The organism is Salinivibrio sp. ML290, assembly GCF_001995695.1.
In the GTDB taxonomy this organism is placed as follows: domain Bacteria; phylum Pseudomonadota; class Gammaproteobacteria; order Enterobacterales; family Vibrionaceae; genus Salinivibrio; species Salinivibrio siamensis.
In genome coordinates this window covers 230,687-322,364 of the sequence record NZ_MUEY01000002.1, presented here as the reverse complement: position 1 = coordinate 322,364, position 91,678 = coordinate 230,687, and the positions used below count along the sequence as shown (strand labels likewise).

At 51.2% G+C, this 91,678-nt stretch carries 82 protein-coding genes, 6 tRNA genes, 1 other RNA gene and 1 other annotated feature; of the genes, 20 read left to right on the top strand and 69 right to left on the bottom strand.

Going from position 1 to position 91,678, the window contains the following annotated elements:
• The 3 genes from BZG23_RS03675 to BZG23_RS03665 form a co-directional block, all read right to left on the bottom strand.
• The coding region (locus tag BZG23_RS03675) for a KAP family P-loop NTPase fold protein (RefSeq protein ID WP_077606157.1) at nucleotides 1-1,358 on the bottom strand (1,358 nt) is incomplete at its 3' end.
• Between the two features lie 222 nt (nucleotides 1,359-1,580).
• Nucleotides 1,581-2,714 carry a bifunctional chorismate mutase/prephenate dehydrogenase gene (tyrA, locus tag BZG23_RS03670; RefSeq protein ID WP_077606156.1) on the bottom strand — a complete coding sequence of 378 codons (1,134 nt, stop codon included), beginning with the start codon at nucleotides 2,712-2,714 and terminating at the stop codon, nucleotides 1,581-1,583.
• 3 nt (nucleotides 2,715-2,717) lie between these two features.
• Entirely contained in the window at nucleotides 2,718-3,794 is a 1,077-nt protein-coding gene (locus BZG23_RS03665) for a 3-deoxy-7-phosphoheptulonate synthase (RefSeq protein WP_046074130.1), read from the bottom strand.
• Between the two features lie 179 nt (nucleotides 3,795-3,973).
• Here BZG23_RS03665 and BZG23_RS03660 point away from each other — a divergent pair, with 179 nt between their 5' ends.
• Both BZG23_RS03660 and btsR read left to right on the top strand, forming a co-directional pair.
• Nucleotides 3,974-5,671: a sensor histidine kinase gene (locus BZG23_RS03660; RefSeq protein WP_046074129.1), complete on the top strand. Its 1,698-nt coding sequence runs from the start codon at nucleotides 3,974-3,976 to the stop codon at nucleotides 5,669-5,671.
• Nucleotides 5,668-6,384: a two-component system response regulator BtsR gene (gene btsR / locus BZG23_RS03655; protein WP_077606155.1), complete on the top strand. Its 717-nt coding sequence runs from the start codon at nucleotides 5,668-5,670 to the stop codon at nucleotides 6,382-6,384. Before BZG23_RS03660 ends, btsR begins: the two co-directional genes overlap by 4 nt.
• A gap of 13 nt (nucleotides 6,385-6,397) precedes the next feature.
• Here btsR and BZG23_RS03650 read toward each other — a convergent pair whose 3' ends face one another.
• The 7 genes from BZG23_RS03650 to ffh all read right to left on the bottom strand — a co-directional run bounded on the left by BZG23_RS03650 (nucleotide 6,398) and on the right by ffh (nucleotide 12,129).
• Nucleotides 6,398-6,784 (bottom strand): DUF2799 domain-containing protein, encoded by a 387-nt coding sequence (locus BZG23_RS03650; protein ID WP_371326856.1) that lies wholly within the window; start codon nucleotides 6,782-6,784, stop codon nucleotides 6,398-6,400.
• Between the two features lie 150 nt (nucleotides 6,785-6,934).
• Nucleotides 6,935-8,359, bottom strand: a complete 1,425-nt coding sequence (locus BZG23_RS03645; protein ID WP_046074126.1) for a carbon starvation CstA family protein — start codon at nucleotides 8,357-8,359, stop codon at nucleotides 6,935-6,937.
• A 214-nt stretch (nucleotides 8,360-8,573) separates the two neighbouring features.
• The gene (gene rplS, locus BZG23_RS03640) at nucleotides 8,574-8,927 is read right to left on the bottom strand and encodes a 50S ribosomal protein L19 (RefSeq protein ID WP_046074125.1); all 354 of its coding nucleotides are present in this window, start codon (nucleotides 8,925-8,927) and stop codon (nucleotides 8,574-8,576) included.
• 28 nt (nucleotides 8,928-8,955) lie between these two features.
• Nucleotides 8,956-9,711, bottom strand: coding sequence for a tRNA (guanosine(37)-N1)-methyltransferase TrmD (gene trmD / locus BZG23_RS03635; protein WP_046074124.1), 756 nt, complete (start codon nucleotides 9,709-9,711; stop codon nucleotides 8,956-8,958).
• A gap of 25 nt (nucleotides 9,712-9,736) precedes the next feature.
• A complete protein-coding gene (gene rimM / locus BZG23_RS03630) occupies nucleotides 9,737-10,264 on the bottom strand; it encodes a ribosome maturation factor RimM (RefSeq protein WP_077578918.1) in 528 nt (175 codons plus the stop codon).
• A 28-nt stretch (nucleotides 10,265-10,292) separates the two neighbouring features.
• Complete coding sequence (gene rpsP, locus BZG23_RS03625) at nucleotides 10,293-10,541, bottom strand: 30S ribosomal protein S16 (RefSeq protein ID WP_046074122.1); 249 nt, start codon at nucleotides 10,539-10,541, stop codon at nucleotides 10,293-10,295.
• Between the two features lie 205 nt (nucleotides 10,542-10,746).
• Nucleotides 10,747-12,129: a signal recognition particle protein gene (gene ffh, locus BZG23_RS03620; RefSeq protein ID WP_046074121.1), complete on the bottom strand. Its 1,383-nt coding sequence runs from the start codon at nucleotides 12,127-12,129 to the stop codon at nucleotides 10,747-10,749.
• Between the two features lie 181 nt (nucleotides 12,130-12,310).
• On the opposite strand from ffh, the gene BZG23_RS03615 reads away from it, so the two are divergent.
• Nucleotides 12,311-13,108, top strand: coding sequence for a cytochrome C assembly family protein (locus BZG23_RS03615; protein ID WP_077578920.1), 798 nt, complete (start codon nucleotides 12,311-12,313; stop codon nucleotides 13,106-13,108).
• Nucleotides 13,109-13,209: 101 nt separating this feature from the next.
• Nucleotides 13,210-14,496, top strand: a complete 1,287-nt coding sequence (locus BZG23_RS03610; RefSeq protein ID WP_046074119.1) for an HlyC/CorC family transporter — start codon at nucleotides 13,210-13,212, stop codon at nucleotides 14,494-14,496.
• 149 nt (nucleotides 14,497-14,645) lie between these two features.
• On the opposite strand, the gene BZG23_RS03605 is transcribed toward BZG23_RS03610, so the two are convergent.
• From BZG23_RS03605 to BZG23_RS03495, 22 genes are all read right to left on the bottom strand, one after another.
• A complete protein-coding gene (locus tag BZG23_RS03605; RefSeq protein ID WP_077606154.1) occupies nucleotides 14,646-17,201 on the bottom strand; it encodes a LuxQ periplasmic sensor domain-containing protein in 2,556 nt (851 codons plus the stop codon).
• Nucleotides 17,202-17,204: 3 nt separating this feature from the next.
• On the bottom strand, nucleotides 17,205-18,251 hold the full coding sequence (locus BZG23_RS03600) for a substrate-binding domain-containing protein (RefSeq protein WP_046074218.1): 1,047 nt from the start codon (nucleotides 18,249-18,251) through the stop codon (nucleotides 17,205-17,207).
• Between the two features lie 303 nt (nucleotides 18,252-18,554).
• Complete coding sequence (gene luxS, locus BZG23_RS03595; RefSeq protein WP_046074117.1) at nucleotides 18,555-19,073, bottom strand: S-ribosylhomocysteine lyase; 519 nt, start codon at nucleotides 19,071-19,073, stop codon at nucleotides 18,555-18,557.
• 30 nt (nucleotides 19,074-19,103) lie between these two features.
• Nucleotides 19,104-19,721: a transglycosylase SLT domain-containing protein gene (locus BZG23_RS03590; protein WP_046074116.1), complete on the bottom strand. Its 618-nt coding sequence runs from the start codon at nucleotides 19,719-19,721 to the stop codon at nucleotides 19,104-19,106.
• 14 nt (nucleotides 19,722-19,735) lie between these two features.
• The gene (gene gshA / locus BZG23_RS03585; RefSeq protein ID WP_077606153.1) at nucleotides 19,736-21,313 is read right to left on the bottom strand and encodes a glutamate--cysteine ligase; all 1,578 of its coding nucleotides are present in this window, start codon (nucleotides 21,311-21,313) and stop codon (nucleotides 19,736-19,738) included.
• Nucleotides 21,314-21,410: 97 nt separating this feature from the next.
• Nucleotides 21,411-24,260: a M16 family metallopeptidase gene (locus tag BZG23_RS03580; protein ID WP_077606152.1), complete on the bottom strand. Its 2,850-nt coding sequence runs from the start codon at nucleotides 24,258-24,260 to the stop codon at nucleotides 21,411-21,413.
• 10 nt (nucleotides 24,261-24,270) lie between these two features.
• Nucleotides 24,271-24,693, bottom strand: coding sequence for a YqaA family protein (locus BZG23_RS03575; RefSeq protein WP_077578927.1), 423 nt, complete (start codon nucleotides 24,691-24,693; stop codon nucleotides 24,271-24,273).
• Between the two features lie 93 nt (nucleotides 24,694-24,786).
• Nucleotides 24,787-25,743, bottom strand: a complete 957-nt coding sequence (locus BZG23_RS03570; protein ID WP_077606151.1) for an NADP-dependent oxidoreductase — start codon at nucleotides 25,741-25,743, stop codon at nucleotides 24,787-24,789.
• Nucleotides 25,744-25,926: 183 nt separating this feature from the next.
• Nucleotides 25,927-27,057 (bottom strand): sodium ion-translocating decarboxylase subunit beta, encoded by a 1,131-nt coding sequence (locus tag BZG23_RS03565; protein ID WP_077606150.1) that lies wholly within the window; start codon nucleotides 27,055-27,057, stop codon nucleotides 25,927-25,929.
• Nucleotides 27,058-27,066: 9 nt separating this feature from the next.
• Nucleotides 27,067-28,857 (bottom strand): sodium-extruding oxaloacetate decarboxylase subunit alpha, encoded by a 1,791-nt coding sequence (gene oadA, locus BZG23_RS03560; RefSeq protein ID WP_077606149.1) that lies wholly within the window; start codon nucleotides 28,855-28,857, stop codon nucleotides 27,067-27,069.
• Between the two features lie 32 nt (nucleotides 28,858-28,889).
• Nucleotides 28,890-29,144: an OadG family transporter subunit gene (locus tag BZG23_RS03555; RefSeq protein WP_046074109.1), complete on the bottom strand. Its 255-nt coding sequence runs from the start codon at nucleotides 29,142-29,144 to the stop codon at nucleotides 28,890-28,892.
• 510 nt (nucleotides 29,145-29,654) lie between these two features.
• Nucleotides 29,655-29,731: transfer RNA gene (locus BZG23_RS03545), tRNA-Arg, on the bottom strand.
• Between the two features lie 26 nt (nucleotides 29,732-29,757).
• A tRNA-Arg gene (locus tag BZG23_RS03540) sits at nucleotides 29,758-29,834 on the bottom strand.
• Between the two features lie 55 nt (nucleotides 29,835-29,889).
• Nucleotides 29,890-29,966: transfer RNA gene (locus BZG23_RS03535), tRNA-Arg, on the bottom strand.
• A gap of 31 nt (nucleotides 29,967-29,997) precedes the next feature.
• A tRNA-Ser gene (locus BZG23_RS03530) sits at nucleotides 29,998-30,090 on the bottom strand.
• An 8-nt stretch (nucleotides 30,091-30,098) separates the two neighbouring features.
• Nucleotides 30,099-30,175: transfer RNA gene (locus BZG23_RS03525), tRNA-Arg, on the bottom strand.
• A gap of 24 nt (nucleotides 30,176-30,199) precedes the next feature.
• Nucleotides 30,200-30,292, bottom strand: a tRNA-Ser gene (locus BZG23_RS03520).
• Between the two features lie 199 nt (nucleotides 30,293-30,491).
• Nucleotides 30,492-30,689, bottom strand: coding sequence for a carbon storage regulator CsrA (csrA, locus tag BZG23_RS03515; RefSeq protein ID WP_046074107.1), 198 nt, complete (start codon nucleotides 30,687-30,689; stop codon nucleotides 30,492-30,494).
• Between the two features lie 442 nt (nucleotides 30,690-31,131).
• On the bottom strand, nucleotides 31,132-33,714 hold the full coding sequence (gene alaS, locus BZG23_RS03510) for an alanine--tRNA ligase (RefSeq protein ID WP_077606148.1): 2,583 nt from the start codon (nucleotides 33,712-33,714) through the stop codon (nucleotides 31,132-31,134).
• A 128-nt stretch (nucleotides 33,715-33,842) separates the two neighbouring features.
• Complete coding sequence (locus BZG23_RS03505; protein ID WP_152794935.1) at nucleotides 33,843-34,310, bottom strand: regulatory protein RecX; 468 nt, start codon at nucleotides 34,308-34,310, stop codon at nucleotides 33,843-33,845.
• A complete protein-coding gene (gene recA / locus BZG23_RS03500; RefSeq protein WP_046074105.1) occupies nucleotides 34,310-35,359 on the bottom strand; it encodes a recombinase RecA in 1,050 nt (349 codons plus the stop codon). The genes BZG23_RS03505 and recA overlap by 1 nt, the downstream gene beginning before the upstream one ends.
• Nucleotides 35,360-35,491: 132 nt before the next feature.
• On the bottom strand, nucleotides 35,492-35,977 hold the full coding sequence (locus BZG23_RS03495) for a CinA family protein (protein WP_077578961.1): 486 nt from the start codon (nucleotides 35,975-35,977) through the stop codon (nucleotides 35,492-35,494).
• Between the two features lie 87 nt (nucleotides 35,978-36,064).
• Between BZG23_RS03495 and mutS the strand changes: the two genes are divergently transcribed.
• Entirely contained in the window at nucleotides 36,065-38,668 is a 2,604-nt protein-coding gene (gene mutS / locus BZG23_RS03490) for a DNA mismatch repair protein MutS (RefSeq protein ID WP_443216271.1), read from the top strand.
• 126 nt (nucleotides 38,669-38,794) lie between these two features.
• Here the strand turns inward: mutS and rpoS are convergent, their stop codons facing one another.
• The 13 genes from rpoS to rlmD form a co-directional block, all read right to left on the bottom strand.
• Entirely contained in the window at nucleotides 38,795-39,769 is a 975-nt protein-coding gene (gene rpoS / locus BZG23_RS03485; protein WP_046074104.1) for an RNA polymerase sigma factor RpoS, read from the bottom strand.
• 101 nt (nucleotides 39,770-39,870) lie between these two features.
• Nucleotides 39,871-40,773, bottom strand: coding sequence for a peptidoglycan DD-metalloendopeptidase family protein (locus BZG23_RS03480; RefSeq protein WP_046074103.1), 903 nt, complete (start codon nucleotides 40,771-40,773; stop codon nucleotides 39,871-39,873).
• A 34-nt stretch (nucleotides 40,774-40,807) separates the two neighbouring features.
• Nucleotides 40,808-41,428 (bottom strand): protein-L-isoaspartate(D-aspartate) O-methyltransferase, encoded by a 621-nt coding sequence (locus tag BZG23_RS03475; RefSeq protein WP_046074102.1) that lies wholly within the window; start codon nucleotides 41,426-41,428, stop codon nucleotides 40,808-40,810.
• Between the two features lie 85 nt (nucleotides 41,429-41,513).
• Nucleotides 41,514-42,251 carry a 5'/3'-nucleotidase SurE gene (surE, locus tag BZG23_RS03470; protein ID WP_046074101.1) on the bottom strand — a complete coding sequence of 246 codons (738 nt, stop codon included), beginning with the start codon at nucleotides 42,249-42,251 and terminating at the stop codon, nucleotides 41,514-41,516.
• Nucleotides 42,235-43,269, bottom strand: a complete 1,035-nt coding sequence (gene truD / locus BZG23_RS03465; RefSeq protein ID WP_046074100.1) for a tRNA pseudouridine(13) synthase TruD — start codon at nucleotides 43,267-43,269, stop codon at nucleotides 42,235-42,237. Before truD ends, surE begins: the two co-directional genes overlap by 17 nt.
• On the bottom strand, nucleotides 43,266-43,748 hold the full coding sequence (ispF, locus tag BZG23_RS03460; RefSeq protein ID WP_077578935.1) for a 2-C-methyl-D-erythritol 2,4-cyclodiphosphate synthase: 483 nt from the start codon (nucleotides 43,746-43,748) through the stop codon (nucleotides 43,266-43,268). Before ispF ends, truD begins: the two co-directional genes overlap by 4 nt.
• Nucleotides 43,745-44,461, bottom strand: a complete 717-nt coding sequence (gene ispD / locus BZG23_RS03455) for a 2-C-methyl-D-erythritol 4-phosphate cytidylyltransferase (protein WP_046074098.1) — start codon at nucleotides 44,459-44,461, stop codon at nucleotides 43,745-43,747. Before ispD ends, ispF begins: the two co-directional genes overlap by 4 nt.
• 42 nt (nucleotides 44,462-44,503) lie before the next feature.
• Nucleotides 44,504-44,782, bottom strand: coding sequence for a cell division protein FtsB (gene ftsB / locus BZG23_RS03450; RefSeq protein WP_046074097.1), 279 nt, complete (start codon nucleotides 44,780-44,782; stop codon nucleotides 44,504-44,506).
• A 158-nt stretch (nucleotides 44,783-44,940) separates the two neighbouring features.
• Nucleotides 44,941-46,239 carry a phosphopyruvate hydratase gene (eno, locus tag BZG23_RS03445; RefSeq protein WP_077606147.1) on the bottom strand — a complete coding sequence of 433 codons (1,299 nt, stop codon included), beginning with the start codon at nucleotides 46,237-46,239 and terminating at the stop codon, nucleotides 44,941-44,943.
• 76 nt (nucleotides 46,240-46,315) lie between these two features.
• Nucleotides 46,316-47,950, bottom strand: coding sequence for a CTP synthase (locus tag BZG23_RS03440; protein ID WP_077606146.1), 1,635 nt, complete (start codon nucleotides 47,948-47,950; stop codon nucleotides 46,316-46,318).
• Between the two features lie 151 nt (nucleotides 47,951-48,101).
• Nucleotides 48,102-48,899, bottom strand: a complete 798-nt coding sequence (gene mazG / locus BZG23_RS03435; RefSeq protein WP_077606145.1) for a nucleoside triphosphate pyrophosphohydrolase — start codon at nucleotides 48,897-48,899, stop codon at nucleotides 48,102-48,104.
• A 50-nt stretch (nucleotides 48,900-48,949) separates the two neighbouring features.
• Entirely contained in the window at nucleotides 48,950-51,166 is a 2,217-nt protein-coding gene (gene relA, locus BZG23_RS03430; RefSeq protein ID WP_046074093.1) for a GTP diphosphokinase, read from the bottom strand.
• A gap of 76 nt (nucleotides 51,167-51,242) precedes the next feature.
• Nucleotides 51,243-52,574: a 23S rRNA (uracil(1939)-C(5))-methyltransferase RlmD gene (gene rlmD, locus BZG23_RS03425; RefSeq protein ID WP_077606144.1), complete on the bottom strand. Its 1,332-nt coding sequence runs from the start codon at nucleotides 52,572-52,574 to the stop codon at nucleotides 51,243-51,245.
• A 146-nt stretch (nucleotides 52,575-52,720) separates the two neighbouring features.
• Here rlmD and barA point away from each other — a divergent pair, with 146 nt between their 5' ends.
• Nucleotides 52,721-55,477 carry a two-component sensor histidine kinase BarA gene (barA, locus tag BZG23_RS03420; protein ID WP_077606143.1) on the top strand — a complete coding sequence of 919 codons (2,757 nt, stop codon included), beginning with the start codon at nucleotides 52,721-52,723 and terminating at the stop codon, nucleotides 55,475-55,477.
• 47 nt (nucleotides 55,478-55,524) lie between these two features.
• On the opposite strand, the gene acpS is transcribed toward barA, so the two are convergent.
• From acpS to rpoE, 11 genes are all read right to left on the bottom strand, one after another.
• Complete coding sequence (gene acpS, locus BZG23_RS03415) at nucleotides 55,525-55,905, bottom strand: holo-ACP synthase (RefSeq protein ID WP_046074090.1); 381 nt, start codon at nucleotides 55,903-55,905, stop codon at nucleotides 55,525-55,527.
• Nucleotides 55,906-56,637, bottom strand: a complete 732-nt coding sequence (gene pdxJ / locus BZG23_RS03410; protein ID WP_046074089.1) for a pyridoxine 5'-phosphate synthase — start codon at nucleotides 56,635-56,637, stop codon at nucleotides 55,906-55,908.
• Between the two features lie 2 nt (nucleotides 56,638-56,639).
• Complete coding sequence (recO, locus tag BZG23_RS03405) at nucleotides 56,640-57,335, bottom strand: DNA repair protein RecO (RefSeq protein ID WP_046074088.1); 696 nt, start codon at nucleotides 57,333-57,335, stop codon at nucleotides 56,640-56,642.
• Nucleotides 57,336-57,378: 43 nt separating this feature from the next.
• On the bottom strand, nucleotides 57,379-58,284 hold the full coding sequence (gene era, locus BZG23_RS03400) for a GTPase Era (RefSeq protein WP_046074087.1): 906 nt from the start codon (nucleotides 58,282-58,284) through the stop codon (nucleotides 57,379-57,381).
• Complete coding sequence (rnc, locus tag BZG23_RS03395; RefSeq protein ID WP_046074214.1) at nucleotides 58,284-58,955, bottom strand: ribonuclease III; 672 nt, start codon at nucleotides 58,953-58,955, stop codon at nucleotides 58,284-58,286. The genes era and rnc overlap by 1 nt, the downstream gene beginning before the upstream one ends.
• Before the next feature lie 12 nt (nucleotides 58,956-58,967).
• Nucleotides 58,968-59,864, bottom strand: coding sequence for a signal peptidase I (gene lepB / locus BZG23_RS03390; RefSeq protein WP_077578940.1), 897 nt, complete (start codon nucleotides 59,862-59,864; stop codon nucleotides 58,968-58,970).
• Nucleotides 59,865-59,878: 14 nt separating this feature from the next.
• Nucleotides 59,879-61,675: a translation elongation factor 4 gene (gene lepA / locus BZG23_RS03385; protein ID WP_046074085.1), complete on the bottom strand. Its 1,797-nt coding sequence runs from the start codon at nucleotides 61,673-61,675 to the stop codon at nucleotides 59,879-59,881.
• Between the two features lie 78 nt (nucleotides 61,676-61,753).
• Nucleotides 61,754-62,251, bottom strand: a complete 498-nt coding sequence (locus BZG23_RS03380; RefSeq protein WP_077606142.1) for a SoxR reducing system RseC family protein — start codon at nucleotides 62,249-62,251, stop codon at nucleotides 61,754-61,756.
• Nucleotides 62,248-63,231: a sigma-E factor regulatory protein RseB gene (rseB, locus tag BZG23_RS03375; protein ID WP_046074083.1), complete on the bottom strand. Its 984-nt coding sequence runs from the start codon at nucleotides 63,229-63,231 to the stop codon at nucleotides 62,248-62,250. Before rseB ends, BZG23_RS03380 begins: the two co-directional genes overlap by 4 nt.
• Nucleotides 63,228-63,860, bottom strand: a complete 633-nt coding sequence (locus BZG23_RS03370; protein WP_046074082.1) for an RseA family anti-sigma factor — start codon at nucleotides 63,858-63,860, stop codon at nucleotides 63,228-63,230. Before BZG23_RS03370 ends, rseB begins: the two co-directional genes overlap by 4 nt.
• 32 nt (nucleotides 63,861-63,892) lie before the next feature.
• Nucleotides 63,893-64,474, bottom strand: a complete 582-nt coding sequence (rpoE, locus tag BZG23_RS03365; RefSeq protein ID WP_046074081.1) for an RNA polymerase sigma factor RpoE — start codon at nucleotides 64,472-64,474, stop codon at nucleotides 63,893-63,895.
• A 332-nt stretch (nucleotides 64,475-64,806) separates the two neighbouring features.
• On the opposite strand from rpoE, the gene nadB reads away from it, so the two are divergent.
• Nucleotides 64,807-66,423 carry an L-aspartate oxidase gene (gene nadB / locus BZG23_RS03360; protein WP_077606141.1) on the top strand — a complete coding sequence of 539 codons (1,617 nt, stop codon included), beginning with the start codon at nucleotides 64,807-64,809 and terminating at the stop codon, nucleotides 66,421-66,423.
• Nucleotides 66,424-66,504: 81 nt separating this feature from the next.
• Here the strand turns inward: nadB and BZG23_RS03355 are convergent, their stop codons facing one another.
• The 3 genes from BZG23_RS03355 to BZG23_RS03345 all read right to left on the bottom strand — a co-directional run bounded on the left by BZG23_RS03355 (nucleotide 66,505) and on the right by BZG23_RS03345 (nucleotide 69,087).
• Nucleotides 66,505-68,337, bottom strand: a complete 1,833-nt coding sequence (locus BZG23_RS03355) for a methyl-accepting chemotaxis protein (RefSeq protein ID WP_077606140.1) — start codon at nucleotides 68,335-68,337, stop codon at nucleotides 66,505-66,507.
• A 107-nt stretch (nucleotides 68,338-68,444) separates the two neighbouring features.
• Entirely contained in the window at nucleotides 68,445-68,771 is a 327-nt protein-coding gene (locus BZG23_RS03350) for a hypothetical protein (protein ID WP_046074078.1), read from the bottom strand.
• A 52-nt stretch (nucleotides 68,772-68,823) separates the two neighbouring features.
• Nucleotides 68,824-69,087, bottom strand: coding sequence for an FAD assembly factor SdhE (locus tag BZG23_RS03345; RefSeq protein WP_046074077.1), 264 nt, complete (start codon nucleotides 69,085-69,087; stop codon nucleotides 68,824-68,826).
• A 216-nt stretch (nucleotides 69,088-69,303) separates the two neighbouring features.
• On the opposite strand from BZG23_RS03345, the gene ygfZ reads away from it, so the two are divergent.
• The 5 genes from ygfZ (at nucleotide 69,304) to BZG23_RS03320 (ending at nucleotide 72,668) form a co-directional block, all read left to right on the top strand.
• Entirely contained in the window at nucleotides 69,304-70,281 is a 978-nt protein-coding gene (gene ygfZ, locus BZG23_RS03340) for a tRNA-modifying protein YgfZ (protein ID WP_077606139.1), read from the top strand.
• 3 nt (nucleotides 70,282-70,284) lie between these two features.
• Nucleotides 70,285-70,788 (top strand): aminoacyl-tRNA deacylase, encoded by a 504-nt coding sequence (locus tag BZG23_RS03335; protein ID WP_077606138.1) that lies wholly within the window; start codon nucleotides 70,285-70,287, stop codon nucleotides 70,786-70,788.
• Between the two features lie 8 nt (nucleotides 70,789-70,796).
• Entirely contained in the window at nucleotides 70,797-71,768 is a 972-nt protein-coding gene (locus tag BZG23_RS03330; RefSeq protein ID WP_046074074.1) for a LysR family transcriptional regulator, read from the top strand.
• Nucleotides 71,768-72,304 carry a GNAT family N-acetyltransferase gene (locus BZG23_RS03325; protein ID WP_077606137.1) on the top strand — a complete coding sequence of 179 codons (537 nt, stop codon included), beginning with the start codon at nucleotides 71,768-71,770 and terminating at the stop codon, nucleotides 72,302-72,304. The genes BZG23_RS03330 and BZG23_RS03325 overlap by 1 nt, the downstream gene beginning before the upstream one ends.
• Nucleotides 72,305-72,422: 118 nt before the next feature.
• Entirely contained in the window at nucleotides 72,423-72,668 is a 246-nt protein-coding gene (locus BZG23_RS03320; protein WP_077606136.1) for a DUF1107 domain-containing protein, read from the top strand.
• A gap of 98 nt (nucleotides 72,669-72,766) precedes the next feature.
• Here BZG23_RS03320 and gcvH read toward each other — a convergent pair whose 3' ends face one another.
• From gcvH to BZG23_RS03300, 4 genes are all read right to left on the bottom strand, one after another.
• Complete coding sequence (gcvH, locus tag BZG23_RS03315; protein WP_321166657.1) at nucleotides 72,767-73,156, bottom strand: glycine cleavage system protein GcvH; 390 nt, start codon at nucleotides 73,154-73,156, stop codon at nucleotides 72,767-72,769.
• A 159-nt stretch (nucleotides 73,157-73,315) separates the two neighbouring features.
• Complete coding sequence (locus BZG23_RS03310) at nucleotides 73,316-74,551, bottom strand: FAD-dependent 2-octaprenylphenol hydroxylase (protein ID WP_077606135.1); 1,236 nt, start codon at nucleotides 74,549-74,551, stop codon at nucleotides 73,316-73,318.
• Nucleotides 74,548-75,738 (bottom strand): 2-octaprenyl-6-methoxyphenyl hydroxylase, encoded by a 1,191-nt coding sequence (gene ubiH / locus BZG23_RS03305; RefSeq protein ID WP_077606134.1) that lies wholly within the window; start codon nucleotides 75,736-75,738, stop codon nucleotides 74,548-74,550. The genes BZG23_RS03310 and ubiH overlap by 4 nt, the downstream gene beginning before the upstream one ends.
• 57 nt (nucleotides 75,739-75,795) lie before the next feature.
• Entirely contained in the window at nucleotides 75,796-76,371 is a 576-nt protein-coding gene (locus BZG23_RS03300; protein ID WP_046074213.1) for a UPF0149 family protein, read from the bottom strand.
• A gap of 458 nt (nucleotides 76,372-76,829) precedes the next feature.
• On the opposite strand from BZG23_RS03300, the gene zapA reads away from it, so the two are divergent.
• The 5 genes from zapA to serA all read left to right on the top strand — a co-directional run bounded on the left by zapA (nucleotide 76,830) and on the right by serA (nucleotide 80,256).
• Nucleotides 76,830-77,135, top strand: a complete 306-nt coding sequence (gene zapA, locus BZG23_RS03295) for a cell division protein ZapA (protein WP_046074068.1) — start codon at nucleotides 76,830-76,832, stop codon at nucleotides 77,133-77,135.
• 3 nt (nucleotides 77,136-77,138) lie between these two features.
• Nucleotides 77,139-77,321, top strand: a non-coding RNA gene (gene ssrS, locus BZG23_RS03290) — 6S RNA.
• Nucleotides 77,322-77,354: 33 nt separating this feature from the next.
• A complete protein-coding gene (locus tag BZG23_RS03285) occupies nucleotides 77,355-77,954 on the top strand; it encodes a 5-formyltetrahydrofolate cyclo-ligase (RefSeq protein ID WP_046074067.1) in 600 nt (199 codons plus the stop codon).
• A gap of 56 nt (nucleotides 77,955-78,010) precedes the next feature.
• Complete coding sequence (gene rpiA, locus BZG23_RS03280) at nucleotides 78,011-78,670, top strand: ribose-5-phosphate isomerase RpiA (protein WP_046074066.1); 660 nt, start codon at nucleotides 78,011-78,013, stop codon at nucleotides 78,668-78,670.
• A gap of 353 nt (nucleotides 78,671-79,023) precedes the next feature.
• On the top strand, nucleotides 79,024-80,256 hold the full coding sequence (serA, locus tag BZG23_RS03270; RefSeq protein WP_046074064.1) for a phosphoglycerate dehydrogenase: 1,233 nt from the start codon (nucleotides 79,024-79,026) through the stop codon (nucleotides 80,254-80,256).
• Between the two features lie 71 nt (nucleotides 80,257-80,327).
• Here the strand turns inward: serA and yaaA are convergent, their stop codons facing one another.
• Both yaaA and BZG23_RS03260 read right to left on the bottom strand, forming a co-directional pair.
• Nucleotides 80,328-81,101, bottom strand: a complete 774-nt coding sequence (gene yaaA, locus BZG23_RS03265; protein WP_046074063.1) for a peroxide stress protein YaaA — start codon at nucleotides 81,099-81,101, stop codon at nucleotides 80,328-80,330.
• Between the two features lie 94 nt (nucleotides 81,102-81,195).
• Nucleotides 81,196-82,620, bottom strand: coding sequence for an alanine/glycine:cation symporter family protein (locus tag BZG23_RS03260; protein WP_077606133.1), 1,425 nt, complete (start codon nucleotides 82,618-82,620; stop codon nucleotides 81,196-81,198).
• Between the two features lie 243 nt (nucleotides 82,621-82,863).
• Here BZG23_RS03260 and BZG23_RS03255 point away from each other — a divergent pair, with 243 nt between their 5' ends.
• Nucleotides 82,864-83,043 (top strand): DUF3545 family protein, encoded by a 180-nt coding sequence (locus BZG23_RS03255; RefSeq protein WP_046074061.1) that lies wholly within the window; start codon nucleotides 82,864-82,866, stop codon nucleotides 83,041-83,043.
• Between the two features lie 73 nt (nucleotides 83,044-83,116).
• On the opposite strand, the gene ung is transcribed toward BZG23_RS03255, so the two are convergent.
• Nucleotides 83,117-83,800, bottom strand: coding sequence for a uracil-DNA glycosylase (gene ung / locus BZG23_RS03250; RefSeq protein WP_046074060.1), 684 nt, complete (start codon nucleotides 83,798-83,800; stop codon nucleotides 83,117-83,119).
• A 597-nt stretch (nucleotides 83,801-84,397) separates the two neighbouring features.
• Between ung and grcA the strand changes: the two genes are divergently transcribed.
• Nucleotides 84,398-84,775, top strand: coding sequence for an autonomous glycyl radical cofactor GrcA (gene grcA / locus BZG23_RS03245; protein ID WP_046074059.1), 378 nt, complete (start codon nucleotides 84,398-84,400; stop codon nucleotides 84,773-84,775).
• Between the two features lie 94 nt (nucleotides 84,776-84,869).
• On the opposite strand, the gene thrC is transcribed toward grcA, so the two are convergent.
• Genes thrC through thrA form a run of 3 tightly spaced genes read right to left on the bottom strand, consistent with a single transcriptional unit; the run spans nucleotide 84,870 to nucleotide 89,571 of the window.
• On the bottom strand, nucleotides 84,870-86,153 hold the full coding sequence (gene thrC, locus BZG23_RS03240) for a threonine synthase (protein ID WP_077606132.1): 1,284 nt from the start codon (nucleotides 86,151-86,153) through the stop codon (nucleotides 84,870-84,872).
• Nucleotides 86,150-87,109, bottom strand: a complete 960-nt coding sequence (thrB, locus tag BZG23_RS03235) for a homoserine kinase (protein WP_077578954.1) — start codon at nucleotides 87,107-87,109, stop codon at nucleotides 86,150-86,152. The genes thrC and thrB overlap by 4 nt, the downstream gene beginning before the upstream one ends.
• Nucleotides 87,110-87,111: 2 nt before the next feature.
• Complete coding sequence (thrA, locus tag BZG23_RS03230; RefSeq protein WP_077606131.1) at nucleotides 87,112-89,571, bottom strand: bifunctional aspartate kinase/homoserine dehydrogenase I; 2,460 nt, start codon at nucleotides 89,569-89,571, stop codon at nucleotides 87,112-87,114.
• 24 nt (nucleotides 89,572-89,595) lie between these two features.
• Nucleotides 89,596-89,712, bottom strand: a sequence feature (Thr leader region).
• A gap of 165 nt (nucleotides 89,713-89,877) precedes the next feature.
• Here thrA and aceK point away from each other — a divergent pair.
• Nucleotides 89,878-91,617, top strand: a complete 1,740-nt coding sequence (gene aceK / locus BZG23_RS03225) for a bifunctional isocitrate dehydrogenase kinase/phosphatase (RefSeq protein WP_046074055.1) — start codon at nucleotides 89,878-89,880, stop codon at nucleotides 91,615-91,617.
• Nucleotides 91,618-91,678: the final 61 nt, after the last annotated feature.

The following is a 91,678-nucleotide window of genomic DNA, read 5'->3' as shown; positions in this document are numbered from 1 at the left end:
CTTCCAAGTTCATCTTTAACTATAAATTTTTTTCCACATAAATACTGAGGGTCGATCAAAATTTTTATTCTTAAATTATGAAGATCATACTTCCTATTCATCTTTGCCCAATCTCCCTGACTAGTTTTCAAAAATGACACATCTCTCATCTGGCTATATATGCCGTACTCCTTCTCATGCAAGCAAAGCAAAATTATCAAATAGTATATATTAAGCGAGTCCCCCTCACTCAAGTTAGCCACGATAGAGATTAATCGTTCAACTACTTGAATAGCCTCTCGTGCAGAAAGACCAAAACCCGTAAGGATATTTGATATATTTTTAATTTCTACATCAAAATCGACTTCTTCAGTTGATGCTCTAGGCCAAACAGTAATTCCATTATCATTTAGAGTTTGCATCGAAATACTCTTCATATCACAATGCACTGATAGCAAATCCTCGTAGTCTGCTACTTTTAGTGTGTATCTAGCATCAAAAAAACGCCCTAGATAAACTCCAGCATCAAAGCCCTGACCATATATTGCTTTTACTGCATGCTGCAATTGTTCTGTGTCTGTCGCCACAACAAAAACAACACCCGGGATATTAAAAATATGTTTTATTGTTTCTAACATCTCAACTGCATAACTTGGTCGGCAACGATCAAGTTCATCAATAAAAATAAAAGCTGGAAATTGCTTCCTGTCAGTACTTTTTTGTGATGAAGACTTTGCACCTTCAACCCATTGAGAAATTGCTTTTTTAAGGCTATCGATAGCTTCTAGTTTCGCTGAATGTTCATCCAGTAGATGTGTAACCATTTTAGAAGCAGCTGTACCCATATCGATTGGGTCACCCTTTTCATTATCTATATGCTCTCCAATTTGCCCATCTTCGCTTGACTCCATTATTTTCACCGGATCAATACCTAGATATCTTTTGGCTAGGCCACCCGCGATAGCTGGCGTCGCCGCCTTGAGCAAACCGAGCAGTTTTCTTGGGGCTTTAAAGGTAATATCCTGCGGACTCTTACCTGCCTGTTCTCGAAGCTGTTCAATCATTGAGGTGATAACAGTCATGAGAGGGTCATCAGAGTAGTCCTGCTCCCATGCATTCACATATACAACCGGGTGTTGATCTTTAATGCTCTCACTCCATCGTCGCAGGAAGTATGTTTTTCCACTCCCCCACTCTGAATTCAGATTAAGAACATAAGTTCGTTTGGCCTCATCACCACGTCTTTGGTCATACCCTTTTCGCTTTAAAAGACCCGTCAAGTAACTTGCATATTTTTCGCGGTTCAGTGTATCAGGAGGAAAAACATTCCCATCAATGCTTATTTCTTTGCTCCAATCAATTGCTTTATCGTCGCTCATAACTCCTCCCTAGCCTTACTATACCATGCTCGTTGGTTTTGGATTATATAGCAATGAGTTATCAGTATAAGAGGGCAAGCATTCATGTGTTTTGTAGCTTGGATCGACTATCTGAAACTTCAAAAAAGTATTTACAAACAAAATGATAATACATAGAAAAACCAGCCAAGTGGCTGGTTTGGGTATAGATTTTTCATCTATTGTCGGAGTGGTTTACATAAGCTAGGTCACGGTGCGGTGGGTGGCGTCGTTGGCTTGTCGCAACAAGCCTTGGCTTTCTTGTAAAAAGCGTGGGGCATAGTCGCCAAACCAGTTTTCCACTTGCGCGAAGGCATCGACAAACGTGGACTTATCATGTTGCTCGAGCAAATCAATCGCTTCCCCAAAACGCTGATAAAAGCGTTTGATCATCGCCAGGTTTTGCGGCGAGGACATAATAATATCCGCATACAGACCCGCATCTTGGGCGAACAAGCGCCCCACCATGGCAAGCTCTAAGCGATAAATCGGTGAGCTTAGCGCGGTGAGCTGATCTAAGTTGGGGTTTTCTTCTGCCAGATGCACGCCGTAAACAAACGACGTAAAGTGGCGCAGCGCTTGGATCAGCGTCATGCCTTCATCATGCTCGATGGCGCTTATCCGATGTAGCCCAGCGCCCCAAATCCTAAACTGTTCCAACAACCATTGGTATGCCTCAGGATGTCGGCCGTCGCAATAAACAATCACCTGCTTGGCAAGGCTGGCCACATCGGGGCCAAACATCGGGTGTAGACCGACCACTGGGCCTGAATGCGCGGCTAACATCGCTTGTAGCGGACCTGATTTGATGGAGGTGAGATCCACTAATAAGCAATCGTCTGGCAGCTGGGTCAGTTTACTAATGACCGCTTCCGTAACGTCAATGGGTACCGACACCACCACCATACCCGCGTCAGCCAGCAAGGTATCCGCATGCTCCCAATCGTCTTTATCCAGCACAGTGACCTGATAGCCAGAAAGCGCAAACAAGCGCGCGAACAACCCACCTAGCTGCCCTTTACCGCCAATGACTACGACCTGGCGTAAATCCGGGTTTAGACACTTAAAGCCAGAGTCGTTTTCGCTGCTGTACGATTCACGCATAGTACGACGCAGCACATCTTCAATTAAGTCTGGTGGCACGCCTTGCGACTGTGCTTCTTGACGACGCGAAGCGAGCATCGCTGCTTCACGGTCCGGCGCATAAATGGGCAAGCCATGTTGGCTTTTTACCTCTCCCACTTCTGCGACCAGTTCTAAACGGCGCGCGAGCAAGCTCACCATTTGCTTGTCGACATCATCGATTTGATCGCGCAATCGGCTCAGTTCTGCCACCATGATTTAGCCCTGTTGAATACGTTGTTGAAGAGAGGTTGCCAGCTCTTGGTGAGCATGACGCAACAATTGTTCGGTAGACGCCCAATCAATGCACGCATCGGTGATCGACACACCGTACGCCATCTCATCTTTCGGCAGATCCGCTGATTGGTTGCCAGCATTGAGGTGACTTTCGATCATCAAGCCAATCACAGAGCGGTTGCCTTGTTTAATTTGATGGATCACATCTTCCGCCACCAGCGGTTGGCGACGATAATCCTTGCGAGAATTCGCGTGGCTACAATCCACCATGAGAGACGGATTTAGTCCCGCCGCTTCCATTTGCTGTTCACATTCAGCGACAGACACTGAGTCGTAGTTGGTTTGCTTGCCGCCGCGCAGGATCACATGGCCGTTTGGGTTTCCTTGAGTATTCAATAACGCTACTTGGCCGGCTTGGTTGATCCCCATAAACCGGTGCCCAGACGCAGCGGCTTTCATCGCATTGGTGGCGGTGGCCAGATTGCCATCCGTGCCATTTTTAAAGCCGATTGGCATCGACAGTCCACTGGCCATTTCACGATGGGTTTGCGACTCGGTGGTGCGCGCACCAATCGCCGCCCAGCTAAACAGATCGCCTATGTATTGCGGGCTGATCGGATCCAGTGCTTCGGTGGCCAGCGGGATCCCCATTTGCGCTAAATCCGTGAGCAAACCACGCGCTTGCTTTAAGCCAGACTCCACGTCAAAGCTGCCATCCAGATGCGGATCGTTGATTAAGCCTTTCCAGCCAGTGGTGGTGCGTGGTTTTTCAAAGTAAACCCGCATTACAATAAACAAATGATCACTCAGCTCATCCGACAAGGCTTTCAGACGACGCGCGTAATCTTTGGCCGCCTCAACATCATGAATGGAGCAAGGGCCACACACCACTAACAAGCGGTGATCGCGTTTGTGAATAATATCCGCCACGGTTTGTCGCGCTTGGCTGATCGCCGCACGAGTACTTTTTTCAATCGGGAACTGGGCACGGAGCTGCTCTGGTGTGAGAAGCACCTGCTCGTCACGAATGTGGATATTGGTTACCGAGTCTTGCTGCATAGCCTTGCCTTGATTTGTTCATTAAGTTTTACACGACAATACCAGGCTCTATTCTAAAAGCAATAGTGAGTGTATCATTTAATTTACTTAGTAAATTAAAGTTTACACTCGAATTTAAGATAGAGTCTTAAACCGTCAATCGTTACTATAACCTATCCGTCATTTTTGTGTGGGTGGTTATGGCCCTGGTTCTTTCCCTCTTGCAGCAAATGAGCGTTTATCTAGTGATCGCCTATTTGCTGAGTAAAACGCCGGCGTTTATGCCACTACTGAGTATCTCAGGACGGCTGTCGCATAAAGTCGTTTGTTATTTCCTCTTCTCAGGCTTTTGTATTCTCGGCACCTACTTTGGTTTAAGTATCCAAGATGCGATTGCCAATACTCGCGCAATTGGCGCGGTGATGGGGGGATTACTGGGCGGGCCGGTCGTGGGGTTTTTGGTTGGGCTGACAGGCGGGCTGCACCGTTACAGTTTAGGCGGCTTTACCGATCTCGCCTGCGCTATATCGACAACCGCCGAAGGGTTAATTGGTGGTTTAATGCACCGCTACTTAGTGTCCCGCAACCAAACCAGCCGTTTATTTTCCCCTACCGTAGTGTTAGGGGTGACGTTTGTCGCCGAGCTGGTGCAAATGGCGATTATTCTCGCGGTGGCTGAGCCCTTTAGCCGTGCATACGAGTTAGTCAGCGCGATTGCTGCGCCCATGGTGATCGCTAACTCAGTCGGTGCCGCGATGTTTATGAGTATTATTGTCGACCGAAAAACCCTGTTCGAACGCTATTCAGCGGCGTTTTCCAGTAAGGCGCTAAAAATTGCTGAACGATCGGTCGGTATTTTAAGTAGCGGCTTTAATCAGCAAAGCAGTGAACAAGTGGCTGCCATTATTCAGCAAGAGACAGGGGTCGGGGCCGTCGCAATTACCGATCGCGAAAAGATCCTCGCCTTTACCGGTATTGGCGATGATCACCACCTGCCCGGTACGCCTATTGCCTCAGATTACACCCGTCGCGCGATTGCCGATGATCAATTAATTTATATCGATGGCGCCGATACGCCCTACTGCTGTTCGTTATCACCTTACTGCAAACTCGGTTCAGTGCTGGTGATCCCATTGCGCGGCGGTGATGGTTATGTGCTAGGCACGGTGAAACTTTATGAGCCTAAACGGAAACTCTTCTCGGCGATCAATGTCACCATGGGTGAGGGGATCGCGCGACTCCTCTCCAACCAGATTTTGACCGGGCGTTATCAGCGCCAACAAAGCTTGCTCACCCAAGCCGAGTTAAACTTGTTGCGCGCCCAAGTGAACCCGCACTTTTTGTTCAATGCCTTAAACACCATTAGTGCGGTGGTCAGGCGTGAGCCGGAACGTGCTCGCCAGTTAATCCAGCACTTATCAACCTTCTTTCGCAGCAACCTCAAGCAAAATCGCGAAACGGTGTCGCTTGAGCAAGAGCTGAGTCATCTTGATGCGTACTTAGAGCTCGAACATGCCCGCTTTGCCGATCGTATGAGTGTTGAAAAGCAGATTGACCCGGCTATCTTACACGCGGTGATCCCAAGCTTTACCTTACAACCTTTGGTTGAAAACGCCGTGAAGCATGGGATCAGTCAATTGATGGCAGGCGGTAAAATTGTGATCCGTGGCTGGCAAGAAGGCGAATGCCTGTATTTACAAGTGGAAGATAATGCCGGGCTTTATCAACCGGCAGCACAACACTCAGGACTAGGAATGCGTATTGTCGATAAGCGCGTGCGCGGGTTGTTTGGTAGCCAATACGCGCTGAAAATGACCTGTCAGCCCGATGTGTGGACGCGGGCAACCGTCACTCTACCCTTAACCTATCAAGCCCCCAACAAGGAGAGACAGGGATGATAAAGGCATTGATTGTTGATGATGAGCTTCATGCACGTGAAGCCTTGGAAGATGAGTTACTGGCACTCGGTGGCGTTGAGGTGGTTGGACAGTGCAACAATGCCATCGACGCGCTGAAAGCTATCAATCAAACCCGCCCCGATGTGGTGTTTTTAGATATTCAGATGCCTCGCGTGACCGGTTTAGAGCTACTCGCGATGCTCGACCCCGATACCATGCCCAAGGTGGTGTTCGTGACCGCCTATGATGAATTCGCCGTACAAGCGTTTGAGGAAAATGCATTCGACTATTTGCTCAAACCCGTCGAAACTGGACGATTGAAGAAATCACTGGAAAAACTCACCCGTGAGCTGAGCCAGAAACACGACTACCAAGTGATCACGCCCGCGTTGGATTTGCTCCCTTGCGCCGGACACAATCGAATTACGTTGATCCCTCACCAAGAGGTGGAGGTCGCACGTACCGCGCTAAGTGGGGTCGCGCTACTCACAGCAAAAGGCGAATCTACCACGCACCTTTCACTCAAGGTTTTGGAAGACAAAACCCCCTTAATACGCTGTCATCGCCAATACTTAGTGCATCCGGCCACTATCCGCGAAATCCAGCTACTCGACAACGGCCTTGCCGAAGTGATCACGCAATCTGCCTATGTGGTACCTGTGAGCCGCCGCTATCTCAAAACACTGAAAGACAAGCTGGGCTTATGCCAGTAACTCTCACCGCGCGTTAGTAGAAAAGCCCATTTGCTTGGCTTTGAAAGTCGTTGTAGCCGCGCTGCCACTCCATTCTAAAACGCTGAGAGCCAGGGCGACTTTCACACACGCCCATATAGGGGTTGCCATCTAATCCCAGTTGGTAGGCATGCTTGGGATCGCAATAGGCGTCAATACCATGAATATAGCCTTGCTCGTAATCGAGATAGTTGGCATTGATGGTCTCGCCAGCCTCAGAGGCTAACGTCCGCAAATCGCTTAACGAGCGCTGTGGCAACCCGCGCTGTCCATCTTGCTCGCCAAGTCCATACCAGTTCTGCTCATCAACCAAGCCTTGGGTAGTCGATGCGGCACATCCGACCAACAGTACGACACCCCATAGTGCTAAAAACGTTTTTATCATGCTAAACCCTTCCCCTACATAAAAAAGCCCCAGCAGAAGCTGAGGCTTAGATCTTAGCGTATTTGCGCAGATATTGCCGTAAGACCAATCATTTAGATAAAAATCAATCCATGGGCATACACGCTAGTCGCTCTGATGACATGACCATCATTTCTCATCCGCGATCAACTGTGGATTCGGTTTGTAGCCGACAAAGAAAGCGATAGTGGCAGCAATTGTCGCCCCCACGCCGATGATGGTAGCGATATTCATCGGTAGGCTAAACCCGATTTCAGCGTTAGCTAAGTAGGTAACAGTCACTGCGGTCATAAACATCGCCGGAATCGTGCACACCCAGTGCAATTTATCACGTTTAATCAGGTAAGCCGCCGCGGCCCATAGCATGATCATCGCGGTGGTTTGGTTGGCCCAGCCGAAGTAACGCCAAATCACGCCAAACTCCGCTTTGGTGATCAAAAAGCCCACCACAAACATGGGGATTGCAATCATCAGGCGCTTCACCATTGGTTTTTGCTGAATTTTCAGAAAGTCGGCGATAATCAGGCGCGCAGAGCGGAAAGCGGTATCACCCGAGGTAATCGGCAGCACTATCACGCCTAAGACCGCCATAATGCCTCCCACAGTGCCAAGTAGCGAGGTAGAAACCTCATGCACCACCGCAGCCGGGCCACCGTTAGCCAGCGTTTGATTAAGCGCCTCACTCGACTCATAGAAGCTCAAGCCCAGGCTACACCAGATAAGTGCAATCACACCTTCACCGATCATCGCGCCATAGAAGATAAAGCGCCCTGATTTTTCATTTTGCATGCAGCGCGCCATCAATGGCGACTGGGTGGCGTGGAAGCCGGATACTGCTCCACAAGCGATAGTAATAAACAGCAATGGCCACAGTGGTAGATCGGTTGGGTGGAAGTTAGTCGCAAAGTCTAGCCCTTGGCTGTAGAAGCTGTGATCGCTCACGGCCAAGCCGATAATCAAGCCGACCGACATAAAGACAAGCAAGGCACCAAACACGGGATAAAAACGGCCGATGATTTTATCAATGGGTACCACTGTCGCCAGCACATAATAGGCAAAGATAATCCCCACCCACATCGCCACGCTCATTTCTGACAGGCTACCCAACAACTTGGCGGGACCGAGCACAAATACCACGCCGACCAACATCAAGAGCAACACCGCAAAGAAGTTCATAAAGTGTTTAGCGAAGTTACCCAGATGCTCGCCGACCACAGAAGGCACAGAAGCGCCATTTGCGCGGACACTCAGCATGCCAGAGAAGTAGTCATGGACAGCCCCCGCAAAAATGCAGCCAAACACAATCCACAACATGGCTACAGGACCGTACAAGGCACCGAGAATCGGGCCAAAGATGGGACCTAACCCAGCAATATTCAAAAGCTGAATCAGGTAGACTTTTTTGTCCGACAGCGGCACATAATCCACGCCATCGTTCATGCTCATGGCCGGTGTCGCTTTCTGCGGCTTAGGCCCAAAGATTTTGGTAATGAAGGTGCCGTAAGTGAAATAGCCCACAATCAAGGTCACCACGCATAATAAAAACCAGGACATCGCTGTTCTCCGTGTCGTTAGCAGCTAAGCTGTCAATCTTTTAGTAGGGTACAGATGCCATTTTGCCTACATAGCCGCCACATTCATCTGCTTTGTCGGTGAGTGGTCGCATGGCCGAGTAAACGGTTGTAAGAGCGGTTGAGCGGTTGGTTGAGGACAATAAAAAAGCCCGTCCAAGTGGACGGGCTTTTTGAGCAATAAACGCCGAGGGCGATTACTTCTTGTTAAGACGCTCTTTGATTCGAGCTGACTTACCAGAACGCTCACGCAGGTAGTACAGTTTGGCACGACGTACTGCACCGCGACGTTTAACAGTAATGCTGTCGATAACTGGCGAATGGATTTGGAAAGTACGCTCTACACCTTCACCGCTTGATACTTTACGTACGGTAAATGCAGTGTGTAGACCACGGTTGCGCTTAGCGATAACCACACCTTCATATGGCTGCAGACGCTCACGGTTACCTTCTTTTACTTTAAGCTGTACCAGGACAGTGTCACCTGCTTGAAACTCAGGCAGGTCTTTTTTCATTTGCTCTTCTTCGAGCTGCTTGATGATGTTACTCATTGTTTATAACCCTAGAATAAACTGAAACTCAATTTGATTCGGCACTTGCACGGTGTTCTTTTATGAACTCGGCAAGTAGTGATTCCTGTTCGTCAGTCAGAGCTAGGTTTTCCAGGAGCTCTGGTCGTCGTAGCCAAGTGCGACCTAGCGATTGCTTTAATCGCCAGCGACGAATGTCCTTGTGATTGCCGGATTTTAGCACCTCTGGTACCCCCAACCCGTCTAACACTTCTGGACGTGTGTAGTGTGGACAGTCTAACAACCCGTTAGCAAAGGAGTCTTCCTCTGCTGACGCCATGTCGCCGAGTACACCCGGTACAAACCGAGCAACCGCGTCCACCAGCGTCATTGCGGGCAGCTCGCCCCCACTGAGCACAAAATCTCCCACCGACCATTCTTCGTCTACATGGGTTTGAATAATGCGCTCATCTACCCCTTCATACCGGCCGCAAATCAAAATAAGTTTGTCATTGCTAGCCAGTGATTCAACCCCCGCTTGGTCGAGCTTGCGCCCTTGCGGAGAGAGGTAAACCACTTTCGCTTTATCGCCTGCGGCATGTTTGGCAGCGTGAATAGCATCGCGCAACGGCTCAACCATCATCAACATACCGGGGCCACCGCCGTAGGGTCGATCATCAACCGTACGGTGTCTGTCGTGGGTGAAATCACGCGGATTCCACGTTTCGACGTTTAACAGCCCTTTTTTTACCGCTTGGCCCGTGACTCCAAAATCAGTGACCGCTCGGAACATTTCAGGAAACAGGCTAATAATGCCAACCCACATATTTCCGCTCGCTTACCGTTGGAGTTTAAAAACCAGGATCCCAGTCAACTTCGATCCGTTGAGCAGTGCGATCAATTGACTTGATAACCTGCTCTTCAAGGAACGGAATTAAGCGTTCCTTTTTGCCAAAAGCATCTTTGAGGTTGGCTTTGACGACAAGTACGTCGTTAGAGCCGGTTTCGAGCATGTCAGTCACCGTACCGAGGTGGTAGCCTTTCGCATTCACCACGTCCATGCCAAACAGCTCACGCCAATAAAACTCTTCATCTGATAAAGCAGGCAGCGACTCAGTCCCTACTGCAATCTCAGCATTGGTCAGCATCTGCGCGTCTTCGCGCTGATCCAGCCCTTTGAGCTTGGCAACATACCCCTTGTTGTGGCGTTTCCAGTCTTCTAACTCGAAACGTTGCCACTCGCCACGCACCTGGATATACCAAGGTGAGTAGGCAAAAATGCTCTCAGCTTCTTCAGTGTAAGAAAAAATCTTGAGCCAGCCACGAATACCGTATGACGCGCCTAGCTTGCCAACCACGATAGTATCTTGCTCACTCATTTCTTCTTTTAACCCTGACACTGGAGACTTACGCTGCTTTCGCGGCGTCTTTAACTAGCTTAGCCACACGGTCAGAAACCGTTGCGCCTTCGCTAACCCAGTGGTTTACGCGATCCAGGTCAAGGCGTAGTTTCTCTTCCTGGCCTTGAGCAACAGGGTTAAAGAAACCGATTTTCTCGATGAAGCGACCGTCGCGCGCCTGGCGGCTGTCAGCTACAACGATTTGATAAAATGGGCGTTTTTTCGCGCCATGACGTGCCAAACGAATGGTTACCATATCGTCCTCATTTGCATTACTTAATAAAATTGGCCCCGTTTCGCGTAAGCAATGCGGGGCCTCGTGCCAAAATAAAGCTCGGGAATTTTACTCTTTATTGCTGTGAATGCAACTGGTTTAGTCAAATTTCCACCAGTTGTCCCAAGCCTCACAGCGAGTTGATCTGCCTGCCAGCACTGGGCTGACAGGCAAGTCCGCTATCTGATTAGCCCATGAATCCGCCAGGCCCACCTGGGCCACCACCCGGTGGCATCATGCCTTTCATTTGGCGCATCATGTTGCGCATGCCACCTTTTTGCATCTTCTTCATCATTTTCTGCATTTGGGTAAACTGCTTAAGAAGACGGTTCACGTCCTGTACTTGGGTACCTGAACCCGCAGCAATCCGCTTTTTACGCGACCCTTTGATAATTTCTGGACGCTGGCGCTCACGGGGTGTCATCGAGTTGATGATCGCTTCCATCTGCAAGAACATTTTATCATCAACGTTATCTTTCACGTTGTCGGGCACATTCGACATCCCAGGCAACTTATCCATCATGCCCATCATGCCACCCATGCCCTTCATCTGCTCAAGCTGGTCGCGAAAATCGGCCAAGTCGAAGCCTTTTTTCTGCTTAAACTTCTTGGCCATTTTCTCGGCTTTGTCTTTATCGACATTACGCTCGAGATCTTCGATAAGCGACAAGACATCGCCCATCCCTAAGATACGGGATGCCACCCGGTCAGGATGGAAAGGCTCCAGTGCGTCGGTTTTTTCACCCACACCCAAAAATTTGATCGGCTTGCCGGTGATATGGCGCACCGATAATGCCGCACCGCCACGTGCATCACCATCAACTTTGGTCAATACCACACCCGTTAACGCCAACGCGTCATTAAAGGCTTTGGCGGTATTTGCCGCATCTTGACCTGTCATCGCGTCAACCACGAACAAGGTCTCTACTGGGTTGACCGCACTATGAACGTCCTTGATCTCGTCCATCATGGCGTCGTCAACGTGCAAGCGACCCGCGGTATCGACAATCACCACGTCGTAGAACTTCAGCTTGCCGTGATCAACCGCCGCTTTGGCAATATCAACGGGATTTTGGTCAGCACTCGAGGGGAAGAAATCCACCCCGACTTCACCCGCCAAGGTTTCCAGCTGTTTAATCGCCGCAGGGCGATACACGTCCGCAGACACCACCAAGACTTTCTTTTTTTCTTGCTCGGTAAGCATCTTACCCAGCTTGCCCACACTGGTGGTTTTACCCGCCCCTTGCAAGCCTGCCATCAAAATCACTGCGGGCGGTTGGGCCGCGAGATCCAATTTTTCATTGGCATCGCCCATCACCGCTTCCAACTCGGCTTGGACAATCTTGATAAATTCCTGCCCTGGGGTCAGGCTTTTAGACACTTCAATGCCAACGGCGCGTTCTTTGACGCGTTTGACAAAATCACGAACCACAGGGAGCGCGACATCGGCTTCCAGCAGCGCCATACGCACTTCGCGTAGGGTCTCTTTGATATTGTCTTCCGTTAACCGACCACGGCCGCTCACATTTTTGAGCGTCCGGGATAAACGTTCTGATAAGTTTTCAAACATGCGTTACTCGCCCACTCGTCCTATTGGCCCATGATTTTTCATCTGGGTGCAATCGCTGTCGCGAAATTACTGAGATTATACCGCAATCCCCCCATCGCTTGCATGTATCGATAGCGACGAAGATTGAGGCAAGGTATACTCACACCTTCATTCTTATTGATTAACTGACTGATCGGTGACGATGGAAATTCTGACAGCCTTATTCGCATCAATGCTTTATCTGGCCGCCATTTTGCAGATCATCCCCGGCTTGTCCAGCAACAATCAAATTAGTGCGAAGCCGGTCTTTTTCACCGCCGTGGCTGCGCTGGCGCTGCATGCTTATTTGTTAAAAGACCTGATTTTATCCGGCACAGGACAGAATCTTAGCATGCTCAACGTCGCCTCCTTGGTGAGTTTTATCATTGCGATGATGACCACAGGGCTAATTTTTCGATTGCGGCTGTGGTTCTTGCTCCCGGTGGTTTATGCCTTCGCTGGGCTAAACTTGGCGAGCGCGACCCTGCTGCCCGGTGCCTTTATTACCCATCTCGAATCGCACCCAGAGGTGCTATTGCACATTTCTCTGGCGCTGTTCGCCTATTCAACCTTGATGATCGCTACGCTCTATGCGCTGCAGTTGGCCTGGTTGGATTATCAACTCAAACATAAAAAACGCCAGGTCATTAATCACAATGTCCCTCCTTTAATGATGGTGGAACGACAGCTTTTCAACATCATTTTGGTGGGTCAGGTACTATTAACCTTCACTCTAATGACAGGATTTATTTTTGTCGATGATATGTTCGCGCAAGGGAAAGCGCACAAAGCCTTCCTTTCTATGGCCGCTTGGGTCGTGTATGGCGTTCTCCTTTGGGGGCATTATCAATCAGGCTGGCGTGGACGCCGGGTGGTCTGGTTTAGTATTGTGGGCGCCTTTCTACTCACTTTAGCCTATTTTGGCAGTCGTTTTGTCCGTGAGATTCTGATCGCGGGTTAAGACAGCGCGCGCATCACAGAGGGCAACCGGCCCCTGCGCGTGGCGGTAGTATACACTCGAGCATAGGCTCTGATTTTAAAACAAACGTAAGGAACAGTTCGTTGGACGACATATCGACGGGAATTTTAATTTCCCTTTTGGTATTGCTTATCGTCATTTCCGGTTATTTTTCCGGGTCTGAGACAGGCATGATGGCCCTTAACCGCTACCGGTTACGCCACCTTTCTAAATCAGGCCATAGCGGCGCTAAGCGGGTCGAAAAACTGCTCACTCGGCCAGACCGATTGATTGGGCTTATCCTGATCGGCAATAACCTGGTAAATATTCTTGCCTCGTCAATCGCGACCGTATTGGGGTTGCGTCTTTATGGCGATGCCGGTATTGCGATCGCCACCGGGGTACTGACGATGGTGATTTTGGTCTTCGCTGAGGTTACCCCTAAAACCCTCGCCGCCCTCTACCCGGAACGGGTCTCTTTTATCAGCAGTTTTGTACTGACCATTCTGATGAAAGTGTTCTATCCGTTGGTCAGCTTGGTGAACTTTATTACCAATGGCTTTTTACGGATACTGGGATTAGGCGCCAAGGCGGATGGCAAAGACAGCTTAAGCACCGAGGAACTGCGCACGATTGTTAATGAGGCAGGGAGTCTGATCCCTCGCCGTCACCAGCATATGCTGCTGTCGATTCTTGAGTTAGAAGAAGTGACCGTGGATGACATTATGGTACCCCGTAATGAAATCACCGGGATCAATATCAATGATGACTGGAAGTCGATCATGCGCCAATTCACTCATGCTCCGCATGGACGGATGGTACTCTATCGCGACACCATCGACGAAGTCGTTGGCATGCTGCGCGTGCGCAAAGCGTACCGCTTAATGGTTGAGAAAAACGAATTTAACAAAGAAACGCTGCTTCGTGCCGCCGACGAGGTTTACTTCATTCCTGAAGGCACACCACTGAACGTGCAAATGCTGAAGTTCCAGCGCAATAAGCAACGTATTGGTTTGGTCGTTGACGAATATGGCGACATGATAGGTTTGGTGACCTTGGAAGATATTCTCGAAGAGATCGTGGGTGAATTTACAACATCATTGTCTCCAAGCTTGGCAGAAGAAATTACACCATTAACCGACGGTGGGTATCTGATTGAGGGCAGCGCCAATATTCGCGACTTGAATAAGAGCCTTAATTGGGCTTTACCAACCGATGGGCCGCGCACCCTCAATGGGCTCATCCTCGAACATTTGGAAGATATCCCTAACAACCGCTTAAGTGTGGAGATTGATGGCCACCATATTGAAATTGTCGATGTCGCAGACAATATGATTAAGCAAGTGAAGGTGTTGCCGGCTAAGCAACCACAAGCGAGTGTAAACAGCTAGTTGAGCCACTTCGCATCAGCCATATCACGGCACTAGCACGCTGAAAAAGCCATGCCATGAGATGAACGCACAAAAAAGGTGGGGCATTCCCCACCTTTTTTGTGCTTGCCCTTTTTAGGTCATCATCTGATCGCCCGTTACCACTGCCATCATGAAGAGCTGTTTTCCGTACAGGTATAATGCCGTAATGCCTCAATAAAGCTGGCCTCTTTGATCGGTTTCACTAYCACATAGTCGGCACCTGCTTGATAAAAAGCCTCATGAACGTGACCGTACGCATCGGCCGTGCACGCATAAATGGGGACATCGAGACCCAACGTTTTACGAATCGCTTTTGTCGCATCAATGCCGCCAAGCTTCGGCATATGATTGTCCATTAATACCAGATCATAATGCGCTTGTTGGAGACGCTCGAGGGCCTGCTCCCCATCTTTCACCCAATCAACTTCAATCTGGTATTTTTTGCAAAAGGCTTGAGCCACCATGGCATTGATTTTGTTATCCTCGACCAGCAACAACCGCTCTATGCCCAAAGACGCGGGGTCAAAAGGGTCGGCCTCTACGGTTTGTGCCGGTTTAGCGTGTGTCACAGCCACAGGCACAGTGACCATAAAGCGGCTACCTTTATCCGGCTCACTGGTCACATCAATCTCTCCTCCGAGCAAGTCGAGTAAGCTTTTCACGATAGATAAGCCCAAGCCACTGCCTCCGTATGTGCGCGTGACGCTGGAATCGGCTTGTACAAAGGGATCAAACAAGGATGATAGCGCTTGTTGATTCATCCCCACCCCCGTGTCAGTGACCTCTATATGTAAGCGTGTTTGCTCACCCGACTCGACTAATTTGATGGTCATCCCCACCTTGCCAACATGGGTAAACTTCACCGCATTGCTCATCAAGTTGAACAGGATCTGAGTCAGACGTGATTGATCAGAGCACACCATGGTGTCATCGGCGACGGGAGCATCAATGGTCAGTGCAATCTGTTTGCTCTCACAAATCGGGGTATAGATATTCTCAACCGTGCGAATCATGTCGTGCAGATAAAAGTCGCCGTGCTCGATAGTCATCTTTCCTTGTTCAATTTTGGAAAGATCAAGCACATCATTTAACACAGTAAGTAAGTRCTCACCACTTTGATAGAGACTCCCTAGCAGCTCTTTTTGCTCTTTTTCTTTCGCCTTATCACTCAATATCTGGGTTATACCTAAAATACCATTGAGCGGCGTTCGAATTTCATGGCTCATCTTAGCCAAGAACTCAGACTTGGCACGGGCAGAGGCTTCTGCCGCTTCTTTAGCGCGTTGGCTTTGTTGCTCCGCTTCAATCAAAGAAGTGATTTCTTGCCCCTGCCCAATCACCGCTTTCACTTGGTTGTCGACCATCAACGGCGCTAAGTTCCAACGGTAAACCCGACGATCAATCTCGATATTCACCCCTTTTAAAATCGTCCCGTTTAATGCACGTTGTAGATGAGGGGTAATCGCATACATAAACTGGTCGTAGAGCCAACTAGAGGCATGGATTTGCTCGTCATAGTTAAGCTTTAGTTTGGCCGCGGGGTTAATACGTGTGATATCAAAGTGGGTGTCCCAAACGATGATGGGCGACAAGGCATAGTCAAACAGGTCTTGTAGGGAGCGCTCTTTTTCATACAAGGCATCAAATGTGGACTCCAGCGTCTTACCGATATGGTTAAACTCTTCAATATCCGAGCCCGCAAAAGGCAAGGTGCGCTGTCGCGAGCGCGCGCCTTGGGTATAACGCATCAATTTTTCCAATGAATCCGCGATGCGCGTTTGCACAAATCGGTTAACCCAGATCGCTGCCACGATAATCACCATCGTGGTCAGCAGCAGGTTAATCCCCATTTGCCGTTGCAGTGCCACCACATTGTCATTTTGCTGTGCCGACAACAGAGCAATTTTTGAAGGCTCACCGGCGATGCGTAACTTGGCTTGGCTCACCAAATAGTGGCGAAACGCCTGGCTCTCTCCTGGCGAGGGCAGCGTAAGATCGCGCCCAATCTCATCGTTGCTGCTCAGCGTCGAGGCGAGAGTGACATTATCTGCAGACAACCACACCGCTTGCGTACCGCTCGCGCGCTGCAAACTTTTGACAAACGAGAAGTTGCCATTAAGCATCACCACCACATATAAGTAGCCCCCCAGCTTGCCGCTGGATTGAAATACAATCGGTGTGCGTCGCATTAACAGGTAGCTCTGCTCCATCTCTGTGGTGATGGTGGTTAACGCCCACCGATTAATCCCCCTTAACTGGAGGCGTAGCTGCTCTAACTGCTCACGATCAATACCATGAAAGAGGCTGCTACCATCATGCCACAGCACCCGATCGTCTTTGGCGATAAAACGAAAATCGGGGGTGTTGGCCACGTCTTGCTGTTCTTGCTCGATAAAATAGTCATCCAACGCCGCGCTGTTCTCATTCGCCACCATTGATTGCAGTGTCACACTGGCCGCATTGGTATTTTGGTGGATTTGTAGTGATGTGAGACGACTGTCAAACACATTTTGCAACAGGCGAGACGTCTGCGTCAGCGTGCGGGTAATTTCTTGATTAATCCCCGCCAAAGTAAGCTGATAACTCTGTATATACACCCCGGCCGTCACAAAGAGGAAAAAGACCACGATCAAACGGGTCAGTAATTGAGACAGTGACAGCTTCGGCGAACCCGATATGGCCATTTTTTAGTCCGAATACCTAAATGCTTTTTTCTTAAGTGCCTCTATTCGCTTGGGATCATCGTAGCGAGTGACCACTTCAAACCGCCCAGAATAGACCACAGGCACAGGTTGATGCTCAATGTCACGTTTGATCGCCTCGGCCATGGCGATACCTGTATCATCATTCATTCTCATCACAGTCACATCAAGTTGACCGGCGGCAATCGCGTCAAGCTCTGCTGAGCCACCTCCCCAGCCATTGAGTCCAACCGTGTCACGGCCTAGCTCATCGAGGGCCTGGACAGCGCCAAACGCGACGTCGGTTGCACACGCATAAATAAAGTCGAGCGTTGGATTATTGTTTAGCATCGCTTTGGCCGCCTGGTAACCCGACTCTCGGTCACCCTTGGTGTAATAGGCAGACAGCAAGTTGCTATCAGCGTGCGAGCTCATGGCCTCAATAAAGGTATCTCCCCGTGCATCACTGACATAACCTTGCGAAAAATAAAGCACCGAATAATTCACGCCTTCAGGATATCGCTCTTGGTAATAGGTTGCCAACGCACGGCTACCACGTTGGTGATCAAACCCCACATATAAGAATGGTTGATTATCTTGCCACGCTTTTACGGGCGTGGTGATGTTTTGCAAAATAAGCTTGGTTTTGTTCTGGGATAACACATGGTTAATAAACTTACGATGGCGCACACTGTTCAAGGTAAAAATGAGGTAATCGGCCCCATCACGCAGCGCCGCATACAACGAGGCGCTTTGTTCACGAATATCGGTATTGGGGCGCGTCGTGACTTGTTGGAGCTCATATGGGATATTAAGTGCATTCAGCCGCCGCTCGAAGGCACGTACGTTACGTTGCCAGTAATCGGATATTTGCTCGCCTGGCACCACCACAGAGATTTTTATTGGCTCCATGGCACCTAAAAAAGGCACCGGCTCTGCTTGTACCTGAGCGTCCAATTCGGTGGTTAAGCTTTTTTGCTCAGGGTGCAGGGCAAGGTACTCATCGTAAGACCAAAAGCCATTGAGTGATCCGTGGGCACTGGACATCACCATCAGCAAGGTGAGCCCAGTCAACCAACGGAAAAAACGGATCGCGTCATTTAGGTGTCTGGTGCGTAAACTCACTTTTATCCCACAGCCTTTTTGTTTCCAAGTCAGTGTCAGCTTAGCGAAACCCGTGCACGGACGCAGCGAGAAAAGCGAGAAGCGTGCTTGATGAGGCAAAAAAGATGCAACAAAGCCTACACTTCCCAGGCATTTATCTAGCAATCAAGACAAAAAAGGGAGAAAGCCATGAATACCAAGAAAAACGGCAGCCCAATATGGACTGCCGTTAACGTTCAAGACAGAGGCACACTAGTCAACGCGCAACGTTTGTAGCATGGACTCAGGCAAGGAAAGATCATCGTTTTTATTCACGGTCACCCCTGCATCTATGATGGCACGAGCGATATCTTTTGCCTCGCTGAGTGAGTGCATCTCATACGTCCCGCATTGATACTCGTTGAGCTCAGGGATCTTGTCTTGTGATGGCACAACCAACACATCTTCCATCGCCAGTTCCCATGCTTTCGCCACCTCAGGCTCTTGGGGCTCCCCAATCAGGCTCATGTAGAAGCCAGTACGACACCCCATAGGAGAGATATCAATGATCTCGACCTTATCGCTGTTAAGGTGCTTACGCATAAAGCCGGCAAACAGGTGCTCGAGCGTGTGGATCCCTTTTTCCGTCAAGTGCTCTTCGTTAGGGCGACAAAAACGAAGGTCAAAAACGGTAATCGTATCACCGCTGGGTGTTTGCATCGTTTTGGCGATCCGCACTGCTGGCGCATGCATACGTGTATGATCAACCGTAAAACTATCTAGTAGTGGCATCTTACCTCCTTTACTCCTCGCGGTGCCCCCTTAAAATGGCCACCAGCTCAGATTATCCTCGAGTCGTTGTCGGCAACCTTTTAGCTGCCAACCGTAGTCCTTTGCTTGTTGTTCGACTTTACGCGCCACGCGTTTTAACCCGGGTTTCCCCTCAAACGAGCCGCGCTGAAATCCACCTCTACCTTCATGGTAAGCCAAATACTGGCGATACACATCCCATTTAGACACCCCGAGTTGGCGGTAGGTTGCATCGGTATACCAACCAATAAACTGCAACGCATCGGCAAAGTCAGTGCGGGAGCCGCCATTGTCTGTGGCTTTTTGATAATCAGACCAAGCCGGGTCTTGCGCCTGCGCATAGCCATAGGCACTACTAACACGCCCCCACGGCAAGATGCCTAACACATAATCACGGGGTGGCAGGGCATCATGCACAAACGCGCTCTCTTGCTTGACGAACGCCATGGCCACTTGGATGGGCGTTCCCCAATCCGCTTCCATCTCAACCGCTGCTTCAAACCAATCTGGGTGTTGGTCGAATATCTCACAGAGGTTATTGGGATTATCCGGTGGTGGCGTGGCACATCCTGATACCATCACCACGGTGAAGAATGCGCCAATATGACGGAAAAAGCGCTTCCTGCTCATCGTCGTCCGTCCAATTACCAGCTTTCGGCCATGGGCACGTCTTTAAAATAAGCATTCAAAAAAGCTTCAAAGCTTTGTGTATCGCTTTCTTCTACCGCTTTTTGACGCGCAACGCTCTCTTTGGCTTCTTGTAAAAACTCGGCATCACTGTGGATCTTGTAAGACACATCCGCTAGCGCCGCTTTATGGTCACGGGCAAGGCCTAGCCCTAGGCCGCCGATACCGCCTTGCGCGATCACGTCTGCCAGAACACGACCAGATAGCGTGAGTTCTGGGTTATCAAAACAGGCGATCATTTTATCACATACGGTTTCATAGCGATGGTCGTCGACCGCGCGATCCATGACTTTCGCCAACTGCTTAAGCTCACCCATCACTTGTAACCCCCACTCTGCTTGCGTCAGGGTCTCGCCCTCACATCCTGTTGTTAGGGTTAATCCTGGTTTGCGGCCTTCGAGTACAATCTTGTTCCAATTGTCACGCCAGCAATTGAGTTCAGGGTCGGTCATCGGCTCAGAAGGCGATAACGCACACCAGGAGACAAAGAGATCAAGAAAATGGATCTGATCCTCTTCAATCCCCACCGGGCTGTATGGGTTGACGTCCAAAGAGCGCACCTCAATGTACTCGACACCGCCTCGCTCAAGCGCTTCGGTCGGCTTTTCACCGCTTTCGGCATTCCGTTTGGGGCGTATAGGCGCATAGAGCTCGTTTTCAATTTGCAGCACATTGGTGTTGAGCTGACGATACGTCTCGCCATCACGAATACCTAACTTGGCAAACGCCTGTGAGGGAGTACGAATCGCGCTTCTTAAACCTTCAAGGTATTGTTCTAGGGTGTTAAAACCAATTTTCAGATCCGCTTGCGCATTATTGGTATACCCTAAATCACTCAAGCGCAGCGACGTTGCATAGGGTAAGTAACACGTACCTGACGGCATATGCTCAAAGGGCAACTGGCTTTGCGCATGCTTGATAAACGAGCCACATAAAGCAGGTGACGCACCAAATAGATAAGGGATCATCCAACCATGGCGATAATAATTACGAATAAGATCAAAGTAACCTTGGGTGACTGACGCTTGGCTTACCGTGTCTGAGTGGTACAGATGCTGCCAAAATGTCTCAGGCAAAGAGATGTTAAAATGCACCCCTGAGATCACTTGCATCACACTGCCATAGCGATGCTTGAGCCCTTGGCGATACAAAGTCTTCATCCGCCCAATATTTGAGCTGCCGTATTGCGCCAAGGTGATATCGTCTTCGGATGCCACCACGCACGGCATTGACATAGGCCACAACTGTTCGTCGCCCATTTGCTGATAGGTAAAGCGATGGATATCCTGCAACTCATCCAGCATCCCTTTCACCGACGTGTTAACCGGCGTAATAAACTCCAACAGTGATTCAGCAAAATCCGTCGTGATCCAACGGTGTGTCAGCGCGGATCCAAGTGTCTCTGGATGCGCCGTTTGCGCTAAATGACCTGCTGGCGTAATGCGTAATGCCTCGCGCTCCAATCCGCGGCCAATCCCCTTTAATGCATCTGGGTTTTGCGCTAAACGCGCTAACCGTTGGGTAAAGTCAGTCAAAATGTATCTCTTATTTTTTTAAGCTGCGTGGCGGTCAATATAAACAAGCTATTACTCAAAAGCCATCACGCAGCGGAGTAAGTTTATCCAAATAGGCTTATCGGTAATCGAGCGCTAACGTGCGCACTGGCAAGCCAAGTTGACGTAAGCTATCACCAAGACGAGAGGCATCCCCGACCACAATAATTTGATAGTCGTTAGGATCAAACCAACGTGCCGCCTGGGCATTCAGCTGTTGCAATGAGATTGATTGCAATAAGGCTTTTTGTGCCTCTCGGTAGTTGTCGTCTAAATCAAAGGCTTCAATATGTGCTATCAAGCCTGCTTTTTCCCATGGCGTTTCATAACTCAGCGCATCACGCTGCCCACTCGATTGACGCAGATAGGCCAATTCTTGTGCCGAAAAGCCATTTTCTTGTGCATGCGCCATCTCTTGCCATAGCGCTTTAATCGCATCATGCGTCGCATCAGCACGTACATCGGTACTGACTTCTATGGTGCCTGTCTGCCGGCCTCCATAAACACCACTGTGCGCGCCATAGGTATAACCTTTATCTTGACGCAAGTTTTGATTCAGGCGCGCATTAAAATTGCCCCCTAAATTAAAGTTGGCCAAGCGGGTTTTAAACATCGGGCCGGTGGCATCGTATGGCATACCATGGCGCACCATACGAATACTGGTTTGTGGGGCTTGCGGTTTATCTACCAGCCAAATTTGTGCCTGGTCGTAGTCTTTCGGGACAGCACGCGCCACCTGAGCCGTAGGCTGCGTTTGCGCTTGCCACGGTGTGATCCGGTTGGCGAGATTGATCGCATGTTCACGAGAAAGGTCGCCCACCACAATCAGTTGGCTGCCTCGCAATACGTAGTGCTGGCGATAGAAGTGTTTAACATCGTCAAGTGTCATCGCTGCAATATCTTCCGCGACGCCGCCCTCGGGCGCTCGGAAGGTGGCATCTTGATATAACAGCTGGTTTGTCGCTTGGCTGGCTAGCCAGCCTGCATCATCGGCGCGAGATGCCAGACCTTCCAACAACTGGGCTTTAACACGATCAAAATCTTCTTCTGCAAAGGTCGGCGCGCGCAAGGTTTTATTCACGAGTTTCAGGGTCTCACCCAGATGCTTTTTCAGTGATGTTACCGTGATTTGTGTATGGTAACTGTCCGCGTCGATATTGACTTGACTGCCCAGCTTGTCTAGGGCTCGAGTGAGCTCAGCGGCCGACATACCTGCTGCGCCCTCGGTCACCATGGTTGCCGTTAAGTTAGCGATACCTCGCTGATCGTTAGGCTCCATCAAGGTGCCGGCAGGTAAACGAAGCTGCAAGGTGACCGTGGGTGTCTCGCGACTCACTGTGCCTGCCAGATGCATCCCATTGTCCAAGTCGGCCCGATAAATGCGTGGCACATTAACCGTGACACTCCCATTAGGTGCCGGGATCTGGGTGCGATCGAAATTTTCTGGGGGTTCACGTCGTGCTAACGTGTCGTGCTGGTTTTGCGTCTGTGCCTGTTCATATTCTGGACGTTGATAGATAAAATTCGCGGGCGCAGCGACCAAGTCCGTCCGTCCAATAGGGACCACACTGGTGTTTACTGCGGGCTGATCTTTTATCCACTGCCGATAGCTTTCCATCACCTTGTCAGGGGTCACCGCATTCAGGCGTGAAAGGCGCTGATTCATACGGTTTGCATCACCGTAGAGCGTATAATCACTGGCCAGCTGTGAGACCTTACCGTCGACACTTTGTAGCGCAAAGATATTATCGGCTTCCACCATGGATTGGATTTGGTTGATATCCTCGTCACTGACGCCTTTTGCCTCAAACTGCGTCATGGTTTGCGCTAACAAGGTACGGATCTCAGCCAGAGATTGACCTTGGCGACCGACACCGTAAACCTCAAACTTACAAGCTAGCTCACCACACTGGTGCGATGCGCCTGCACTTAACAGCTGCCCCGTTTGTACGAGGGATTGATAAAGGACACTGTCACGCCCTTGCCCCAATACATTGGCCAGTACCCCCAGGCGCGTCGTGGTGTCCGTCTCAGGCACACTGGTAGGAAAGGTCATCACCAATACCGGTTGCGATACCTTATCTTCCAATGTCACAAAGCGAGAGCCGTCCAGCGTGACCGGTTGCGGTTTCGCCTCTGGTATTGATGGGCCTTGAGGAATATCACCAAAGTATTTTTTCACCCACGCTAAGGTTGTCTGAACATCAATGTCGCCACCAATGGTCAAGGTGGCATTATTCGGCCCATACCAGCGCAGGAAGAATTGCTTGAGATCGCCAACATCGACACGGTTAAGGTCCTCAACATAACCAATCACCGGCCATGAGTATGGGTGACCCTCAGGGTAGAGTGCTTGATTAATGGTCTCGTTAACGCGGCCATACGGGACATTGTCTATCCGAAATGCCCGTTCGTTTTTCACCGTGTCACGCTGCACTTCAAATTTGCGCTGAGAGACCGCATCCAGCAAAAAGCCCATGCGATCAGATTCAAGCCAAAGGACACGCTCAAGCTCGTTGGCCGGTACGGTCTGGTAATACTGGGTGGTGTCGCGATTGGTCGAGCCATTGTTATAGCCCCCCACCTCTTTAATACGTTTTCCGTGATCATCTACGTGCTCAGAGCCTTCAAACATCATATGTTCAAAAAAATGCGCAAAGCCTGATTTTCCCGGCTCTTCTCGGGCAGAGCCCACATGGTAACGTACATCAACATTGACAAGAGGGTCGGAGTGATCCTCATGCAACAACACCGTCAGTCCATTATCTAATTCAAATTGCTGATACGGGACTTGCGCACTCCCTGGCGGAGGCGCGACGGTTTTAATCCAAGTGACGCCCTCAGGTGTTTGGGTTGGGGCTGAGCCAGTCAACTGGCATCCAGACAACACAGATAGAAAGAAAAACGTGGCAAGCAATAAACGTGGCATATGATAGTTCCTAACCCGCTACCCAACGGATTGAGATGACAATCACTAGGTAGCGCGATGCTTTTGCAACAAAGATAATCAGCCAGCACCAAGATTGTCGAAGGCGCAGCCAACCGGCAACCACGCAAAGCGGATCACCAATAATCGGTACCCAGCTTAATAGCAAGGCAGCATAACCATAGCGTTGCAGCCCAGCGAGCGCTCGGCGGTGCCATGATTGATGCGGTTGATAATCAGGCAGCCAACGCCCGATGGCGTAATTGGTCATGCCACCGAGTGTGTTGCCTACCGTGGCAATCGCCACAACGATCCCATCCGCGAATGAGTGCTGAGTTAATAAATACACCAAGTTGGCCTCAGAGCCACCTGGCAATAAGGTCGCACCTAAAAAGCTGGTGGCAAACAGCGTTGCCAGCAGCACCCAATCGTCCATTCGACCCCATGTATTATCATTGGTTCAGCGCGAGCTCCCTACGACGCCACGGCCTCATCAACCCGACGAGAGCCGGAAGACGAAGCCCTGAGGTTAAGACGAAGGCATTTCCAACACACGTTTACCGCGAGTATGGCCTGCCTCGAGTGCGTAATGTGCCTGCGCGCCCTGCTCAAGCGGGTAGACCGCAGCGATATCGATCTTAAGTTCACCTTGGTCCAGCATATCGAGCAAGCGCTGGGTCTGCCAAGTATTTGGATCAACCAACATACCTGTCGCCTTCAGCCCTCGCTCGGCAGCGGCGGAGGTAATGGTATCGCGCGTATTGGTGGGGACTGTGACGATACGCCCACCTGTTTTTAGGCTTGCTAATGCATCAATGGCGGTGTCCCCTCCCACCAAATCAATCACCAGGTCAAATTCACCATTGCCGGTGGCCCAATGCGCTTGATGGTAATCGATCGGGGTCGCATCCAGTTGACGTAGAAAGGCATGATTGTTTTCAGAGGCAGTGGCATAAACCTGCGCCCCGAGACGCACGGCCAACTGCACCGCAAGGTGCCCGACGCCGCCGGCGCCCGCTAAAATCAATACTTTTTCATCACGCACCAGTTTGCCATGCTCAAGCGCTTGCCAAGCCGTCAGCCCAGCCAATGGCACTGCAGCGGCATCCACCATTGGCACACTTGGCGGTACTGTTGATAATAACCCGGCATCAGCGACCACATATTGGCTGTATCCCCCGCCTTCGGTCGGAAAGCCAATCATCCCAGCGACACGATCCCCAACATCAAACTTGCTTTCATTGGTGCCATTCGCCACCACAACACCTGCAACATCATAGCCAGGCACCCAAGGCAAATGATCGCGATTATGCTCAGCGGCCCAGCCGAGTCCGGCACGCGTTTTCGCATCAATGGGGTTAACACCTGCAGCCTTCACTTGAATCAGCACCTGTTCTTCAGAGGGAGAAGGAATCGAACGGTTGACCGGGGTAAGTACCTCTGGCGCGCCAAATTCAGTGATTGCAAGAGAGAGATTGTTCGACATATTGACTCCTTTCGCATGCCATTGTGCTTATGCTGGCGTATACAGTAATGGTATTTGCCTTAACGAAGAGATTAAGCACAGAGCCATTGCAAAGCGTAAACCTCTAGTCTTAACAAAAAAAGCGGCAGACTCAATGCCTACCGCTATTTTCTTTTTATCTGCTAGGTGTCAAATCACTGACGATTAGCCAACCAGCGCCAACAAAATACCGGCCGCCACCGCAGACCCCAGGACACCAGCCACATTTGGCCCCATCGCATGCATTAGTAAGAAGTTATGCGGGTTAGCATCCAATCCGACCTTGTTAACTACACGGGCCGCCATGGGAACCGCCGACACCCCAGCCGCACCAATCAATGGATTGATAGGGTCGCGGCTAAAGCGATTAAGGAGTTTAGCCATCAGTACACCTGTTCCCGTCCCGATGCTGAACGCGACTGCGCCCAATACCAAGATGCCAAGGGTTTCAAACTGGAGGAACTTGTCGGCTTCCAATTTGGAGCCCACAGCCAGACCGAGAAAAATGGTAACAATGTTGATCAGCTCATTCTGGGCAGTGCTCGATAAGCGATCCACCACGCCACACTCTCGCATCAAGTTACCGAGGCAGAACATACCAACCAGTGGCGTTGCCGAGGGCAAAAATAAGATGGTCATCATCAGTACCGCCAACGGAAACAGCACTTTCTCGGTTTTCGACACATGACGAAGTTGCTTCATCTCAATCTTGCGTTCACTTGCAGAGGTGAACAACTTCATGATCGGGGGCTGAATAATCGGTACCAATGCCATATAGCTGTACGCCGCCACGGCAATGGCCCCGAGCAAGTCCGGCGATAATCGACTGGCGAGGAAAATAGCCGTCGGCCCATCCGCACCACCAATGATCGCGATGGAGGCCGCATCTTGCAGGCTAAACGCCATGCCTGGCACCAAGTTAAGTAAAATGGCACCAAACAAAGTGGCAAAAATACCAAACTGTGCCGCCGCACCTAGCAACAAGGTGCGCGGGTTAGCAATCAGCGCGCCAAAATCGGTCATCGCCCCCACCCCCATAAAGATCAGGAGGGGAAACACGCCAGTATCAATCCCGACATGATAGACGTAGTAAAGCAGGCCGCCCGGCTCGTTAAAGCCCGCATTGGGAATATTCGCCAATATCGCCCCAAAACCGATAGGTAACAAAAGCAAGGGCTCAAAGCCGCGCCGAATCGCTAAAAAGAGTAATAGGCAGCCCACGGCAATCATTACAAGCTGTGGCCACTGGAAGTTTGCCAGTCCAGTTTCCGACCACAGGATCATTAATCCTTCCATGCTGCCCTCTTATCCTAAGTGCAATAACGGCATGCCAACGGTCACGGCATCGCCTTCTTTCACTTGTACATCTTGGACCGTGCCCGCATGGGCTGCCCGCACCTCGGTTTCCATCTTCATCGCTTCCAAAATGATTAGGACATCACCTTCCTGCACGTGCTCACCAGGGGTCACCATCACTTTAAAGATGTTGCCTGCCAAAGGTGCCGTTACCGGCTCAAGGTTGCTTGATGCGGCTTGAGGGGCTGGCGCACTCGCCGACGCTGACACCTGACTCACTGGCTGAATGTCACCCAGCGCCCCATCTGGCCCTACATCTACCTGATAGACCTGGCCGTTAACACGCACACTATAGGTTTCCACGTCGCCACTGCCTGATGGCTGAGGAGCGGCGGACGCAGAGGCTGGCTCCCCGGTTGGTGCCGGTTCAAATGCTTCAGGGTTACCTCGGTTTTGTAAGAACTTCCATCCTACCTGCGGGAACAGGGCGTAAGTCAGCACATCATCAATGGTCTGCTCCGCCAAGGTGACATTCTCGGCCGCGGCTTTGTCGGTCAGTGTTTGGGTCAGGGCATCCATTTCCGGTGCCAGTTTATCGGCAGGACGACAAGTGATCGCCTCTTCGCCGTCTAACACGCGAGCCTGGAGGGTGGCATTAACCGGCGCGGGGGCTTTCCCATACTCCCCTTTCAAAAGGGCCGCCGTTTCTTTGGTAATGCTCTTGTAGCGCTCACCGGTTAGCACGTTAATGACCGACTGAGAGCCGACAATTTGCGAGGTCGGGGTGACTAAGGGGATATAGCCTAAATCTTCACGAACCCGAGGAATTTCCTCTAACACCTCGTCCATTTTGTCGGCCGCTCCCTGCTCTTTGAGCTGGCTCTCCATATTGGTCAGCATGCCACCGGGCACTTGTGCTATCAAAATACGTGAGTCGACCCCTTTGAGCTGCCCTTCAAATTGCGCGTACTTTTTGCGCACAGTACGGAAATAAGCCGCAATCGACTCTAGCTTGTTCAGATCAAGCTGCGTGTCACGCTCAGTGCCTTCGAGCATCGCCACCACAGTTTCCGTCGGCGTGTGTCCGTATGTCTGGCTCATGGAAGAAATGGCAGTATCGAGTACATCCAAGCCTGCTTCAACCGCCTTGACGGCCGTGGCCGTCGATAGCCCCGTCGTCGCGTGACAGTGCAAGGATAAGGGGATATCACAGGCTGCTTTGATGCGGCTTACAAGCTCGTGCGCTTCATAAGGTTTTAATAAACCAGACATGTCTTTAATACATAACGAGTGGCAGCCAAGATCTTCCAACTGTTTGGCCAAATCTGTCCAAGTGTCCATGGTGTGCACTGGACTGGTGGTGTAGGAGATCGTGCCTTGCGCATGCGCACCGACATCCACCGCCGCCCCCACTGCTGCTTGGAAGTTACGGACATCATTCATGGCATCAAAAATTCGGAACACATCCATGCCATTTGCATGTGCGCGCTCGACAAATTTGTGCACCACATCATCAGCGTAGTGGCGATAACCTAACAGGTTCTGACCACGTAGCAGCATCTGCATCGGGGTATTTGGCATCGCTTTTTTGAGCTCTCGCAAGCGTACCCAAGGATCTTCACCCAGATAGCGAATACAAGCATCAAAGGTCGCCCCACCCCAGGTTTCCAATGACCAAAAACCAATTTGATCCAGCTCGGCAGCAATTGGCAACATATCGTCCAAACGCAGACGTGTGGCAAACAACGACTGATGGGCATCGCGCAATACCACATCGGTAATAGCTAACGGCGTAGACATAACAAACTCCTTTTTTATATGTGCCTGACCACTCAACGGTGACGTTGGCGGTACTGCTGAACAGCCACAGTGATCGCGGCAATCACATCCGATGACGGCTGTGATGCGTCAGGTGCAGCTTGGGCTTTGGGCTGAGCGGCCGCGTTCGCCACGGCAGGTGGGATAGGGTCGCCAAAACGTTCCAGTTGGCGGACCAAAAAAATTAATATCGAGAGAAATACAAACACAACAACCATGCCAGTTAACATCAGCATCATTGCCTGTTCTAAAAGCGGGCCTAAATCCATGATTTTCTTCCTTGTCACGCTCACTCTTGCTTACATCGAAGCAGTGATTGCCCCGTTATTATCCATTTATCTTGGTGGCAAATTCATCATCGGCGTTCAAAATACTAACAATTCGCATAAATGACAATCTGACTATTGCGTTTTTGTTACCTCATAACGTCCGTTAATGGGCATTTTCACTCACTGATTAAAAAAGACGGATCAACGGGATGTTTATGCAAACTCACGGTCAGCAGGCGAGTAGCAACGGCGAGCGGCAGAGCGCTACTGTCGAGAAAAGCAATGCCAGCCTCACGACTGTAGCACTTATGGAAAAAGCGTTTTTCCGAAAGCGACCAAGATCGTTGAAAGCCGGGCACGACAAACATTCCGGGATGATAAACAGCAAGAAGGTAAACGTGTTGAAATAAGAGGACGTCACAGAAACGAGGATGAAGACGCGAAAACGGTCGGTTTTGCCCGATTGGCGACAAGTCATGCCGCGAGGCGATGTGCGAAGGGGAGCCAAAATGGCGCGTCCGGGAGGATTCGAACCTCCGACCGCCTGGTTCGTAGCCAGGTACTCTATCCAGCTGAGCTACGGACGCGCTGACGGATTGGCTAAGATTGAAGATGGCGCGCTCGGGAGGATTCGAACCTCCGACCGCCTGGTTCGTAGCCAGGTACTCTATCCAGCTGAGCTACGAGCGCGTGTCGTCAATCTTACGTTCATCATGAACAATCTTGCGGGTCTTCCGTGAAGAGATGGCGCGTCCGGGAGGATTCGAACCTCCGACCGCCTGGTTCGTAGCCAGGTACTCTATCCAGCTGAGCTACGGACGCACATCTTACTACAAGGCAGGCTTGTAAATCATGGCGGTGAGGGAGGGATTCGAACCCTCGATACGGCTACAAACCGTATACTCCCTTAGCAGGGGAGCGCCTTCAGCCACTCGGCCACCTCACCGCAAGTAGTGGCGCGTCCGGGAGGATTCGAACCTCCGACCGCCTGGTTCGTAGCCAGGTACTCTATCCAGCTGAGCTACGGACGCGCATCTATCTTGCTTGCAACAACATGGCGGTGAGGGAGGGATTCGAACCCTCGATACGGCTACAAACCGTATACTCCCTTAGCAGGGGAGCGCCTTCAGCCACTCGGCCACCTCACCGTCGCTGCGGGTGCACATATTACTTTGAGCCACATATATGTCAAACACTTTTCTGGCAAAAATCGTCTTGCCACCAACAAATGGACAATTATCACCCACAGCCCGATTTTATTGTTGGATTTATCGCCGTTTCATTCTGATTTTATGGGAAAAGCGGCGATAAAAAAGGCCGACCTGTGGTCGACCTCTTCTTGCCTTGTTAGTAGTCGCTCTGACCACCTGAAGGCGCGCCTTTTTCGGCCTGAATACGCATGTAGATCTCTTCACGATGAACCGAAACATCTTTCGGTGCATTCACACCAATACGGACTTGGTTACCTTTTACACCCAATACAGTGACAGTGACTTCATCACCAATCATCAAGGTTTCGCCCACACGGCGAGTTAAAATCAGCATGCTTCTACTCCTTGAGTATCAATCTTTTACTTATTCAATTAGTGTCTGAGCCAGATAACCCGCCAGCGTATCGGCCCGTTACCTGTGATCGTTGGATTCTTTCCCTGCTCATGATGCCAATACGGGCGCTTACTCGCGTCCGTATTCCACACTATGGCCGAATTATCACACCATATCCAGAAAAGGGCAGAGAAATTTACTGTTTTATCATCATGCCGTTAGCCGTGGAGGCGATTGACCTGAGATAACAGTGTAAGAGAAATCTGTACTGCATTGGCCAGCGTGGCGACAAAATCTAACCAATATCACGTCTTACCGCTGACACAGCGCTTAAGGCGTTGCACTATACAGAATCAGAAAAAAAGTGCAATTATTAATCTAGATCACAAAAAAGGGTCGCAATACGCGACCCTCTTGACTTTTCAATAAAAACAAAAGTGTATTACAACTGCTCAGTGAGCCATGTCTCTGCTGAGGCTAGCGCGCTAGGCAGTGCACTCACATCACTGCCCCCCGCTTGCGCCATATCAGGACGACCACCGCCTTTGCCACCCACTTGTTGCGCGACAAGGTTGACCAGTTCACCCGCTTTTACCGTGCCGGTCAAATCCTTGGTGACACCCGCAATCAGGCCGACTTTGTCATTGGCCACATTGCCGAGCAGCACGATACCGCTACCCATTTGGTTTTTCAGATCATCAACCATACTACGTAGCGCTTTGTTATCCGCGCCATCAAGTTGGCTAATCAACACTTTTACCCCGTTTAGCTCACGGACTTGATTGATCAGCCCAGCACTTTCTTGTGCGGCCAATTTCTGCTTAAGCTGCTGAATTTGTTTTTCTAACGCTTTCGCTTTGCTCTGGGCATCGTCAAGCTTGGCTTCATAGTCCGCCTGTTGCTGATAAACGCTATCAATGGCCGCTTGCCCGGTAATGGCTTCAATACGACGCACACCAGCCGCGATACCCGCTTCCGAGACGATTTTAAACATCCCAATGTCACCTGTACGCGTCGCGTGTGTCCCGCCACACAGCTCGATAGAGAAGTCGCCCATGCTCAGTACGCGCACTTGGTCATCGTACTTCTCACCAAACAGTGCCATCGCCCCTTTTTGCTTGGCAGCTTCGATATCCATCACCTCAGTCTGCACGGGGCTATTTTCACGGATTTGCTGATTCACGATCCGCTCAACCGCTTTGAGTTCATCAGCGGTGACAGGTTCAAGGTGTGAGAAGTCAAAACGCAACCCATCAGGCCGGACGAGCGAGCCTTTCTGCGCAATGTGCTCCCCCAGTACCTCACGCAGCGCGGCGTGCAGTAAGTGGGTGGCGGAGTGATTCATCGCTACCGCGTGACGACGCTCTGCATCGACGCGAGCGGTTGCTTGTGTCCCGACACTCAGTTGCCCTTCCGACAAGCTACCGTAATGCGCAATGGCTTGCCCCGCTTTTTGGGTATCCGTCACGATAAATTGCCCTTGGTCTGTTTCTATCACCCCTGTATCACCACACTGGCCACCAGCCTCGGCGTAGAAAGGGGTGTGGTCAAGGATCACGACCGCTTTATCGCCTGATACCAGGCTATCAACGGTGTCTCCATCGACAAAAATCTCAGTGATCTGGCCGGTGCCTTCTGTCCCTGTGTAACCACAAAAATCCGAGCCATGCTCCACTTTTATCGCTTGGTTGTAGTCGGTGCCAAACTGCCCGGCTTCCCGCGCGCGCTGACGCTGCGCTGCCATCGCCGCTTCAAAGCCAGCTTCATCAATACGATAACCGCGCTCACGCGCAACATCGTTAGTTAAGTCTGCTGGGAAGCCGTATGTGTCATAGAGTTTGAAGACAGTTTCGCCATCCAACTCGTCACCCTTAACCTTGTCCAAAGCCTCTTCCAACATCAACATGCCACGCTCAAGCGTGCGGCCAAAGTTATCCTCTTCAATCTTAAGGACTTTTTCCACCATGGTTTGCTGCGCACGCAAGTCTTCACCTGCCGTCCCCATGATGGTGGCGAGAGGACCAACCAACTTGTAGAAAAACGCGTCTTTGCTGCCGAGCTTGTTACCATGACGAACCGCGCGGCGAATAATACGGCGCAACACATAGCCCCGCCCTTCGTTCGATGGCATCACGCCATCAACAATCAAATACGCACAAGAGCGGATATGGTCTGCCACCACGCGCAAAGACTGGTTAGTCAGATCTTCAACCCCGATGATCTCCGCGACTTGCTTAATTAATTGCTGGAAAACATCAATTTCATAGTTGGAATGGACGCCCTGCTTGATGGCCGCAATCCGCTCAATCCCCATGCCGGTATCCACTGACGGCTTAGGTAGGTTCTCCATCGTACCGTCAGCTTGACGATTGAATTGCATAAAGACGATATTCCAGATCTCAATGAAGCGATCTCCGTCTTCTTCTGGCGTCCCTGGAGGACCGCCCCAGATATGCTCACCGTGATCATAAAAGATCTCACTGCATGGTCCGCATGGCCCAGTATCGCCCATTTGCCAAAAGTTGTCTGACTCGTAAGGCTTACCGCCTTCCTTATCACCAATACGCACAATGCGATCCGCAGGCACGCCAATTTGCTGGTGCCAAATATCGAACGCTTCGTCATCGGTTTTGTAAACAGTCACCAGTAGCTTTTCTTTTGGCAAGCCAATCGTTTCAGTCAAAAACGTCCACGCGTACTGAATCGCATCTTGCTTGAAGTAATCACCGAAGCTGAAATTGCCGAGCATTTCAAAGAAGGTATGGTGGCGCGCGGTAAAACCGACGTTTTCAAGGTCGTTGTGTTTGCCGCCCGCCCGCACACAACGCTGTGCTGACGTTGCACGCGTGTAGTCACGCTTTTCAACCCCTAAAAAGGTGTCTTTAAACTGGTTCATTCCTGCGTTGGTAAACAAAAGCGTTGGGTCATCGGCAGGCACGAGCGACGAGCTAGGCACAATCTGGTGCCCTTTGCTTTCAAAGAACTTGAGAAACGCTGTACGGATCTCATCAGTGCTCATATACATTGGCTAATCCTGATAATCGAATATTGCGTTAGCAACCAGATATGGTCGTGACGCGATGGAAGCATGGTTTTATTTACGCCATTGTAAACAACCGATCGCGTGCGGAAAAGAGACAGAGTGGGATTGGTTTAGAAATGCGTGTCCGGATCGTCGTGACTGAGTGCGTATTGGATTTGATCAAAGTTAAAGCCACGTGACTGTAAAAAGCGCATGCGTTTGGCTTTTTCCTTTTGCTCGGCAGGCGGAAGGCGACCATCGAGATCGGCATATTTACGCTCTGCGGTCTCTCTGGCTAGCGCATACCAGTCAACCTCCTGCTCCTGTTCGGCGCGTGATAATAACTCAGTGTCGATACCTTTTCGCTTGGCGTCTTGGCAAATACGTAACCAGCCATGGTGTTTACTTACACCTTGGCGCAACAAGCTGGCCGCAAAGCGGGCATCATCCAACCACCCACGCGCCAGACACTGCTCCAGTGTGATGTCGATGGTGTCTTGGTCAAAGCCGCGTTGCGACAGTTTTTGCTGCAGTTCGTGAACAGAGTGGTCACGGCGGGCCAATAAACCCACCGCGACCTCTTGGCACGACGCGGCCATTACAGTTGGTCGTCCTCGGTTTCTGCTTCTGCGTTCGCGTCGACCGCTTCGTTATTTAGCGCGGTTTGCAGTAGCATCTCACGCAAGGTGGTGTCGATTTCTTCAGCGACGTGCGGGTTTTCTTTTAGGTATTTGCATGCGTTTGCTTTGCCCTGGCCAATTTTATCGCCTTTGTAGCTATACCAAGCACCGGCTTTTTCTACCAGCTTGTGTTTTACGCCCAAGTCCACTAATTCACCTTGCAAGTTAATGCCTTGGCCGTAAAGGATTTGGAACTCAGCTTGTTTGAAGGGTGCAGCGACTTTGTTTTTTACTACTTTGACGCGGGTTTCGTTCCCCACCACTTCGTCACCTTCTTTAATCGCACCAATGCGGCGAATATCCAGGCGAACCGAGGCGTAGAATTTTAACGCGTTACCCCCAGTCGTGGTTTCTGGGTTACCAAACATCACACCAATTTTCATGCGAATTTGGTTGATGAATACCATCATGGTATTGCTGTTTTTGATGTTGGCTGTGAGCTTACGCATCGCTTGTGACAACATACGCGCTTGCAGACCCATGTGTGAGTCGCCCATCTCGCCTTCAATCTCAGCTTTAGGTGTCAATGCCGCTACCGAGTCAATGACGATCATATCGACAGCGCCCGAGCGTGTCAGTGCATCAGCGATTTCCAACGCTTGCTCACCGGTATCTGGCTGAGAGACCAAAAGGTTATCGATATCCACACCCAGCTTGCGCGCATAAATAGGGTCAAGGGCATGCTCAGCGTCGATAAAGGCACAGGTCTTACCCATTTTTTGTGCTTCGGCAATCGCTTCTAGCGTCAGCGTCGTTTTACCTGATGACTCTGGGCCATAGATTTCGATAATACGACCAAAAGGCAGGCCACCTGCACCTAGGGCGATATCGAGAGACAAAGAGCCGGTCGATACGGTTTCGATGTCCATAGTGCGGTCATCACCCAGACGCATGATTGAGCCTTTGCCAAATTGCTTTTCGATTTGTCCGAGTGCGGCTGCGAGCGCCTTTTCTTTGTTATCGTCCATTTCAGTCTCCAGGAAATAAAACGCTATCGCTATGCGATGAAAGCTATCAGTAATTGGGGCTAAGTATACTGTCCATTTATACAGTGTCTAGCCCTGTATAGAAAAAATCTTTGTGATGCGACACGCCTCCAGTTACGGAGACAAGCGCGTGAGAGCATGTGACAACGCGTGCACGACTGTTTGTTCACGGACCGCGCGCCTATCACCCTCAAAATGACACACTTCAGTGTCGGTTTCGCCGCCATGCCAAGCCCATGCGAACCACACGGTGCCAACAGGTTTATCCGCACTGCCTCCACTAGGACCAGCGACACCGCTAACGGCAATCGCCAAGTCAGCGGCAGCCTCATTAAGTGCGCCCTCTGCCATGGCCGTTACCACAGGCTCACTGACCGCGCCGTATTGGGTCAATAAATCGTCTGGCACATGCACCTGTTGATGCTTAGCCTGGTTGCTATAGGTGACCCAAGCTTGCTGAAACCACTGCGAGCTACCCGGCACGTCCGTCAAGCAGTAAGCAATACCGCCACCGGTGCAAGACTCTGCGGTGGTCACCGTTAAGCCCGCATCCAATAAGGCGTCACCGAGTTGCTTTGCTAGCGAGAATAACTGTTCCACCATTCACTCCTTTTGTTTAGGGTGAAGAAACCGGTACCGCAACTTTACCCTTTGCCGTACGATCACGTATTCTACCTACCCTTTTCAATGTTCCATTTTGCAGGTCTAGTCGTGACAGTACAAGCGCTCGAAAAGCACACCCCTATGATGCAACAGTACCTCAAACTCAAGGCGCAGCACCCTGAAGAACTGCTGTTCTATCGCATGGGGGATTTTTACGAACTCTTTTACGACGATGCCAAACGTGCCTCTCAGCTTTTGGATATCTCGCTGACTAAGCGCGGCAGCTCAGGCGGTGAACCGATCCCCATGGCGGGTGTGCCCTTTCATGCCGTAGAGGGATATTTAGCCAAGCTGGTGCAGCTAGGAGAGCCGGTGGCGATTTGTGAACAGATCGGCGATCCCGCCACGAGTAAAGGCCCGGTTGAGCGCCAGGTGGTGCGAATCGTCACCCCCGGTACGGTATCGGATGAAGCGCTGCTTAGCGAGCGGGTTGATAACTTGGTCGCCGCACTGACCTGTCATAACGACCAATTTGGTTTTGCCACCCTAGATATCACATCAGGGCGCTTCGTGCTGACTGAACCTGCCACCTACGAGCAAATGCAAGCGGAGCTGCAACGCACGCAACCGGCAGAGCTGCTTTACCCCGAAGACTTTCCCTACCCTGATTTACTTGCGGTGAGCCGCGGCGCAAGGCGTCGCCCCATTTGGGAGTTCGATCTCGACACTGCTCGCAGTCAACTGACCGGTCAATTTGGCACGCGCGATTTAGTCGGTTTTGGCGTGGAAGACTGTACGCTGGGGCTCTGTGCCGCTGGCTGTGTGTTGCAGTACGCCAAAGAAACCCAACGCACCGCGCTCCCCCATATTCGTGCCATCATCAAAGATCAGCAAGACACCGCTGTGGTGTTAGACGCTGCCACACGGCGCAATTTAGAGATCACCCAAAACCTCGCTGGCGGCACCGACAATACGCTGGCTGACGTTTTGGATCGGACGACGACGCCGATGGGCAGTCGCTTACTGAAGCGCTGGCTCCATCAACCTCTACGCGATAGCCATGTACTCAACCAACGTTTGGATGCAATCGGGACATTGCTTGATAGTGGCCTACACTCGGAATTAAGTGCAGCACTCAAACCGGTTGGCGACATTGAACGTGTACTGGCTCGCTTGGCAATGCGATCCGCCCGTCCGCGTGATATGGCAAGGCTGCGCACCGCATTAGCACAGCTGCCCGAGGTACAGACATTGCTTACCGAGCTGGATCACGGTGCGTTTTCCGATTACCTCACTGCCACCACACCGATGCCAGAGCTGCAAGATTTGCTCACCCGTGCAGTGGTCGAGACCCCGCCGGTGGTGATCCGTGATGGCGGTGTGATTGCGCCAGGTTACCACGCAGAACTGGATGAATGGCGCGACTTATCGGAAGGCGCATCACGCTACTTAGAAGAACTAGAAACCCGCGAGCGCGAGCAATATGGCATCGATACCCTGAAGGTGGGTTATAACCAAGTCCATGGTTTTTACATCCAAATCAGCCGCGCGCAAAGCGATCGGGTGCCGACACACTATGTCCGCCGGCAAACGCTTAAAAATGCAGAGCGTTACATTATCCCCGAATTAAAAGAGCACGAAGATAAAGTCTTAAGCTCTCGCTCTAATGCGTTAGCGTTAGAGAAGCGTTTGTGGGAAGAGTTGTTTGATTTGTTACTGCCACACTTGGCCCAGCTGCAACATGCCTCTGAAGCGCTCTCTGGGCTCGATGTACTATGTAATCTCGCCGAGCGAGCAGATACACTCAATTATCATCGCCCCACCCTTAGCGACAAACCGGGGATCAATATTGAGGCCGGTCGCCATCCTGTGGTTGAACAAGTGATGACTGACCCTTTTATTCCCAACCCCATCGCCTTAAGTCCTGAGCGCCGAATGTTGATCATTACCGGTCCTAATATGGGAGGTAAATCCACTTATATGCGCCAAACCGCGTTGATCACCTTGCTGAGTCATATTGGTGCTTATGTGCCCGCCGATCGTGCAACCATTGGGCCCGTCGATCGCATTTTCACTCGTATTGGTGCCTCTGATGATCTCGCTTCCGGCCGCTCCACATTTATGGTGGAAATGACAGAAACCGCCAATATTCTCCACAATGCAACTGCTAACAGCTTGGTGTTGATGGACGAGATTGGCCGCGGTACCAGCACCTACGATGGCTTATCTTTGGCGTGGGCCAGCGCGGAATGGTTGGCAGAGAAAATCCAAGCAATGACCTTGTTTGCCACCCATTATTTCGAACTCACTGAACTGCCAGGGCAAATGGAAGGCTTGGTGAATGTGCACCTTGATGCCATGGAGCATGGCGATGACATTGCGTTTATGCACGCGGTTCAGGAAGGGGCAGCCAGTAAGTCTTATGGTCTGGCCGTGGCGAGCCTCGCTGGCGTTCCCAAGCCGGTGATTCGGCGCGCCAAGCATAAACTGGCACAACTAGAGCAAAGCGGCCAACATACCATTAATGCTGAACAAACGGTCGGTGATCCTGCCCCCGCTCAGCTCGCCTTACTGCCTGAACCCAGCGAGCTGGATAACGCAGTCGATGCGTTAAACCCTGATGAGATGACCCCGCGGCAAGCCTTAGACGCCCTCTATGCCCTCAAGGCGTTACAGCAATCTCGCTAATCGGCCGCGCCGTCATCTTGCGAACCGTCATGACCGCCAATAAAAAGGGACAGCCATCGCTGTCCCTTCATTTGCGTCTATGATTGTCAGTCTCGCGCTATGACTGATGCGAGATTGACAGCGCGTTTATTGCTCAACGTTAAAGAGCGATTCAATGCTCAGTCCTTGATGCGTCAGCATGTCGCGCAAGCGGCGTAGCCCTTCCACCTGGATTTGACGTACTCGCTCGCGAGTCAAACCAATCTCACGCCCCACATCTTCCAGCGTTGACGCTTCGTGACCCAAAAGCCCGAAACGACGTGATAACACTTCTCGCTGCTTAGGGTTAAGCTCTTGTAGCCACTGCACAATCGACTTTTTCATGTCATCGTCTTGTGTGGTGTACTCAGGGCCGTCTTGCTTCTCATCTGGAATGATGTCTAGCAAGGCTTTTTCTGAATCGCCGCCAATTGGGTTATCCACAGAGCCAATACGCTCGTTAAGACGAAGCATCCGGTTCACGTCTTCCACTGGCTTATCAAGCTGCGCCGCGATGTCTTCAGCGGTCGGTTCATGGTCAAGCTTTTGCGCCAGCTCGCGCGCCGTGCGCAGATACACATTCAGCTCTTTCACCACGTGAATAGGCAGGCGAATGGTACGCGTTTGGTTCATGATGGCACGTTCAATGGTTTGACGAATCCACCAGGTTGCATAGGTTGAAAAGCGGAAGCCGCGTTCAGGGTCAAACTTCTCCACCGCACGGATCAGGCCGAGGTTTCCTTCTTCGACCAAATCGAGCAGCGCTAAACCACGGTTAGAATAGCGACGTGAGATTTTCACCACCAAGCGAAGATTACTCTCAATCATACGCTTGCGAGCAACCTCGTCACCGCGCAGCGCTCGACGTGCGTAGAGCACCTCTTCTTCAGCGGTAAGCAGCGGTGAAAAGCCAATTTCGCTGAGGTAGAGTTGGGTGGCATCAGAGGCCTTTGAAGTGGCCGCTTGTTGCTGTACTGCCTCTTCGACTTCTTCGAGCACCTCGTCAGCTTGAGCTTCCACGGTGTCGAATTCAACGTCTTGGTTCAAGCCGTCCAGTTTCTTTGCGGTATTTGTTTGGCTCATAGCGCCTCCCTTATGACGTAGCAGCTAAGCAGAACGCATTTCTGCTTATACCGGCCCCGTCACATTGGTGGCTGCGGCGATATCACCTTGGTTACCCTGTGCTACCGCTTTGGCAGATAATGTAACGGATTGACCGATTTTCCTTTGTAGCGAATTTCAAAATGCAACCGAACACTGTTTGCACCAGAACTGCCCATGGAAGCTATTTTCTGCCCCTTTTTGACAGCTTGGCCTTCTGAAACGTAAAAACTATCGTTATGCGCATAGGCGCTTAGATAATCATCATTGTGTTTCACTATTATTAATTTACCGTAACCCCGAAGCGCACTGCCGGCGTACACGACTTTTCCATCTGCCGCTGCCTGAATGCCCTGTCCTCGTTGTCCAGCAATATCTATGCCCTTATTGCCTCGCTCTGTGCTAGAAAATCGGGACACCATCCGGCCTCTGGTTGGCCATTGCCAGCTTATCTGTTGGTTAGATGGGCTGGCGGTCCGCTTGTTAACAGCTTGTTTACTTTTTTCTTTCGTTTGACTGTACCTCGACGATGACCCCGATTCAACGCCTTTTGTGCGTTTAGTCGCGGTTTTAGACTTCTTTTTTTCCTCGAATTTGCTAGGGTTGGCGCTTTTTCTAGAAGATGCTGCTGCCACGCTCGCGCTTGCAGCTGACGTTGTGGCAGAGGCCACATTTGTCGCGCCTGATGTGGATTGGGCCACGTCAGGGCGTTGGTAGGCGGGCTTCCACAAAGCCAGTGTCTGCCCGGGATAAATGGTATAGGGAGGCTGTAGATTGTTGTGTTCGATGATGTCGTCGATATCACGATCCGTGATATAAGCGATATAGTAGAGGGTATCGCCTTTCTTCACTTCGTAATAACTGCCGCGATAGCTGCCTCTATCAACGCTGGTATAGTCTGGTGTCACGCTGGATACCGGTGCCGGCCCTCGCCAGGAACAACCAGATATAACCACTAACAGTGACAGAAAAAGCGCGATTTTCATCTGTTTTTAAACACAGCTCCATCTCTGAGACAGTTTATGCCAGCTCACCTGCCACCAGGGGAACAAATTTAACCGATTCAACCGTCTCGGTGTGAAAAGTGGTGCCTTGGCGAGTGACGCGCATCAATATTTGCTCATCATCACCAATCGGAATAAGCATCACGCCGCCATCATTGAGCTGATCGCACAGTGCGTCGGGCACGTGGGCCGCGGCCGCTGTTACCATGATCGCATCATAAGGGCCCTTCGACGGCCACCCTTGCCAACCATCTCCATGTTTTGTCGACACATTATAAATATCTAGCTGCTTTAAGCGCCGTTTGGCCAGCATTTGTAATGGTTTGATCCGCTCGACAGAATAAACATGATCAACCAAGTTAGCGAGGACCGCTGTTTGATAACCCGATCCGGTGCCAATTTCCAAAATGCGACTATCGCGTCGCAAATTGAGCAATGATGTCATCTTAGCCACAATATAAGGTTGTGAAATAGTTTGTCCCCATCCAATAGGTAACGCATTGTTACCATAAGCTTGGTGGGTCATGGCTTCAGAGACAAATAAATGCCGAGGCACCGCCTGCATGGCGTTTAGCACATCGGTGTCAGTCACACCTTGTTGCTGCAAAAATTGAATAAGTGATTGCGCTTGACTCAACGTCTGCTTCCTTTATCACTGAGTATAAGTCTATTGAAACGGTTGCCGCCTCAATGCGGCTCACCAACGATGACGTACTTGCCGCCTACTCACTTAACCATTGTGAAAACACGCCTAGGGTATCATGGGCGGTTAAGTCTACCTGCAGTGGCGTAATAGAAACGTACTGCGCCGCAATGGCGTGAAAATCGGTTCCCGGCCCTGCATCTTGGGTTTGACCTGGCGCACCGACCCAGTATATCGGTTTGCCCCTCGGATCGCTTTGTTTTATCACGTCTTCGGCATGATGACGGGCGCCAAGACGTGTCACTTTCCACCCCTCTAGGCTATCGATTGGCACATCGGGCACATTAATATTAATGAGGCGGTGGCTGGGCGCGGCATGGCGCTGGTTCTTGGCTAAGAATTGTTTCACTACATGCGCAGCTGTCTCAAAGTGTTGGTGACCACATAGTGAGACTGCAATAGCTGGCGCGCCCAGGAAAAAGCCCTCTGTCGCCGCGGCCACTGTCCCCGAGTAAAGCACATCATCACCGAGGTTAGCACCATGGTTAATCCCAGTGATCACAAAATCAGGCTCCCAGGGTACCAATTGCCGTAGCGCCAAATGCACCGAGTCTGTGGGGGTCCCCTGAACCGCATAACGCTGAGGTCCAAGTTCGCGCACGCGTAAGGGGTTTTCCAATGTGAGTGAATTTGACGCGCCTGAACAATTACGATCCGGCGCGGCCACCACCACATCTGCGATGGTCGATAACGCTTCGGTCAAGGTTTGGATCCCTTGAGCATGGTAACCGTCGTCGTTACTAATCAATATTCGCATTGTGCTCTCCTTGTGGGCTCGCGACGACTAACTCTCGCATCACCGCGGTGGCAAATGCGCCCGCGGGTAAAAAGAAACTCACGGTTAAGGTGTCAGCATCGTGTGTCCAGGTCATCGCTTGCGGCAGTAAACACAACACACGACGGTCATGGCGCATGCGATTATCACGGATCACGGCTAATAGCTCAGGCTCTTTGTCGACCACCGCTTGCTCAAAGTGCTGTGCTTGCCCCTCAGTGGGCAACGCATTATCGCCGGTCAGAGGGCCGGTGATCGCAGAATGACACTGCCCTGCCTGCTCAACCAAGTACGTTTGCTGCTGCGCGTCGAGACACAGGTCACCCGCCAAGGTAGAGGTAAAGGCATCCGCCTCTATTCGTGCAGAGACGACTTGATTAAACAGCAGCGATCGGGCTGCTGAGAGATAAAAACTGCGTTTGCTTTTGTCACGGACTTTTTTCTCTCCACGTCCCCAAGCACGCGCCATCTCAACATTATTGCCATCACGGCCAAAGCGCTGTGTACCAAAGTAATTGGGCACGCCCTGCTCGGCTATCGCGGCTAAGCGCGGCACTAAAGCCTGTGGCGACGCCAGGTCACGAATGCAGAGCGTGAACTGATTGCCGGTCAGATCGCCAGGGCGCAATTTATGCTGATGCCGGGCTGTCCCTTCAATGCTCACAACGCCTGGATGATTTTGGACAAACGCTGCTAAATCCGGATCCGCTTTGCCTGGCAGATGAACACTGAACCATTGCTCTGTCACGGCGTGACGATCTTTAAGGCCCGCCCAGCTCACTTGCCGCGAGCTAACCCCACAGGCTTTTGCCAGCTCATTGGCGACGTATTTGGTATTTTCACCACGCTTTTTAATTCGCACTAAAAAGTGCTCACCTTGACCTGATGGGGTGAAACCCAGGGATTCTGAGACAATAAAATCGTCCGGTGACGCTTTTAACGTTCCTGACTGTGTCGGTTGGCCATGTAAGTAAGCCAAGGGCGCGAGTAAGTCTGTCATACGGCCTCTTTGTTTAATAGCACCACCGCCTCACAGGCAATGCCTTCTTTGCGTCCGGTAAACCCCAAACGCTCTGAGGTGGTGGCTTTGACGTTAACCGCATCCACCGTCACACACAAATCACTGGCGATGGTTTCACGCATTGCGTCGATATGTGGGCCCATTTTAGGCGCTTGCGCGATGATAGTGATATCTGCATTGCCCAAGCAATAGCCTTTGTCTTGTACTTTGCGGTAAACGTCGCGCAGCAGCATACGGCTGTCGGCGCCTTTCCACTCATCACTGGTGTCTGGGAAATGCTGGCCAATGTCACCGGCAGCAATCGCGCCCAACAGGGCATCACACAGTGCATGGAGTGCCACATCACCGTCCGAGTGCGCAAGCAACCCTTGTTCATAAGGCACAGCCACACCACCAATGATCACCGGGCCATCACCACCAAATTTGTGTACATCAAACCCATGTCCAATTCGAATCATGATTTGCCTTCTTGTTGTGAAAGGTAAAACTCGGCCAGCCACTTATCCTCAGGGTGGGTGACTTTTATGTTGCTGGCACTGGCAGGGACCAGCACAGGCTTCCCCCCAAGCGCTTCAACGGCAGACGCTTCGTCAGTCACCTGATCACCTGCCACATTAAGTGCCTGGATTAGCGTTTGGGTTAAAAACATTTGTGGGGTCAATGCATGCCAAAGCGCCTCACGCTCGACAGTGTGAGCCACCTGCCCTTGTGCGTCCGCACGCTTCATGGTGTCTCTAACCGGCGCCGCGAGTAAGGCGCCATCCGGGTGAGATTGCGCCTGTCTAATCAAGGCGTCGATATCGGCATGCGACACACAAGGGCGTGCGGCATCATGCACCATCACCCATTGCGTATTGACCACATCGAGTCCAGCTTGCACCGACGCGGCACGCGTCGCTCCACCCAAGACCACACGCACATTCGGACGCTCACTCAAGCGAGTGTGCGCAAAGTAGCTATCGTCAGCACCAATGGCGATGATCACGTCAGCGACGGCAGGGTGAGAGAGTAAACGCTCAACGGTATGCTCAATCAACATTTTGCCGGCTAGAGGGAGGTATTGTTTCGGGCAGCTAGCTTGCATCCTGCTGCCGACACCTGCGGCAGGTACCACGGCGCTTATTCCGGGCTGTAAAGCGGTGTTGTGCTGCAAAGGGGGTTGTTCGACCACAAGTTATCTTCTTTGGTTGTACCGCCAGTCAACGGCTGTCAGTTACTGGGATTTATCGACTAATCGGAAAAATGTCTCGTCCGGCTTTATCATGCCCAGCTCATTGCGTGCGCGCTCTTCAATCGCTTCTTGCCCACGCTTCAAATCCGCAATTTCTGCGTACATTTGCTGGTTACGCTTAACGAGTTTTTGGTTGGCTTGTTGCTGTACGGCGACATTGGCTTCAATTTGCCAATAGTCTGTCACGCCATTTTTACCCAGCCACAGTTCGTACTGCAGCCACACGAGCGTGAGAAACAGTGCAACCGATAGCAGCCTCATACCTGTACTCCTTCCAATATCGGCTCAGGGTATTCACACCCTGATTGACTAACCGCATAGGCTAGCGGATCCGCTGGCTGGTGTCATGGTTTTCCTAAATGAAAAAAGCCGCCCCGTTAAACGGGACGGCTTTTTGGCAAAAAGTGCTTAAGTGCCGATTATTGGCCTTTCACTTCTTTTAGACCATTAAATGGTGCTTTTTCACCCAGCGCGTCTTCAATACGGATTAGCTGGTTGTACTTAGCCACACGATCAGAACGGCTCATCGAACCGGTTTTGATTTGGCCTGCAGCCGTACCAACCGCCAAGTCAGCGATGGTGGCGTCTTCTGTTTCACCTGAACGGTGAGAGATCACGGCTGTGTAGCCTGAGTCTTTCGCCATCTTGATCGCCGCCAGCGTTTCGGTCAGAGAACCGATCTGGTTGAATTTGATCAGGATAGAGTTCGCCACACCTTTGTCGATACCTTCTTTGAGGATCTTGGTGTTGGTTACGAACAGGTCATCACCCACTAGCTGAAGTTTGTCACCCAGCAGTTCAGTTTGGTGCTTAAAGCCATCCCAATCTGACTCGTCTAGACCATCTTCGATAGACACGATTGGGTATTCTTCAGCCAGTTTTGCCAGGTAGTGGTTAAACTCTTCTGAAGAGAAGGTTTTACCTTCACCTTTCATGTTGTAGATGCCTTGCTCTTTGTCATAGAACTCAGACGCCGCACAGTCCATAGCAAGAGTGATGTCTTTACCCAGCTCGTAGCCCGCTTGCTCAACCGCTTCTTTAATCGCAGCCAGTGCAGCAGCGTTTGATTCTAGGTTCGGTGCAAAACCACCTTCGTCACCCACGGCAGTGCTTAGGCCTTTGGCTTTCAGTACTTTTGCGAGGTTGTGGAATACTTCCGCACCGATGCGCAGTGCTTCTTTCAGGGTTTTCGCGCCAACAGGCTGGATCATGAACTCTTGGATATCAACGTTGTTATCCGCGTGCTCACCACCGTTAAGGATGTTCATCATTGGCAGAGGCATTGAGAACTGACCAGCCGTGCCGTTTAGTTCAGCAATGTGCTCAAACAAAGGCATGCCTTTCGCAGCCGCGGCTGCTTTTGCGTTAGCAAGAGACACCGCCAGGATAGCATTCGCACCAAATTTAGATTTGTTGTCAGTGCCGTCGAGATCGATCATCACTTGGTCGATATCGGCTTGGGCTTTCGCGTCTTTACCTTGTAGGGCTTCGGCGATTGGGCCGTTAACCGCTTCAATCGCTTTTAGAACGCCTTTACCCATGAAACGTGACTTGTCACCATCACGCAGTTCTAGCGCTTCGCGAGAACCCGTTGATGCACCTGAAGGTGCTGCCGCCATACCAACGAAGCCACCTTCTAGGTGTACTTCAGCTTCAACGGTTGGGTTACCGCGTGAATCGATGATTTCACGGCCTAGAACTTTAACGATCTTAGACATTGTGATTCCTCTCGTCTGTCATTGTTTTTAAAAATAAAAGCGGCTGCCTACGTTCAGGCGACCGCTCGAATCTCGTTTATAGCTCACCGCGCTGTTTTTTGCCTGCCGCCGCAACAAACCCGGCAAACAGTGGGTGGCCATCACGTGGTGTCGACGTGAATTCTGGGTGGAACTGGCACGCAACAAACCATGGGTGCTCAGGGTTCTCGATGATCTCCACCAGCTTTTTATCTGCAGACAAGCCTGAGATTGAAAGCCCCGCTTTTTCTAGCTGCGGACGCAATAAGTTGTTCACTTCATAACGGTGGCGATGGCGCTCGTGGATCTGCGTGTTGCCATAAAGCTGGTGTGCTTTAGAACCTTCGGCAAGGTGGCAAAGCTGTGCGCCAAGACGCATGGTACCGCCCAGATCAGAGGTTTCACTGCGCTCTTCCACTTTGCCTTCTTCATCCACCCACTCGGTGATCAGACCCACCACTGGGTATTTACTCTCTTTGTTAAACTCGGTCGAGTTTGCGCCTTCCATACCCGCGACGTTACGCGCGTATTCAATCAGGGCAACCTGCATTCCTAGGCAAATGCCGAGATAGGGCAGTTTGTTTTCACGCGCATATTGTGCCGCTAGGATCTTGCCCTCTACACCTCGGTCACCAAATCCACCTGGTACCAAGATAGCATCCAAGTCTTGCAGCATTTCCGTGCCACGTGTTTCAAGATCTTGCGAGTCTACATACTTGATGTTGACGGTGAGACGGTTTTTCAACCCACCGTGCTTCAACGCTTCGTTGACAGATTTATACGCATCCGGCAACTCGATATATTTACCCACCATACCAATGGTCACTTCGCCCATTGGGTTGGCTTCTTCGTAGCTGACCTGTTCCCACTCTGACAGGTCAGCTTCCGCCGCTTCAATGCCAAAGCGGCTGCAAACCAGATCATCCAAGCCTTGAGAGCGGATGAGTGATGGGATTTTGTAGATAGAGTCTACGTCTTTCATGGTGATCACGGCTTTTTCTGCCACATTACAGAACAGCGCAATTTTCGCGCGCTCATTGGCCGGGATCGGGCGCTCACTACGACACACCAGTACATCAGGCTGGATACCAATCGATAGCAGCTCTTTCACCGAATGTTGCGTTGGCTTGGTTTTCACTTCACCCGCGGCCGCCAAATAAGGGACCAGAGTCAAGTGCATAAACATGGCATGTTCGCGGCCGACTTCAACGGTCAGCTGACGAATCGCTTCTAAAAACGGCAGCGACTCAATGTCGCCCACTGTCCCGCCGATTTCGACAATGGCAATATCGTGACCTTCACCACCGGCGATGATGCGGTCTTTGATCGAATTGGTGATGTGTGGAATCACCTGAATGGTGGCTCCCAGGTAATCTCCACGGCGCTCTTTGCGCAGTACATCCGCATACACACGACCAGAGGTAAAGTTATTACGCTTGGTCATTTTGGTGCGGATAAAGCGCTCGTAGTGGCCGAGATCAAGGTCGGTCTCTGCGCCGTCTTCCGTGACGAATACTTCCCCGTGCTGGGTAGGGCTCATTGTCCCTGGATCCACGTTGATATAAGGGTCGAGTTTCATGATGGTGACGTTAAGGCCACGCGCTTCAAGAATGGCTGCCAATGAGGCTGCAGCAATACCCTTACCGAGGGAGGATACAACACCGCCCGTAACAAAAATGTAGTTCGTCGTCATGCTAAACCTGAGAGTTGGATTTAGAGGAAATTAATGAAGTTCTGGACGGGACATTATGATACCAGACCCCATTGACTCCCACAATGTGAAAGCTACCACACACCCTGGTGTTTTTAATTGTCACAAATCAATTATGCCAATTACAGGATATTTACTTATTCGCCTTTTTGACGGCCTGCCATGCCGATTCTAGTTCATCTAGCTGACATTGTTGAATGTTTTTTTCATTATCACGTAAGTGGTTTTCAACCTTACGAAAGCGAGATTCAAATTTTTGGTTAGCACGGCGTAGGGCTTGCTCGGCATCTGTCCCTAGGTGGCGAGCCAAATTTACCACCGCGAATAACAAGTCCCCGACTTCTTCCTCCACACGTGCCTGGTTGACAGAAGTTTGCGCCAGCTCTTGCTCGACTTCTTCAATCTCTTCCCGCACTTTATCTATCACAGGGGCGACAGTCGGCCAATCAAAGCCCACACGTGCACAACGCTTTTGCAATTTATACGCTCGTATTAAGGCGGGTAAGCCTTGTGTCACCCCATCGAGCACACTTTCCGGTTGCACAGAGGCCGATTTCTCGGCGCGCTCTTTCGCTTTGATACCTTCCCAATCTGGTGCCATTAAAGGCTTTCCCTGCGCATCTTTGGGACCAAAAACATGAGGATGACGACGGATGAGTTTGTCGCAAATGCCGCGCACCACATCCTCAAAATCAAAATGGTTTTCTTCCCGCCCCAATTGACTGTAGAACACAATTTGAAAAAGTAGGTCACCGAGCTCATCTTTTAGGTCTGACCAGTTTTCACGTTCAATGGCATCCGCCACTTCATAGGCTTCTTCTAGCGTATGAGGCACGATGGAGGCGAAGTGTTGCGCGTTGTCCCAATCACAACCTTTGTCGGGATCACGTAAGGTCGCCATAATGGTCAGTAATTGCTCGATAGGAGCCATAAAAGCATTCCTTCTAAAAAAACGCCCTGTCGAGACAGGGCGAAGGATGATTAGCGAAGACGTTTGGCCTCGACCACATCTTTTACTTGTTCAAGCCGGTTAACCACGCGGCTCAGGGTGTCGAGATCGGAGATTTCTAAATCAAAATCCATAATAGACATTTGTTTTTTGTAATCCACGCGACTTTGCATGCCCGCTACGCGTGCTTTTTCATTGCTGAGCACGGTATTGATGTCTTTGACCAACCCGGTACGCTCATTGGCAGATAAGCGGATCCGCACATGATACTGACCAATGTGCCCTTTACCCCAAACCGTGGCAATAATGCGCTCGGGCGCGTGATGACTCAGTTCGTTGAGTTGCTCACAATCAGCGCGGTGCACAGAGATACCCCGCCCTTGGGTGACAAAACCTTTGATCTCATCACCGGGTAATGGCTGACAACAACGCGCAAGGTGAGTCATTAAGTTATCAACCCCCTCCACAACCACTGCATCACGGTGCGCCTTGCCCGTATTCGGCTTTTGCTCACTTTGTTGCAGCTTCTCTAAAAGCTGTTGCTCTTCTTCTTCAAGACTTGGCTTGTTAATCAGGCCATTGATATGGTTAACCACCTGATTAATACGCAAATCACCGCTACCAACTCCCGCGTAGAGCTCATCCAGTGTATTCACATTAAAGCGTTTGAGCGCGAGTTGAGCGTCTTTGCTGGTACCACCGATTTTTTGCAGCTCAGTATCCAAAATCTCTTTACCCGCGGCAATGTTCTTATCTTTATCCTGTTTGCGGAACCAAGCATTGATTTTGGCGCGTGCCCGGCTCGAATTCACAAAGCCATGGCTGGGATTTAGCCAATCTCGCGAGGGGTTGGGCTCTTTTTGGGTAATGATTTCTACCTGGTCGCCCATTTGAAGGTGATAAGTGAACGGGACAATACGCCCTTCCACTTTCGCTCCGATACACCGATGCCCTACCTCGGAGTGAATATGGTAAGCAAAATCCAACGGCGTGGCGCCGCTGGGTAAGTCCACGACATCGCCGCGCGGGGTAAAGGCATAAACCCGGTCGTCAAACACTTGGCTGCGCAGCTCATCGAGCATTTCACCCGAGTCTGACATTTCTTCTTGCCATGCCAACAGTTTACGCAGCCAGGTAATTTTCTCGTCGTACCCACTGCGCCCACTGGCCGCCCCTTCTTTATACTTCCAGTGTGCAGCGACCCCAAGCTCTGCATCATCGTGCATTTGTTTGGTTCGGATTTGAATTTCTACCGGTTTACCTTCCGGCCCCAGCACCACAGTATGAATGGATTGATAACCATTGGGTTTCGGGTTGGCGACGTAATCATCAAACTCTTTGGGCAGATGGCGGAATTTGGTGTGCACGGCCCCTAACGCGGCGTAACAATCTTGTAGCTCTTCAGCGATGATGCGTACCGCACGCACGTCAAACAACTCGTCAAACTGCAGGTTCTTTTTCTGCATTTTACGCCAGATGCTGTAAATGTGTTTGGGGCGACCATAGACTTGCGCATTGATGTTGGACGCTTCCATCGCCTGCTGCAGATCGTCGACAAAATCAGTGATGTAGTTTTCGCGATCAATCCGTCTTTCCGCGAGTTGCTTGGCGATTTGTTTGTAGGTTTGCGCATGCTGGTAACGGAACGCGTAGTCTTCCAACTCCCACTTTAACTGACCAATGCCTAACCGGTTAGCCAAGGGGGCATAAATGTTGGCGCTCTCTTTTGCCGCTTGTTGGCGGACAGATTCCTCCGCCTCTTTCACTTCGCGTAAATGACAGATGCGCTCCGCCAGCTTGATCACCACGCAGCGAAAGTCTTCCACCATCGATAACAGCATACGACGTACGTTATCAACCTGAGACGAGGTCGCTTCTGTCTCTGTTTGGGTATTTAAGTGGCGAATGGCCGCCGTCTGTTGTACCCCTTCTATCAGTTTGACGATAGAGGTTGAGTAAGCGTCCGCAAGGGTATCGAGGCTGATAAGCTCCGCCTCAACCACGGGGAAAAACAGGGCTGCCAATAAGGTATCAGCATCCATGCTCAAGGTGACGAGGATTTCAATCATCTCCCGGCCACGCCATAGTGGCTGGCTGAGCACGGCTTCATCGTCGCTCAATGTTCGGCAGTATTGATAACCATCTACCAACGCCTGAGTGGTTGAGGGATCTTGCCCTAACCGTTGAACCCAGGTATTGAGATCAAACGCTTCGTCTTCGTGTAGGTGGGCTTCTCGTACCGCAACCATAACCGTTCCTATCCTTATCTCTCGAGTGACAAGAGAGGCGTATCCGTATCGACAGGCCACGAGGGCCAAACTTGTATTATGCCAACCGTTTGGTGACWGGCATGAACAAAGCCATCGACTCCATGTGTCCTGTTTGTGGAAACATATCCAACATACCAAGCGTGACCAGCTGATAGCCATTATCGAGCAATACGCGCGCATCACGTGCTAGCGTGGCAGGGTTACAAGACACATACACAATATGTGAAGCCTTAGATTGTGCCACAAAGTCTATGACACCAGCAGCCCCCGCACGTGCCGGATCGAGTAAGATTTTGGTAAAATCCTGTTGCGCCCATTCACCCATCAGCGCGTCACTGTTCAAGTCAGCTTGGTAAAACTCGGCGTTCTCACAGCCGTTTTTTGCCGCGTTATCCGCTGCTTGGTCCACCATAGCTTGCACACCTTCAATGCCTACCACGTGTTTCACACGCTTAGCCATTGGCACGCTAAAGTTACCCAAGCCACAGAAAAGATCCAACACACGATCGTCTTGCTCAAGGGCAAGCCAGTCAAGTGCTTGCCCTACCATTTCTTGGTTGACCTTCGCATTGACTTGAATAAAGTCGCTGGGCGCAAACGCCAATTGACAACCTGCCACATTATAATAGGGCGCAGGCCCGACAAGACGCTCCGGTGCCATGTCGCCTTGATACAAATACAGTGTGCAGTCTTGCGTCTGTGCCCACGCCATTAACGCGTGGCGATCGTCGTTGTACAAGCCCTTAGTGGTACGCAGTGAGACCACTGATGTGTTGTCAGCGTCAATGACGTCTAAGTGTCCCAATACACGACGGCCACGCAGGCTTTCTAAACAAGGGCGTAAGCTAGACAGGAGGCGGTTGAGTGGTGCGCTTAACACCGGGCACTGATTCACTGTGATGATCGCGCTTCGTTGACGGGCGCGAAATCCCATCGCCAACGCCCCTTTTTTATCCACCTGCAAGCTGATCCGCGCACGACGACGATAATGCCAAGCCGCATCTTCTATCGGCGTTGACAGCGTTATCTCATCACCTGCAAATTTTCGCATCAACTCATTGAGCGTTTGCTGCTTGTGTGCGACCTGTGCTTGGTGATCCAGGTGTTGAAGGCTACAGCCCCCACACTGCTGGTAAAGAGGACAACCAGGCTCAATACGCTGCGCGGCCTGGTTATCCAACTTAATTAATTGACCGCGCGCATATTGACGCTTTTGTTCGGTCAATTGCACCAAGGCTTGTTCGCCGGGCAAGGTTCCCGGGACAAAAACAGGTTTTTTCTGCAAAAAACCCACCCCGTCACCATGATGGTCCAAGCGTTCTATGGTCAGCAGTTGATGCTTTTGCTCAACCTTTTTCTTTTTCTCAGGCTTAAAAAAGCGCGCCATTATCGATTCCAGTGTTAAAAGCTTGTCGCCAAGCCAGTCAAGAGATCCTGCCAGTGGGAGTTGTGATAGTTCGCTGACTATTTTGTGATTGAATCATGTACACTGACGGCTAAATGTCGTGATTATTTTCCCATAGTTTATCTAGCATGACCAAATATGGCCTCCGCACCCGTGTCTCTGTTCTCACCATTGCCCCAACGTTGATTGTCGGCCTATTACTGAGCGCGTTTTTTACCAGCACCCGCTACCAAGATCTTGAACAGCAACTGACGGTCACCGGCTCTGCGATCATCGAGCCACTGGCGATTGCCAGCGAAGTCGGATTGAAAAATGATAGCCGTGAAAACGTACGCCGGCTAATTGGCTTTGCGCACCGCCAGCACTCACAGTTTGTGCGCAGTATTGCCGTGTTCGACCGACGTAACGAGCTATTTGTCACCTCGAACTATCACCGCGATCTTGCCATGCTCTCGGTTAACAGTGGCCAACCTATCCCCACCCAACTGCAGATAAGCCAACAGCAGGATACCTTGATTCTGCGCGCCCCTATTTTGGAGATTGGTCGGTTTACCCCTGGCCTCAATGTTGAGCGACCGCTGGGCTATATTGCCATGGAGCTAGATTTGAGCTCGGTGCGGTTAAAGCAATACCAGGAGATGATCACCGCACTGGTGATGGTTGCTTTGGGCGGAATATTGTCATGCTTCTTTGCCTATCGCTTAATTGCGGATGTCACCCATCCGATTGGCAACATGGTGACCTTAGTCGATAGAATTCGGCGCGGCCATCTTGATGTCAGGATTGAGGGTGAGTTACTCGGTGAGCTCGACACCTTGAAAAACGGTATCAATGCGATGGCTATTTCGTTGTCGGAATACCATTTAGAAATGCAGCAAAGTATTGACCAGGCGACCTGTGATCTGCGCGAAACCCTCGAGCAATTGGAAATTCAGAATGTTGAACTCGATATCGCCAAGAAAAATGCGCAAGAAGCGGCGCGGGTTAAATCTGAGTTCTTGGCCAACATGTCGCACGAGCTACGTACCCCACTTAACGGGGTGATTGGCTTTACGCGTCAAATGCTCAAAACCGAGCTCAGCAGCAGCCAGCGTGACTATTTGCTCACCATTGAAAAGTCGGCTAATAACCTGCTCACCATCATTAATGACATCCTCGACTTCTCTAAGTTAGAAGCAGGCAAACTGCTGTTGGAAAACATCCCGTTTGATGTTCAAGACATGCTCGATGAAGTGATGCGACTGCTTGCACCGATGGCGCACGAGAAAGGACTAGAGCTCACCTTGCGGACCGATGCGCGTATTCCTGCAGGGGCCGTGGGCGATCCACTCCGTATCCAACAAGTGCTGATAAACCTGATTGGGAATGCCGCCAAGTTTACTGAGCGCGGGAATATTGATGTCAGTGTCGATCTCAAGCAGCTTCACGATGAAACCGTTGAGCTACAGCTCATGGTTAAAGATACTGGCATTGGCATTTCCGAACGCCAGCAAGCCCAGCTTTTCCAAGCCTTTAGGCAGGCGGACGCCAGCATTTCGCGTCGCTATGGTGGTACTGGCCTTGGCCTAGTGATCACACAAAAACTGGTCCAACAAATGGGCGGTGACATTGGCTTTACCAGTCGCCTTCACCAAGGCTCAAGTTTCTGGTTTACCCTGCAGCTCACGCAGACCGATTTGCCAGTTTCACAACCGCTCGACATTGAACCCTTGGTGGGTCGCGACATCGTGATCGTTGAGCCGAATGCGCGCACTCGCGAGATTTTGCGTAAGCGGCTGACGCAAGTGGGGCTGAATGTCGACACTGCATCTGGCACCAATGTGCTGACGGACCGTCACTATCACTTTGCCTTGCTCTGTTTCGACGCGGGAAGCATGCCGAGTCTTGATGCCATGCAACAAGCGGTGCAGGTCTGCGAGCAGCAAGCGCAATCAGTGGTGGTGTGTCTGCCAACCACTGAGCTAGAAGCGTCTGAGCATCTATTAAAAGCCGGGGTCAGCGCCTGTATTGCCAAGCCTATCCCTCAACGTAAACTGCTGGAGGCATTAATCGGGTCCCCTGAGGCTACGCCTTTACCCTTGCCTAAGCCAAGTGCATCACAAAAAGCGCCTTATACGGTAATGACCGTCGATGATAATCCAGCCAACTTAAAGCTGATCACTGCCTTGCTGGCCGAACGGGTCGAGAAGGTGATCACCGCAGAAGATGGGGTGAAAGCGGTCGCGCTTGCCCACCAACAAGCGTTTGATATTATTTTGATGGACATCCAAATGCCAGAGATGGACGGTGTCACCGCTAGCCAAGAAATTCGCAAAGCGGGATTCAATCAGCAAACACCGATTATTGCGGTGACCGCCCACGCGATGCCCGGTGAACGTGAGCGTCTCCTTGAAGCGGGGATGGACGATTACCTGACCAAGCCAATTGAAGAAGCCATGTTAGAGAGTACCCTCGCACGCTGGCTGCATCTTGATGAAGCGGCCTCTCAAGCGCAAAGCGTCCCATCGCCAAGCCCGTCAGCCAACCAAGATCAAAGTGTGCGACACCTAGATTGGCAGCGCGCGCTCAATCAAGCGGCAGGCAAAACGGATCTGGCGAAAGAGATGCTAACCATGTTATTGGCCTCGTTTGACTCGGTGAAAGAGGCCGTTGAGCAAGCATTGGCCGGAGAGTTAGAGAGTGATCAGTTATGGCACGCTATTCACAAGCTCCATGGGAGTTGCGCGTATAGCGGTGTCCCGCAGCTAAAAAGCTTGTGTCATGAGCTCGAAACCCAACTAAAAGCAGGCGCGGATATGGCTACTATCGAGCCAGAGCTGTTAGAGCTGCAAGATGAAATTGCGCACATTGAACAATTGGCACCACAATACTTGGGTACCTCATAAAACATCGAACGCCACACCGTGTGAGGTGCAGCCATACAGCAGTAAGCTTATGCGGTTTCTAGCACCACATACGCGATGGCATACGCTTTTTCATCAGAGAGGGTGAGCCAACACTGTGTAATGCCACGCACCTGCGCCAGTTCCGCGGCTCGGCCCGACAAGCGCAAGGTAGGTTGGCCCGAGGCCTGGTTGGTGATAATAAAGTCGTGGAACGTTACCCCGTTGGCAATGCCGGTTCCAAGCGCCTTGGCGGCGGCTTCTTTGGCGGCAAAGCGCTTGGCGAGGAAACGTCCAGGCGCGTGATGGCGCGCCAGATTGGCTTGCTCAGGCTCGGTTAAGATCCTGGCAGCAAAGCGTGGTTGGCGCGCGAGGGCTTTTTCAACACGCGCAATCTCAACAATGTCAGTACCAATTCCAGCAATGGCCATTTAGCGACGCGCCGCTTCCATGATCGCTTTCATATCCGCGACGGCTTTTTGCAAACCATCAAACATGGCACGGCCAATGATCGCGTGACCAATATTCAGCTCATGCATTTCTGGCATCGCCGCTATCGGCGTGACGTTATGATAGGTTAAGCCGTGGCCCGCATTCACTTTGATCCCCAAATCGACCGCATAACTGGCCGCCGCTGAGATTTTCTTCAACTCGGCTTGGCGATCATTGTCATTGGCGGCATCGGCGTAATGCCCGGTGTGCAGCTCAATAAACGGTGCGCCACATTGGTGAGCGGCTTCTATCTGGGTGCGGTCGGCATCGATAAATAAGGAAACCTTAATCCCCGCTTCGCTCAACGCTTGCGTGGCGGCTTTGACTTTATCCAGCTGGCCCGCGACATCGAGGCCCCCTTCGGTCGTCAGCTCTTCACGCTTTTCTGGCACCAAACATACAAACTCAGGCTGCGTCTCCAAGGCTATCTCGACCATTTCATCGGTGACCGCCATTTCCAAATTCATCCGGGTTTGCAAGGTTTCTTTAAGCAAGCGAACATCACGATCAGTAATGTGGCGGCGATCTTCACGCAAATGAACCGTGATCCCAGCCGCGCCTGCACGCTCTGCCAACTCAGCGGCATGAACAGGATCCGGATACGCGGTGCCACGCGCATTGCGCACTGTCGCGATGTGATCGATGTTCACACCCAAGTAGATTTTATCCATGATTATTTCCTTCTAAACAATTCTCTGCTTTTGAGCGGCTTGGGGCCAAGATATGGCTTGAGCGCCATACGCGTAAAACGCTTTGCGGCACGTAACTGAGCGACCGTCTCAAAGTGACGCGTCGCCAACGCACGCAGATCGGCCCCCGTAAATTGTCGGTGTTGGCTTTTCATGATCGATGCCACAAAGCCTTGCTGCTCGCGATACAAGTACGTCATGTTATCGTTAATCGGGTCACCGCTGCCAGCACAATGAAGAAAATCAACCCCATAGCCCAAGGCTTCTAATAACGCGAGTTCAAAACAACGCAGGGCTGGCTCAGGATTATTGTAGCGAGCCAGCTGGGTCAATGCGGTCACATAGTCATGAAATAACGCCGGGTAAGGCGTGTGAGGCTCCAGCACACGCATCACCAGCTCATTGAGGTAAAAACCGGAATACAGGGCATTGCCTGATAGCGGCAGGGCGAGGCCTGTGGCTTCGGCACTGCGTAAAGTGCGCAGTTCACCACGTCCCCCCCATTTGAGCAGCAAAGGGGTAAAAGGCTGCAAGGCACCTCTTATCGCCGAGCGTGGCCGACGCGCCCCTTTGGCAAGCAGAGTCACGCGCCCCTCGTGCTCAGAAAAGATATCCAAAAGCAGACTGGATTCACTGTAAGGGCGCGTATGCAATACAAAGCCGCGTTGAAACCCGTCCACTCACTCTCTCCTCCTGGCATGGGTACCTGAATCAGTGGGTCACTTAGAGATCGTCGATATAACCGAGGCTGCGTAGCGCGCGCTCATCGTCGGCCCAACCTGACTTCACTTTTACCCAAAGCTCAAGGTAAACCTTGCGCTCATACAGCTCTTCCATGTCTAGACGCGCTTCACGGCCAATGCGCTTGATCTTTTCGCCGCCTTTACCAATGACCATTTTCTTTTGACCATTGCGCTCAACCAAGATCAAACCATTGATATGAAACCCGTCCGTTTCTGGGTTGTAGTCAAAGCGCTCGATTTCGACGGTGACCGAGTAAGGCAGCTCCTCACCGGTAAAGCGCATCAGTTTTTCGCGGATAATTTCAGAGGCCATAAAGCGCTGAGAGCGGTCTGTGACGTATTCTTCAGGGAAGTAAAACTCACTTTCCGGTAACGCGTCGCGTACCTTCTGTTCAACCACATCGATATTGGTGCCGTGTTTCGCGGACACCGGGATCACGTCAACAAACTCCATCTTTTCCGACAAGGTTTGAAGGTGTGGAAAGAGCTCGGTTTTCTCTTTCACATTATCGACTTTATTGACCAACAAGACCGTTGGCAAACCAGAGCGCGCTAACTTGTTGAGCACCATCTCGTCGTCTTTGGTCCAATGGGTGCCATCGACCAAAAATAACACCAGTTCGACATCGGTTAATGAGCTGTTCGCCGCACGGTTCATCAAGCGGTTGATCGCGCGCTTTTCTTCGATGTGCAGCCCTGGGGTGTCAACGTATACCGCTTGATAGTTATCACGGGTATCCACCCCCATGATGCGGTGACGTGTGGTCTGCGGTTTCCGCGAAGTGATCGACAGCTTTTGCCCCACTAAGCGGTTCAGTAGTGTTGATTTGCCGACGTTCGGACGGCCTACAATGGCAATAAAGCCACAGCGCTGTGTATCAGTCATTATGTTAACTTCTGTAATGCGAGTTCTGCAGCCGCTTGCTCTGCCTTGCGACGGCTGCTGCCTTTTCCAATCACAGAACTCTCCAGTCCTGATACTTGGCACTCTACCGTAAATTCTTGGTTGTGTGCCTCACCACGCACTTTCATCACCGTGTAAGACGGCAAGGGTTTGCGTTTACCCTGTAGGTGTTCTTGCAGTCGGGTTTTCGGATCTTTTTGACTCGCGCCAGGCTCAATGGTCTCGAGGCGGTGTTGATACCACTGCAGGATAATCTCCTGCACTCGGTTGATATCACTGTCCAAAAAAATCGCGCCAATCAAGGCTTCGACGGCGTCAGCGAGAATCGAGTCACGACGAAACCCGCCACTTTTAAGTTCTCCTGGGCCAAGGCGCATCACTTCGCCCAGAGAAAACTCACGTCCGATCTCCGCCAAGGTGTTACCACGCACCAAGGTAGCGCGCATTCGGCTCATGTCGCCTTCGTCCACTTTCGGAAAACGGTGGTAAAGATCCTCGGCAATCACAAAGCTCAAAATCGAGTCGCCTAAAAATTCGAGACGCTCGTTATGGGTGCCATTGGCACTGCGGTGCGTTAACGCCAATTCGAGTAATGCAGCGTTGCTAAATTGGTAGCCGATATCACGCTGCAACTTATCTGTTAGTTTTGTCATCATAGTCCAGAATTAATCAATTCCACCAATACGGTTAAAGCGAATGCCTGTCGGTACCCACGATGGTAGCCAGCTATCACTGGGGCGCTCAAATTCAAAGCTAACCCAAATAGCAACCGCTTTGCCCACGAGATTGCGTTCAGGGACGAAGCCCCAGAAGCGGCTATCCGCGCTGTTATCACGGTTGTCACCCATCATAAAATAGTGCCCGTCTGGCACGACCCAGCGGTTGACGCCCGGACGTGGCTGATACGCGCTCACCCGATCTTGCTTTTTAGGGTGCACCAAAATCTGATGCGACTGCTCCCCTAACTGCTCCTGCGCTTGCACAAGGTTGATGCCCGCTTGAATAAACTGGCTCGGCTGAATATCGTCAATCGGCACCGGCTGACACTGAGATTCGCCCTTGGGCTGAATACATAGGCGCTTATCTTCATACACAACCGTATCGCCCGGCAGCCCGACCGTGCGCTTAATGTAATCGATATTGGGTTGAGGCGGGTATTTAAATACCACGATATCACCGCGCTCTGGTTTACCTGTCTCGACAATTTCAGTGTGGAAGGCAGGATCACGTAAGCCATAGGCAAACTTTTCCACCAAGATAAAATCCCCGACCAATAAGGTAGGCATCATCGATCCGGATGGAATTTGAAACGGCTCATAAATAAATGAGCGCAGCACCAGTACCACCGCGATCACTGGAAAAATAGACGCCATGTTTTCAACCCAACTCGGTTGAGGCGCCACTTTAGCAACTTGTTCGGCATCCAGTTCACGCGCTGACACCTTGAGGGTTTCCCCTGCCGCTTGGCGGCGGCGCGGTGCCCAACGGTATTTATCTAACGCCCAAACAATGCCGGTGACCAAGGTCACCAGCACTAAAATCAAAGAAAACGTATTGGCCATAATGGAATCCGTCGTTATTTATCTTTGCCCACGTGCAAAATGGCCAAAAAGGCTTCTTGCGGCAGCTCGACATTACCGACCTGCTTCATTCGCTTTTTACCTTCTTTTTGCTTTTGCAGAAGCTTTTTCTTACGGCTCACGTCACCGCCGTAACATTTCGCGGTCACGTTTTTACGTAGCTGTTTCACCGTCGAGCGCGCAATAATGTGATTACCAATCGAAGCTTGGATGGCAATATCAAACTGCTGACGAGGAATAAACTCTTTCATTTTTTCCACCAGCTCGCGACCACGCGGCTGTGCGTGCGCACGGTGAGTGATAATCGCCAGCGCATCGACGCGTTCACCGTTTAGGAGGATATCCACCCGCACCATGTCAGATACTTCATAGCGCTCGAAGTTATAATCTAACGACGCGTAACCACGTGAGGTCGATTTAATCCGGTCAAAGAAATCGAGAACCACTTCGGCCATCGGAATGTCATAGGTCAGTGCCACTTGGTTGCCGTGATAGACCATATCGACTTGCACACCACGCTTTTCCACACACAGTGAAATGACGTTACCGACAAACTCACTCGGCACCAAAATATTACACCGCGAGATCGGTTCACCAATGGTTTCTATGTCATTGATAGGTGGCAGTTTGGATGGGCTGTCGACGTAAATGACCTCGCCATCATTTTGGGTCACCTCGTACACCACGGTCGGTGCAGTGGTGATCAGATCGAGGTTATACTCGCGCTCCAACCGCTCTTGGATGATTTCCATGTGCAGCATGCCAAGGAAACCACAACGGAAACCAAAGCCCAGTGCCGCAGAGCTTTCCGGCTCAAAGAACAAGGAAGCATCGTTAAGGCTCAGCTTATCCAAGGCATCACGAAAACTTTCGTAATCATCCGATGAGATGGGGAACAGACCCGCATAAACCTGCGGCTTCACTTGTTGGAAACCTTCAATGCGCTTTTCACAGCCGTTTTTAGCATGAGTGATGGTATCGCCCACTGGCGCACCGAGGATATCTTTGATCCCACAGATCACCCAGCCAACCTCACCGGTTTGCAGACCATTGAGCTCTTTACGCTTAGGCGTGAAAATACCAATGCTGTCCACGTTCCATTCTTGACCCGTGCTCATGATTTTCACTTTGTCGCCTTTTTTCAACGACCCTTCACGGATGCGTACCAAAGAGACCACGCCGAGGTATTTATCAAACCAGGAGTCAATAATCAGCGCTTGCGTTGGCGCGTCAGGATCGCCTTCAGGTGGCGGGATCTGGCGTACAATGTCTTCAAGGACATCATCAACACCCATGCCGGTTTTCGCCGAACAGCGAGTGGCGTCAATGGCCTCAATACCGACGATGTCCTCAATTTCTTGCGCGACGCGATCAGGATCAGCGGCCGGCAAGTCAATCTTATTCAGAACAGGAACCACTTCCAGGTCCATATCAATGGCGGTGTAGCAGTTGGCGAGCGTCTGTGCTTCAACCCCTTGTCCTGCATCGACCACCAGCAAAGCACCTTCACACGCCTTGAGCGAGCGTGACACCTCATAAGAGAAGTCAACGTGTCCTGGCGTATCGATGAAGTTGAGCTGATACACTTCGCCGTCTTTGGCTTTGTAGTTCAGTGTCACACTTTGTGCTTTGATGGTGATACCGCGTTCACGTTCCAGATCCATTGAATCAAGAACTTGATCTGCCATTTCCCGGTCAGTTAGGCCGCCACATACTTGAATCAGTCGGTCAGAAAGTGTCGACTTACCGTGGTCAATATGGGCGATGATCGAAAAGTTACGAATATGCTTCATGTGTTGGTGTGACTTACTCGTTATCAATAAGAATGGGATCCTAAGATCAAGTGAGCGGGATTCTACCGAAAATAGTGGCTAGTCGCTATCCTGCTGTGTGGTATTTATTACCGCCAAGTCAGAGACGGGCTCCCCCATCACGCGTAACAGTTGAGGCTGTTGCTGCTCTTGGGTACCGATACGCGGTGCAAGATGACGCGCTAGGCCCACGCCAACCGCTCCCAGCCCTAGGCTTAGCGCGATAACGCCACCCTCCCCGCTGCCGGCGAGCGTGGCGAACAAAAATTGCCCGAGCAGTGCCCCCGTTAGCATCATGACTAAAGGCACCATGTAGACCAATAACGCGGAGCGTAATAAGGTCGCCTCACCTAAGCCAATTTCAACTAAGGTGCCGGCCGGCAGGGGTTTTGGGGCACGTACTTTAAGGTGTTTCACCTTACCAGGAAGGGCTTTGGACACAATACCAGTGCCACATTGACTTTGTGACTGGCAGCTACCGCAACTGGTTTGCTGCTGGCAGGCCAATGACAACCAACCATCTTGGTAACCGGTAACTTCTGCCAATGCTTTGATCATGGTTCAACCTTCTGTTCTGACTTGCTAGCAGGCATATCAGTAATACGGACAGACTCCGCCACCCGTTTAGCTGTCTCAGGAGGAATATCGCCGACCACCGTGATTTCTGCATTGCCACTGGTCACGCTATGCAGTGTGCGCCGACCTTGGCGAACAATTTGCTTACGCACCGAGACATCATCGGCTTTGGCAAGATACACAGAAAAGCTGAACAAACCATCACTAAACATCTGACTCTCGACCGCACGTTTAGTCATCATCAAACGGTGACGATTGCTGTATACAGGTTCAAACCCCTCAGGTAACGCGGTGACCTGCCAATCTAAGTCGGAGCGCTGCGTGGTTTGTGGCAAGGTCAGTACCGGTGGCAATGCCAGCTCAGCCAGCTTTTGCATTGAGGTACTGATTTGTGAGGAGACGACCAACGACAACGCACGATATTGCTCAAGCGGATCGCCATCACGGTCGAGCAAATCCGCCCTGACAGGCAGTTTGCTGTTCTCATCTAACCATAATACATACGAATAACGCTCTCCGTCTTTCGGGGTAATCCGAACCACTTGGCAATCCATCCCCGCTTCACGCGCGTGCCCCATAGAGACAAAATCATAATGGTTAGCCAGCACATCGATATCGGCTTGGATAAGCGTTGGCAAAGGCGCAACCATATGATCACTGGCAATGGTGAAAGGGTCGTAGCCTGGTTCAAAATAGCTGATTTCACCGCCTCGACGGATGACTTCTCGCGGCGGGCCACTTAAATACATGAGGTGGCCGTAGGCATCATCCCCAACTTGGGCATGACGAAAGCGAAGGGGTTCGAGACTATTTTTACCTACCAAGATGTAGGACACTTCATAATCTAGGGTGTCGCTTGCGGTATCCATTTGATGTAACAAAGCCTCGGCAGAAGGTTCGGCCGAGGCTTGCGCAGACATCAAACTGACCAGCGCAAGCGCACCGATCAGAATTTTTTTCATTGATTATTACTGCTTGTCGACGGTGCCATTGTCTGATGGTTAGACAGCCTATCCTTATTCAAGCGCAGCTGCAATTCATAGTCTTTGAGCATGGCATTGACGCGGCGACGCTGCTCCATCAACTCGGCCTCAGAAGGTGTGGCACGTAGATCGTCACGGCTTAAGCTGACCGGCTCCGCAGCCCCTGCAAAAGGAATCGTTTCTAGTACTGGCGGTTGGGTTTGCGTGCTGGCCACCGGCGAACTCGCATCAGACTGATTATATTGCTGCACACCCACGATCACGGCCAACGAGACACACGCGGCAACGCTTACCTGTGTCAGCTGCTGCAGCCACCCTGGTAAGTGACGACGCGCCTTTTCAGGACGCGGCTGTGCTTCGTGCATGGGGAGCACGTTATTATCAAGGTGATCGCCTTGATAAGCAGGTTCTGCTTCCAGCGCGGACGCTACAGAATCGGCAATGTTCCATTGCAACGAGCTGGGTGCCTCACCACGCATCACATCGCGAATGGTGCTAAAACTCCCCCAAGCCTGTTGCGCGTTATCATCTCGCTCAATCTCGTGGATGACTGCCGTATCCACCAGTTCGCCATCTAACAACGCTGAAATTTTTTCTCTATCCGTCATTCAAGTCACCGTCATGCAGCCAGTAAAACTCGTTACCGTTTCATCAGTGGCCGGATGCGTTTTTCAACCGCTTCACGCGCTCGGAAAATACGCGACCGCACCGTACCGACTGGACAATCCATTACCTGTGCAATTTCCTCATAGCTGAGCCCATCGAGCTCCCGTAAGGTAATTGCGGTTCTTAAGTCGTCAGGCAGTGTTTCTATGGTCGAAAATACCACCTGTCTCAATTCATCTGACAACATCAAGTTTTCAGGGTTCGATATTTCTTTTAAAGAACCCCCACTTTCGTAATTTTCTGCTTCGTCGGCATCAATATCACTGCCTGGCGGACGTCGTCCTTGTGCCACCAAATGGTTTTTCGCGGTGTTCACAGCAATGCGATACAGCCAAGTATAAAACGCACTCTCGCCACGAAACCCCGGCAATGCGCGATACGCTTTGATAAACGCCTCTTGCGCAATATCTGGAATATCACCACTGTGTGTACCGACATAGCGGGCGATAAGGTTACATACCTTATTCTGATATTTGACGACTAACAGATTGAAAGCTTGCTTGTCACCATTCTGTACACGTTCTATTAGAACCTGGTCGGTTAGCTGCTCGCCCATTCGAGCGTTTACTCCTTGGTTGATCTTTCCGCCCGATTATCGAAATTCTAGGCCCGACGTTGTCAGAGCGCGGTTAAACCCGCTTGCGAGCTTTCGCACACGATTCGATAACCCAGCCGGCGAAAAGTTCCTCACCATGTTGGTTTTATTATGCGTTGAATCACATTACTGTGACGGAATGGTCAAAGAATGTCTCTTTGACTGAGGGCATTGTCGCCCGAACCATACCATGGTTGCAAACTTTCACCCAAGCGAGACGGGATTTGATCTTACCGCGCGCAGCCACGTCAAATTGGTGTAACATTGGGGGCGCAGAAAGAGGATTAGGGATCATGACGACCACAACTCAGGAACATCAATGTGACGTGCTAGTCATCGGCAGTGGTGCCGCAGGCTTGTCACTGGCGCTCCGCTTAGCGCCGACCCACAAGGTGATTGTATTAAGTAAAGGCCCGCTCAGCGAAGGGGCAACGCTTTACGCACAGGGCGGTATTGCCGCGGTGTTTGACGAACAAGATTCGGTAGAATCTCATGTCGAGGATACCCAAATCGCAGGCGCAGGTATCTGCGATACCCAGGTCGTGGACTTTATTGCCCGCAATGCTAAAGATTGTGTGCAGTGGTTAATTGATGGCGGTGTCCCGTTCGATCAAGAAGATAGCGACGACGACACCCCTCGGTATCATTTAACCCGTGAAGGCGGCCATAGCCACCGCCGTATCTTGCATACCGCCGATGCGACCGGAATGGCCGTGCAAAACTCGCTTCAAGATAATGTGCGCCAACACCCTAATATCACCCTGCTTGAACGACACAATGCGCTGGATATTATCACCCGTAAAAAAGTCGGATTAGGTGGTCCAAACCACGTCCTCGGCGCCTACATCTGGAACCGAAACCAAGAAGTGGTTGAGACCGTGCGCACCAACTATGTGGTACTCGCCACCGGAGGGGCCTCGAAAGTTTATCAATACACCTCCAATCCCGATGTGTCATCCGGTGATGGCATCGCCATGGCATGGCGCGCAGGTTGTCGTGTCGCCAACCTAGAATTTAATCAGTTTCATCCAACGTGTCTGTACCATCCAGACGCGCGCAACTTTTTGCTCACTGAAGCACTGCGCGGTGAAGGCGCTCACCTTAAACGCCCAGATGGCTCGCGCTTTATGGCGGAATTCGATTCACGCGGCGAGCTTGCCCCGCGTGATGTGGTTGCCCGAGCGATTGACTACGAAATGAAGCGCCTTGGCGCCGACTGTATGTATCTCGACATCAGCCACAAAGACCCTGAATTTGTGATCAAACACTTTCCCACCATCTACGAAAAGCTCAAGCAATACGGCATCGATCTGACTAAAGAGCCGATCCCTATTGTCCCAGCCGCCCATTATACGTGCGGTGGCGTGATGGTGGATAAAAACGGCACCACAGACTTACCCGGCTTATACGCCATTGGGGAAGTGAGCTACACCGGCTTGCATGGCGCGAACCGTATGGCATCTAACTCGCTACTCGAATGTGTGGTTTATGCATGGTCAGCCGCTGAGCATATTAAAGCGCACTCAGACCATATCGAGCCGCATACTGCGCTCCCCCCTTGGGATGAGAGCCAAGTAATTTGTTCCGACGAAGAAGTAGTGATCCAGCATAACTGGCATGAGTTACGCCTGTTTATGTGGGATTACATGGGCATTGTCCGCTCAACCAAACGGTTGGAGCGTGCGCTACGCCGTATCGAACTGCTCAAGCAAGAAACACATGAGTACTATGCTAATTTCCGGGTCTCAAACAATCTGCTGGAGTTGCGTAACCTTTTACAGGTGGCAGAGCTCATGGTTCGTTGTGCCATGCAACGTAAAGAAAGCCGAGGCCTTCACTACACCATTGATTACCCTGAGCCTAACGAGCAATCCGGCCCTACCATATTAACGCCGGATCAGCCCTGTTAGCGGGTTTTGATTGCTCCCTCAGCCCTGAAATGAAGAAGGCCAGCCTCACGAGGCAGGCCTTTTTACTGGATATCATCGCGGTTATTCGCTTTTAAACTCGCTCACCGCACGCTCAAGGTGTGCGGCTTCTTCGGCCACCTTGTGTGCCGCTTCGCGGTTCTGGTTGGCGCGTTCAGTACTGTTTTGCGCAATATCTTGAATATTGTGCACGTTTTGATTGACTTCTTTTGCCACCGAACTTTGCTGCTCGATCGCCGTAGCAATGTGGGTGCTCATATCCATGATGTTTTGCATATCTTCCATGATCTGCGAGAGCTCTTGCGAGGCCGCTTCCACCTTACCCACGGATGTTTCCCCGTCTTCTCGGCTTTGCTCCATACGCTCAGAAACCGACTGAGTTTGCGCTTGCAACGACGTAATAATGCCAGATATTTCATCGGTTGATTCACGCGTACGGGTCGCCAACTGGCGCACCTCATCAGCCACGACCGCAAAGCCACGTCCTTGCTCACCAGCGCGCGCCGCTTCAATCGCCGCGTTCAGTGCCAATAAGTTGGTTTGCTCGGAAATATCTTTAATCACATCTAATACTGAGCCGATGGTTTCAGACAGCTTACTCAGTTCAAGCACCTCGTTGCTGGTATTACTGAGGGTTTCTGCCAGTGTCATGATCATCGCTTTAGTGTCATCCACCACTTTTTGCCCGTTCTCCGCACGGCTTAAGCTGGTGCGCGCATTCTCCGCGGCCTGATCGGTATTACCCGCAATATCGCGAATGGTGCTTTCCATCTCATTCATCGCAGTCGCGGCATGAGTGGTTTCATCTAACTGGGTAGCCATGGCGGCCCCAGTGGCTTCAGTACGGGATTCAACTTGCTCTGCACTTTGATTAAGCGCTTGTATGGCGCGACTCACATCCAAAACCATGGTTTGGATACTGCCGAGCATCTGGTTAACGTCTTTCGCCATGAAGGCAATCTCATCACGACCGTTTTCGTCAGCTCTCAAGGTCAGATCCCGCTGCTGCGTGATGGCGGCCATTTGCTCACTAAATCGGTAAATACGCTGTTGAATGCCACGGTTCATCCACAACGAAATCGCTGTCATCACCAGTGCCAGTATCACCACCACCGATCCGGTCATCATCACGGTCTGTCTTAAGGCTTGCGAAATGGCCTGCTCATACTCTTTACTGAGCACATCGAACATTTCCTCAACTTGGTGGGTTTTCCCCCGGATTTGCCCCAGTAGGCCTTTGTCTGCCGCTAGCCCTAATGTCTTTTTCTGCGCGACAATCTTGTCCACTTGCGCCTGATGCGCTTGAAATAAAGCGAGCAGGTCACCGCGAAGGTAATCTTCAAGCTCTTGCATTTGGCTTTGATATTCGTCGATGTAGTCAAGGTTACTGCTTTGCACAAACAGTTTGGCATCTGCGGCTAATAAGCGGGCGCTACTCTCAAGCACAATGTCATTTTTGGTCGCTGCCACCATTTTCTTGCTCGCGTTTTGCATCTGTCCTCGGATCCCCTGCTCAGGGGTTAACCCCAATGTTTGGTAACCCTTACCCAGATCGCGAAAGCCGTTGGCATACGCTGTCATTGCTCGCTGCACTTTATCAATGGTCGCAGTCTCTAGCCCCAACGAAGCGCTGCGGGCGCGAAAATCACTCAGCAGCTGATTGAACGCGTCGACATTGTTATCAAAACGGGAGAGATATTTGGGGTCCATGCGCGCGAGAAAGTCTTTCTCATTGCGGCGTAGATTGAGCAAGATCACCTCAAGATCAGAGACCGTGGTTAGCTGACTGTGCATTTTTTGTAGCCGCGTTTCCGCTTTCCATGCAACGGCGGCAACCGCAAGTAGCGCCAACACCGACATCAAGGTGAGTGACAAGAGTTTTTGTTTAATATTCATAGCGACCCTACAGCGTTATCTGAGCAGAATGGATTGAACCCGTGTTCCTTGAATATCGGAGATAACGTGAAAAAGTAAAGCCACGCAATCGGTTTGTCACAAATATGTCACATGCTATCCCAGCCTTGCTGACAGCAATGCCGATAAATCAGACGAAAATGATAGTCTGGAAGGCCATAACGCCAAATATAAAGGTATTGGGCATCCGCACGCGCGGCGAGCACCAGCAGCCATGGGGTCGCATAAACACAGGTCAGTTTTCGATACTGCCCATTAGGCATGACCGCCCAAGCGTCAGATGAAAAGCGAAAGGGGCCTTCGTTAGCGATGAGGTGAGCATGGAAACGGAGCAAGTCTCGTACCGCCCAAACGGTTAGCACAGCACGAGCACTCAAAGGAAGGGAAACATGCGACACGGCCAGCCAAGCCACCATCGTTCCTAGCAAAAGCAGACAGACAGTGACATAACGCGGGCAATGTAGGTGACTATGTACGTAACTTACTGCGGTTATAAGCGACAACCTTATCGACAACAGATTTCATCTTCGGGTCGTCAGGTTTACCATGCCCCATCAGCCAGGCAAACAAGTCAGGATCCGCGCTTTCCAAAAATGCGACAAAATCCTGTTTTTCTTTTTCATTAAGCGTGTCGTAGCAGGCTTCAAAATACGGCATAACCAACACATCCAGTTCCAACATGCCGCGACGACATGCCCAACGAACCCGCGCTTTATCCTCGGTATTAACCATTGTTTACCTCTATCGATGATGTCAGTACTCGCATACTATCAATGCCGTTATCGGGCGACTACTTTTGCTGAGCAACAAACCACGAATCTGAGAGCTCTCTAGCGTTAATTCAGTTTATACAGCAATCGCCCGACAAGACAAAGGCTGACAAGCTTTATGCTCCCTATTAGTATACGGGGCAGAGTCTATGTTTTCTCAACAGAGAGCGTGAGTGTTATGAGTGAATGGTATCAAACCGTAGTCTTTGAGCCTGCGGATACACACCCCAGTGATCCACAACCTGAACTGGCGATGGTTGCCCTTGATAACTGGGCAATCACTAAAGTGAGCGGCAATGATACGAAAAGCTACTTACAAGGCCAGCTCACTTGCGATATTGCGAACCTCGCAGAAGATAAATCGACCCTCGCCGCCCATTGCGATCCAAAAGGTAAAGTTTGGTCAGTACTGCGTTTTTTCCATTACCAAGACGGGCTCGCCATGGTGCAACCGGCGTCGATTGAAGCCACCCAGCTTCAAGAAGTAAAAAAGTACGCCATTTTTTCCAAGATTGCGTTTGAAAAGGTCGATGCCGTGTTGCTCGGTGTCATTGGTACACAGGCAGACAAGGTAGTGGCTGATCACTTTGGCCCGCACGGTGACGTTCGCCAAGGGCAACAAGGCACCGCTGTATACATTGAACCACATCGCTGGTTACTGGTGGTTGATGCGGCCAAAGCCACAGAGCTTACCCATCAATACTCAGCCGCATTGCTCACCCATGAGTATTGGGATAAGTGGGATATTGACGCGGCATTACCACGCATCGAGCAAGCGACCAGCGGTGAATTTATCCCGCAATCGCTAAATCTTCAGGCGCTGGACGCGATCAGTTTCACCAAAGGCTGTTACACCGGACAAGAAACCGTGGCACGAGCCAAGTATCGAGGCATGAATAAGCGCGCCATGTACACGCTCAGCGGCCACGCCGAGCACACACCTGTTGCAGGCGACAAAATCGAACGTGCGGTGGGTGATAATTGGCGCGCAGGCGGGACAGTGATCGCTGGTTATCGCGATGCTAACGGCAATGCGAGCGTATTAGCCGTGCTGCCAAACAACTTGGACGACGACACCGCTTTCCGCCTTGCTGAGTCTCCTTCGTACGCATGGCAGCGTGAGCCACTTCCTTATTCACTTGAGGACGATGATTGAGCCGTGTACGCGGATCCTAATTGGCAAACCCCGGTGACTGCCGCGCTCGATAGCGCCCATATTCGCTACCAAATACTGTGGCAGTCACGCGCGACACAATCGATTGAGGAAACCGCGAAACAACGTGGTATTGATCCTTCTCAAATGCTCAAAACCATGGTGTTGCGTGATATGGGAGGGCGCTATGCAGTGGCTTGTGTCCCAGGCGATCAGCAAGTCAGCCCACCCAAAGTGCGCCAACGACTCGGCTGGCGACGGATGACACTTGCCAGTGCCCAACAAGTGCAAACCACTACCGGCTACGCACGCGGTACTGTCGCGCCACTAGGGCTCTCACCAGATCTGGCCTTGGTCTTTGATGAGCAGATCTGGGACTATGAAACTGTCACTATTAGCAGCGGTGACCCCCATGCCGGATTATGGGTGCGCGTGAAGGATCTTCTCGCGCTTTGCCAACCGCTGCGTGCCGAGATATGTCGTAATCGGGCAAATCAAATGAAGGAATGACCCAACGGATGGCACAAAAACACTGGCGGAAATACGATCTCAACTTGTTGGTGACCTTTGTCACTTTAATGGAAACACGCAGCGTGACTGGGGCTGCGCAGCGCCTATCTCTGGGTCAGTCAGCCATGAGCCATAGTTTGGCACGTCTGCGTACCATGCTTGACGATCCCCTTTTTGAGCGGCGTGGACACCAAATGGTACCCACTGCTCGCGCACTGGATATCGCCCCTAAAATTGAGGCGCTACTCGACACCCTCGCCACGGACGTGCTGACCCCGCCCGCTTTTGAGCCTGTCCTGTTTGATGGTCAGATCCGCCTTGGGCTCACCGACTACGCTGAGCTTATCTTCGCCCCTGCACTGTTCGACACCCTCAACCAGCAACTTCCTTTAGCACAACTTAGCTTGCGCCCGGTTGACCGTCGCCACTGTCTGGACGCGATCAAAAACGATGATGTCGACGCGGTGATCGGCGTGATCCCCGACAACACCGAGATTCTTGATAGTCAGGTATTATACCATGAGCAGCATGTGTGCTTATTTGATCCACACAGCACCGGGCTCGGCACACCCATCACCCTCGCCGATTTTGTCGCTACACCACATGCACTGGTTAGCACATATGGCCAGCTCTCCAGCCCGATAGATGCGCGTTTGGCAGCACTCGGCTATCATCGACAAGTAGTGATGGGATCGCAGCGATTTCTCACGGTGAGGCAACTGCTCAAAGGGCGACAGCTGCTTTGTACCGTCCCAGAGCTTATGGCGCGATTAGATACCTTTAACGATGCTAACCATCTGGCATTCAGCCCTCCCCCTATTGATGTTCCAGGGTTTGATATTGGCTTGGCATGGCGACATCAAGCGAGCGGTCACCCCAAAATGCAGTGGCTCATTGATCAGATCACCACCATTGTCGACAAGCGCGTGGCTTCCCTAAAAACGTCATCAACCCTGTCTCACTCGCAAAAGGAAACCTAATGAACATCATCTCTCTATCGACCCTTAATCCCGATTACGTGGCGCAACGGGTCAGTGAAACGTTCACGCATAGTGAGGGGGCCGACACCGGTGAAGTCATCCGACAACTGGTGGATAAGCTGCTCGGTGAAACGCCCAGTGAAGACTGTCATGGCTGGGGATACCTTGAGGGTGAGAGCTTAGTGGGCGCTGTCTTTTTCTCACGGCTGACCTACCCGCATACCGATAAGATAGCGCTGCTCTCTCCGATGGCTATCCACCCGGATTATCAGCGCCAAGGGCATGGAAAAGCATTAATCAACGCCGGGCTGCAACAGCTACGCACTTTGGGTTATCAGGCGGTGATGACCTACGGGGATCCTGCTTTCTACACCCAGCTAGGGTTTCGCGCTGCCGACCCTACCGAGATCGTGCCACCACATACATTAAGCTACCCACACGGTTGGCTGGCCCAGTCGCTTACTGACAGTGACTTGCCGGCATTAGGCTCCAAACCGTGCTGCGTCGATGCCTTCAACCAGGCGGATTTATGGTAAGGATAAAGTGAATGTTTTTTTAGGCATTGTCATCACCGCGACATAAACCCACTTCACAATCGGTGCCGTTTTCACACCCCTACCGGGTGACGACCACCAACATGAGTAAGAAGAGGTTATGCGCGTTTTTAATCGCTACTCACCCAAGCTTGTCGCCAAACATGTCACACGCTTATTCTCAGGGCGCCTATATATCGCCGGACGCGGTCGGTTTGATTTTAATAATGGTTGGTTAAGCGCCCCCGATCACGCCACTATCTGTCACTACCAAACCGTGAAGGAAGTTAACGGTTTGATTCGAGATGTGTATCAAGAAGGGCTGCGAGAACCAGAACAATCTGGCTCGTTGCGGACCACTTACTGACTTGGCCGCACAATACAAACAGGGCCCGTTGGATGGGCCCCTGTTTGTTATCGGGAGCAAAAAGACACGGATAGCACAGGTGCTACCCCCTGACCGTTTTAGTCTGCGTCTTGATCGCCTAACGTTTCTTCATAGCTTTGCGCATCAAGCAGGCTATCGATTTCAGACTCATCTGTCGCTTGAATCTGGAACAACCAACCATCACCGTAGGGATCGCTGTTAACCAATTCAGGGGCACTGTCTAACTCTTCATTGACGGCCACGACCTGACCAGAGATGGGCGCATAGATATCTGACGCCGCCTTTACCGACTCTGCGACCGCACAATCGTCACCCGCATCAAAGGTGTCATCTTCATCAGGCAAATCGATAAACACCATGTCCCCTAACAGCGCCTGGGCGTGGTCAGAAATGCCAATGGTAAATAGGCCTTCCCCTTCAGGGCGAACCCACTCATGTGTCGCGGTAAATTTTAATTCAGATGGGATATCACTCATAGTCTTGTTCCTTGTTACACCCAATGACAACTCGCACCGTCAGTCGGTAAATTCAACATCATACTCACCATTCAACCGTTGCCTGCTCGGCGAGGGTCTTTGTGGTATTTAGCATATTCTCTATTTTTCGCCAATTCAGCCATCACGCAATCACCAAAAAGTCGCGCCTCGCTCACACGGCTTAGCCAGCTCGGGTAACGTCCCCACAAGGCCTAGCGCACGCGCCATAAATGGCTGCTTGGCGCCAGGCAAATGATTGACGGCGCGCATGCCCACGCCACGGACGAGCTTTTTGACCGGATTATCGCCCGCAAATAAACTTCGAAAGCCTTGCATCGCTGCAATCATCTGCGCCGCTTCCGCTTTGCGCCAACGTTCATACTGGCGCAAACCGGCATAATGCCCGATGTCTTTCCCTTTGTCGGCGAGTGAGGCCAATGTTTGCGCCAAGGCGGCCGCGTCGAGCATACCTAAATTCACCCCTTGCCCAGCCAAAGGGTGGATGGTGTGCGCCGCATCACCGACTAAAGCCAGGCGCTCCGCCGCAAAGTGTTGAGCATAACGCATGGTAAGCGGGTAGCTGGCGCGCGGCCCTACCACCTCACAAAGGCCAAGTTGCGCATCAAACGCAGCGGTTAGGGCACGGTTAAAAGACGCTGATTCCATCGCGACATAATCCGTCGCTTGTTCTGGGGGGATAGACCAAACAATCGAGCACAGATGCGAGTCGGAAAGCGGTAAGAATGCAAGCGGCCCGTCCGGCGTAAACACTTGACGCGCAACGCCCCGGTGCGGCTCCACCGTGCGCACCGTCGCCACCACCGCATGATGGCCATAGTCGCGCTGTACCAAGGGGAAATGTGCTTGCTCACGCACCCAAGAGCGCGCCCCATCGGCCCCCACGACCAGTTTCGCCGTCACACCGCCCCCAGATGCGAGCTGTAACCAAGTTTCGCTCTCTCCTTGTAGCATGGATTGGCATTGCTCCGGCATCAACACAGTCACATTGTCCTGCTTTTGTACTTTATCGAGCAAAGCCAACTGAATCACACGGTTTTCAACAATATGGCCGAGGTTTTGCTGGCCAAACGCCTGCGCATCAAAGTGAATATCGGCAAAACTGTCTTTCTCCCACACCCGCATCTGCTGGTAACTGGCCGCGCGACGTGAGGCGATGCCCGGCCATACATCCAGGGTGCGCAGTATGTTCTCACTCGCTCGGCTCAACGCAGAGACGCGGTTCTCTGGTATGTCGTTTAAGGTCGTTTCAGGCGCTTTACCTTCTATCACCACCACCCGTAAATCCGTGTCGGCAAGGGAGGCGGCGAGTGTCAGCCCCACCATGCCGCCACCGACAATGGCCACGTCGGCATTGATCATTTTCATCTCGGTTCTACCCATCCTATGGTGCGTTGCACAAGCGGTTGCTTCATACTCTCTAATGTTGACATCAGCCCTAACCCGGCATTACGTGCCCCCGCCAGAAGCGGACTATCATTGGAGAAGAGGTGAACCAACCCTGATGTCAATGCCACTGTGGCATCTCGGTCTGGTGTTCGTTGTTTGGCGTACGCCATCAATGTTGGCATTGCACCGATATCATCGCCACGCCTTGCCGCCTCCGTCAGCGTGTGCGCTAACGTCATTACATCTCGCAAGCCAAGGTTAAATCCTTGCCCGGCAATAGGGTGTAAGCTTTGTGCCGCATTACCCACCACGGCCACACGATGACTAACCGGACGAACCACTTGGTTAAGCGTCAATGGATACGCATGGCGCTCTCCAACATGCAGCAATTTGCCCAAACGCCAGCCAAACACCTGCTGCAGGCGCTGAAGAAAGGCGTCATCGCTGATTTGCATCAGCGCATCAGCTTGCTCCGCGGTGACACACCACACTAACGAACACCGTCCTTGCGACATGGGTAACAGCGCCACAGGGCCTGTTTGCGTGAAGCGCTCAAAGGCGTGTCCTTGATGAGGAAGTGCGGTCGAGACATTGGCAATCACCGCCACTTGGCCAAAATTGTGTTGCTTGCGTGGCATCTTCAACTGCGCGCAACAAGACGAGCGCCCACCGTCAGCCGCAATAAGTAACGAAGCGGTCAGTGACTCCCCCTGTTTTAATCTCACCGTTACCGCCGCCGGCGTTCGCTCAATCGCCATCACGGCATCTGGGCAAAACACATCGATCGCCTCGCGGTGTTGTAACTTTTGGTGAAGCACCGCACCGGCATCCGCTAACTCGATAACTTGGCCAAGATAAGGCACTCCCTGCGACTGTGCGTCAATATGGGTTTGTCCGGCGTGGCCACGATCTGACACATGAATGTGCTGAATCGGCGTGCCAAAAGGGGCGAGAGAGTCCCACAGTCCCAAGCTCGCAAAGGCTGCACAGCTGCCTTGTGCTAATGCGATACTGCGTGCATCGTAACCCGGGTGTTCGCGGTGATCGGGCACCATTGCCTCGACCACGGCAATACGCAGTGTGCCGCCACTCAATGTGTCTAAGGCCAATGCGGCAGTCGCACCGGCCATTGCGCCGCCTGCGATCACTATGTCATAGGCTTTCATCCCACTTTTACCTCACCCTGAGTCACTTAACGCCTCAATCTGAACGCGTCATTGAGATTAATGCAATGTTTTAGGCGTATCGTCACGGTCCGGACGCGCCCCAAGTTCTGCGTGCACCACCATGCTGCATACGCGTACATGCTCGACAACCTGCTCAAGTAATTCGGCTTGCTCTTGCATGTCGCCATCTTCATCGACACCCAGCTGCGCAACATCTTTGAGATCGCCCAATGCTTCTGTCACATCCTTAGATAAGGTACGCCCTTTGGTTCCGATCAGTCCCACCCCCGCTAAAAACGCGTTAATCCACTCCACCAGCGCTTCGGCACGGGCAACGACACCCGACTGCTCGTCGTCAGGGACATAAATATCTAAATCAAGATCACTGCCGGTAAGCTGCGCTTTTAGCTGATGATAGCTTTGCAAGGCAAGCGTCTTAGACTCTGTTGGCCACCCCATCCCTTGGTGGGTGTAATCATAAAGCATGGTTAACCAGCTACCATCTTCCAGCTCTAGTCCACCACTGAGCATGCCTGCGATTAAACCGTGCATCTCTGCAGGCGTCACCGCCAAACTGTCAGCCCTCAGTGTGTCTGCTGTTGTCGCATAAGCGGGTAAACGGGTATCAGTCACAATCTTGCCCCTTGCTGTGCCATCAAAATAAGAAGCACAGTCTAGCATTTCACACCATCAGGCTGAATCACCGCGATAAAAAACGGTATGATGCCCCACCACGCATGACTGATGACGCAAGACAGTGTATAAGTGCAGATGACGCCCTCACGATGACAAGGATCAACCCTGGCCGCGAGAAGCCACTGTCGCAAGCGAGCCGCCTCACATTTGTGTCTAAAAATGTGCGCCCTTGGTCGCGAAAAGGAGCAAACCTCACGACGCCTCTAGCGCTGCGCCCTAAGTACCGCTTTACCGAGACGCGATGTCGCTGTCGTGTTTTGGTCAAATTCCCTGCACCAGTAGCAGAGATGATTTTCGATGTAGTGTATTCACCAGAATAATTGCTAGAATAGCGCCATATTATTGTGTACTGGGCCCTCGAAAAATCGGGCCGGATGAGGAGCCAGCGTGGGACTATGAGCACACAACCGGTTGAAATCAAAATTCTAGATCGTCTTGTTCGCGTCAATTGCCCACCCGGGCAAGAGCAAGCGCTTAAAGATGCAGCAAGCGAGTTCGATCAACGGTTGCATCGGCTGGCTGAGCGCACTAAAGTAAGCAATACAGAGCAGCTAATTGCCATTGCCGCTCTCAATGTTTGCCACGAATTAAATGATGCCAAACAGTCGTTAGAGACATTGCAAGATCAGGTCACGCAACGGACCGCCCTGATGACGTCACAACTAGACAAAGCAATGGCAGCGCAAGGATCGCAAGAATAACCCAATTCCCTGGGGTGTTTGTCAGCGGATCTACGTCCCTGAGCCGATAAGCAAAACTAAGGGTGCGTTGTTATAGGCTACTGAGCAAGCTCGGCATGCACCGAGAAGCCTACGGCTTATACTACCCACCCGCCTTGAACCAGCGGGTTCAAGGGCCATCGATCCCAACGGCACCCCGGGGTCCTCTTCTCTACCCTTCGGCTAGCATCAAGGACAGTTATGCAGCCTAGACAACAAATACGACACGCTATTCGCGAAGCACGTCGTCAGCTTTCTCCAGAGCAACAAACGTTCGCCGCAGACGCGGTTGCCAAACGATTTACGGCGCTTGCTGATGTTGAGCAAGCCACGGACATCGCCCTGTACCTCTCATTTGATGGCGAGCTAGATACAACGCCTGTCATTGAGGCGTGCTGGAAAGCGAACAAAAATGTCTACTTGCCCGTCATTCATCCCTTTAGCCGTGGTCACTTACTGTTTCTTCACTACACCCCGACCACCCCAATGCGGGTTAATGGTTATGGTATTGCCGAGCCGACACTCAATATCAATGCGTTAATCCCAACTGCAAAGCTGGACGTGATTGCGACGCCGCTGGTGGCGTTTGACGCAAAAGGACAACGCCTGGGCATGGGAGGGGGCTATTACGATCGCACGCTCGGCTTATGTGCGCCTGATGCGGTCGCGGTTGGGCTCGCGCATGACTGCCAGCAATGGCCAGCGTTACCTACCGAACAGTGGGATGTGCCTTTGCCACATATTTTAACCCCCAGCCAACATTGGCAGTGGCCAACGCGTATTTCGCGACCTAAACCCTGACGCCATCTATTGGCTTCGCTATAATCACGCCCATTCCCCTAGATTCAGGAGTTATCATGACCCAAGACGAAAAGAAAAAAGCCACGGGCGAAGCCGCGGTGGAATATGTCAAGCCGGGCAGTATTATCGGCGTGGGAACCGGTTCTACCGTTAATTACTTTATTGATGCCCTTGCGCCCATTAAAGAGCACATCAAAGGCGCGGTCTCAAGCTCAGAAGCCTCCACCGAGCGACTCAAAGCGTTGGGCATTGAGGTACTCGATGCCAATGAAGTGGCAAGCTTAGACATCTATGTGGATGGTGCGGATGAAATTAACGCGCGTCATCATATGATTAAAGGCGGTGGTGCTGCCTTGACGCGTGAGAAAATCGTCGCGGCGATCGCAGATAAGTTTGTGTGTATTATCGACGACACTAAACATGTGGATGTACTGGGTGAGTTTCCACTTCCCGTTGAAGTGATCCCCATGGCACGCTCTTATGTCGCGCGTGAATTACTCAAACTAGGGGGCGACCCGTGTTACCGTCAAGGGGTGATCACGGACAATGGCAACGTGATTCTCGACGTACACAATATGAAAATCCAAGATCCCAAAGGATTAGAAGATGCCATCAATGCCATTCCTGGCGTCGTAACGGTTGGGCTGTTTGCCAATCGCGGCGCAGATATTGTGTTAACCGGTACCGACACCGGTGTGAAAAAAGTAGCAAACTGAGTGCATAATACCGCAAATCAGAGGCTTATACGCGGTGGTGAGTAACCAGAAAAGCCAAACGTTTGCGTTAAGTGTAATCAATAAGTTAAAAGCACCTTTTTTAAGGTGCTTTTTTTATGGCCTAGAACGGATAATTCTTACCCCTTATGTGAATTTTTGTTATCTTGGTCACTGTTCTGATACCGGCACATCGCATGCCCAGCGGTCTTTTGACGTAAAAGATCAACCTAATGACCAGGTCAATCAACCGCATCTCCTCGTCGCCATCGTGCGCGGGAATAAGGTACGATGCGCCCCGGCACTCAGGCGCAACATTGCTACCATTATTGTTTCTAAGGAAGAGAACAGCCCGCATGTCACACTATTCACTGGACAAGAATAAAATCAAAATCCTATTACTCGAAGGCGTCCATCCCACTGCTGTTGAAGCCTTCAAGCAGGCCGGATACACCAACATCGAGTACCATAAAGGCTCACTCACCGGTGAGGATCTCGAAGAAGCTATCCAAGATGCACACTTTGTGGGACTACGCTCTCGCACCCAGTTAACGGAAGCCGTCTTTGCAAAAGCGAAAAAGTTGGTCGCGGTTGGCTGTTTTTGTATCGGCACCAATCAAGTGGACCTTGATGCGGCGGCCAAGCGCGGGATCCCCGTTTTTAACGCACCTTTCTCCAACACCCGCAGTGTCGCAGAGCTGGTTTTAGGTGAGATCCTACTGCTCCTACGCGGGATCCCCGAAAAAAATGCCAAAGCGCATCGCGGTGAATGGCAAAAATCCGCTGATCGCTCCTTTGAGGCTCGCGGGAAGGTACTCGGCATTATTGGCTATGGCCACATCGGCACCCAGCTAAGTATCTTGGCAGAAAACTTGGGGATGCGAGTGTATTACTACGATGTTGATAACAAGCTCTCGTTAGGGAACGCCATTCAAGTCAACTCGCTCACAGAACTGCTTAATCGCAGTGATATTGTCTCGCTTCATGTCCCCGAGACGCCAAGCACGCAGAATATGATTGATGCTGAGGCCTTTGCCCGCATGAAACCAGGGGCGATCTTTATTAATGCCTCACGCGGTACGGTGGTCGATATCGATGCTTTATGCGGCGCGCTAGAAAGCAAGCATTTGGCTGGGGCGGCAATCGATGTTTTCCCCGTTGAGCCAAAAACCAATAAAGACGCATTTAGCTCTCCGCTACAAGCGTTTGATAATGCGTTACTCACACCACACATTGGTGGCTCAACCCAAGAAGCACAGGAAAACATCGGCCTGGAAGTAGCCGGTAAGCTGGTGAAGTATTCTGACAATGGCTCGACGCTGTCGTGCGTCAACTTCCCTGAAGTGTCATTGCCAGAACATCAAGGCCGCTCGCGCTTACTGCATATACACGCCAACCGACCTGGGGTGCTGACCAAAATCAACACCACCTTTGCCGACGAAGGTGTCAACATCGCCGCACAGTACTTACAAACATCGTCGCAAATTGGTTATGTGGTGATTGATGTTGAAGACAGTGATCATGCCTACAAGGCACTGAAAAAGCTTAAAGCGATCGAAGGCACCATCCGCGCGCGGATATTGCACTGATTCGAGCCAGAAATGAAAAAAGCCCCTGTTGGGGCTTTTTCGAATTGTTCGCGTTTTATCACTGGCGCCGCTTATTGCTCGTCGCGCAGAAATACCAGCTCATTGTCTTTCGAGTCGGCTTCACTAAAGTAATAGCCTGCCACATTAAACGCTTTAATGTCCGCCACTGAGCTCGCGCGCTTATCAATCAAATACCGCGCCATCATGCCACGGGCTTTTTTGGCATAGAAGCTAATCACCTTGTATTGACCGTTTTTATAATCTTTAAACACTGGGGTGATGATGTCGCCTTTAAGCACCTTCTTGTTGACCGCTTTAAAGTATTCATTGGAGGCAAGGTTGACTAATAGCTCACTGCCCTGTGCCGCCAAATCATCATTCAGTGCCTCTGTGATGATATCGCCCCAGAACTGATATAAGTTGTCGCCTCGTGGTGTCGACAACTTGGTCCCCATTTCCAACCGGTACGGTTGCATCAGATCGAGCGGCCGCAATAGCCCATACAAGCCTGATAACATACGAAAATGATCTTGTGCCCAATCAAAATCTTGCTCGGACATCGAATTGGCATCTAACCCTGTGTACACATCCCCTTTAAATGCAAGCGCCGCAGGTCGTGCATTATCTGGGGTAAAAGAAGGAGACCATTCAGAAAAACGCACAGCATTAAGACTGGCGATTTTATCACTGACTTTCATAAGCGAGGCAATGTCTGCCGGTGTAAGCTGACGGCAAACCTTAATCAACGCCTCTGAGTGTTCAGTAAGCTGAGGTTGGGTATAACGGTCTGTCGGCAATGGCGTTTCATAATCCAAGGTTTTTGCAGGAGAAACCACTATCAGCATGTTGCTCGCCCTTTTGTTATTTATCTTTTGCTAAGCCTATCATTCCCGCATAAAAAAACCACCGCCCACCACCACACATCATGCGTATCAGTGACTAACGTTTGGGGAGCGGCCACGCCTTATCGTCAAGCTGACTGTGCAGTTCGGGAAAGCGGCGACTGTCGAACACAGGTACCCGCCCCAATGAGCGCTGAGTGTGATAGTCCTTTGCCAAACGCTTGACGATGCCCGAAAGTAAAAAAATCGCAATCATGTTTACCAACGCCATCATTCCCATAGACGCATCCGCGAGAGTCCAAACCAGCGGCAGTTCCGCCAGCGCCCCAAACATGACCATACCCAAGACTAAAGCACGGAAGTACGGCAATGCCGGACGACACCGATGATTGATAAACAACAGATTGGTTTCTGCATACGAATAATTGGCAATGATCGAGGTAAAAGCGAAAAAGAAAATGGCGACCGCCACAAACTGTTCGCCCCATTCCCCAACTTGTGCGCTTAACGCCCGCTGAGTCAACTCAACCCCCGTAATTTCGCCGCCGGGAATGTACTCACCTGATAGCAGAATAATCGCCACGGTAGCAGTGCAGATCACCAAGGTATCCACAAACACGCCAAGCATTTGCACGTAACCCTGAGAAACAGGATGAGGAGGGTAAGGCGTCGCTGAAGCCGCCGCATTAGGCGCGGAGCCCATGCCTGCTTCGTTAGAGAATAATCCGCGTTTAATCCCCTGAATCATGCCTTGTGCCAAGGTGTAGCCCAAAGCGCCTGATGCCGCTTCGTGGAGACCGAATGCACTTTCTATGATCAAAGAAAATACCGCTGGCACTTTATCAAGATGGGTTAACACCACATACAAAGACAAGGACAAATATAACAGCGCCATCACGGGCACAATCACTTCTGCCGTGCGCGCTATCTGACGTAAGCCACCATAAATGATTAACCCGCTAACCAGCACCAACCCCGCGCCGACATAGGCCGGTGGCCATGAAAATGCCACTTGTGCCGCTTGTGAGATAGAGTTGGCTTGAACCGAATTAAACACTAGCCCAAATGCCAAAATCAGTAATAGGGAGAAGAGTATCCCCATCCAACGCATTCCTAGGCCATGTTCCATGTAATAGGCAGGACCACCGCGAAAATAGCCGTCCGGATCCCGTACCTTATACACTTGCGCCAGCGTACTCTCTGCAAAGGCCGTGGCCATGCCGAGAAATGCCATTAGCCACATCCAAAAGATTGCCCCCGGGCCACCTAATGACAGAGCGACCGCCACCCCGGCCATGTTGCCCGTCCCTACACGCGCGGCGAGCCCGGTACACAAGGCTTGGAAAGAGGAAATGCTGCTCCCCTCACGGCGTCGGCTATGACGCATGACAGAAAACATATGAGAAAAGTGACGAAACTGAATGCCGCCTAATTTTAAGGTAAAAAAGATCCCGCCACCGATGAGCACATAAATGAGCACCGACCCCCAAATCAGATCATTAATAAAAGTGAGTAGGCTCAATGGACTGTCCCTCGTCGTGATTAAGTAAGGATAATGATCAATGCGGCGCAATCTTCGCGTGAACCACCTTCTAGGTCAATTCAAACCCATCACGGCTGGGGCAACAGTCACTCATTTTAAAAATCAGTGATTGCGGTCTCATAAAAACTTCATCGGACTGCCACAAATGAGAAATACTTCAATTTTACGTTAGGGGTAGCTGTGGTATTTAAAATCTGACCGCAAGGTGAAAAAGAGGTGACTATGGAAAACATTGCCTTTAACGATCTGTTCGAGCAAGACAAGCCACAACGCAACGGACGCGCGAAACCAGTCAAACGTAAATGGAGAGAAATTGAAGCGCTGAAAGACAAACAGCGGCTAAAAAAAGAATTGGAAGAAATCGATATTTTTGGCGATTTCTCTCAACTGGACCTCGATTAACTCACCCTCAACATAGGATTGCTAAAAGGTGCTCACCGAGCACCTTTTTTTCATCGCTCCTCAGCGACTGAGCCTACTCCGCCTCGAGATAAGGCTGCCAATCAATGGGCGTCTTCCCTTGCGCCTGAAGCAACGCATTGGTTTGTGAAAAGTGCTGACAACCAAAAAAGCCACGATGCGCTGACAGCGGTGACGGGTGAGGCGCGGTGAGCACATGGTGGCGCTGACGATCGATCGCTTTGCCTTTTTTCTGGGCGTGCGCGCCCCATAATAAGAACACCACGCCTTGGCACTGCTGGTTTACCGCATCGATGACACGATCAGTAAAGGTTTCCCAACCCAGTTTGGCGTGTGAGTGCGCTTTTCCTTGCTCAACGGTGAGCACAGTATTAAGCAACAACACACCTTGTTCCGCCCAGCTTTTCAAGTAACCGTGAGAAGGTGGCGTAAAGCCTTCAATATCGGTGGCAAGCTCCTTGTAGATATTGACCAATGACGGTGGTGTTTTCACACCCGGTCGCACAGAAAAGCACAGCCCGTGAGCTTGGTTCGGCCCGTGATAAGGATCTTGACCCAGAATCACGACTTTCACCTCGCCCAACTCGGTGTAACGAAAGGCATTAAACACATCTTCCTTCGGAGGAAAAACCGTCACCCCCTTGGCACGTGCTTGTTCAACATAGGCAAGGGTTTCTCGGAAATACGCTTGTTGTTTCTCATCAGCCAATACTTGCTGCCACGTTTGCGCCTGAGTCATGGTTGCTCCTTTTGATTATATTGGCGCTATTCTAACGAGGCAGCATGGCAAAATCAGTGTGTGCAACGATCTTTTGTTCGTTCGGTGTGTGAGTGGTAATGACGCTGACAGCGGCCTTGTACCGCGCGGTTAGGGGTCGGTAAGCTCGCACGCGTCATGGTTGGCTTAATCATGGGGCATTCCTCATCATTGTGGATTCATCATTAGCAATGAAATTTTAATGCCAACTTTATAAAAGCAATAAAGTCATGGTGTTAGTCTATAAGCTGATCAGCCTAAGTCACACAATGAGCACAAGTGGTGCAAATTTGCCTCTTTTTTGCACACACTTGTTTGCGCACACGCCACTTTCACTTGTAATTAAATTACTACATTTTGAATCAAAAAATCCCCGTGAGACTCGCAGCGCGGAAGCGGCCGTGCTACAGTCCTCACTGTAGTTCAAAAAAGATTGATATAAGATAAATATCATAATGTTAATTATGAGGTAAACTTGATTCAGGTCAATAAAACCCCACTCTTTAAAGGGTATATATAGGCACTCTAAATGATGAAATCTTACATCATAAAAGTCACTATCATAAAAGGGGATAGGCCATGATCACTGGTATTCAAGTAACCTCAGCGGCCAATGATGAACTCGTTAATTCTATTTGGTTGATTGATAAAGACACCGATCAAGCGCGTTGTGTTTGTGCTAAACAAGGCTTTGAAGCGGATCAGGAAGTTGCCCTATCTTCTTTGGGTGAATTCGATTACCGCGAGGTGAATATCGAGACACAAGCGGTCAACGAAGGCGGCCAGCATCTTAACGTCAACGTATTGAAGCGTGAAACGCTGGAAGATGCAGCAAAGCACCCAGAGAAATACCCACAGCTGACCATTCGCGTCTCCGGTTATGCGGTACGTTTTAACTCACTGACGCCTGAACAGCAGCGCGACGTCATTACACGTACCTTTACCAGCTCACTATAAGCGCATTGCTTTTCGCAAGAGCGCTTACAATGAAACAGCCCGCTATCGCGGGCTGTTTTTTCAGGCATAGGCTGGAGTGCGTTGCTTCTACCCGTTAGCCATTAATGTCTAATAGGTAGTCTCGTAGCACTTGGAAATCCGCCTCTTGCTCACGAGAAAGCAGCGTCATTTTCGCGTGTTTCGCGAGCGGCCCAGGCAGGGGGATATCTTTATCCAAAATGGCATCCACCGACTCTTTAAATTTCGCCGGGTGGGCGGTGCACAAGAAGATCCCCTCTTCTCCTGGTTCAAGCTGCTCAGCCAGCAGACGGTAAGCAATCGCACCATGCGGTTCACACAAATAGCCCGCGTGAGAGAGCGATTTTAAGCTCTCAGCCGTTTCCTCATCGTCAGCACGCCCTGAGGCAAGTTCACTCAACGTCCACTGCTCTCGGCGGAAAAGCTCTTCGATACGTGGCCAGTTGTTAGGCTGACTCACGTCCATGGCATTGGATAAGGTGGCGACCGTTTGCTGCGGAGACCATTCCCCCGAGTCCAAATAACGCGGTACCGTGTCATTGGCATTGGTACCCGCAATAAAGCGCTTAATCGGCAGCCCCATCGCTTTAGCAAGCAAACCGGCCGTGAGGTTACCAAAGTTACCACTTGGCACCGATATCACCACATGATCGCGTTTATGCGGAGGGAGCTGCGCCACCGCCTCGAAGTAGTAACAAATCTGGGCCATTAAGCGGCTAATGTTGATGGAGTTAGCCGAGTTAAGACCAATGGCCTGACGAAGCTCGCTATCATCAAAGGCTTGCTTGACCATGCTTTGACAATCGTCAAAGGTGCCATTAATCGCGACCGTATGGATATTGCCGCCGAGCGTGCAAAAGAGTTTTTCCTGCAGCGGGCTGATTTTGCCTTTCGGGTACAAGATGACGACATCGATATTATCAATACCGTAGAACGCGTGGGCAACAGCCGCCCCTGTATCCCCAGATGTTGCCGTGAGGATAGTGATCTTTTTGCCATCAGAGACCGCTGCCAGCGACTGCGCCATAAAACGGCCACCAAAGTCTTTAAAGGCGAGCGTCGGGCCATGGAAAAGCTCAAGCGCGTGAATATTATCTTTCACCTGGGTAAGCGGTGCGGCAAAGCTAAATGCGCTTTTAACCAGTTCACTCACTTGCTGTTTAGGCAGCTCATCGCCAATTAATGCAGATAAAATTTCGCTACTGCGCGCCACCAAAGGCATGGCCAGTAATGCCTCGATGTCGTCGAAGTGGGGCAAGCTCTCGGGAAAAAAGAGCCCTTGGCCACGACCTAAGCCTTGCTGGACCGCCTGAGAGAATGACACGGTTTCACTGTGATCTTTGATGTTATAAAGCTTCATGCCTGACTTCCTATTTCTTTCGCGCCCTGTCCATCAATGCGACATACATGAACAAAGCCATCATCATTTTGTATATAGTGCTCGCGTAACCATTGCGCGACACGCTCTGCCACCTGCCTATCGTCACAAATGCTAAATAGGGTTGGCCCTGAACCGGAAATCCCCGTCGCCAATGCGCCACAACTGGCGGCATACTCGCGCGCTTCAACAAACCCCGGCAGCAGTTTTTGTCGGTACGGCTCAGCAATCACATCGCAAATTAAACTCGCCGCGAGCTTAGGCTGTTGCGTGTGACACGCATGAATAAAGCCGCCGAGATAGCGCCCATGGGCGATCACATCTTGCCGGCGATACTGGGCGGGCAAGATGGTGCGTGCTTCTGCCGTCGACACCTTGATGCCCGGATACGCCATCACCCAATACCAGTTTTCAAAGTGTGGCACCGCTTGACTGATCACCCCTTGGCTTTCCAGCATGAGCTGCACGCCACCAAGATAACAAGGCGCGACATTGTCATAATGTAAGCTACCGGAGATGGACGCTTCCATTTCTCCCATCAGCGCTAACATGCGAGTCTCATCGAGCGCATGGTCATGAAAGCGATTCAACGCATCGAGCGCGGCGACAATCGAGCATGCACTGGAGCCAAGTCCTGACCCAATCGGCATATTCTTTTCAAGCACCATGGCAACGGGTTTCACCGCCAAGTCATGGCTTTTAAGCGCCTCGGCATAGGCCAAGTACGCCTGATAAACGATATTATCCTGCTGATTAGCGGGTAGCTTATCGATAAAGCGGCCTTGGCAGCGCAATGAAAAAGCGTGGTTTCCACCGTCTGCCACTTCCACCACATCGCCCAATAAACTACCGTCGACAGGACTCACCGCTGCCCCTAAGACATCAAATCCCACACTGACATTACCAATCGATGCAGGTGCATAAACACGGACTGCCATAACTAGACTCCTAACTTCCAACCCAGTGTACGCATTAAGTCCGCAAACACCCCGGCGGCGGTCACTGCGGTTCCCGCGCCATAGCCTCGCAGCACCAAAGGAATCGGCTGATAGTACCGGCTATAAAAAGCCAATGCGTTCTCACCCTCTTTGATTTTGTTCATGGGGTCATCGTCAGATACCGCTTGGATTTTGACGAAACAGCGTCCGTCTTCGATACCACCAATATAACGCAATACTTTGCCTTCTTTGGCGGCAGCCTCGGACCATTGTTTAAAATATTCATCGGCTTGCGGCAAACGCGCCATAAAGGTTTCCACATCACCGGACTGATCAAAGCCAGGCGGAAGCGCAGGTTCGACCTCAACATCATCAAGCTCAAGCTCCATGCCAGCTTCACGTGCCAGAATCAACAGCTTACGTGCCACGTCCATACCCGACAGATCGTCACGCGGATCCGGCTCAGTAAAACCGTTTTCACGCGCGACCTTGGTCGCCTCACTAAAGCTGGCGCCGTCATCTAACTTGCCGAAAATGTGGGAAAGCGATCCCGATAAGATCCCAGAAAAGCGTGACAGCTCATCCCCTGCTGCAATCAAGTTTTGTAGGTTTTCAATCACCGGCAGGCCTGCGCCCACTGTGGTCTCATACATAAATTTGCGGTGCGTCGCACGGGCCGCCTGACGCAACTGGTGATAGTAAGCCATGCTGCTGGTATTGGCTTTCTTATTAGGGGTAATCACGTGAAAGCCTGCACGCAAGAAATCAGCATATTGATCGGCGACCTGTTGATCGGCGGTGCAATCGATCAACACAGGGTTAATGATATGATTACGCTGAACTAGCTGGATCATCCCCGCTAAGCTGAACGTAGACAGGTGGTTGGGGAGTTCATCGCGCCAGCTATTTAGATCAATGCCTTGGCTGTTAAGCCACATCCCTTTGCTGTTCGCTAAGCCACAGACCCGCATCACAATGCCTTGTTGCTGGAGCTTGGCTTGTTGGCGGCGGATTTGCTCAATCAGCTCACCCCCTACGCCACCGACACCGACGATAAACACATCCAAATGATGCTGGCTATTAAATAAATTCTCATGACAGGCTTTAACCGCCTCAGAGACTCGCTCTGAAGGCACCACCGCAGAAATAGCGCGTTCCGATGAACCTTGAGCAATCGCAACGATATTGACATTGACTTCTGCCAACGAGGTGAAAAAGCGCGAGGCAACACCTTTCGATGTGCGCATGCCATCGCCCACCAAAGAGACAATCGACAAATTATCCATAAACTCGACAGGCTCAAGCAGACCATCTTTCAGTTCAAGCTCAAAATGATTACTCAGCACCTTGTCGGCTTTTTCTTTGTCCTGGCTTTGAATACAAAAACTGATGCTGTACTCAGAAGAGGATTGGGTAATCAACACAATCGACACCCCCGCTGATGACATCGCACCAAATACGCGTGATGCCATCCCTACCATGCCTTTCATACCCGGGCCTGATAGGTTGACCATGCTCAAATCGCTTAAGGTGGTGATGCCCTTAATCGCAAGCTTGTCCTCCCCGCTATCCTCACCAATTAAGGTGCCTTCTGCTTGCGGGTTCGCCGCGTTTTTAATTAAACAAGGGATATGAAAGCGCGCAATCGGTGCGATGGTTTTGGGGTGTAACACTTTCGCGCCAAAGTAAGACAGCTCCATCGCTTCTTGATAGCTCAGCGATTTTAGCAAGCGCGCATCCGGTACGAGGCGAGGGTCACAGTTGTACACCCCATCGACATCTGTCCAAATCTCGCAACACTCGGCACGTACACACGCCGCGAGTACCGCGGCAGAGTAGTCTGAGCCATTCCGTCCTAGGGTCACCAGCTCGCCATTTTCATTCCCCGCCATAAACCCTGGCATTAGACCAAAGTGTTTCGCCGGGATGGGCGATTGTTTGAAGCGTTGCGATGAGACTTCGATGTCGACTTCAGCACTTAAGTGACTGCCCGACGCGGCAAAGTATTCCACCGGGTCAATGTCGAACACTGCATACCCACGCGCCTCGAGTAGAGCATGCATCGCTGCGACCGACAAACGCTCACCTTTACTGACGACACGTGCGTAGGTGCTATCTGGGCATAAGCCCAATAAACTCATGCCATGCACATATTGGCGAAGCTGGCCGAGACTGCGTGTTAATTTATCGAAAAGTGGCTGGGTATCGAGGTTGGGTTGACGCTCAGCTAGGCCATGAAACAAGCCGACGAAAAGCTGCTCTAGCTCTTTAAGCGGCAATTCCGCTTCACCATGTTTGACCGTGTTCTCAACCACTGAAACGAGGATGTTTGTCACCTTCGCTGGGGCGGATAACACGGCAGACACCTCGCTCTGCCCCTGGTTACTGACAATGATATCGGCAGCGCGACTGAAGCGCTCAGCATCGGCCAGCGATGTGCCACCAAATTTTAAAACTCGCATCCGTTTGGGACCTCTCTTTTAAGATAAAAAAAAGCCCGTACCTGGGAAGGTACGGGCTTTTTTGGAAATTCTGTGCGTATCAGCCCGCACCAACACATGATGTGCCAGTAATAATAATGGTGGTTGTGGTGGTCTGGGTGCTGATCGTTAGTTGCATGTGTGTTGCGTATATCATTTGTTTTGTTTGATTCTCTCTAGGTGTATCGAATCATGTTGCTTAGGTCAACAAAAAAGTGATCCTGATTGCTTTTTCAACAAAACTCTGCGAGCTTGAACAAGGGAGCAACCAGATCGCAAGGAGCGCGAATGACCCAAGAAGCGATGGCCCAATTAGTCGCCAATACCATACTACAAGGCTCGGATGCTATGTATGGCCGGTTTCTCGATGTCACCTCCGGTGCGCAGGAGCGCTTTGAGCAACAAGACTGGAAAAGTGTTCAACAAGCGCTCAAAACGCGTATCCAGTTCTACGACCATCATGTTGGTTTGGTCAGTCAACAATTAGGAGCCATGCTCGGCAAAGCGCACGCCACACGCTCCTTTTTGATGGCAGTCAAAGCGGCTTATGTCACCTTGCTTGATGACTACCCGCGTTACGATATCGCCGAGAGTTTCTTTAACTCTGTGTATTGCCGGATCTTTGAACACCGCAATATCCGTCGCGATAAGCTGTTCGTGCAAAGCTCCCAAGGGGGACGGATCCCCAAATATCCAACCCCTTTATTAAGACGCTTCCAATCCCAAGCCGGCATTTACGCCACCTTAGAGCGGATGCTCGATAGCACCCCGTTTACCCTACCTTGGCGGGATAAAAGCGGCGATCTCAAACGTGTGACACAAATACTCCAAGCGCGGTTTGGCCCGCAACTTACCATGAGCTTTACCCTAGAAATGGTTCGTCAGCCTTTTTTCCGTAATAAAGGCGCTTACCTTATCGGCCGACTCGATATGGCTAACCAGCGCCGGCCTTTGGTGCTGCCGCTCGCGATCTCCGAGCAAGGGGAGCTGTACATCGACGCCTGTATTACCGACAGTGATGATGTCAGCATCGTGTTTGGTTTTGCCCGCTCGTACTTCATGGTCTACGCCCCTGTGCCGGCGGCGTTGGTGGACTTCCTTAACCAGCTGATGCCCAACAAAACGCCCGCTGAGCTCTACACCGCGATCGGTTGCCAGAAGCACGGAAAAACCGAGCTATACCGTGAGTTTCTTTACCACCTGGATAACTCGGATGACTTGTTTGATATCGCGCCTGGGGTCAAAGGAATGGTGATGTCGGTATTTACTCTGCCTTCCTATGGGTTTGTGTTTAAGATCATCAAAGACAAGTTTGCCCCGCAAAAGCAAATGACCCACGCCCAAGTAAGGGAAAAGTACCGCCTGGTTAAAGAACACGATCGGGTTGGACGCATGGCCGATACCCAAGAATACCGTAACTTTATTTTTCCCCGTGACCGCTTTAGTGACGCCTTAATTGATGAACTCCTCGAGGTTGCCCCCTCCTGCGTTAACGTCACCGACAACGAAGTGCGCATTCGCCATCTCTACATGGAAAGGCGCATGATCCCGTTAAATATTTATCTCGAAAAAGCCGAGCCGGACGCGATCACCCAAGCCGTACAAGAATATGGCGATGCACTCAAAGAATTAGCCGCCGCCAACATCTTTGCCGGCGATATGCTGTTTAAAAACTTTGGGGTCAGTCGTCACAATCGGGTCATTTTCTATGATTACGATGAGATAGCGTATCTCACTGAGGTAAACTTTCGCCATATTCCGCCACCTCGCTATCCAGAAGATGAACTAGCTGCAGAGCCTTGGTACAGCGTGGGCGAAAATGACGTATTCCCAGAAGAATTTCGCACATTTTTACTGGTTAATCGTACCGTTGCCGACGAGTTTGATCGCCTCCACCCAGAGCTGTTCGAAGCTGGTTATTGGCAGCAACTGCAAAGCCAGGTAAAGGCCGGGCATTTTCATGATGTGCGTCCCTACAGCGAAGAAAACCGGTTGGGACACGCGACGCTCTCACCAAAAACGGCCTAATATTTGCTCAGTCATCATGTGTTAACCGCACACTGGCGATTTACCGCCTTTTTGCGCCAAT

Bases quoted from the DNA above. Each gene is read 5' to 3' on its own strand.
- tyrA (WP_077606156.1), bottom strand. From the start codon at position 2,714: ATGGTGGCAGAACTGAGCCGATTGCGCGATCAAATCGATGATGTCGAC.
- BZG23_RS03665 (WP_046074130.1), bottom strand. From the start codon at position 3,794: ATGCAGCAAGACTCGGTAACCAATATCCACATTCGTGACGAGCAGGTG.
- BZG23_RS03660 (WP_046074129.1), top strand. From the start codon at position 3,974: ATGGCCCTGGTTCTTTCCCTCTTGCAGCAAATGAGCGTTTATCTAGTG.
- btsR (WP_077606155.1), top strand. From the start codon at position 5,668: ATGATAAAGGCATTGATTGTTGATGATGAGCTTCATGCACGTGAAGCC.
- BZG23_RS03645 (WP_046074126.1), bottom strand. From the start codon at position 8,359: ATGTCCTGGTTTTTATTATGCGTGGTGACCTTGATTGTGGGCTATTTC.
- rplS (WP_046074125.1), bottom strand. From the start codon at position 8,927: ATGAGTAACATCATCAAGCAGCTCGAAGAAGAGCAAATGAAAAAAGAC.
- trmD (WP_046074124.1), bottom strand. From the start codon at position 9,711: ATGTGGGTTGGCATTATTAGCCTGTTTCCTGAAATGTTCCGAGCGGTC.
- rimM (WP_077578918.1), bottom strand. From the start codon at position 10,264: ATGAGTGAGCAAGATACTATCGTGGTTGGCAAGCTAGGCGCGTCATAC.
- rpsP (WP_046074122.1), bottom strand. From the start codon at position 10,541: ATGGTAACCATTCGTTTGGCACGTCATGGCGCGAAAAAACGCCCATTT.
- ffh (WP_046074121.1), bottom strand. From the start codon at position 12,129: ATGTTTGAAAACTTATCAGAACGTTTATCCCGGACGCTCAAAAATGTG.
- BZG23_RS03615 (WP_077578920.1), top strand. From the start codon at position 12,311: ATGGAAATTCTGACAGCCTTATTCGCATCAATGCTTTATCTGGCCGCC.
- BZG23_RS03600 (WP_046074218.1), bottom strand. From the start codon at position 18,251: ATGGTGATGTCCAGTGCCCACGGATCACTCAATGGCTTTTGGTCTTAC.
- luxS (WP_046074117.1), bottom strand. From the start codon at position 19,073: ATGCCACTACTAGATAGTTTTACGGTTGATCATACACGTATGCATGCG.
- BZG23_RS03590 (WP_046074116.1), bottom strand. From the start codon at position 19,721: ATGAGCAGGAAGCGCTTTTTCCGTCATATTGGCGCATTCTTCACCGTG.
- BZG23_RS03580 (WP_077606152.1), bottom strand. From the start codon at position 24,260: ATGCCACGTTTATTGCTTGCCACGTTTTTCTTTCTATCTGTGTTGTCT.
- BZG23_RS03575 (WP_077578927.1), bottom strand. From the start codon at position 24,693: ATGGACGATTGGGTGCTGCTGGCAACGCTGTTTGCCACCAGCTTTTTA.
- BZG23_RS03570 (WP_077606151.1), bottom strand. From the start codon at position 25,743: ATGTCGAACAATCTCTCTCTTGCAATCACTGAATTTGGCGCGCCAGAG.
- BZG23_RS03565 (WP_077606150.1), bottom strand. From the start codon at position 27,057: ATGGAAGGATTAATGATCCTGTGGTCGGAAACTGGACTGGCAAACTTC.
- oadA (WP_077606149.1), bottom strand. From the start codon at position 28,857: ATGTCTACGCCGTTAGCTATTACCGATGTGGTATTGCGCGATGCCCAT.
- BZG23_RS03555 (WP_046074109.1), bottom strand. From the start codon at position 29,144: ATGGATTTAGGCCCGCTTTTAGAACAGGCAATGATGCTGATGTTAACT.
- csrA (WP_046074107.1), bottom strand. From the start codon at position 30,689: ATGCTGATTTTAACTCGCCGTGTGGGCGAAACCTTGATGATTGGTGAT.
- alaS (WP_077606148.1), bottom strand. From the start codon at position 33,714: ATGTATATGAGCACTGATGAGATCCGTACAGCGTTTCTCAAGTTCTTT.
- BZG23_RS03505 (WP_152794935.1), bottom strand. From the start codon at position 34,310: ATGGCCGCGTCGTGCCAAGAGGTCGCGGTGGGTTTATTGGCCCGCCGT.
- recA (WP_046074105.1), bottom strand. From the start codon at position 35,359: ATGGACGATAACAAAGAAAAGGCGCTCGCAGCCGCACTCGGACAAATC.
- mutS (WP_443216271.1), top strand. From the start codon at position 36,065: ATGTTCCATTTTGCAGGTCTAGTCGTGACAGTACAAGCGCTCGAAAAG.
- rpoS (WP_046074104.1), bottom strand. From the start codon at position 39,769: ATGAGCCAAACAAATACCGCAAAGAAACTGGACGGCTTGAACCAAGAC.
- BZG23_RS03480 (WP_046074103.1), bottom strand. From the start codon at position 40,773: ATGAAAATCGCGCTTTTTCTGTCACTGTTAGTGGTTATATCTGGTTGT.
- surE (WP_046074101.1), bottom strand. From the start codon at position 42,251: ATGCGAATATTGATTAGTAACGACGACGGTTACCATGCTCAAGGGATC.
- truD (WP_046074100.1), bottom strand. From the start codon at position 43,269: ATGACAGACTTACTCGCGCCCTTGGCTTACTTACATGGCCAACCGACA.
- ispF (WP_077578935.1), bottom strand. From the start codon at position 43,748: ATGATTCGAATTGGACATGGGTTTGATGTACACAAATTTGGTGGTGAT.
- ftsB (WP_046074097.1), bottom strand. From the start codon at position 44,782: ATGAGGCTGCTATCGGTTGCACTGTTTCTCACGCTCGTGTGGCTGCAG.
- eno (WP_077606147.1), bottom strand. From the start codon at position 46,239: ATGTCTAAGATCGTTAAAGTTCTAGGCCGTGAAATCATCGATTCACGC.
- BZG23_RS03440 (WP_077606146.1), bottom strand. From the start codon at position 47,950: ATGACGACGAACTACATTTTTGTTACGGGCGGTGTTGTATCCTCCCTC.
- mazG (WP_077606145.1), bottom strand. From the start codon at position 48,899: ATGGCTCCTATCGAGCAATTACTGACCATTATGGCGACCTTACGTGAT.
- relA (WP_046074093.1), bottom strand. From the start codon at position 51,166: ATGGTTGCGGTACGAGAAGCCCACCTACACGAAGACGAAGCGTTTGAT.
- barA (WP_077606143.1), top strand. From the start codon at position 52,721: ATGACCAAATATGGCCTCCGCACCCGTGTCTCTGTTCTCACCATTGCC.
- acpS (WP_046074090.1), bottom strand. From the start codon at position 55,905: ATGGCCATTGCTGGAATTGGTACTGACATTGTTGAGATTGCGCGTGTT.
- pdxJ (WP_046074089.1), bottom strand. From the start codon at position 56,637: ATGGATAAAATCTACTTGGGTGTGAACATCGATCACATCGCGACAGTG.
- era (WP_046074087.1), bottom strand. From the start codon at position 58,284: ATGACTGATACACAGCGCTGTGGCTTTATTGCCATTGTAGGCCGTCCG.
- rnc (WP_046074214.1), bottom strand. From the start codon at position 58,955: ATGACAAAACTAACAGATAAGTTGCAGCGTGATATCGGCTACCAATTT.
- lepB (WP_077578940.1), bottom strand. From the start codon at position 59,864: ATGGCCAATACGTTTTCTTTGATTTTAGTGCTGGTGACCTTGGTCACC.
- lepA (WP_046074085.1), bottom strand. From the start codon at position 61,675: ATGAAGCATATTCGTAACTTTTCGATCATCGCCCATATTGACCACGGT.
- BZG23_RS03380 (WP_077606142.1), bottom strand. From the start codon at position 62,251: ATGATCAAAGCATTGGCAGAAGTTACCGGTTACCAAGATGGTTGGTTG.
- rseB (WP_046074083.1), bottom strand. From the start codon at position 63,231: ATGAAAAAAATTCTGATCGGTGCGCTTGCGCTGGTCAGTTTGATGTCT.
- BZG23_RS03370 (WP_046074082.1), bottom strand. From the start codon at position 63,860: ATGACGGATAGAGAAAAAATTTCAGCGTTGTTAGATGGCGAACTGGTG.
- rpoE (WP_046074081.1), bottom strand. From the start codon at position 64,474: ATGGGCGAGCAGCTAACCGACCAGGTTCTAATAGAACGTGTACAGAAT.
- nadB (WP_077606141.1), top strand. From the start codon at position 64,807: ATGACGACCACAACTCAGGAACATCAATGTGACGTGCTAGTCATCGGC.
- BZG23_RS03355 (WP_077606140.1), bottom strand. From the start codon at position 68,337: ATGAATATTAAACAAAAACTCTTGTCACTCACCTTGATGTCGGTGTTG.
- BZG23_RS03350 (WP_046074078.1), bottom strand. From the start codon at position 68,771: ATGGTGGCTTGGCTGGCCGTGTCGCATGTTTCCCTTCCTTTGAGTGCT.
- BZG23_RS03345 (WP_046074077.1), bottom strand. From the start codon at position 69,087: ATGGTTAATACCGAGGATAAAGCGCGGGTTCGTTGGGCATGTCGTCGC.
- ygfZ (WP_077606139.1), top strand. From the start codon at position 69,304: ATGAGTGAATGGTATCAAACCGTAGTCTTTGAGCCTGCGGATACACAC.
- BZG23_RS03330 (WP_046074074.1), top strand. From the start codon at position 70,797: ATGGCACAAAAACACTGGCGGAAATACGATCTCAACTTGTTGGTGACC.
- BZG23_RS03325 (WP_077606137.1), top strand. From the start codon at position 71,768: ATGAACATCATCTCTCTATCGACCCTTAATCCCGATTACGTGGCGCAA.
- BZG23_RS03320 (WP_077606136.1), top strand. From the start codon at position 72,423: ATGCGCGTTTTTAATCGCTACTCACCCAAGCTTGTCGCCAAACATGTC.
- BZG23_RS03310 (WP_077606135.1), bottom strand. From the start codon at position 74,551: ATGAAAATGATCAATGCCGACGTGGCCATTGTCGGTGGCGGCATGGTG.
- ubiH (WP_077606134.1), bottom strand. From the start codon at position 75,738: ATGAAAGCCTATGACATAGTGATCGCAGGCGGCGCAATGGCCGGTGCG.
- zapA (WP_046074068.1), top strand. From the start codon at position 76,830: ATGAGCACACAACCGGTTGAAATCAAAATTCTAGATCGTCTTGTTCGC.
- BZG23_RS03285 (WP_046074067.1), top strand. From the start codon at position 77,355: ATGCAGCCTAGACAACAAATACGACACGCTATTCGCGAAGCACGTCGT.
- rpiA (WP_046074066.1), top strand. From the start codon at position 78,011: ATGACCCAAGACGAAAAGAAAAAAGCCACGGGCGAAGCCGCGGTGGAA.
- serA (WP_046074064.1), top strand. From the start codon at position 79,024: ATGTCACACTATTCACTGGACAAGAATAAAATCAAAATCCTATTACTC.
- yaaA (WP_046074063.1), bottom strand. From the start codon at position 81,101: ATGCTGATAGTGGTTTCTCCTGCAAAAACCTTGGATTATGAAACGCCA.
- BZG23_RS03255 (WP_046074061.1), top strand. From the start codon at position 82,864: ATGGAAAACATTGCCTTTAACGATCTGTTCGAGCAAGACAAGCCACAA.
- ung (WP_046074060.1), bottom strand. From the start codon at position 83,800: ATGACTCAGGCGCAAACGTGGCAGCAAGTATTGGCTGATGAGAAACAA.
- grcA (WP_046074059.1), top strand. From the start codon at position 84,398: ATGATCACTGGTATTCAAGTAACCTCAGCGGCCAATGATGAACTCGTT.
- thrC (WP_077606132.1), bottom strand. From the start codon at position 86,153: ATGAAGCTTTATAACATCAAAGATCACAGTGAAACCGTGTCATTCTCT.
- thrB (WP_077578954.1), bottom strand. From the start codon at position 87,109: ATGGCAGTCCGTGTTTATGCACCTGCATCGATTGGTAATGTCAGTGTG.
- thrA (WP_077606131.1), bottom strand. From the start codon at position 89,571: ATGCGAGTTTTAAAATTTGGTGGCACATCGCTGGCCGATGCTGAGCGC.
- aceK (WP_046074055.1), top strand. From the start codon at position 89,878: ATGACCCAAGAAGCGATGGCCCAATTAGTCGCCAATACCATACTACAA.